Below are 110,065 nucleotides of genomic sequence, written 5' to 3' on the forward strand. Positions count from 1 at the left end.
CGGCGTTGGACAATTCCGCCAACCACGCCGTCAGCGCCTCGTGGGCCGCGCGCGCGCCCTCGGCCCGCTGGCTGGCATGCTCCAGCCCCTGCTTCAATTCCTCCAGCCGGTTCAGCTGCTGCAACCGCAGCGCCGCCGCCGACGGCGCATCCTCGGCCCAGGCGCGAAACCCGTCCCAGCGCCACAGATCGCCCTCGGGAGAGACCAGCCGCTGGCCCGGCTTCAACTGCTCCTGCAGGCGCCCCGCATCCTCGGCATCACACAGCCCGATCTGCGACATGCGCCGCGTCAGCACCTCGGGCACCGACACATGCTGGGTGATCGGCGTGACCCCCTGCGGCAGAGCCTGATCGTGGTCATAGACCGGCAGCACAGCCCAGCCCGACGGTCCATCACCATCGACCTGCGGCGCGCGCAGATCATCGGCCAGCGCTGCCCCCAGCGCCTTTTCAAATCCCTTTTGCACCTGCAACCGGTCCAGGATCTGGCCACCCTCTGCCGTGTCCCGCTCGACCAGCTTGGCCAATGCGCCCACTTCGGCGCGCAGCGCGTTCATCTCGCCCTCGGCTTCTGACCGCTCGCCGCGCGCTTCCGCCTCGCGGTTTTGTACATCGGCGCGGGCGGTCTCGGCGGCGGTCAGCGCGGCGTCGGCGCGCTGCGCCGTTTCCTCGGCCACGCGCGACGCCTGCTCTGCCGCTTCGAAATCCGTGCCCGCCTTGGTCAGCGCAGCTTGCGACGCGACAACCGCATCGCGCGCCTTGGCCGCCTCGGATTCCGAGCGTTCCTGCGTCTTGCGGCTGTCATCAAGCAGCCGTTGCGCCGACCCGTGCCGTGCCGACAGCCGTGCGACATCCTCGGTCTGAACCCCCAGATCCGCCTCGCGCGATTGCAGCACAGATGCAGCCTCGTGCGCGGCATCCACGGCTGCCTCCAGCCGGTCATCGTGCCCTTCGGCCCCCTTGCGCAGCTCGGCCTGTTCCCATTCCAGCCGCTCGATCGTCTCGCCCGCGTCGCGGTTCAACCCGCCCTCGCGGTCGATGTCGCGGGCCAGTTGGTCGATGCGGCTGACCAGCGTTTCAATGGTCCGCTGCGCCTGTGCCTCTTGGTCCGTCAGCGTGTCGCGCTGCACGATCAGCCGTTGAACCAATGCGGCGGCAATCGCCTCTTCCTCGCGCAGCGCGGGCAATCCGTCCTCGGCAGCACTGCGGGCGCGCGTGGCGGCCTGCACACGTCCTTCGGCCTGTGCTGCGGCGGTGACACGGGCGCGCAATGCCTCGTCTGCAGTCGCGCGGGCATCATCGGCTTCGCGCCAGCGGCGGAACAGCAACATGCCCTCGGTCCGGCGCAGTTCCGTGCCGATCTCGCGGTAGCGCGCCGCCTGCCGCGCCTGCCGCGCAAGCTGCGCCAGCTGTGCCGCCAGCTGTTCGACCACGTCGTCCACGCGGGTCAGGTTGGCTTCGGCACCCTTCAGCTTCAGCTCGGCCTCGTGACGTCGCTGGTACAACCCCGAAATCCCCGCAGCCTCTTCCAGAATACGGCGACGGCTTTTTGGTTTGGCGTTGATCAGCTCGGAAATCTGCCCCTGCCGCACCAGCGCCGGCGAATGCGCCCCGGTCGAGGCATCGGCGAACAGCATCTGAACATCGCGCGCCCGCACGTCCTTGCCGCCCGCCTTATAGGCGCTGCCGACGTCGCGGGTGATGCGGCGCACGATGTCGATGTGGTCATGATCGTTGAAGCCCGCGGGCGCCAGCCGGTCCGAATTGTCGATGTGCAGGCTGACCTCGGCAAAGTTGCGCGCAGGCCGCGTCGCCGCCCCGGCAAAGATCACGTCCTCCATCCCGCCGCCGCGCATCGCGGTGGGTCGGTTTTCGCCCATCACCCAGCGCAGCGCTTCCAGCAGGTTCGACTTGCCACAGCCGTTCGGCCCCACGACGCCGGTCAGACCATCAGCGATGATCAGATCGGTGGGGTCCACGAAGCTTTTGAAGCCCGTCAATTTCAGTTTGGAAAAGCGCAAATGCGTGCCTTTGGTCCGATTCCGGTGCACCCAAGGATGAAGGAGCCTGCGTCGGCCTGTCAACGGGAACCGCTAGGGAACGCGGTTTGTCCCGCAGTTATCCACAAGATATTGCGGGCTTGCGGTGTGTAAGGCAACAGCCATACTCGCGCCCAGGCGCAGTTCCGGGCGATTTGGTCACCCTAGATCGGGTCGCAGCGGTATACTCCTTGCGCACCCGGCGCATTGACGGCGCGGCATTCGTAATGCACCCCCGGCGTCATCGTCCGCTTCCACGGGTCGGTGCCGCAGTCCAGCAATCCAGTCGCCAGCGCCTGATCGCCGCGCACCTCCGTCACCCTGCACCCCGACACCTGCTGCATCGCCACGCCTGCCCTGTCCTGAATCGGGCCGAAACCCGGGGCGTATTCTGGGTTTATCCGCAAAGCCTCTGCCAGACGGTCACGAACCCGCACGTCAAAGGTCGACCCCTCGACGGTGACACGCGTGGCGGGCAGTCCGCGAAAATGCGGACCGGGGGTGTTGCAGGCCGCAAGCAGCAATGAGACAACGATGAGGAATAAGGTACGCATTCCGGCAGATTACGTACAACACGGTTAACAAAGTCTGAACGCATCTCGGACCACCCCTTTACGCCCAGGGGTTCGCGGTCATATAATTTGACCAATTTCCCAAGGATGCCCGATGCCCTTTCGCCCTGTCACCCCTGAAAAACTCTCGTCCGCCGTGGTGCGCCAGATCGAAAAGCTGATCCTGCGCGGCATCCTGCGACCCGGCGAGCGTCTGCCATCGGAACGCGAATTGGCCGACCGCATGGGCGTGTCGCGCCCATCCTTGCGCGATGCGATCGGTAGTTTGCAGGAAACCGGGCTGCTCGCCGCCCGCCCCGGCGCTGGGATCTATGTGGCCGACGTTCTGGGGTCGGCGTTTTCGCCTGCCCTCACGCAGCTTTTCGCGCGCCATGACGAGGCCGTCTTCGACTACCTGTCGTTTCGCCGCGACATGGAAGGGCTGGCCGCAGAGCGTGCCGCACGGCTGGCGTCGAACACCGATCTGCAGGTGGTGCAAACCATCTTCGACAAGATGGAAGCGGCCCATCCGGCCCGCAACGCCGATGCGGAAAGCGCGCTGGACGCGCAGTTCCACATGGCCATCGTCGAGGCGTCGCACAACGTCATCATGCTGCATATGATGCGCTCGATGTACGATCTGCTGCGCAATGGCGTGTTTTACAATCGTCAGGTCATGTTCAAGCAACGCACCACCCGCAGCGCCCTGCTGGACCAGCACCGCGCGATCAACGACGCGGTTCAGGCGCGGGACCCCGACGCGGCGCGCCGCGCGGTCGAGACGCATCTCGATTATGTCGAGCGCGCCCTGCGCGACCAGCAAAAGGCCGAGCGCAACGAGGATGTGGCCCGGCAGCGGCTGGATCACGAAACCCACACCTGACGACATCCATGGCTCTGCTCAAAAACGAAAAAACCCGAGGCGCGAACCTCGGGTTTCTGAATTCTGGCAGATCCAGTCAGGATCAGTGCAGTTTTTCACCAGCCTGCGTGATGGCGTCGTCGATCAGCTTGTTGCCTTCGGCGGCGGTCATCTGCTTGGCGATCACGTCGCGCGCGGCTTGCACGGCGATGGTCACCGCACGGTCGCGGACTTCCTTGACGGCGGCAGCTTCTGCCGATGCGATCTGACCCTCGGCGGACGCGATGCGGCGCTCGACGGATTTCTTCAGATCTTCACGGGCTTCTTCGGCTGCGGCCTGCGCTTCTTGCTTGGCCGATGCGACGATGCGGTCGGCCTGGCCCTGGACTTCCTTTTGCTTGCGCTCGTAGCTGGCAAGCAGTGTCTGGGCTTCTTCACGCAGCGCGCGCGCTTCTTCCAGTTCGGATTTGATGCCGGTGGCGCGGCCATCCAACATTTCCACGATCTTTCCGGGCACCTTGAAGTACACCAGAATCCCGAGGAAAACCAAGAACGCCAGCAAGACCACAAAGTCAGTGTTGCGCAGCGAAAAGAACGGGCCGGTTGCCGCGAATGCGGGTGATGCCGACAGGACGAGGGAGAGGGTGAGGGACTGTGCGATCAGTTTTTTCATCGTCTTATCCCTTCATCCGCGCGTTGACCGCAGCCGTGACGGTGCGTGCATCTGCGTTTCCACCCATCGCCGCGACGATTTCCTTGGCGGTGTCCTTGGCGACGTCCTTGACGGCGGCCAGGGCCCCCTCGCGGATTTCGGCAATGGCTTTTTCGCCCTCGGCTGTGCGCACGGCAATCTCGGCGTCGGCTTTTTTCATCGCCGCTTCAAGATCGGCTTTCATGTCGGCCTTGGCGGCGTCGATGATGCGGCCTGCTTCCAGACGGGCATCGACCAGTGCCTGATCATAGGCGGCTTCGGCCTCATGTGCCTTGGCTTTCAGGTCTTCGGCAGCCGCGATGTCATTGGTAATCGTGCCCTGACGTTCGGACAGAATGGCCGAAATCCGGGGCAGCGCGATGCGTGACAGAATAAAGTAGATCACGACCAGGGCAATGAGCAGCCAGAAGATCTGGTTGCCGAACCATGCGTCGCAAAGCTGCGGCATGCCTATGGCACTGCCATATGCATCCGTGCAAAGTCCTGCGGCCTCAAGGTCAATCGGTTCAGTTGCCATCACGGCCTCCTGTCAAACAATCAATCCAATGGGCGGCACGGCTGACCGCGCCGCCCAATGCGTAAGGAATAATCGTCAGAGGCTTAGACGGCGAACATCAGCAGCAGAGCGACGAGGAACGAGAAGATCCCCAGGGCTTCTGCAAACGCGATGCCGATGAACAGCGTGGCGGTTTGACCCGCGGCTGCCGAAGGGTTGCGCAGTGCGCCGGCCAGATAGTTGCCTGCCACGTTGCCCACACCGATGGCTGCGCCACCCATGCCGAACGCTGTCAGACCTGCGCCAATAAACTGGCCCATTTGTGCGAGTTCGCCTTCCATGATTTTCTCCTTACAATGGAATGTCGATTTGATGAGGTAGTCCGGACCTTAGTGCGCAGGGTGCAGGGCATCCTTGAGGTACACGCAGGTCAGAATGGTGAAGACATATGCCTGGATAAAGCACACCAGAACTTCGAGCCCGTAGATCGCGGCGATGGCTGCGACCGAAACCGGTGCCACGGCTGTCACGGCGGCGAAGGCCGCGAACACCTTGATCACGGCGTGGCCCGCCATCATGTTGCCCGCCAGACGAATGGAGTGGCTGACGGGGCGCACGAAGTACGAGATAAGTTCGATCACGGCCAGGATCGGGCGCAGCGCCAGCGGCGCCGACGATACCCAGAACAGGCCCAGAAAGCCGAAACCGTTCAGCACGAAGCCCAGGATCGTGACCGCGAAGAACACGGCGAAACCCAGAACCGCAGTGACAGCGATGTGCGAGGTGGTCGTGAACGCCGTGGGCAGCAGGCCCAGGAAGTTCGCGCTGACGATGAACATGAACAGCGTCATGATATAGGGGAAATACTTCAGCCCCTCCTTGCCGGTGATGTCCTCGACCATCTTGTAGATAAAGCCATAGGACAATTCGGCGACGGACTGGCCGCGCGACGGGATAACAGAGCGGCGCGAGGTGGTCAGCACCATCAGCGCAAAGATCGCCAGAACCGACAGGCCCAGCCACAGCGTCACGTTCGTGGGCGTGTACCAGAACACCGGATCTCCGGCCTGACCGAAGATCGGCTTGACCAGGAACTGATCCATCGGGTGAAAGACCAGACCGCTTTCCGCACCATGTGCGACATCGGCACCGGTTGCGACCACCACTTGTGTTTCGTCTGCCATTCTCAGGGCCCTTCGTCTGTGCCCTTGCGGGCGTCGTCACTGTCGGCCGCTTTGGCCATTCCGTCTTTCTGCATTTCGCGGGCGCTGCGTATCATCACGTTCACGCCGGCCGCGAAGCCGAGAAATATGAACAGGATCATCAGCCAGGGCGATGTGCCCAGAAGACTGTCGAGCCCGTAACCGATCCCGAACCCGATCGCCAGACCGGACACGAGTTCGATTACCATCCGCCAGGCCATCTGGGCCTGAGAGTGGTGGTCGTCGTAGTGGTGGACCTTCGGCTTGTCTTCGCCCTTGAGAGCTTTGATCCGGGCCTCGAGATCGCGCATGCGCTGCTGTTCTTCTGGCCCCGCCACGCGGTGTCCCCCACTTGGAAACTTGACGGGATAGCTACGGCGATGCGGGATGTGAGTCAATGGCGGGGTCATGCTGATAAAAATTTGCTTAACCCACTGATTTTTAATGCGTTATTAAAAGCGCCCTCTGAGGCGGTGCCAGATGGTTTTCGCCTGAACCAGCATTTGCAGCCGGCTCAGCATATTCAACCGTTTGGTTTATCTTCCGCGAACACACCCCGTCGCCAAGGGGCAGCCTGCTCCAGAAGCCAGTCGGAAAAAATGCGCACCGCCTTGCGGCGCGTCCCTCCTTCGGCTTGTTTCAAATAGAACCCGCCGTCGCAAAACCCGATGTCGGACACTCGGTGCAAGCGCCCGGTTGCCACGTCTTGCGCAACCACCTCCGATGACACCAGATAGACGCCCTGCCCCGCCAGGGCAGCTTCGATGGCGAGATGCGCCCGCATCCGCCACGCCGGATCGGTCTGCGGCGAGGGCAGGCCAGCAAGTTCGGCCCAGATCGCCCAGGTGTCCTTGTATCGGTCGCGCAGACGCGGATAACGCAGCAGCTCGGCCGGGTCATCGGGCGCGGCAGCGATCAGCGACGGGGCGGCATAAGGATAGACAGGCGCATCGCTGAGCAGGATGGCGTCCGGGTCCGACCCGGCGACCGCCAGGAAGCGGATCGCGATGTCGGCCTCATAGCGGGCGACGTCGGCAAGGCCTGTCGAAGTCTCCAGCCGGATTTCAATCTCCGGGTGCGCTGTGTGGAACGCATTCAGACGCGGCACCAGCCATTTCGCTGCAAACAGCGGCTCGGCGTTCACGACCAGCGTGCCCGCAGGGCGCGCGGTCAGACGATCGGTGGCGGTGCTGATCGTTTCGAAAAGCCGCAGACACATCCGCAAGGAACGCCGCGCCGTCCGAAGTCAGCGCCACGCCGCGCGGCAGATCGCGGAAGAGTTGCGCACCCAGCCAGTCTTCGAGACCGCGCACATGGCGGCTGATCGACGAATGGCTCACCCGCAACTCGTCTGCGGCACGCGAAAAGCTCTCGTGGCGGCCTGCGGCCTCGAACGCGCGCAGCGCATTAAGTGGGGGAAGAGGGCGTTGCATGGACTATCTGTGCATTTTTCGCACGGGACATGTCAAACTAATCCGGATTGAACACGGGGTGCGCCCGTCGCAAAACTTGTGCAAATCCATTATTCCAAAGGTGTTTCAATGAGGCGCACAGCAGATGCACCCGCATTTCGCGGGCCAAAGACACATGCCCAAAATTCACGTATTCGCTGTGCGTTGGCCTGGTTGCGTCGCATAGTTATGCCGCCAAGGGCCCTGCACGTCCGACAGATCAATGCACATCTGGCCCGCGACATAGGATTGGATGCAGCGACCCATGCGCGTCACACGCATTTCTGGCCATCGCAGGGCCCCGTACATCCGCGCTGGTGACGCTTCTCTTCATCCCCAAGCCCAGCTATGACGAAGCATGACACATGATCTGGATCACGTATTCGCGGCGCTTGCCGACCGCACGCGGCGGGCGATCCTGGCGATGTTGCTGGAAGACGACATGGCGGTCACGGATGTGGCCGAGCCGTTCGAGATGTCTCTGGCGGCGATCAGCAAACACCTTGCGATCCTGACGCGCGCTGGCCTGATTGCGCAGGAAAAGCGTGGCAGGGTCAAGTGGTGCAAGCTGGAGCCCGACGCGATGCGTGCCGCGTCGGTCTGGATGCAGGGGTTCGGTCAATTCGAACCGGTCAATCTTGACGCATTCGAGCGGTTTCTGGCGTCGGAACTGGACAATGATGCCCAGCCCGACACCCAGGAACGCTAGGGGTTTAGACCAGACCTGCCAGTGACAGGATGACCAAGACGACGACGATGACGCCGATGATATAGAATACGTTACGCATGACAGGTCCTTTGTTTATTCAAATTGTGCAATGGTAACGCCGCACTTCGAACAAAGGTTCCGCTCACGGCCTGTCTCAGGCCGCGCCGTCATCCCGCAACAACAGGTAGAGCGCCAGTATCGTCAGCGCGACCCCGATCAGGATCATCCCGCCCGGCGCGCCGTTGCCCAGCATGATCTCCCAGACGATCACCCACGACGGCGTGAGATATGTATAGGCCATGACCTTGGCCGAGGGCAGCCGCAGCGTCGCGAATTGCAGCAGCACGAAGGTCGAGGCACTGGCGAAGATGGCGATGTAGACCAGCGTGATCCAGACAATCGCGGGCAGGTTCAGCCAATCGGTCGCGCGGATATCGGACCAGCCGTAGACGACCAGCAGCAGACAGCCCGCGATCAACGTGCCCAGCGTGAACACCACCGCAGGCTCGCCCCGGTTCAGCTTGCGCACCATCGGCGTATAAAGCGCATGGGACACGCAGCCGACGAAATAGATCGCCTCGCCCCGCCCGATCTCGAACGCGGCCAGTGCCGCCAGATCGGCGCGAAAGATCACCCAGACCGCCCCCGCAGCTCCGATGGCCAGCGCCAGCGCCATGCGCGGCGTCGTGATCTGTCGCAACACCAGCCAGCCGAAACCGGCAGCCAGGATCGGGGTCAGCGTGAACACCGCCGCCGCGCTGACCGCAGGCGCGGTTTTCAGCCCCTCGAACATCAGCACGAAATAGACGCTGAAGAGCGCCCCCAGCACCAGATAGCGCCAGGGCGCCTGCCAGTGCACTGCCCGCGCCTTGCCCGTGGCTGCGACGATCGCCCCGATCACGACCGCCGCCAGCGCGAAACGCGCGGCGTTCAGCGCCGCGGGATCAATGGCATTGGCCGCCTGCGACCCCAGCGAGAACGACCCCGCCACGAGCGCGGAAAAGGTCAGCATCGCCAGATGGCCCTGCACGCCCTCCGGCAGCCTGGACATCATACGTCCCAATCCTTCGCCGCGTCCTTGAGAAAGGTCAGAAACGCCTGAACCTTGGTGGTGCGGTGCAGATCGACATGGGTGACCAGCCACAAAGGCGCTGACCATTCCTCGTCATGCGGAAAGACCTCGATCAGATCGGGGTTGGCCCGCGCCTCCAGCACGGAGGCAAAGCCGATGCCCGCACCGTTCAGGATGGCCTGTTCGATCGCGCGGTCTTCCTCGCTGCGGAAACTGAACACCACGTCGGGCACCTTGTCGCGCAGCCACTTGTTGAACGGCGCACGGCTTTGATCGTTGTTGGTGCCGACGAACCTGTGGCCGCTGCACTCCGCCCAGCTTTCAGGCAGGCCGCGCTCCTCGGCATAGCGCCGCGCGGCAAAGAGGCCCATCCGCTGACGCGCGAGGCTTTGCACCACGTTGTCGGGCTGTGCCGGCGGCGACCCCGCGCGGATCGCCACATGCGCCTCGCCGTATTCCAGACGGAACAGGCGGGTGCCGGTCAGATAGCGGATCACCACATCGGGATTCTCACGCTGGAACTGGGTCAGGATCGGCACCATGCGCGGCACCAGCGAAGTCAGCGAGGTCACCACCAGATCGCCCGACACATCCGTGCCGCGCCCCTTGATCCGGCCGACCAGCTGGCTGAACTGGTCATCGGTCGCCTTGGCCACGCGCAGCAGATCCTCGCCCGCTTCGGTCGCAGTATAGCCGCGCGCGTGACGCTGAAACAGCTTGACGCCCAGCCGTGCTTCCAACGCGTCAACGTGGCGGATCACCGTGGCGTGGTGCACGCCCAGAACGTCCGCCGCACCGCTGACGGTGCCCATGCGCGCGACCTGATAGGCGGTCTTGATTTCGTCCCAATTGTCCATCTGGCGAAGTCCAGTTCTTAAGTGTGCGATTTTCAACAGTTGCTGTGAGTTCTGGCCAATTGCGTGTGTTTTTACAATTCCTATTTTGGGATGCAGAATTACCTCCTCCTGAAAGGACCTGAAAATGGCCAAATCCATTCTGCACATTGATGCCTCCGCCCGCCGCGCCACATCCGTCACCCGCGATCTCAGCCAGGACGTCGTCGCCCGGCTCGATGGCGATGTCGTCACCCGCGATCTGTTCGACGCCCTGCCCCACATCGACGAAAGCTGGATCGGCGCCAACTTCACGCCCGAGGCAGACCGCAACGACGCGCAAAAAGAGCTGCTTGCGCTGTCCGACACGCTGATCGCGGAAGTCAAAGCCGCCGACGTGCTGGTCATCGGCGTACCAGTCTACAACTTCGGCATTCCCACCAACCTCAAGGCATGGGTCGACATGATCTGCCGCGCAGGCATCACGTTCCGCTATACCGAAGCTGGCCCGGAAGGGCTGCTGACAGGCAAACGCGCAATCCTGGTCGCGGCCACCGGCGGCACACCCGTCGGCTCCGAGATTGATTTTGCCACCAACTACATGCGGCACATCCTGGGCTTTATCGGCATCACCGATGTGCAGATCGTCGCCGCCGACCGCCTGTCGGTCGACGCCGAAGGCTCGATTGCCGAAGCCAAGGCGCAGGTTGCCAAACTGGCTGCCTGATCCTTCAGGGTCCGGCGCAAGCCGGGCCAAGGTGCGCTGCGGTGGCCCGAGTGTTGACTCGCGCGCCGCAGCGCCGTAAACGCGCCCCAACACTCCGGGAGCTTTGGCCTTCCGGTCCCTGATCAATCAGGGATCGCCCTCCGTCAGCGCGTTGCGCCCACGGGGGCGCTCTTGGTTTGAACTTGGGAAATCCTTCACCGCTTCCTACATAAGGGGGCAGATCGCAACGGGCACGAAAGGCGCTTGGCATGTTTGAAAATCTATCCGAACGGCTTGGCGGGGTCTTTGACCGGCTGACCAAACAGGGTTCGCTCTCCGACGAGGACGTGAAAACCGCCCTGCGCGAAGTGCGCGTCGCCCTGCTCGAGGCCGACGTCTCGCTGCCCGTGGCGCGCGATTTCGTCAACAAGGTACAGGAAAAGGCCACGGGCCAGGCGGTGACCAAGTCAATCACCCCCGGCCAGCAAGTCGTCAAGATCGTGCACGACGCGCTGATCGACACCCTGACCGGCGAAGGCGAGCCCGGTGCGCTGAAAATCGACAACGCGCCCGCGCCGATCCTGATGGTCGGCTTGCAGGGTGGCGGTAAAACCACCACGACCGCCAAGCTCGCCAAGCGTCTGAAAGACCGCGAGGGCAAGCGGGTGCTGATGGCCTCGCTCGACGTCAACCGCCCCGCGGCGATGGAACAGCTTGCGATCCTGGGCAAGCAGATCGGTGTCGACACCCTGCCCATCGTCAAGGGCGAAGACCCCCTCGCCATCGCCAGACGCGCCAAGACGCAAGCCAGCATGGGCGGCTATGACGTCTACATGCTGGACACGGCGGGGCGTCTGTCGATCGACGAAGAACTGATGCAACAGGTCGAGGCGGTGCGCAACGTCACCAACCCGCGCGAAACGCTGCTGGTCGTCGACGGTCTGACCGGTCAGGACGCCGTGCACACCGCGCAGAACTTTGACGACCGTATCGGGATCACCGGCGTTGTGCTGACCCGGATGGACGGCGACGGACGCGGCGGTGCTGCCCTGTCGATGCGGGCCGTGACCGGCAAGCCGATCAAGTTCGTGGGCCTTGGCGAAAAGATGGACGCGCTCGAGACATTCGAGCCCGAACGCATCGCGGGCCGTATCCTGGGCATGGGCGATATCGTTGCCCTGGTCGAAAAGGCGCAGGAAACCATCGAGGCCGAACAGGCCGAAAAAATGATGAAGCGCATGGCCAAGGGTCAGTTCAACATGAACGACCTGCGCATGCAGCTGGAACAGATGATCAAGATGGGCGGCATGCAGGGCATGATGGGCATGATGCCCGGCATGGGCAAGATGGCCAAACAGGTCGAGGCCTCGGGCTTTGACGACAAGATCCTCAAGCAGCAGATCGCGCTGATCCAGTCGATGACCAAGAAAGAGCGCGCCGCGCCGCAGATCCTGCAGGCCAGCCGCAAGAAGCGCATCGCGCGCGGTGCGGGTCTGGAAGTGTCCGAGCTGAACAAGCTCTTGAAGATGCACCGCCAGATGTCCGACATGATGAAGAAAATGGGCAAGATGGGCAAAGGCGGCATGCTGAAACAGGCCATGAAGGGCATGTTCGGCAAAGGCGGCCCCAGCCCCGAAGACATGGCCGCAGGCATGGACCCCAAGGCACTGGAAGCCGCCGCCAAGCAGATGGGCGGCATGGGCGGCCAGAATCCCTTTGGCGGTGGCGGCATGGGCCTGCCCTCGGGCCTCTCCGGTTTCGGGAAGAAGAAATGACCGACGCAACCCCGCATATCCCCACGCTGACGACCGAACGGCTGATCCTGCGCGCGCCTTCGCCGCGGGACGTGCCTGCCTTTGCCGCGTTCTATGCGTCGGACGCCTCGCGGTTCGTGGGCGGCCCGATGACCGAAGCGGAAACATGGCGCTATCTCTGTCAGGTGCTGGGACACTGGGCCATGCGCGGCTATGGGCGTTGGATCGTGACGACACGCGACGACGACACCGCCATCGGCCTTGTCGGCCTGCACAACCCGCTTGATTGGCCCGAAGCCGAAGTCGGCTGGTACATCTGGTCGGGCAACGGCAAGGGCTACGCCGCAGAAGCAGGCCGCGCCGCACGCGCGCACGCCTATGAAACGCTCGACTGGACCACCGTGGTCAGCATGATCGCGGCCGGGAACGACGCCTCCGTGCGCGTCGCCGCCGCTCTGGGGGCCACGCGGCAGGATGATTATCACCATCCCGTCTATGGCGCGATGGGGGTGTACCGTCACCCCGGACCACAGGAGATCGCCGCATGACCGACACCGTGAAACGCGCCGCCGAGCTGCTGAAAGGCCACCGCGCCAGCATCGACCGGCTGGACGCCATCCTTGTCTATACCTTGGGCGAGCGGTTCAAACACACCCAGGCTGTGGGGAAACTCAAAGCCGAACACGACCTTCCCCCGTCCGATCCTGCACGCGAAGCCGCGCAGATCGCACGTCTTGAAGATTTGGCGAAAGAGGCCGACCTCGACCCCGAATTCGCCAAGAAGTTCCTGAACTTCATCATCGCTGAAGTCATTCAGCACCACAAACAGCACCAGACCTGAAACGGGGTCACACCCCGTCAAAGCCATCAATTAGGAGATACCAACCATGGCCATGAAAATTCGTCTCGCCCGCGGCGGTTCCAAGAAACGCCCCTTCTACCGTATCGTCGCTGCCGACAGCCGCATGCCGCGCGATGGCCGTTTCATCGAGAAACTGGGCACATACAACCCGCTGCTGGCCAAAGACAGCGAAGACCGCGTGAAGATGGACGTCGAGCGCATCCAGCACTGGATCGCACAGGGCGCACAGCCCACCGACCGTGTCGCGCGCATGCTGGAAGCCGCCGGCGTGACACCCAAAACCGAGCGTAACAACCCCAACAAGGGCACACCCGGCAAGAAAGCCCAGGCGCGCGTCGAAGAGAAAGCTGCCAAGAAAGCAGCGATCGAAGAAGCGGCCAACGCACCGAAAGAGGAAGCTGCCGCAGAGGAATAACTCTGGCGACCGCATGTTTCGGGGCCCGTTCCACGCAGGTGGGGCGGGCCTTTTTTGTGTGGCGTCGGACGTGTGCGAATGTCAGTTGCCGGGCAAAACCCACTTTTGTGAGAGATAGCTGACCCAAGGTGCGGCGCTGCGTCCGTTGGGCGGGGGGCCGACCGGCTGCTTTGAGCTCTTACCGTCTGCCACCGCGCGGAATCAAGGCCGCAGGCCGCCGCGCAACGCCGGGCCGTCCGCCGACACGGCGATTTGGTTTCTGTTGCGCGTGACGGATAGCTGGGATGTGCTTGGCTGCCATAAAGTGCCAGTCACAGAGGTCTGATCGCCGCACCACGGCCCGTCGATGCGCGACTTTACGCAAGTCCGGTTTGGATCAGAAATGCATGGCACTGTGCCAGCTTCGCTTGGCACGGATCAACAACACGACTTAGAAAGTCTGTCGCGTGGAGTCGGATACGCACGACGTTCAAGAATGGCTCAATCCTTGCGCGTCTCGTTCTGCGCCTTGATCAGGTTTTCCAGCTCAAGCAGACGGTGCAGCACCTCGTCGCGGTAGGTGTCGGTCTTTTCGTTGGATTCCTCGTTGTGCGCGTCCTGCATCGAATTCACGATCAGACCCACCAGCAGGTTCACCACCGCAAAGGTCGTGACCATGATGAACGGAATGAAGAACGTCCACGCATAGGGGTAAACCTCCATCACCGGGCGCACGATGCCCATCGACCAGCTTTCCAGCGTCATGATCTGGAACAGCGAATAGCCCGACCGCGCCAATGTGCCGAACCAGTCGGGAAAGGCCGCGCCAAAAAGCTTGGTCGCCATCACCGCGCCGATGTAGAAGATCACGCCCATCAGCAAAAACACCGACCCCACACCCGGCAGCGCGTTGACCAGGCCGTCAACCACGCGCCGCAGGGACGGCGCGACCGAAATGACCCTGAGCAGCCGCAGGATCCGCATCGCGCGCAGCACGCTGAGGCCTTGGGTCACCGGCACCAGCGAGACCGCGACGATCACGAAATCGAACATGCTCCAGCCGCTCTTGAAGAACGCCAGACCGCGCCCGAAAATCTTGAGCGCGATTTCGATCACGAAGATCGCAAGGCAGGCGGTATCCAGCGCCACGATCAGCGGCCCCGCCGCAGCCATCGCCTGATCCGAGGTTTCCAGCCCCAGAATGGCAGCGTTGAACAGGATCACCGCCAGAATGAAATTCTGGAACGCCGCGCGCTCGGTGAAGCGGGCGACGCGGGTGCGTATGGACTGTCGGGGAAGGGCATTGGACTGATTCATAGCGGCACATATCGGATGCGGCCCTGAACAGTGCAAGGGGCCTTGCAGAATGATGCCGCAGGAATGACCGGACTGTGCGAAAAGCGGGCAGCCGAGGTTCTCGCCCCGGTCGAATGCGCCTGCTCTGGACAGTCGGTCCGTGCTCGGCGCAATGTGCCGCTTGTTAATAAGTGCTTCGAGGCCATGCCAGAGTGTTCAAACTCTTTCGATTGATTTTCCTGTTGCCGGTCGCTTTCGCCGCCGGTTGGATTTATGAAAGCCAGGCCGCCGCGCAACGCTGTACCGATGCGGGTGGCATCATGCGCGACGGGATTTGCAGAGGTGTAAAGTGAGCAAGGATGAACTGGTTTGCGTGGGCGCCATCAGCGGTGCCTACGGAGTAAAGGGCGAAGTGCGGATCAAATCGTTCTGTGCGGTCCCCGACGACATCGAAACCTACAGCCCGCTGACCGACGAGACCGGCAAACGGTCGTTTTCGCTGGCGATCGTCCATTCGGTCAAGAACGGCTTTGTTGTGCGCATCGCCGAAGTCGGGACCAAGGAAGAGGCCGACGCGCTCAAGGGCGTGACCCTGCACGCGCACCGCGATCAGTTGCCGTCGCTGCCCGATGACGAATATTACCACGCCGATCTGGTCGGCCTGACCGTGGTCGACACCGGCGGCACTGAACTGGGCCATGTGAAGTCGGTGCAGAACCACGGTGCGGCGGACCTGCTTGAGGTGGCCTTGCCCGAAAGCAGCGCCACGGTGCTGCTGCCCTTCACGCTTGATGCCGTGCCGACCGTCGATCTTGCCACGGGGCGTATCGTGGCCGACCCGCCGGAAGGGCTGTGGCCGTGATCACGGAACCGCGAGCGGCTTGGGACGTTTCCATTTCAGAGGGGCGGTTATCGCCCGAATTTGAAAGGGTAAATCATGTTAGAGATTATTCTCATCCTGCTCGTTGTGGCCGCCGTGGCCAGCCTGTTCGGCTTTGGCCGTCTGTCGGGTGCTGCGTTGACTGGGGCCAAGTTTCTGATCTTCGTCGCACTGGTGGTGTTCCTGCTGGTCATTCTGGGCATCATCGCCATCGCCTGACCGACCCCGATGGTAAGACCCTGATCGCGCATGGCGGCTGACAGAAAGCCCGCCATGCGCATTCTCATCCACGCAGGGTTTCACAAGACCGGCACGACGACCATGCAAAAGACGCTGCGGGCGAACCGCAAGGTCCTGCGCCCCTGCCGCATCGTTCTGCGCCCTGATATGGTGGCGCTTTGCGAAGCGGCCCGCGCCTATTCCGTCAGCCGCAGCCAGACCGATCTGGCGTTGATCCAATACGAGGCGGCAAGCCTCGCCGAAAGTTGGGGCACCGAGACCGCCGATGTGGTGCTGAGTTCCGAAGACCTCTCCGGCCACATGCCCGGACGGCGCGGGCTGACGACCTATGACGCCACACCGCGCATCATGCGCGCGCTCACGCAGGCCATTGCCGCCGCCTTGCCCAACGCAGAACAAGTCTTGTATTTCACCACCCGCGCCGCCGATCCGTGGTTGCGCAGTTGCTACGTCCAGCATTTGCGCGCGACGCGGATCACCCTCAGCGCTGCGGAATATGCCGCGCGTATGGCGGCCTCTGCCGATCTGGACGGGATCGTGGCTCAGGTCGCTGCCGCCGTGCCCGGTATTCGCGTGGTCGCGCAACCGCTCGAGGGCTGCACCACGCCGCTCGGGCCGCTTGCCCCGCTGCTGGATGTGCTGGGCATCGCGCCCGAAACGCTCAACTCCCGCCCGCCTGAAAACACGTCGCCACCGCCGGGCTTGACCGACGCGATGCTGGCGCTGAACCGCTCGGACCTGTCGGATGCCGACTGGCGCGTGGCCAGGGACGCTCTGAAGCGCGAGGACTTCTGATGCCCGCCAAGATCGTTCTGCACATCGGCTTTCACAAGACCGGCACATCGACGGTGCAGCAGATGCTGCGCACCAACCGCGCGCTGCTGAAACCGCACCTGGCGATCCGTTTGAAACCGCAGATGACCGACCTGATGCACGCGACGCGCGGCTTTTCCACTTGGCGCGACAAGATCTCGCTGGCGAAGGTGGCGCGCCGGTTCGATCTGCTGTTGCAGGACCTGCCCGGAATGCCGCGCCGCGCGCTGGTGATCTCGGCCGAGGAGCTTTCGGGGCACATGCCGGGACGGGGCGATCTGGCCGATTATTCCGCCGCGCCGGAGTTGGTACATATTTACGTCGAATGTGTACAGAAACACTTTCCCGACTGCGAGGTTGCGGTCTATGCCTCGACCCGCGCGCCGCAGGCCTGGTTGCGCAGCGCCTATTGGGAACATGTGAAATCGTCCTCTATGACCTTGGATTTCACCGACTTCGTCGCGCGCTATGGCCATGCCGCCGATCTGGACGCCGTGCTGGACGAGATTGCCGCCACAGTGCCCTGCCGCGTGTTCCGCGCCCGTCTGGAAGAGGCGCAGAGCCTGCGGCTTGGACCCGCGCAGCCCCTGCTGGAACTGTGCGACGTGCCTGCCGAGACACTGGCGCAGATCATGCCGCATCCGGTGGCGAATGCAGCGCTGGACCCATCCGTGCTTGAGGCGTTACTGGAGGCCAACCGCGCCCACCCAGACCCGGCAGACCGCGCCGCGCGCAAGGCGGCGAAACAGGCCATATTGGCCGCAGCCCAAGGAAAAGACACATGAAATCACATGGCCGCAAGAGCATCCGGGCGACGCTGAAACCCGCGTCGCTGATGGACGAGACGCCCGAGCTTGCAGGCGTCTGGCAGGCGCGGATCGTGACGCTGTTTCCGGACGCATTCCCCGGCGTGCTGGGCGAAAGCCTGACCGGGCGGGCACTGCAGGACGGGCTGTGGCAATTGCACACCCACGACCTGCGCGAACACGGGCTGACCAAACACCGCAACGTCGATGACACGCCCGCAGGCGGCGGCGCGGGCATGGTCCTGCGTGCCGATGTGGTCGGCCCCGCCATCGCCGAGGCGCAAGGTCACGCGCGCGGACGCTGGCCGATCCTCTACATGTCGCCGCGCGGTCGGCGGTTCGATCAGGCGATGGCGCGCGATCTGGCGCGCTGCGACGGCGTGACCATGCTGTGTGGTCGCTTCGAGGGCGTGGACGAACGGGTGCTGGAAGCCTACGACATCACCGAAGTCTCATTGGGCGATTTCGTGATGACGGGGGGCGAGCTGGCAGCGCAAGCGATGATCGACGCCACCGTGCGGCTGTTGCCCGGCGTGCTGGGCAATGCCGAAAGTGCGGTGGATGAAAGCCATTCGGCAGGCCTTTTGGAACATCCGCAATACACCAAGCCCGCGGAGTGGCAGGGGCGTCCGATCCCCGAGGTGCTGATGTCGGGCAACCACGCCAAGATCGCGGAGTGGCGGCGCGAAATGTCCGAAAAGATCACCGCCGAGCGTCGGCCCGATCTGTGGGCGCGTCATGTGGACAAAGAGTGACAAGCGTCATTTCTTGGTCTGCATCCGCTGGATCATCTTCAGAACCATCCGGCGCGGCATCAGCGGAATGACCCAGTTCAGCGCGACCGACAATCCCCTCTCGTTCACGATCACCAGATCGCCGCGCATCATCGCGTCATAGCCGATGCGCGCGACAGTGTCGGGCGTGGCCCCGCCGTTCTTGACCAGAGCGGTGCCGTTCAGGTCGCTGACATCGGCAAATTCGGTTTTCACATAGCCGGGGCACAGGGCCGTGCAGGTCACGCCGCGCGATCTGTTTTCCTGATCTATCGCCTGGCTGAACGACGTCACGAACGCCTTGGTCGCGAAGTAGGTGGCCTGCAATGGGCCGGGCATGAAGGCAGCACTTGAGGCCACGTTCAGGATCTTGCCGCCGCCCGCCGCCACCATGTCGGCCCCGAAACTGTGGGTCAGCGACACCAGCGCCTTGACGTTCAGGTCGATCATCGCGAGGTCCTTTTCCAGCGACCGATCAAGGAACCGGCCCTGCCCGCCAAAGCCCGCGTTGTTGATCAGGATGTCGACCTTCAGCCCCGCTTCGGTGACCTGTTGGTAAAGCGCCTGCGCTCCACCCTCAGCCCCGAGGTCCAGCGCAAAGACATGGGCGGTGATGCCATGTGCGTTGCGCAATTCTGCGGCCAATTCCTCGAGCGTGTCCTCGCGCCGTGCGGTCAGGATCACGTCGCCGCCCTTCGATGCGTGGTAGCGGGCAAATTCCATGCCGATGCCAGAGGATGCGCCGGTGATCAGGGCCATTTGGGGCATGCGTGCTGTCCTTTTGCTGCTTCAACGCAAAGCTAGCCCACATGCCCCTGCTTTCACCCCCTCAGGACAAAAGCCGTTTCAGCGGCGCAATCCGCCGGACCGCCAGGAGGTCCAGCGCCAGAACCGTCAGCAGGGCGATCCCCGCCATCGGAAAGGCCAGCGACACGGCCAGCCCCACCAGCACAGCACCCCGCCAAAGCGGCATCTCGCTCGGCAGTGGCGGGGCGGCCAGACGCAGGCCTGCGCCCCTACGGCGTTTCCACCACATCACCACGCTGGTCAGGCACAGCGCCAGGACGGCGAGGCACACCAGCGTGTTGGCCAGAACGCTCCACAGTCCCAGCGTGCCCATGTGCAGGGCCGTGCCCACCGCCATCGCCTTACCCGCCAGCGCATAGTCGTCAAAGCGGACATCGGCGAGGATGTTGCCGGTGAAGCGGTCGATGTGGGTGGTGCGGTCGGCGGTCGGGCTGATGCTGTCGTTGTTCATCGAATCGCGCGACAGCGTCCAGACGCCTGTGGCACCGCGCGGCAGGTTCATCTGGTAGCGTGCGTCAAAGCCGATCTGGCGGGCCAGTGCGTCGATGCTGTCGATATCCGGCGACCGTGGTGCTGCCGCGGTGCCTGCGGTGCTGCCCGACGCAGGCATCGGGGTCTGTTCCAGCGCCCATGGCACCTCTTTCGGGCCGTGGTTCATGCTGCCGTGCGTCTGGTCGGACAGGGGCACGTTGTCCCACTTTTCGGCTGGAAACTGGCTCCAGGCCTGCACCATCTTTTCGCCCCAGACACCGGACCACGACAGGCCCGAGATCAGAAAGAACACCAGCACCACCGAGATCCACAGACCGATTGCGCCGTGCACTGATTTCCACGCGCCGCGTCCGCCCCTGAACGAGGGCATCAGCGCCCGCCGCCAGCCCGTGCCGCGCGGCCACCACATGTAAAGACCCGTGGCGATCAGGACCATGCCGAGCGAGGCGGCAATCTCGAGCAGCCGGTCGCCGGTGGTGCCCAAAAGCAGTTCCGAATGGATGTTGTCGGCCAGATCGTACCAACCCGACCGGCGCGGCCAGCTTTGCAGCACCTGCGCGGTATATGGATCGACCGCGACCATTGTTGCCACGCCGTCCCGATCCACACGGAACACCGCCGCACGGTCGGCTGCACGCGGGGCCACGTATTGCACCAGCACGCTGTCATGCACGGCGGCAATGGCGGCATCGGCCTGTGCGCTGACGGCCAGGGGCGCATCCTGGGGCACCACGGGGATGCGTTCGCCGTCGCGCCCGCCCAGAAAGGCGATCCACAGCATCGCCATGCCGGTCAGCGCGAGGATTGCGAAAAACGGGATGACATAGAGCCCCGCATAGAAATGCCAGCGCCATGCGGCGCGGTAAAAGGCAGACGTATCGGATGACCGCGCAGGCGCGGCAGTGGGGTCGATGGAGACCATGAGATGTGTCCTCTGACAGGCGTTATTCAGGAAAAAGGTGGAGCGTCAGAGAAGGATCGGCGGCCCGCGTGTCAGGTTCTGGCTGCGTTTGACCTGCCCCGTCACCAGCGCCGCCACTTGCACGGTCGACACATGGGCGCGGATCTGCTGAGCTGCGGGCACCATCAGCGGGGCGTCGAGCACTGCATGCGCAACACCTGCGGACCAGTCACAGGGCGCGTGCTGCGCATCGACCGGATCGCCGTTGGCGTCCAGTGTCACGGTGGTGGTGCCGTGGCCGGTGCACAGCACCAGCGTCATGACCCCCGCCTGCGCTGTCGGCATGGTACCGGGCGTCAGGCAGGAAAAGGCCACGAACAACAGCACATGCGCCGCGCGGATCAGCGCGGTTGCCCTGGCGTGCAGATGTGCGGTAAACGAAGCCATGTGTGCTCTTTAGCAGCGTGGGCGCATCATTCCAGCGCAAAACCCGCCGCGCGTGCCCTTGCACCATGGTCAGCCGCGTCACCTGGCCCCTTGACCGGGCCCGCAAATCCACCCTATACCGCGCAAGTTCGGAATCGGCCCATGCCGCCCGGACCGTTTGGCCTGTGGCATCCCCTTTAGATGCATCCACGCAGGACGGATCGGAAAACAAGGAACGGTGCTTGAACACTCCCTGCGGGCGGCGATTGTCGGACCCGGCGAAGACAGGAAGCTCTGAGGCGCGCAAAACTTCGTGGAGCAACCACGAGCATATAAGGAGAAGATCAGATGGACCTGATCGCACAGATCGAAGCGGAGCAGATTGCTGCGCTGGGGAAGACGATCCCCGATTTCAAGGCGGGTGACACCATCCGCGTCGGTTACAAGGTGACCGAAGGCACACGCACCCGTGTGCAGAACTACGAAGGCGTCTGCATCGCGCGCAACAACGGCAAGGGCATTGCCGGTTCGTTCACCGTGCGCAAGATTTCCTTCGGTGAGGGCGTGGAACGTGTGTTCCCCTTGTTCTCGACAAACATCGAAGACATCACCGTCGTGCGTCGTGGCCGTGTGCGCCGCGCCAAGCTGTATTACCTGCGGGAACGTCGCGGCAAATCCGCCCGTATCGCAGAAGTCACCAACTACAAGCCCAAGTCGGGCGCCAGCGCGTAAGGATCGAGATCATGAAAGCCGATACACACCCCGACTATCACATGATCGACGTCAAGATGACGGACGGCACCGTGGTGAAAATGAAATCGACATGGGGCAAGGAAGGCGACCAGCTGTCGCTGGACATCGACCCCTCCGTGCACCCCGCGTGGACCGGCGGCAACAGCCGTCTGATGGACACCGGCGGCCGCGTGTCGAAGTTCAAGAACAAATACGCCGGCCTGGGCTTCTAAACCCGCCTGCATTCATGACGAAGGGCGTGGCCAGCAATGGCCGCGCCCTTTTTCGTTGTGGTTCGTCAGAGACGCGCCTGTTGACGCGCGATCAAGCCCATCGTTGCCGCGACCAGACGTGAGACAGTCAGACCACCGATGCCGTCAACGTCCACCTCGGGCAGGATTTCAACGAAATCGACGGCGGCAATCGTCCCGCGTTTGGCCGCGCCCTCGATCAGTTCCAGCAGCTGATAGTAGCTTAGACCACCCGGCGCGCGCCCTATGGTATTGGGGGCGATCGACGGGTCCAAAGCGTCAATATCTATGCAAAGAATGACATTCGCGCCTTCGTCGATCTGGTCCAAGGCGGGTTTCAGCCCGTTCCGGTGCACATCCGGTCCGGTAAAGAACTTCACGCCCCATTTCCGCGCATCGTCGAAGTCCGACGAATGTCCTGATCCGATCCCGCGCGCCCCGACTTGGATGATCTGCTCGATGTGATCCATTTCCGATGCGCGCCGCATGGTCGAGGACAGTCCCTGCGTTTCCCCCATGTGACTTTCACGCCAGTCGATATGCGCGTCGATCTGCAATATGGTGTACGTCTTGCCGGTGTCGCCCATAGCGTCCAGCATCGGAATGGGAATTGAATCGTCTCCCCCCACCAGAATGGGAACGACGCCCCGGCTTACTATCGTTGAAATTGCTTGACGAATCGTGGCCCTGTTCGTGGCGAAATCGGTTTCGCTCCATTCAAGATCACCGCAATCCACGGCTCTTTTCGTACCCTCGGGAAAGGTCGGCCCGCCCAGATCAAAGTTGTGCCTCTCGATGTTCGCGGTAAGGGACGCAATGGCTTCGCGCAAAGACGCGGGGCCATTTTGGGCATAGGCACCGACCGACCCATAAGGCGTAGCGCAAGGTGCCCCGATAAAGGCAGAGGATGCGTCGATTGACGCAAGATCCGTACAGGCGTCCAGGCCCAGGAAGGTATCCGACGCGGTGGCGCCAAAGAGTGCAGCCAAATCAGGTTTCTTACCCATGTCAGCGGTCCTTTCATCTAAAGTCATATGCCGGAATTTAGCGCAGTCTGTCGCAAGAAGGGCAAGCCCGTCCCATGACGAACCACGTCAGCCCCGATGCAACGATCATGCAACCATGTCACTTTTCCCACGCTTTGATGCTCTCCCCGCTTTTCACAGGTCGATCCACAACATATAGTGTGCCAAAGAAGGCAAACCGCACAGAAACGGCGGATGCAAGGGGACAGGCATGGCGCATATCATCGTCGTCGGAAATGAAAAGGGCGGCGCGGGGAAATCCACCGTGTCGATGCACGTGGCAACCGCCTTGGCGCGCATGGGTCACAAGGTCAGCGCGCTGGATCTGGATTTGCGGCAACGCACCTTCGGGCGCTACGTCGAAAACCGCGCGGCATTTCTCAAAAGCGCCGAGCTGACCCTGCCCAGCCCCGAGGTGCACGACCTGCCCGAGATTGATCCCGGAACGCTGCAACCGGGCGAGAACATCTATGACCACCGCTTGAGTGCTGCTGTCGCCTCGCTTGAGCCCGACAACGACTTTATCCTGATCGACTGCCCCGGCAGCCACACCCGGCTGAGCCAGGTGGCGCATTCGCTGGCCGATACGCTGATCACCCCGCTGAACGACAGTTTCGTCGATTTCGACCTGCTGGCGCGGATTGACGCATCCGGCGACAAGATCCTCGGGCCATCGGTCTATTCTGAAATGGTCTGGAACGCGCGCCAGTTGCGTGCGCAGGCGGGCTTGCAGCCGATCGACTGGATTGTCGTGCGCAACCGCATGGGTGCGCAGCGGATGGTCAACAAGGAAAAGATGGAACGCGCGGTCAAGATGCTGGCCAAACGCATCGGTTTCCGCATCGCCCCCGGCTTTTCCGAAAGGGTGGTCTTCCGCGAGCTGTTTCCGCGCGGGCTGACCCTGCTCGACCTCAAGGATATCGGCGTCAAGCAGTTGAACATCTCGAACGTGGCCGCGCGGCAGGAACTGCGCGACCTGATCAAGTCTCTGAACCTGCCCGGCGTCACCGTCGACTTTTGATCGACGCGCCGGTGCCCGTTCAGGATACCCGCTGCGCCAGCCGCTTCAACATGCGGCGCAGGGCCGCGACATCCTCGTTGCCCAGCATGTCCGCCAGCGCCGCGTCGTATTCCTGCGCGATCTTTCGCAAATCGCGGTAAGCGGCCTGCCCTTGGGCTGTCAGCTCCAGATGCTCGGTCCGCCGATCCCTGGTATCGCGGTCGCGGGTCAGAAAGCGCCGCTCGGCCAGACGCTGCACCGCGCGGCTGATCTTGGTCTTGTGCAGACCTGACCGGTCGCGGATCTCGGATGCGCTCAGCCGTCCGTACATTCCCAGATGGAACAGGACCCGCCATTCATTGCGCAACATGCCATAGCGGCTTTTGTAGACGCTCTGGAAATCCAGCGACGACGCCTCGGCGGCCTGGTTCAGCAGATAGGGCAGGAACGCCTGCAGATCAAAGATGTCGGTGTCGGCCATTTTCCACCCGCGCCTGTTGTTAGTTACAAATCCAACTATTACACAAGCAACGAATCTGCAAGACTGCCGCATCAGGCACTGCAACGGGAGGCATCGTAATGAACACGCACACCACGCCCGAAACCATGATCCAGGCACAGGGCAATGGCAGCACCACGCCCGGCTACATGCCCGGCTTTGGCAACGACTTCGAGACCGAAGCGCTGCCCGGTGCCCTGCCCCAGGGCATGAACAGCCCGCAAAAGGTGAACTACGGTCTTTACGGCGAACAGCTGAGCGGCACCGCCTTTACTGCGCCCAGCCATCAGAACGAACGCACATGGTGCTACCGCATCCGCCCGTCGGTGAAACATTCCCACCGCTACGAGCGGATCGAGCTGCCCTATTGGAAATCCGCGCCGCATATCCCGCAGGACGTGACCAGCCTGGGCCAATACCGCTGGGACCCGGTGCCGCATTCGGACCAGTCCTATACCTGGCTGACCGGCATGCGCACGATGACCACTGCCGGGGACGTGAACACGCAGGTGGGCATGGCCAGCCACATCTATCTGGTCACCGAAAGCATGGTCGACAGTTACTTTTATTCCGCCGACAGCGAGTTGCTGATCGTCCCGCAAGAGGGCCATCTGCGGTTCTGCACCGAACTGGGCGTGATCGACCTCGCGCCGCAGGAAATCGCCATCATCCCGCGCGGTCTGCTCTACCGTGTCGAAGTGCTGGAAGGCCCCGCGCGCGGCTTCGTGTGCGAGAACTACGGCCAGAAATTCGATCTGCCGGGGCGTGGCCCCATCGGGGCCAACTGCATGGCCAACCGCCGCGACTTCAAGACGCCTGTGGCCGCCTTCGAAGACCGCGATGCGCCCAGCACGGTCACGATCAAGTGGTGCGGCCAGTTCCACGAAACCAGGATCGGGCACAGCCCGCTCGACGTGGTCGCATGGCACGGCAACTACGCGCCGGTGAAATACGACCTCAGCACCTATTGCCCGGTCGGTGCGATCCTGTTCGATCACCCCGATCCGTCGATCTTTACCGTGCTGACCGCCCCCAGCGGCGTCGAAGGCACGGCCAACATCGATTTTGTCCTGTTCCGCGAGCGCTGGATGGTGGCCGAGGATACCTTCCGCCCGCCGTGGTATCACAAGAACATCATGTCCGAGATGATGGGCAACATCTACGGCCAGTATGACGCAAAGCCGCAAGGCTTCGTCCCCGGCGGCATGTCGCTGCACAACATGATGCTGCCGCACGGGCCGGACAAGAACGCCTTCGAGGGCGCGTCGAACGCCGACCTCAAGGCCGAGAAGCTGGACAACACCATGTCCTTCATGTTCGAAACGCGGTTCCCGCAGCACCTGACCGAGTTTGCCGCGAAAGAGGCGCCGTTGCAGGACAACTACATCGACTGCTGGACCGACATCGAAAAGAAGTTCGACGGCACGCCGGGCAAGAAGTGACGCCTAGGCACAGCCGCAACCTGAAATACCCCCAAGGGTGGCTCCGCAAGGGCCGCCCGAACGCCATAGGAAATACCATATGCCCCTGATGAAAAGCTGGATCGCCAGCGCCAACTCCGCCGACACCGATTTTCCCCTGAACAATCTTCCTTACGGCGTGTTTTCGGTCGGTAACGACGATCCGCGCTGCGGCGTGGCGATCGGAGACATGATCCTCGACCTCGCCGCCGCCGAGGATGCGGGACTGGTCACGCTGACCGAATATCCGCTCTTCGATGTGCCGTTCTGGAACGAGGTCATGGAGGAAGGCCCCGCCGTCTGGGCCGCCCTGCGCGACCGGCTGACGCAACTGCTGGCCGAGGGCAGCGCCGAGCAGGCCAAGGTCGAACCGCTGCTGGTGCCGATGCGCGATGTGCAGATGCACCTGCCGATGGTCGTGGCCGAATACACCGATTTCTACGCCGGTCGCCACCACGCGACCAACGTCGGCACCATGTTCCGGGGCGCGGAAAATGCGCTGCCGCCGAACTGGCTGCACATCCCCATCGGCTACAACGGTCGCGCGTCATCGGTCGTGGTGTCGGGCACCGACATCCGCCGCCCCTGGGGTCAGCTCAAGGGTCCGAATGACGACAAGCCCCGCTTTGCCCCCTGCGCACGCTTCGACATCGAACTGGAAATGGGCGCCATCGTCGGCACGCCCTCCGACGGCCCGCTGACCGTGGACGAGGCCGATGCCGCGATCTTCGGCTACGTGCTGCTGAACGACTGGTCGGCGCGCGACATCCAGGCCTGGGAATACCAGCCTCTCGGCCCCTTCCAGGCCAAGGCGACGGCGACCACGATCAGCCCGTGGATCGTCACCAAGGCCGCGCTCGAGCCGTTCCGCACCTCCACGCCCGAACGCGAGGTCGAACTGCTCGACCATCTGAAGGACACAGGTCCGATGCTCTACGACATCAACCTGTCCGTCAGCATCGCACCCGAGGGCAAGGATGCGAGCGTCATCGCGCGCACCAACTACAGCGAGCTTTACTACTCGGCAGCACAGCAACTGGCGCACCACACCACCGCGGGCAGCCCGATGACGCCGGGCGATCTGCTGGGCTCGGGCACCATATCGGGCGCCGAGAAATCCGAACGCGGCAGCCTTCTGGAACTCAGCTGGGGCGGCAAGGAACCGATCACCCTCGACACCGGCGAGACCCGCAGCTTCATCGAGGACGGCGACACGCTGGGCCTGCACGGTCATGCGGCGGGCGACGGCTACCGCATCGGCTTTGGGGACTGCATGGGCACGCTGCTGCCCGCGCTGGACGATCCTTATAAACGCTGACCCCGAACAGGCTGACCGGCTCTTCATCTTGCCGGAAAAACTCCCGCCGGAGGCTCCGGCGCCTACCAAAAAGGACCACACTCATGGCCAAGGCATTCGCGTCCCAAGGGGACATGACAGAAAAGAAAATCTCGTTCACCGAAGTCGGCGAGGGGCTTTATGCCTTCACCGCCGAGGGCGACCCGAACTCGGGCGTGATCATCGGCGACGACAGCGTGATGATCATCGAGGCGCAGGCAACCCCGCGTCTGGCCAACAAGGTCATCGACTGCGTGCGCAGCGTCACCGACAAACCGATCAGCCACGTCGTGCTGACCCACTATCACGCGGTGCGCGTGCTGGGCGCTTCGGCCTTCGACGCCAACCAGATCATCATGTCGGATATGGCGCGCGGCATGGTCGCCGAACGCGGGCAGGAAGATTGGGACAGCGAATTCCAACGCTTCCCCCGCCTGTTCGAAGGCCACGAGAGCATTCCGGGGCTGACCTGGCCCACCACCACGTTCAACGACAAGATGACCGTCTACCTGGGCAACCGCCGCGTCGATCTGATGCACCTGGGCCGTGCGCACACCGCCGGCGACATCGTGGCCCATGTGCCCGACCAGAACGTGATGTTCACCGGCGACATCGTCGAGTACCACTCGGCCTGCTATTGCGGCGACGGGTATTTCGGCGAATGGGGCAACACGCTGGACCGGATCAAGGCTTATGGCGTCGATGCCATCGCACCGGGGCGCGGCGATGCGCTGGTCGGTCAGGAGATGGTGAACGCCGCCATCGAAAACACCCGCGATTTCGTCGACAGCACCTACGCCGCCGCCGCCCGCGTCGCCGCCCGCAATGGCTCGCTAAAGGAGGCATGGGACGCCGTGCGTGAAGCCTGCGACCCGAAGTTTGCCGATTACGCGATCTATGAGCACTGCCTGCCCTTCAACGTCGCCCGTGCCTATGACGAGGCACGCGGCATCTCGCATCCGCGCATCTGGACCGACAAACGCGATGTCGAAATGTGGGAAGACCTGCAATCATGACGACCCTGGGCGCGGTGATCCTGACGGTGCAGGGGGCGGTCTTCGCCCTCTGGGCCTACCTTGCATTCCGCGCCCTGATCCAGGCCCGCAGCATCGCTGTCGCCAACAGCGGGGCAATGTGGCCCGGCCCCTTCGTCGCGCTGGCCGCACTGCGCCAATGGGCGCAAGACCGCCCGCGCGACCGCAATATTCTGCTGCTTGTGACCTTCCTGCTTTTCCTTGCGATCGGGCTGTTTTCCACATTCGCCCCGATCTGATCCGAGAAAGACCCAGCTCATGGCCTATGATTACGCCCCCTTTCCCTACACCGCCCCGCCCGGCCTGACCGCGCCCGAACAGCGCCACCCGGTCGTGATCGTGGGCGCGGGTCCCATCGGGCTCGCGATGGCAATTGATCTGGCGCAGCACGGTGTCGCCTCGGTTGTGCTGGACGACAACAACGTCGTCTCGGTCGGGTCGCGCGCGATCTGCTGGGCCAAACGGACGCTCGAGATTTTCGACCGTCTGGGCGTGGGCACACGGATGCTGGACAAGGGCGTGACGTGGAAGGTGGGTCGTCTGTTTCATGGCGACAAGCCGGTCTACAGCTTCGATCTGCTGCCCGAAGAGGGGCACAAGTATCCCGCCTTCATCAACCTTCAGCAATATTACGTCGAACAATACCTTGTGGAACGCGCGCAGGAATTGCCCGACCTGATCGACCTGCGATTCCTGAACAAGGTGACGGGACACGCAGACAAGGGCGATCATGTGGTGATCGACATCGAAACCCCCGATGGCCCCTATCAGCTCGAGGCGGATTACTACATCGCCGCCGAAGGGGCCGCATCGCCCACGCGCAAGCGGATGGATCTGCCGTTCGAGGGCCAGACCTTCGAAGAGCATTTCCTGATTGTCGACGTGGAGATGGAGAAAAGTCCCTTCGAGACCGACAGCCCCGAGCGCTGGTTCTGGTTCGCGCCGCCCTTTCATCACGGGCAATCGGCGCTGCTGCACAAACAGCCCGACAACATCTACCGGATTGACCTGCAACTGGGACCCGAAACCGACCCCAAGGCCGAGGCGACCGAGGAAAAGGTGATCCCGCGGATCAAGGCCATCGTCGGCGACACGCCATTTCGGCTGGACTGGATGAGCGTCTATAAATTCCGCTGCGCAAAGCTGGAAAACTTCGTGCACAACCACGTGCTGTTTGTCGGTGACAGCGCCCACGTGGTCTCCCCCTTCGGTGCGCGCGGCGGCAACGGCGGCATTCAGGACGTGGACAATCTGGGTTGGAAACTGGCCGCCGTCCTGTCGGGCGACGCGCCTGCCGCTCTGCTGGACAGCTACAACACCGAGCGCACCCACGGGTCGGCCGAGAACATCCTGAACTCGTCGCGCGCCACCAATTTCATGACGCCGAAGTCGCCCATCGAGGCGCTGTTTCGCAACGAGGTTCTGAACCTTGCCGCAACGCACCCGTTTGCGCGCAAGCTGATCAACTCGGGCCGCCTGTCGCAGCCCTGTTCGCTGCAGGGCATGCAATTGCAAAGCGGCAATCACCCGCTGGTCGGCCAATCGCTGATCGACGCGCCCTTGGATGGCGGCTGGCTGGTCGAGCAGGCGCAGGGGGCGTTCACGCTGCTGACCTTCGGCGAGCAGACCGCACCAAAGGTCGACGGCATACGCGCATTGCACGTCGCCACCCCCGGCCCAGACCTGGCCCGCCGCTATGGCAGCGGTTGCTATCTGATCCGCCCCGACGGCCACATTTGCGCCCATTTCGACAGACCGGAGCCGGAGGCCATCGCCGCCGCACTGGCCCGCGCCAAAGGACAGACCCAATGATCCTGGAAGACAACCTTGGCCCCGAGGGCGACAGCATCTACACCGCGCTGATGCAGGCCCACGAGGGTCTGACCGAAGCGCAAAGCCACGCGCTGAACGCGCGTCTCGTGCTGATGCTGATCAACGAGGTCGGCGACGCCGACCGCATCAAGGCCGTTCTGCAAGAGGCGCGCACACCCACACCAGGCGCGTGATCGCACCATAGGTGCTGCCATGACTGCCCCGCAGTCCTGCGGCGGCGCACGAGCACCCTTTTGGCCGTTTTTACCCGCTGCGGTGACGCTCAGCGGCCAAAATCTGTCGGAAAATTGAGCTATTGATAAATCAGCATTCCGGTCAGGCGGGTTGACGTACTGACATTGTTGGTCTGAACTCGATCCAGATCCCGAACGGGGTGACACAAAAATGCAGGCAAACTGCAATGATAAGTGCGCGCGCACTGCGTCGCACGGATAAAGGCCACCTTTGCCACGGCGACAGGTGCCAACAGAGAGGAAGAAGATGACGTTTTTTTCACGCACGGGTAAACCCCTGCCTTCTACGATCACGGACCAGGCTGACAAGATCGGCCCCAACGCCGTGGATCGCCGCGAATTTCTGGCCCTTGCCAGCGCCTTTGGGGCGACGGCTGCAACCGCCTATGGCATGCTGGGCATGGCCGCACCGGCGCAGGCCGCAGGGCACAAGATGGGCGGCGAAGTCCGCTTTCAGATGGAAGTGCGCGCGATGAAAGACCCGCGCACCTTCGACTGGTCGCAGATCGCCAACTTTTCGCGCGGCTGGCTGGAATATCTGGTCACCTATGAAAACGACGGCACCTTCCAGCCGCAGCTGCTGGAAAGCTGGGATGTGAACGACGACGCCACCGAATACACGCTGAACGTCCGCAAGGGCGTGACATGGAACGACGGCACGCCGTTCACCGCCGCGGACGTCGCCCGCAACATCGAAGGCTGGTGCGAAAAGGACGTCGAGGGCAATTCGATGGCGGGGCGTTTCGCCACCATCATCGACGAGGAAACCGGCCGCGCGCTGGAAGGTGCCATCGAGATCGTCGACGATCACACCGTCAGGCTGAACCTGCCTGCCTCGGACATCTCGATCATTCCCGGCATGGCGGATTACCCTGCGGCCATCGTGCCCGCCGGGTTCAACCCCGACACGATGGTCGAAAATCCCGTCGGCACCGGCCCCTATCTGCCCACCGAACTGGAGGTCGGCGTGCGCGCGGTTCTCGAACGCAACACCAACCACACCTGGTGGAACGAGGGCAACGGCGCCTATATCGACAAGCTGACCTATATCGACTACGGCACCGACCCCTCGGCGTGGGTGGCCGCCGCCGAAGCCGAAGAGGTGGACGCGATGTATTCCATCGAAAGCGAATTCATCGACATCATGGCGACGCTGGATGGCTGGGTGCAGAACGAGATCGTGACGGGTGCCACCATCGTGATCCGCCCCAACCAGCTGGCCGAAGTCGATGGCATGAAACCCTATGCCGACAAACGCGTGCGTCAGGCGCTGACGATGGCCGTCGACAACGAAGTGCTGCTTGAGCTGGGCTATGCCGGGCGCGGCATTGCCGCCGAAAACCACCACGTCGGCCCGATGCACCCCGAGTATTTCGAGCTGCCGCCGCGCGTGGTGGACCCCGCCGCCGCCAAGGCGCTGATGGAAGAGGCCGGGATGGCCGATTTCGAGCACGAGTTGATCTCGATCGACGATGCCTGGCGCAAGGACACCACCGATGCGGTCGCGGCCCAGCTGAGGGATGCGGGGATCAAGGTCAAGCGGACGATCCTGCCCGGTGCCACCTTCTGGAATGACTGGACGAAATTCCCGTTCTCGTCGACCAACTGGAACCACCGCCCCCTGGGTGTGCAAATCTGGGCGCTGGCCTACCGGTCGGGCGAGGCGTGGAACGAGTTCGGCTATTCCAACCCCGAGTTCGATGCCAACCTGGTCAAGGCGCTGGCCACCGCCAATCTGGACGCACGCCGCGAATTGATGGAGGTGGGTCAGAAGATGCTTCAGGACGACGGCGTCACCATCCAGCCCTATTGGCGCTCGCTTTACAACTTCACGCGCACGGGACTGGTCGGCGCGGATCACCACATCTCGTTCGAGTACCGTCCTGCCGAGATGGCGTGGACCTGAACTGACTTGTGAACCGATCAAAGGGGGCTGCATTCGCGGCCCCCTTTTTCATGGCGAGGGGGTCAATTAGGTGCGTGCAAGGCCGTTCGGCAAGCCGCAGCGATGGTCACCTGCTCTACGCCCTGACCCAGCAACTGCGCCACTGATGCTGCCTGCGCCGCCTGCATGTGTGCCACAAGCTTCCCATCAGACAGATCGCTGCGGGTGACCTTGGCGAACCAGGCTTCCTCAAGGATCAGATCCTCGATCAGCGGGTCGATCACCGCCCCACCGCCGCCGGGATAGCGGTAGTGCCCCACGCCGCCCTTCTTGCCCATGCGCCCTTCGGCGACCATGCGCGGCAGGATGGGCGAGGCAGCACCGGAGCGCCGTGCCAGAACCACATCCAGTCCCAGCATGTCCATCGCCTCACAAGGGCCCATCGCATAGCCCGCAGCCCTCAGCGCCTCGTCCAGTTCCCAAGGGTTGGTGTGGAACATCAGCAGATGATCCGCCGCCAGCCAGAAGCTGTCTTGCAGGGCGGCAGCGACCCCACCTTCGGTCAATGAGAAATGCTTTCGACAAAGCGGTGCTTGGCGATCACCGTCAGCAGGTCGTTCACCGATGACTGCACGGGGCGGTTCGTGGTATCCACCTGCGCCTGCGCGCGCTGGTATTCGGGCGTGCGGGCGGTCAGCAACGCCTTGAGCTGGTCCATCGCCGCCGGGTTGTCCTTCATCGGGCGCAGATCGCCCTGGGCGCGGACACGGGCCATGTGTTCGGCGGGGCTGGTGCGCACCCAGACGGTGTGGAACCGGTCCAGAAGCGTGCGGTAGGTGTGCTTTTCCGCGACGATACCGCCACCCACGGCCAGGATCAGGCGGCTTTCGCTGTCGATCACGCTGTCCAGCACCTGCTGTTCCAGATCGCGGTAGCCATCCTGCCCGTAAAGCCCGATGACCTCGGCCACGGGCATACCGGCCTGTTCCTCGATCAGCCTGTTCAGTTCGAGAAACCGGATGCCGAGTGCTGCCGCCGCCGCCTTGCCCAGTGTCGATTTGCCGGCGCCGCGCAGGCCCACCAAGCAGATCCGCTGTGCCCGCGCGCCACCGGTGGTGTGCGGCGCCAGCATCGCGCGAACACGGCCCTGCACGTCCGGTCCCGCCGACTGGAACAGATGCGCCACGCGCAGGGTGTCGTCGCTGAGCGGGGCATCGTCCGTCAAAAGCGACGAGACCGACACGCCCAGCGCCTCGGCCACGCGGGCCAGCAGCAGGATCGAGATATTGCCCTGCCCCGATTCCAGTTGTGCCAGATAGCGCGGCGACACGCCCGAGCGGTCCGACAGCGTTCGGCGCGGCAATTTCTGCGCCTTGCGGGCCTCGCGTACACGCGCGGCAAGCCGCTGGATCAGCGGGTTGTCGGTCGGCGTGTTCGATTGGTCAGTCATGATGCATCAGGGACGGATCAGGGGTTCGACGACCGCGCGGATGTCGGGCGGTGCGGGCTGACTTTTGAACACGTCGGCCACGGTAAAGACGCAAGTGAACGTGCCCTCGAAGCACAGCACGTCGTTCTGATGCCCGTCGACGCGGAAGGTGATGGATTTCTCACCCAGCCGCTGCGGCCAGACCGTGCAGATCAGCCGGTGGCGCGGGGTCACGGGGCTGCGAAAATCCATCGCAAGGTTCACGAACGGCGTGCCGACGTTGCGGTCAAGCTCAAGCTGGTACCAGCCATCGCCGTCCAGATGCGCCTCCCACCAGGCGTTGATCGCGTCCAGCGCGAACACGGGCAAGCGCCCCGTATAGGCAATGCGCGCAGGGTCGCAGTCGCCCCATGTCACCCGGATTTCATGAACAAAGGGCGCTGTCTGGTCTGGCACGTCAGTAGGTTTCCACATGATAACGACCCTCTTCGCGCATAACATCGCGCAAGGCGGTCCATTGCTGGCCGATACTTTCGGCAATCGAGGTCAGCGCGCGTTCCACGCCTTCCTCCATGCCCTTCAGCCCACAAATGTAGATATAGGTATTTTCGTCGGCCAGCAAATCGGCAACGGCATCTTCTTCGGCGACCATGCGGTCCTGCACATATTCCTTGTCGCCCATGCGCGAAAACACCAGATGCTGTTTCATCTGCGCCTCTGGCACCTTCTTCAGCGGACCGAAATAGGGCAGCGCATCGGGCGTGCGCGCGCCAAAGAACATGGTCATCTGCGCGGACGCATTGCTGCGTTGCCGTTGCATGGTAAAGGCGCGCATCGGGGCCGATCCGGTGCCGGTGCAGACCATCAGCAGACGCGCCTTGCTGTCATTGGGCATCAGGAACGTCGCCCCGAAGGGACCGGTGACGTTGACCGTATCGCCCTGCGCCAAATCGCACAGATAGTTCGACGCCATGCCCTTGGCCTCACGCTTTACCGTCAACGAAATGTTGTGATAGCCCGCCCGCTCGCCGTCGCGCGGGCTGGAAACGGAATAGAGACGCGGCAGGTGCGCCTTGCCGTCGGCATCGGTGCCGGGTGGGATGATCCCGACAGACTGCCCTTCCAGCACCGGAAACGGCAGCGCGCCGGGGTCAAGGATGATGTGGCGCACGTCGTGATCGGGGTCGTCGGTCAGGCGGTAGTTGCCCTGCACCGTCATCTTGGCCGGTTTGCCTAGATTGTACATATTGATCACAGCCTTGGCCGCACTCACCGGCGCGCGGGCCTTGCCGCCCGCGCCAAGATGCGCCTCGGCCAGAAGGGCCGCGACGGCGTCATCCAGGCTGTCGCCCTCTTCCGACGGGGCGGCTGTCTCGATTTCCTGCTGGTCGGGCAGTTCGTCGAATTCGTATTGCTGTTCCAGCGTATAGGGCGTTTCCACCACCCGCCATTCGTCGATAGACCCCGTAGGGCAGACCGGAATGCAATCCATGCAGAAATTGCACTTGTCGACATCGACCACGACATTGTTGTCGTCATGTTCGATCGCGCCGACAGGGCAGGTCATTTCGCAGGTATAGCAGCGAATACAGATTTCGGGGTCGATCAGGTGCTGTTTCAGCGGTTGGTTCATGGCGTGCGACCGTTCAGGATCATGTCTGGCACCAGCATCGCGTCGATCAGCGCCTGGCACAGCCCCTCGCAGCCCTTGCAGCCGATACAGGGCCCTTGCAATGACGCCAGATCAGCGGCCAGAAGACGTGTTTGCGGCGCGTGGGCCACGGTGCGTTTTGTTTGCATGGGGGCGCCTCCCGAGCGCTTGGGGAAATGTGGGTTCGGGGCAGGTGCGCCCTGCCCCGATTGAGCCCTATCAGGCCATGTGCAGTTTGACGTATTCGAAATCGCCCGGCTTGTTGTCGATACCCACTTTGGGCGCCGCGATCCACGAGGCATATTGGCCGGGCTCAAAGCAGGGCTTCATCAGCGACTGAATATAGTCGCCATCCGCCTTGGTGGGCAGCCATTCGTTCTGCCGTTTGGTCCATTCATCCGACGAGATGATATTGCCATCGGGGTCCACGGCCACGGACGAGAACACGCCGATCTGGCGGTGAAAGCCTTCGTGCGGCAGCTTCAGTTCGAAATTGACGCCCGCCTTGGCGATCTGCTTGTTCCAGCGGCCCACGCCACCGGCGGCATCGCGCACATAGTCATCTCGCAGCCGCATGTTGATAGCGGTCAGGGCGGGTACGTCCTCGGTCACGATCTTGCCGTCCTTGATCGAGGTCACCGCATAGGTGTCGTTCTGAAGCTTGTGATCGTCGTCGATCCGCTGCTCCATGTACCGGCCCTTGATGCCGTAGTTGAACGCGTTGGCGGCGTTGGTCGACACCTCCTGGCCGAACAGGTCCAGCGACAACGTATAGTGCAGGTTCAGCTTTTTCTGGATCGTGGGCAGGTCGATCACGCCCAGATCGCGGATCTTGCCCACGTCATAGGGATCGGTGATGCCATGTTTCGCCATCGCTTCCAGCGTCGCCTGAATGGTGCGGCCCACGCCGGTTTCGCCGACGAACATATGGTGCGCCTCTTCGGTCAGCATGAAGCGGCAGGTGCGCGACAGCGGGTCGAACCCCGATTGCGCCAAGCTCTCCAGCTGCATCTTGCCGTCGCGGTCGGTGAAATAGGTGAACATGAAGAACGACAGCCAATCCGGCGTCTCCTCGTTGAACGCGCCCAGCATCCGCGGCGCTTCGTCCGAACCGGACGAGCGGACCAGCAGGTCGTCGGCCTCTTCCCGGCCATCGCGGCCAAAGTATTTCTGCAGAAGGTAGACCATCGCCCACAGGTGCCGCCCCTCCTCGACGTTCACCTGGAACAGGTTGCGCATGTCGTAAAGCGACGGTGCCGTCAGCCCCAGGAACCGCTGCTGTTCAACCGATCCCGGCTCGGTGTCGCCCTGAATCACGATCAGCCGTTTCAACATGTTGCGGTATTCGCCCGGCACTTCCTGCCATGCGGGTTCGCCGTAGTGTTCGCCCATCGGAATGGTGCGGCCTTCAACCTCGGGGGCCAGCAGCACGCCCCAGCGGTATTCGGGCATCTTCACATAGTCGAACTTGGCCCAGCCCTTGGGGTCCACGCTTACGGCGGTGCGCAGATAGACCATCGATTCCTGAAAGTTCTGCGGGATCAGGTCATTCCACCAGTTGATATAGCCGGGGTGCCATTTTTCCAGCGCTTTCAGCACCTTCTTGTCTTCGCTCAGGCCCACGTTGTTGGGAATCTGGGTGTCGTAGCTTACGTTGATCAGGTCCATCATGTTCGTTCTCCCTGTCGGTGCATATCGGCACCTGCAATGTTCGATGTGGCACGCACACAGGCGCACCATCGGTTAAATTACACGCGTTCCATGTTGTAATCGCCGCGCTTGCCCGTGCCGTAGCGTTGCAGCGCGCCATCTGCGCCAACCGCGTTGGGGCGGTTGAAAATCCAGTTCTGCCATGCGGTCAGACGGCCAAAGATGCGGGTTTCCATTGTCTCGGGACCGGCAAAGCGCAGGTTCGCCTCCATGCCCGTCATCGCGTCGGGCGAGAAACTGGCGCGCTCTTCCATGAAGATGCGGATCTCGTCTTCCCAGTCGATGTCGTCGAGGATCATGGTCACAAGGCCCAGTTCCTCGGCCTCTTCGGCTTCAAGCTGCTCGCCTATCGCGGCCTTCGCCTTGTCCACCGCCTCAGGCTCGCCGAGGAAACGGGTTTGCAGACGGGTCAGGTCGTTCGACATCGGCATCGGGCCAAAGTTCGCACCGGTCAGCGTGATCGTCGCCATGGGGCGGTTGTCGCCGTCAAAGGCGTCTTCCATCATATAGGTGCGGTCCACCGAGAACAGGATTTCGGCAAGGATACCGGTAAAGCACGACCCGTGTTCGACCAGTGCAGCCATGCTGCGCGAGGTCACGTCGATGCGTTTGAGGATACGTTTCCAGTATTTCAGCACCTCGTTGGCCAGCCAATGATCGGCGTTGTCCATCAACAGCGCTTCGTGCGCGGCAAAGCTCTCGGGGTCGCCCTGGGTGCGGAACACCAGCAGGCCTGCGTCCATCTCGTTCAGGCGCAGGTGCAGGATGGCGTCGTCAAGCTGGCGCGCCAGACGCAGCATGTAGGCAGCGTCGCCCTGCGCGGTGAAGGCATCCATATCGGCGGGGGCCGCTTCCTCGGGGCCCTTGATCGTGATCGTCGCACGGCGCGCGCTGCGCTCCAGCGCCACCTCGACCAGTTCATAGGACACGCTGCCATCTTCCGCGATGGTACGGTCGATCGGGTTCAGCGTGATGCCCTGCGTCACGTCCGCCTTGGCCGAGTCGGCGGCAAATTCGCGGGCGCGGGTCTGCACCGTCTCGTCGAATTTCGAGTTGGCGATGACCTCGTCCACCAGCCGCCACTCCTGTGCGCGCTTACCGCGCACGCCTTCCTCGGTCGAGCAGAAGATATCGGCGCGGTCGCGGCGCACCTTGCGTTTGTCTGTCACGCGGGTCAGCCCACCGGTGCCCGGCAGAACCGCCAGCAAGGGCACCTCGGGCAGAGATACCGACGACGTGCTGTCATCGGTCAGCATGATGTGGTTGCACGCCAGCGCCAGCTCATAGCCGCCGCCCGCACATGCGCCTTTGACGGCGGCGATGTATTTCTGGCCGCTGTCGGATTCGGCGGCCTCGAACGTATTGCGCGTCTCGTTTGTGAACTTGCAGAAGTTCACCTTGTGGCTGTGCTGCGCGCCGCCCAGCATCCGGATGTTGGCACCGGCGCAGAACACCTTGTCCTTGGCCGATTGCATTACCACGACCTTGACCTGCGGGTGCTCGAACCGCATCCGCTGTACCACGTCGGCCAGTTCAATATCGACGCCCAGATCGTAGCTGTTCAGCTTCAATTGGTAGCCGTCGAACAGCCCTGCGTCCTCGTCCACATCCATGAACAGGTTGGCGACCGGGCCGTCATATTCGACGCGCCAGTGACGGTATTTGCTGGGGTCGGTGCGGAAGTCGATGATCTTGGTCACGGTATAAGTGTCCTCTTGGCGGGGTGCAGACGGGCTGCACTGGCTTCTTGTGTAGTATAGTTACAAACTCAGGGCTTCACGACCAACAGAAACGCAAGATAGTGCGCCATATTGGCATTATAGTTCGTCATTTGCGGTGCGCCCTGCCTGATCGGCGGTATTTTCGGCCCACTCGCGCAGCTGGGATGGGGTAAGCCCCGGAATCGGACGGCTGGCGCGGCCCGCGACCAGATGATCCTGCACGATCCTGCACAGCCGCAGCGTCGCCTTGGGCCTGCCCATCGCCAGCTTCAGCCGCGCGTTGGCCAGCTGGATCACCGCCTGCACCATGTGCCGCTCGGCGGACGGATCGGGCAGCGCCAGCCAGACGGCTTCCAGCACCTCGTGACATTCCCAGAAGTATCCGGCGTGCAGATAATCCAGCCCCGCGCGCATTGCGGGGCTGTCGAGCGGATCGGCTCCCACGTCTTTCAGCGGATCGAACCAGCCCTCGGGGTGGCGGGCCGTCTGGCCGGGCACATAGACGTGCGTCGGCGCAGGGGTGCCGCCGGGCAGCTCAGGCAATCTCGACCTCGGCTTCCTCCATGCGTTTCAGCCTTGCGCAAAACTCGACGATGCCCGCGACGGTCGCTTCGGTGGCTTCGCGGTGCGGCGCATGGCCGACACCGTCGAGGATCAGGGTTTCCAGAGGCGAATAGATGCGGCTGTCGATCTCGTCGATCTGCGCCATCGTGCCATAGGGGTCGTCCGTGCCCTGCACTGCCAGCACCGGAATGCGCCAGTGGTCGATGGTGTCCGCCACATTCCACGCCGCATAGTCGGGATGCGTCCAGACGTCGTGCCAGCCGTAATAGGCATCGTCAGGGCGCGCATGATATTTCGCCAGTTTCTCTTTCAGATCGCCGGATACATAGGCCGCCTTGGTCGCGGCAATTGCGGCCAGACCACCCGGTTCGGTGAAGAAATGCGGCGCGATCAGAACCAGCCCGCGCACCCGCATGTCGCTGACGCTGCCCGCATAGATCGCGGCAATCGTGGCCCCATCGGAATGGCCCAGCAGCACGCAGTCCTGCACCCCCGCCGCATCCAGCAGCGGACCCAGCACGTCCACGGCCTCGCGGGTCTGGTAATCAAGCGGGCGTGGCAGATCTGCGGCGCCGGACTGACCGTACCCCGCACGCGAATAGGCCAGCACGCCAAAGCCTGTCCGCTTTGCCAGCACCTCGGGCAGATCACGCCAATGCGCCACGCTGCCTAGCCCCTCGTGCAGCATTACGAGCGTGGGTGCGTCCCCCGGAGCCGCGCCGAAACAGGCATACTCCAGCGACGTCCCGTCGATCTCGATAAATCCGTTGGTCCAGTCCATCATGCATCCTCTCGCAATTTAAAGCGCTGGATCTTGCCGGTTGCCGTCTTGGGCAATTCATCGACACAGGCGATCCAGCGCGGATATTTCCATTTGCCGATCTTGGTCTTCACATGCTCTTTCAGCGCCGCCTCGATCCCGTCCGGGGACACGCCCGCGTTCAGCACCACGTAAGCCTTGGGCTTTTCCAGCCCGTCGGCATCGCGCGCGGCGACCACCGCGGCTTCCAGCACGTGCGGATGGCTGATGATGGCGCTTTCGACCTCGAAGGGGCTGACCCAGATGCCCGAGACCTTGAACATGTCGTCGGTGCGCCCACAGTAGACAAACCGCCCGTCGGCGCGGCATTCGTATTTGTCGCCGGTGCGGGTCCAGACGCCTTCGAACGTGTTGCGCGATTTCTCGCGCTGGTTCCAATAGCCGCCTGCCGCGCTGTCGCCCTGCACCAGCAACTCGCCGACCTCGCCCACAGCCACCTCTTCGCCCGCCTCGTTGACCAGTCGCACGGAATAGCCGGGCACCGGGACGCCGGAGGTGCCATAGACCACGTCACCGGGGCGGTTGCTGAGGAAGATATGCAGCATCTCGGTCGATCCGACCCCGTCGAGGATCTCGACGCCGGTGTGCTTTTCCCACCGCGTGCCGATGTCTTCCGGCAGTGCTTCGCCTGCGGAAATGCAGGTGCGCAGGGGGGCCTTGGCGGTGCCGTTTCTGTCCATGAAAGCCACCATCGCGGCATAGAGCGTCGGCACCCCGCAAAACACGGTCGGCTGCTGCGTGTTCAGGATGTCGGTGACCACGTCCGGCGTCGGGCGGCCCGCGAACAGCACAGTGGTGGCACCAACCGCCATCGGAAACGTCATCGCGTTGCCAAGCCCGTAGGCAAAAAAGAACTTGGCCGCCGAATAGACCACATCGTCCTCGCGCATGCCCAAGACCTGCGCGCCATAGGTGTCGGCGGTGGCCTTCAGGCTGGAATGGATGTGGTGCACGCCCTTTGGCTGACCGGTCGAGCCCGAGGAATAGAGCCAGAACGCCACCTCGTCCGGGCAGGCGTCGAACGCGGGGGCCGTTTGCGCAGTGCTGTCGAGAAAGTCGCGATAGGTGATCGTGTCGGCATGGGCCGTGTCACCGATCAGGATGACATGTCTGATATAGGGGTTATCCGCCAGCACCGGGGCGACGGTTTCATAGAGCATCTCGGAGACGAACAGCGTCGTCGCGCGGCTGTCGCGCAGGATCACGTCGTAGACAGAGGTGGCCAGCAACGTGTTCAGCGGGATCGGGATGACCCCGGCCTTGATCGCACCCCAAAAGATCTGCGGAAATTCGATTGTGTCCAGCACCAGAATCGCAACGCGCTGTTCAGGCACAATGCCATGCTGCCCAAGCGCCGCCGCCACGCGCCCCGACGCCTCTGCCAGCGCTCCGTAGGTCAGACTGCGCCCGCTGCCATATTCGCAAAAGGCAGTCTTGTCGCCGCGCCCCTCCCCGACATGACGATCCACAAAATAGCTGGCCGCATTTGCGCTGGCTAAGGTGCCCATTGACGCTCCTCCCAAAGACATCGGTAATGTGCGCTATCGTGCGCCAATTTCCGGATACCGCAACAGGGGCGCCATGTTTGCGCAACTTAGTGCAAGAATAGGGGCCTAGATGGCGATGGTGGCCGGATCGGCATCATCATAAAGCCGATCGACCATCGCCGCGCGCCGGGCCAGCAACTTGGCGAAGTTGATGTTGCCCTTCGCGGTGACCTCGCCCTCGCCCATGTCGGGCGGGTCCGACAGAATCAGCGCGCGGGTGACACGGGTGGCAGAGCCTGTCGCCTGGGCCGCCTTGGCCCGAAGCTGCTCGCGCAGGATGTCCGCCAGCGCCGTGCAGGTGCAGGCCCCTGCCTCGCTCTGCAGCGTCATGCCGACCTTTTCGATCGCGGCGCGATTGGGCAGGATCAGCAGGCCGATCTGGTCGCGCCCCTGCCCCGTCACGATGATATCCGTCACATAGGGCGCCAGCACGCCCAGCATCTCAAGCCGCAGGTTTGCCGCCTGCACCCATGTGCCCGTCATCAGCTTGAAATCTTCGGAAATCCGGCCGTCGAAGCGCAGGCCCAGGTTCGGCACGTCAGGATCGACAAATCGCATCGCGTCCCCGGTGATAAAGAACCCCTCATCGTCAAAGGCTTCGGCGGTCTTGGTCGGATTGTTCAGATAGCTTTGCATGATCGATGGGCCGCTGACCCGCACGTCGCAGCGCATGTCGGCATCCGGCACCAGCTTGACCGTGACACCGGGCAGGGGCACGCCGACGATGCCCGCGCCCTTGGTCGGCACCTGCTGCAACAGCGCGCCGGGTGCGGTTTCCGTCAGCCCCCAGGACGAAGTGATCAGCGGCACGCGCCGCCCGGTCTGCGCCGCCAGATCCTCGAGCCCCTGCCAGGTTTCCTGCGGCAGGGACGCGCCTGCGTAAAAGATCATGTCGAGATCGCGGAAATAGCTTTCGCGCAGGGCGGCATCGCTGCGCAGCGCCGTCAGCAGCTGGGCAAAGCCCACGGGCACGTTGAAACTGACGGTTCCGGACACCAGCGACAGGTTTTCCAGCGTCCGGCCAAACAGCGCAGGCAGCGGTTTGCCGTCGTCGATATAGAGACTGCCGCCGCCCGACAGCACCATGTTGAAATTGTGCGACCCGCCAAAGACGTGGTTCCACGGCAGCCAGTCCACGATCACCGGGGGCCGTTGACGAAGGAACGGAAGGCCCTGGGCCAGTTGCGTCTGGTTGGTGGTCATCATCCGCTGGGTGGTCAGCACGCCCTTGGGGTCCGAGGTGGAGCCCGAGGTGAGCAAGATTTTCGCGATTGTATCGGGCCCGACCTTGGCAAAGGCCGCATCCACACCCGCATCAGAATGTGCCAGCAGATCGGCAAAGGGCGTGGCGCCTGTGTCAGCGGGTCGGGATGCAATCGCAGGACAACCAGCACGCGCCAGACCCGCCGCATAGGTGGCCCCGTCAGCGGCGAACACCCGCGCGGGTTTGATCAGGTTCACCACATAATCCAGCCGCGCCTGCGCCGCCGGGATCAACGTATATTGCTCGGCCACCGGCACCGTCGGCACGCCGACGTAATGCGCGCCCAGGGTCAGCAACGCGTGGTCGATGCCATTGCCCGACAGGATCAGAACGGGCGTGTCCGCGCCCATCCCCTGCCCCAGAAACCACCCCGCAATCGCCCGCGCCTTTTGCCGCGCGCTCGCGTAACTCTCTTGCCGCCAGCCGGTCCCAGAGCGTTCTGCCAGAAACACCGCATCGGGTGTCGCCCGCGCCCAATGGTCCAGCCAGACACCGCTGTTGCGTGCCACCTCGCCCAAGGGAGCGTCAGCACTCAGCAGGATCGACCCGTCGGCACGATCCTCGCGCGTCACGGAATGTGGGGCGAGGATCGGCGTATGGGTCATTTCAGCACCTGTCAGGGGATCAGGAACAGCGTGATCGCCGGGAATGCCACGAGGATCGCGACCCTGACGATATCGCTGCCGACAAAGAACATCACCGCCTTGTAGGTTTCGGTGATCGGTGTGCTGCGGTCCATCGCGTTGATGATGAAGAGGTTCATGCCCACCGGCGGCGTGATCAATCCAACCTCGACCACGATCAGCACCAGGATACCGAACCAGATCGCCACATGCTCGGGCGACATGCCGAAATCCATCGCCGAAATGACGGGGAAGAAGATCGGCACGGTCAGCAGGATCATCGACAGGCTGTCCATCAGGCAGCCGAAAATCAGGTAGAACAGCAGGATGATGATCAGCACGACCCATGGGCTAAGGCCTTGGCCCAGCACGTAATCGGCCATGAATTGCGGCACGCCCGACAGGGCCAGAAAGCCGTTGTAGAAGGCCGCGCCGAGCACGATGAAAAAGATCATCGCTGTGGTCTTGGCCGTCCCGATCAGCGACTCGCGGAAGACGGCCCAATTGAGGTTGCCAGACACCAGTGCCACGAGCCCAGTGCCTGCGGCCCCGACGGCGGAGCCTTCGGTCGGCGTAAACCAGCCCGCATAGATACCGCCCACGACAAGGCCGAATATCAGCAGCACAGGCCATGTCTTGCCCAGCGCCGCCCAGCGTTCCGACATCGGCTGCGGTTCGCGCGTGCCAGCGGAATCGGGGTAAAGACGTACATAAATCGAGATTGTAAGTACATATCCCAACGCCGCGAGGATGCCGGGGATGAAGGCCGCCAGAAACAGCTTGGCGATGTTCTGTTCGGTGATGATCGCGTAGAGCACCAGAATGACCGATGGCGGGATCAGGATGCCAAGCGTGCCGCCTGCGGCCAGCGTGGCGGTGGAAAATCCGCCCGAATAGCCGTAGCGGCGCAGTTCCGGCAGGGCCACGCGGCTCATGGTGGCGGCGGTGGCCAAAGACGACCCGCAGATCGCGCCGAAGCCCGCGCAGGCACCCACGGCAGCCATCGCGACACCGCCGCGACGGTGACCGAGAAAGCTTTCGGCGGCCTTGAACAGTGACGTGGACATGCCCGAGAGCGTGGCGAACTGGCCCATCAGCAGGAACATCGGGATGATGGTCAGCGAATAGCTGGAAAAGGTCGAATAGGTCTCGGACTTCAGCTTGGCCAGCAGCGGCGTGGGGTTGCCGTTCATCGCGAAATACCAGCCGCCAAAACCGCAGAGCAGCATCGCAAGGCCAATGGGCGCGCGCAAAAATATCAGCCCCAGCAGGATCGGGAACGACCAGAATCCAAGCTCAAGCCGACTGAGGTCTGCCAGCGGCAGCAGATCAAGAAACCATTGCATCGTCGGTTATTCCCCCGGCTCGTCGTTTGGCATGATGTCGCGGTCCAGGGCCACTTCGGCAACGCGGGCGCAGGCACAGTAGATCGCCGTAAGCGAGGCGACGGTCGCGGCGGCAAGGCTGGCGGCATAGCTCCACCAGACGGGAAATTGCAGGAACAGCGTGGTTTCGCCGTTGTTCACATAGCGCATCATCCCGTCACCCAGCCGCACCGTCAGGAACACGATGGTGGCTGACAGGACGATTTCCCAGAACGCCCGCAGCGCATGCAACGCACGTGGCGGCAAGGCAGAGGTGAACACATCCACAGTCGCATGGGCCGAATAAAGCTGGCAGACCGGAAAGAACGCAAAGATGGCAAAGGCCACGCCCGCCTCGAGCAATTCGTAAGAGCCGTTGATTTCACCCACGCCCAGATTGATCGCCCAGTTCGACAGGCCACCGAACGAGGTCTGCGCAAACTCGGTGTGAAACAGCTTGTTCAGGGAGCGGCCCAAGATCGACAGGGTCGTCAGCACGATCAGTGCGACCAGAACCAGACCGCCCAGGATGGCGGCAATACGGGCAAGCCAGGTGACCAGGCGTGTCATGGGAACTCCGGTTTTTCGGGATGATTGGAGATAAAAAGGCTGCGGCGCGTGTCTTCACACGCCGCAGCGCACCGGTCAGATCACTCGGTGTATTTTTCGATCAGCATGGTGGCTTCGTCGATCAGCGCCTGACCGTCGATGCCCTTGCTGTCCATGTCGGCCACCCAGCTGTCGTAGACGGGCTGGGCCGCGTCACGCCATGCTTTCGCGTCTTCTTCCGACACGGTCACGATGTTGTTGCCCATGGCCACGGCAGCCTCGCGGGCGGGTGCGTCAGAATCGGCCTGTGTGCCGCCGGCGAACACCGAGAATTCCAGACCGGAGTTGTCGTCGATCACCTTTTTCAGATCATCGGGCAGCGCTTCATAGCGGTCCTTGTTCATCGCCAGAACGAAGGTCAGCACATAAAGCGCCTTGCCTTCAAACTCGGTGTGGTTCTTCACCAGTTCCGGCACTTTCAGCGCGCTGGTGACTTCCCACGGGATGGTGGTGCCGTCGATCACGCCCTTGGACAGGCCCTCGGGCACGGCGGGAACCGGCATGCCGACGGGTGTCGCACCCAGAACCGACAGGTAGTCATTGATCAGACGCGAACCGCCCCGGATTTTCAGACCCTGCATGTCACCGGGAACGTTGATCTCGCGGTTGGCGTGGATCATGCCCGGACCATGTACCCAAGTGCCCAGAATATGTACGTCTTTGAACTCTGTGTCCTTCATGTGCTTTTCATACATTTCCCAATAGGCGCGGCTGGCCGCGCGGGCATTGGTCATCATGAAGGGAAGCTCGAACACTTCGGTCGACGGATAGCGGCCCGGCGTGTAGCCGACCACGGTCCAGACGATATCGGCCACGCCGTCGATGGCCTGGTCGATCAGCTCGGGCGGCGTGCCGCCCAGCTGCATCGACGCATAGCGGTCGATCTTGATGCGGCCATTGCTGTCTTCCTCGACATTGTCGGCCCAGACGTCCAGCACCAGGCGCGGCACGTTGGCCTGCGCGGGCAGGAACTGGTGCAGGCTCAGCGTGACCTCTTGCGCGGACGCAGGTGCGCTCCCCATCCCCAGCGCCAGCGCGGCGGCGCCTGCCAGTGACATGAATGATTTACGTGTGATGTTCATGGTCTTCCTCCCTAAGGATGCGCTCTTGCGGCGCATCGGTCTTGTGTCGTTGCGGCAGATTGGTAGGGCAAGGTCGTTGGCCTGTCACCCAAATTTGTAACCTTTGTGCGCGCCTCTGACCAAGCGCGCATGGGGCAATAGTGCAAGATAGATCAAAACTTGGCTATGGACCGATCGTTTTGCCCGGCAGTTCCTGCGCGTTTCATGATGCAAACCCCGGTTTATAGCGCATTTCGCGCGACAGGCGCGCAGATGTTTGCACGATAATGCCAAACACCGTTGTCCGACGCCGATTTTTTTGTCCAAAAATCCCGTTTCGGGTCGTTTAAAACGCTTGGCTCGCCCCTCCGGCAGCCGCCCCTAGCTTGCCAGAATCGTCAGACTGGTCTGGAACTCGGGCAGGGTCTCTGTGCAAATGGCGCAACTCAATGTCCCGAACAGATTGACACGCATATGCCCCTGACCCTCGCCGATCTGCGCCTCGAGGCGCGCCCGACCGGATTGATCCTGCTGGTCGGCGCGCTCGGCGCGGCCCTTGCCGTCTGGCTTGGCACACCGCTGCCGTTTCTGCTGGGCGCGCTGATCACCGTCGGCGCATGGTCGATCTGGCGCAGCGCAGGGGTGCCCGAAACCGCCCCGCGCCCGGTCCTGCAAGTGCTTCGCAAGGCCAGCGTGTCGCTGATCGGCGTGATGATCGGTGCGACGTTCTCGCCTTCGCTGCTGGAACAGCTGCCGCAACTGTGGCTGTCGGTGCTGGCAGTGGTGCCCTTCGTGCTGATCACACATGGACTGAGCTTTCTGATCTACCGCAGGCTGGCAAAGCTGGACCGCGTGACGGCATTTTTCGCTGCCATGCCCGGCGGTCTGATCGAGGCAGTGACGCTGGGCGAGGCCGCCGGTGCCGATCCGCGCCTGCTTAGCACCCAGCATTTCGCCCGCGTGGTGCTGGTCATCATCGCGGTTCCCACGGTCTATTACCTGATGACCGGCATCGTGGTCGGCAGTGCCGCGGGCCAGTCGTTCGACGCGACGAACGCGGGGCTTCTGGACCTCGCGGAGCTGGCGTTGCTCTGCGTCATCGGGGTATTTATCGGACGCAAGTTTCGCCTGCCCGCTTCCTACATGATCGGTCCCATGCTGCTCAGTGCCATTGCCCACGGCACCGGGTTTCTGGATGTGGCCAGCCCCGTCTGGCTGCTGGCGGGCGCGCAACTGGTGATCGGCGCGGGACTTGGCGTGCTGTTCGCGGGGTCGTCCTTGCGCAGTCTTGCGCGTGCCTTCGGGTTTGGCTGCGTCAGCGTCGCGGTGATGCTGTCGGTGGCGGTGGGTTTTGCCGCACTTCTTGCCCCCTGGTCCAGCTTGCCGCTGATCGCGCTGATCATCAGCCTTGCCCCCGGCGGCGTGACCGAGATGGGTCTGGTGGCGCTGAGCCTGGGGATCAGCCCGGTGGCCGTCACCGTGCACCATCTGTTTCGCATCACGCTGGCGGTCAGCATCGCGGGCTGGGCCCTGCCGCGTTTGCGGGACTGAACGGGCCGCTTGAAAAGATATGTTGGCTGAAGAGTGGTGGCGTGGGGGAGACTTGAACTCCCGCACTCAGACTGCCGCGCAAGCGGCGGGCGTCAGTCGGGCCCGCCGCATTGCGAGCCGTCAAATCCGGGTATCAAGGTTGGAGAATGGTGGCGTGGGGGAGACTTGAACTCCCGCACTCAGATTGCCGCGCAAGCGGCGGGCGTCAGTCGGGCCCGCCGCATTGCGAGCCGTCAAATCCGGATATCAAGGTTGGAGAATGGTGGCGTGGGGGAGACTTGAACTCCCGACCTATCGATTATGAGTCGATCGCTCTAACCAACTGAGCTACCGCGCCATCGGCGTGCGAAGTATGACAGCCACGCGGTCAGGTCAACCCTGAAACGCAGCTTATCCTTCGCGAACCGTATCTATCATCCGCTGCACGTTGTCCGGGTCTGCATCCGGCGTGATTCCGTGGCCCAGATTGAAGATATGCGGCCCGTTCGAGAACGCGTTGACGATCGCGCGCGTCTCGTCCACCAGCGCCTGCCCCCCCGTCACCATGTGATGCGAGGCCAGGTTGCCCTGCACGCAGCCATCGACCTGCACATTGGCCGCCGCCCATTCGGGCGAAACCGAATTGTCCAGCGCCACGCAATCGACGCCGGTCGCCTTGGCGAAGCCTACGTATTTCTCGCCCGCCTCGCGCGGGAAGCCGATGATCGGGATACCGGGATGGCGCGCCTTGAGCGCAGCAGTGATCTGGCGGGCGGGCTCCAGGCTGTAGCGGTCGAAATCCGCACCCTTCAGCGAACCGGCCCAGCTGTCGAAGATCTTGACCACCTCGGCGCCGGCGTCGATCTGTGCCGACAGGTATTCGATGGTTGCCAGCGTAATCCGCTCCAGCAGCGCCTCGAACAGGGCAACATTCTCGGCCTTCAGCGCGTGCGCAGGCCCCTGATCCTTGGTCCCTTGGCCCGCGATCATATAGGTGGCCACGGTCCAGGGCGCACCGGCAAAGCCGATCAGCGTGGTCTCGCGCGGCAGCGCCTCGGTCAGCAGGCGCACAGTCTGGTAGATCGGCGACAGCGTCTCGTGAATGTCCTCGACCGGCCCCAGCTTGTCGAAATCCGCTTGCGTGGTCACGGTGCTCAGACGCGGGCCTTCGCCGGTCACGAACCACAGATCGGCACCAAGCGCCTGCGGCACCAGCAGGATGTCGGCAAACAGGATCGCGGCGTCAAAGCCATAGCGGCGGATGGGCTGCAGCGTGACCTCGCAGGCAAGCTCGGGGTTGTAGCACAGCGACAGGAAATCGCCCGCCTGCGCGCGCGTGGCCTTGTACTCGGGCAGATAGCGCCCCGCCTGGCGCATCATCCAGATCGGCGGCACCGCCTGTGTCTCGCCTGCCAATGCGCGCAAAATCGTCTTGCTCTCGGTCATCCGCTGTCCCCTTGTTGGTGCCTCCGGGGTCTATTGGCGCGGGGCACTTGTCAAGTCGGGCGTGCAATGGCAGGACAACGTGACACATTTTTTCCCCAAGCGAAGGCCCGCGTGACGTGACCCTGCCAAGCCCAGACCGCCCCTTGAAAATCGGCACCCGTGGATCGCCGCTGGCGATGGCGCAGGCCTACGAGACAAGGCAGCGTCTGGCCGCGGCCTTCGATCTGCCGCAAGAGGCGTTCGAGATCGTGGTGATCAAGGTCACCGGCGATCTGATCCAGGACCGCCCGCTGAAAGAGATCGGCGGCAAGGGTCTCTTCACCCGCGAGATCGAACAGGACCTCTCCTCGGCCAAGATCGACATCGCGGTCCACTCGATGAAGGACATGCCGACCGAACAGCCCCCCGGCCTGCTGCTCGACACTTACCTGCCGCGCGAGGATGTGCGCGATGCCTTTGTCTCGCCCACCCACAGCACAATCGCGGACCTGCCGCTGGGGGCCACCGTCGGCACCTCGTCGCTGCGCCGCCGGGCGCAGTTGCTGCACCGCCGCCCCGACCTGAACGTGGTCGAATTTCGCGGCAACGTGCAGACCCGCCTGCGCAAGCTCGACGATGGCGTGGCCGAGGCCACCTTTCTGGCCGCAGCAGGGCTGAACCGCCTGAACATGACGGATGTGCCCGCCGCGCCCATCGACCCCGACGAGATGCTGCCCGCCATCGCCCAGGGTGCCATCGGCATCGAGCGGCGCGCAGACGATGCCGCCACCGCCCGACTGCTGGCCGCGATCCACGACAACCCCACGGGCCAGCGCCTCGCGGCGGAGCGCGCGTTTCTCGCCACCCTCGACGGATCCTGCGAGACACCCATCGCGGGCCTTGCCCTGCTCGACGGCGACACGCTGCATCTGCGCGGCGAAGTGCTGCGCCCCGACGGCTCCGAGGCGATCAAGGGCAGCCGCTCGGGGCCCATCGCCACGGGTGCCGACATGGGCCGCGATCTGGCACAGGAGCTGCTGGTCAAGGCCGGGCCCGACTTCTTCGACTGGCACTGACACCCTTTCATCTTGCCCTGTAAACTCCGGGGGAGGCGCGCCAGCGCCGGGGCAGCGCCCCCTACGAAACGTCACGTCCCACTTGACGCACACGAGCCCAAGACGCCACGATTTCCCCATGACACCCGGCAAAGCCTACCTCAGCAGCGACGAGATTCGCCCCCTTGCCAGACGCTCGGACCTGATGGGCGCCTGGCTTGTGCTGCATTGCTGGGGCGTGATCGCGCTGGCGATCGCCCTCTTCGCGCTCTGGCCCAATCCCGCCACGTTCCTGCTGGCGGTCGTGCTGATCGGCTCGCGTCAACTTGGCCTTGCCATCCTGATGCACGAGGCCGCGCACAGTGCCCTCTTCAAATCGCGCAGGCTGAACGACTGGGTCGGAGAATGGCTCTGCGGCTGGCCGATCATGGCCGACCTGCACGCCTACCGTCACTACCACCTGACGCACCACCGCTTTACCCAGACCGACAAGGACCCCGACCTGGCGCTCAGCCAGAAGTTCCCGACCAGCCACGCGTCGATGCGGCGCAAGTTCCTGCGCGACCTGACGGGGCAGACGGGGGTCAAGCAACTGGCAGGCCAGATCGCCATGTTCATCAAGCTTGCGGGCGATCACGACGCGATCGACGCGGCCAAATCGCAATCGGCGCAGGCGTTCAAGTCGAACACGCTCGGCCGCGCCTTTCCGGTGTTCATCGGCGTGGCACTTGCCATCAGTCTGATCGGCACATGGTGGTGGGGGCTGGCCTTCTGGCTGCTGCCGTATCTGACGTGGTTCCAGTTCGTCCTGCGCGTGCGCAACATCGCGGAACACGGCGCGGTCGAGCAGTCCGACAATCCCTTGCAGAACGTGCGCACAACCCATGCAGGCCCCATCGCCCGCACGTTGGTCGCGCCTTATTACGTCAACTATCACCTGGAACATCACATGGTGATGCACGTTCCCTGCTGGCAATTGCCCAGGATGCACGGGCTGCTGCTGACCAAGGGTCTGGGCGACCGGATGCGCACGGCGCCCAACTACCGCGCGGCGATGATGGAAGCGGGCTGGCGCAGGTCCTAGCGCTCAGACCCACTTGGCCAGAGGCGGCAGGCTCATCAGCACCGCATTGGCGTCGTGGCCGGTTTCCAGCCCGAACTTGGTCCCGCGATCATAAACCAGATTGTATTCGGCATAGAGGCCACGGTGCACCAGCTGTGCGTCCTTGTCCGCCGCGTCCCACGGCATCACGCGCCGCGCCGCAACCAGCGGGACATAGGCCGGCAAAAATGCCCGCCCGATGTCCTGCGTCAGGGCAAAATCGGCCTCCCAGTCGCCGGTCGAATGGTCGTCCATGAAAATACCGCCGACGCCACGCGCCCGTTTGCGGTGCGGGATATAGAAATATTCGTCGGCCCAAGCCTTGAGACGCGGGTACAAGTCAGCTCCGTGCGGGTCCAGGTGGGCTTGTTGGGTGGCGTGGAAATGCGCCGTGTCTTCGGCGTATTCGATGCAAGGATTCAGGTCCGAGCCACCGCCGAACCACGATGCGTGCGGGGTCCAGAACATGCGGGTGTTCATGTGGACCGCAGGCGCATGCGGGTTCTGCATATGTGCCACCAGACTGATGCCCGAGGCCCAGAAACGCGGATCGTCCTTCATGCCGGGAATGCCCTTGCGCGCGGCCATCGCCGCCTGCGCGCGTTCGCCCAGCGTGCCGTAGACGGTCGAAACGTTGACGCCGACCTTTTCGAACACGCGCCCGCCGCGCATCACGCTCATCAATCCGCCGCCCGCGTCCGAGCCGTCGTCCGACGCGCGGCTGGTCTCGGTCACCTCGAACGTGCCGGGCTCTGCATCCGACAGCGGGCCGGTGTCGTGGCTCTGTTCCAGCCCTTCGAAGGCCGCGACGATCTCGTCGCGCAGGCTGCGGAACCAGTCGCTGGCTTGGGTCTTCTCGGCTAGAAAGTCATCTGTCATTGGGTCGCCTCAGTGTGCCGGTGCGCGGACAGGGTCCAGCAGGCTGCGCCCGCCGTCAACCGTGATCGTCTCGCCGGTGATAAAACCGGCCCCTTCCGAAGCCAGGAATTGCACCGCGTCCACCAGTTCGCTGGGGCTGGCGATCCGTTCTAGCGGGGTATGGTTCTCGATGTCTTCGCGCCATTCGCGGTGGTCCATGATCGACGACTTGAGCGAGGCCGACATCACCGAGCCAAAGGCCACGGCGTTCACCCTGATCCGGTTGTGCGCCAGCGCAAGCGCCATCGACCGCGTCATCTGTTCAAGCGCCGCAGAGGCGATGGAATATCCCAGAAGTTCGGGGCGCGTGTGCCGTGCGGCGATGGACGACAGGTTGATGATCGACCCCACCTGCCCCTCTGTCTGCCCTTCGGCCTGCTTGATCATGCGGCGTGCCACCTGTTGCGTCAGGCGCAGCGAGGTCATCAGGTTCTGCTCCAGCAGCGTCTCGACGCTGGTGTCGTCCACGTCCAGCGCGTCGGTCGGCATCACCTGGCGCGAGGCGTTCACCAGAATATCGACATCGTCAAAGGCGTCGATGGTGGCCGAAACCAGGTTGGCGATGGTCAGACGCTGGCGCAGGTCGCCTGCGAAATAGCGGATCTTGCCCTCGTCCGTCTTGTCGCCAAGCTGCTGGATCAGCGCCTTTTCATCCATGTCGGCGCACATCACGTTGGCGCCCTTGTCGGCGAACTGCCGTGCGATGGCCAAGCCGATGCCGTTGGCCGCCCCCGTCACGATCGCCGTCTTGCCCGAAATCGAAAATGACATCGCCTGATCCTTATGTCCTGCGTCTGGGCTTGGTCGCCCGTGTCAGTTTGAACCGTCCGTCGCCGCCCATGTCCTCGACGCGGGCGAATTGCTGGTCCAGTGCCGTCTCGTAGGGCAGATGCCGGTTCGCCACCATCCACAGGCTGCCCTGCGGGGTCAACACCCTTGCCGCTGCCGCCACGAAGGCCTGCCCGAGCGCAGGGTCGGCGTCTCGCGTGGTGTGGAACGGCGGGTTCATCACCACCGTGTCGATGCGCCCTTTGGGAGCCCACCGGGTCGCATCCGCCCAGTGATACTGTGCACGCGGATCGGTCACGTTGCGCTTGGCACATTCCAGCGCGAGATGATGCGCCTCGACCAGATGCACCGCCTCGACGTCGCCGCGGGTCAGGATGTGGGCCGACAGAAACCCCCAACCCGCACCCAGATCGGCGACCTGCTTGCCCAGCTTGTCGGGCAGCGCCGCCGCCAGCATTTCCGACGCGGGGTCGATGCCATCGGCGGAAAACACGCCCGGAGCTGTCCAGAATCCACCGTCGGTCAGGGCTGGGCCTTGTGCCCAGTCTGCAAAAGCGTCGCTTGCCTGCATCCAGAACAGCTTGCCGTGCGCCTTCGATATGGCTTCGGTCACGTCGGCCCGCTTGCGCATCTCCTTGCGCATGCTGTCGATGCCGTCGGTCTTCTGCCCGTCGATCAGCACCTTGCCGTCGGTCACCGCACAGGCGTCGGCGATCAGTGCGTGCGCTTCGGCCTTGGCGCGTGGCACGCAGACCACGGCGGCGTCATATCGCCCTTCGGGAGCGGTGCGGCAGGTCAGGCCCAGAGCCTCGAAATGGTCGTGCACCGGGCGCAGGGGCGAGATGACCTCGCACTGCGGCAGTGCGCTCAGGTCCGCCCCGACGGCGGGCGCAAAGACCACAACGCGCCCCGACGTGTCGAACCCGGCCTCGATTGCCAGCGGTAGACGTGCACCGATCATGGCGCCGACATCTTGAAATATTGCATGAACATATCTCGCTTCCCGGTCGGGGAAGCGGCCCAATGACCCGGCGAACACATCACCGTCAGTCTTCTTTTTCCATGGTGCACTGCAGCGGATGCTGATGCCGCCGGGCAAAATCCATCACCTGCGCCACTTTCGTCTCGGCGATCTCGTGACTGAAGACGCCGACCACGGCCAGCCCCTTCTTGTGAACGGTCAGCATGATCTCGAAGGCCTGCGCGTGGTTCAGACCAAAGAAGCGTTCCAGCACCAGCACGACGAATTCCATCGGCGTGTAATCGTCGTTCAGCAGCATCACCTTGTACAACGGAGGCCGCTTGGTCTTGGGCTTGGTTTCGGTGATGACCGAGCTGTCGCCGTCATCCTCGTTCCTGCCCGCCATCATATGCGTCTCTCGGAGTTTCAAAACCGTCACCTGAATCCGTTGTCTCTCTGTTTGGTCTCTATATAACGTCCAAGCGGCTCATGAAAAGAGGCAGTCCCGGCTATGGCGCAAACCTTGACGACAATTGCCTTCGATGCTGACGATACGCTCTGGCACAACGAGCGTTTCTTCAAGCTGACACAGGAGCGGTTTGCCGAACTGCTGGCCCCGCATATGGACGGCAACGCGCTGATGGCCCGCCTGCTCGAGGCCGAGCGGCGCAATATCGGGCATTACGGTTTCGGGATCAAAGGCTTCGTTCTGTCGATGATCGAAACCGCGCTTGAGGTGACGGACAACAAGGTGCCCGGATCGGTCATCGCCGAGCTGATCGCAGCCGGTCAGGACATGCTGCAACACCCCGTCGATCTGCTGCCCCATGCCGTCGACGCCTTGCGGGCGGCACAGGCGGTCGGTCCCGTCTTGTTGATCACGAAGGGCGATCTGCTGGATCAGGAACGCAAGGTTGCGCAGTCCGGTCTGGGCGAGATGTTTTCCGACGTCCAGATTGTATCGGCCAAGATACAAGCAACCTATACGCGCATATTCGACGCCTATGACGGCGCTGCGCGCGGCATGATGATCGGCAATTCGCTGGCTTCGGACGTGCGCCCCATGCTTGAGGCCGGGGGCTGGGGCGTGCATGTCCCGCACGACCTTTTGTGGGATATGGAACACGCCGACACACCCGACACGCACCCGCGATTCCTTGAGATTGCCGACTTGGGAGAACTGCCCGATCTGCTGTCGAAACACCGCTGAGTCTCGGCTGCCAAATCGGGCAGGCTGCGCCACATTTCCGCCACATTACCGGGTCTGGACACCGTTGACTGAGCAACCCCTAAATGTGGGGGCCACGCATCGGCGGATTTCCTTATTTCCCTTAATCATAAGGGTTTATTCGCAATGCAACCTATGCTAGCCTTTTATTAATAATATCGGCCACCCGGAAAAATCGGGGGTCACGAGGCAGTTAACAAAGGCAGGTTTCCAGTGAAGGTTCGGCGCACCCAGTCGGCCCGTTTCGGGCTATTCGTTTTCATTGCACTGTGGATGCTGGTGGTTTTGCCGCTCAGCGCGATCGCTGCACCCTATGCCGCCTATGTGATCGATTCGCGCACCGGCGAGGTTCTGCATGAACACAACGCCACATCGCGTCTGCATCCCGCATCGCTGACCAAGATGATGACGCTTTATATTGCGTTCGAAGCGGTCTCGAACGGCGAGATCACGATGGATACGCTGGTGACCGTCTCGAAAAAGGCGGCGGCGGAAGAGCCGTCGAAACTGGGGCTGCGCGCGGGCCAGAAAATCAAGCTGCGCTATCTGGTACGCGCCGCCGCAGTCAAGTCCGCGAACGATGCGGCCACGGCCATCGGCGAGGGGATCAGCGGATCGGAGGCCGCGTTTGCACGGCGCATGAACCGCACGGCCAAGGCGCTTGGCATGACCCGCACCACCTTCAAGAACATGCACGGGCTGACCGAAGAAGGGCACCTGAGCACGGCGCAGGACATGACGATCCTGGGTCGGCATCTGCTTTATGATTATCCACAATACTACAACCTCTTCTCGCGCACGTCTGCGGACGCGGGCGGCACGACAGTCTATCACACCAACCGCCGCTTTCTGGCCGCCTACAAGGGCGCGGACGGGATCAAGACGGGCTATACACGCGCCGCCGGGTTCAACCTGACGGCGTCGGCGCAGCGCGGCGACGAGCGTGTCATCGTCACCGTCTTCGGTGGCAAATCGACCGCGTCGCGCAACGCAAAGGTGGCGGAACTGATGGACCTCGGCTTTCGCCGCGCGCCCAGCAACGCACCTGTCCGCAAGCCAGGCGGCCCGGTCTATACCGACGAGCCCGTGCTGATGTCGGACAGCGACGTGCAGGCGGACGGCAGCAAGACCATCCAGGTGGCCGGAAACGGCGTGCGTGCAACCGGCAAGGTGATCCGCGTATCGGGTGCGATCACGCGCAGCCTGCGCCCGACATTGCGCCCCGGCGAAACACCGCAACCGGTTCTTGTCGCCCAGGCGCCGCCGCCCGTGGTTTCGCCCACCGACATTTCCGCAGCCCTGGTCGAGGCGCAGGCGGCAGCATTGGCTGACGCCACGCCTGCCGTTGCAGAGGCCGTCGTGGCCCCCAAATCGACATCGGTGCGCCCCGTGCAGCGGCCCGAGGATGAAACCATCGTGGCCAGCCTTGAAACCGTCGCGGAAGCAGCGCCTGAACCCGTGCCCGAGCCCGAAGTCGTCACCCGGCTGTCCACCTCGGGCGGACGCCACTGGGGCGTGAACGTGGGCCGCTTTCCCAGCCGGTATCACGCGGAAAAGATCCTGCTGAAAACCGCACTTACGGAAATGTCGACACTCGATGGCGCGCTGCGCAAGGTCGTGCGCCGCCCCCAAGGGTTTGACGCGCATTTCGTCGGCATGACCCGCGACACCGCCGATCTGGCCTGTCGGCGGCTGCAGGCGCGCAACATGACCTGCTTTATGGTCGGTCCTGCGTCGTAAACCCCCGCCGCTAGGTCTGAACCTGCCGCGCCAGCCAGCGCACGAAGGTGCGCAGGCCGGGACGCATCACGCCGGGGCGCGTCACCAGATGATAGCCTGCACCTGCTTGCGGCTCTTCGAACAATTGCACCAGACGCCCCTCCCTGATGTCCGCCGCCACAAATTCGCGGACGATCACCGCGATCCCCTGCCCGCTGCGCGCCGCATCCAGCACCAGATTGCCCGGCATCTGCATATGGGCCAGCGCCGCCCCCTGCTCGACGCCCTGTCTGCGCAGCCACGTGGTGCTTTCCGTGGTGCCCAACTCCTCCAGCCAAGGCAGGCAGGCCAGATCGGCAGGCGTGGCCACGGGACGCCCCGCGATCAGCGAGGGCGCGGCGACCACCACGATGGGTGAGTTCAAGAGCATCTGACAGTCATAGCGCGGCCAGGGCCCGACGCCGTAGCGGATGGCCAGATCTATTCCGCCAGGGCTGAGTTCGGCCAGTTGCGGCGTGGGGTCGATCAGCAGCTTGATCCCCGGATTGCCGGCCTGAAACGCAGGCAGGCGCGGCATCAGCCAGGACGCGGCGAAGGTGGGCGTGGTCGACACGTGCACCGCGCGCGCATCGCTGACGCCGGTGATATCCTCGACCGTGCGGGCGATGTTGCCAAACCCTTCGCTGCAGGCCTGCGCCAATACTGCCCCGGCTTCGGTCAGTTCCAGATTGCGCCGCGCCCGGTCCACCAGCGGCACGCCCAGATGATCCTCAAGGCTGCGGATCTGCTGGCTGACCGCCGCGTGGCTGACACCCAGCGTGGTGCCGGCACCCGCCAACGTGCCCCGCTCTGCAAAGGCCGCAAAGGCCCGCAAGGCGGCCAGCGGCGGCATGTGACGCCAATCCATTTGAAACCCCAGCTTACATTTTAAAAATCCAATTAAGTCGCATGGTTTCCGCGTCAGGCGCATAAAGCAAGGAGGAAAACACGAAAGCGAAAGGACACGCCATGCTGAACATTTATGCCAGAACTTTCAGAACCGCCACGCGGACAGACACCGCGCATGAACACGAAAAGCCGGATGTGCCGCGCAAACGCTGGGTGCCCGAAGGTCACTGGTTCACCCAACCGCTCCGCAAGGGCGAGCCGGACAAGCGGTAGGCCCCGCGCCTCAGTGTGTCGCTTGCAGCAGCGTCTGGGTGTATTCTGTCTGCGGATTGTCGAACATCTCGGCCGCGGTGCCATGTTCGACCACGTGGCCCTGTTTCATCACCATCACCTGATGCGACATCGCGCGCACGACCTTCAGGTCGTGGCTGATGAACAGGTAGGCCAGCCCGTATTTCTTTTGCAGATTGCGTAAAAGCTCGACGATCTGCACCTGCACGGTCATGTCGAGCGCGCTGGTGGGTTCGTCCAGCACGACCAGCTTGGGGCGCAGAACCATAGCGCGGGCAATTGCGATACGCTGGCGCTGGCCGCCGGAAAACTCGTGCGGGTAGCGGTCCATCGTCGCGGGATCGAGGCCGACCTCGACCATGACTTCGCTGACCAGTTCGCGGCGATCACGGTGCGCGTCCACTTTGTGGATCGTCAGCCCCTCGGCGATGATCTGTTCGCAGGTCATCCGCGGGCTGAGTGACCCGAAGGGGTCCTGAAACACGATCTGCATTTCCGACCGCAGGCGGCGCAACTCGCGGGTGGACCATTTGCGCACGTCCTGCCCCATGTAGACGATCCGCCCCTCGGACGAGATCAGCCGCATGACCGCCAGCGCCAGCGTGGTCTTGCCCGAGCCGCTTTCGCCGACAATCCCCATGGTCTCGCCCGCGCGCACCGTAAGGCTGGCGTCATTCACCGCTTTCACGTGGCCGGTGACACGGCGCATCAGGCCGGTCTGGATCGGAAACCAAACCTTCAGGTGTTCGGTTTCGGCCACCACGGGCGCATCTGCGGCGATAGGCTCGGGCGCGCCGGTGGGTTCGGCCCCCAGCAGCATCTTGGTGTATTCGTGCTGCGGATTGGCGAAAATCTCGGACGTCAGCCCGCTTTCGACCACTTCGCCGTGGCGCATCACGAACACCCGGTCGGCGATGCGACGCACGATGCCCAGATCATGGGTGATGAACAGCATCCCCATGTTTTCGGTCTGCTTCAGATCGGCCAGCAGGTCGAGGATCTGCGCCTGGATGGTCACGTCCAGCGCCGTCGTCGGTTCGTCCGCAATCAGCACGTCGGGCTGGTTGGCCAGCGCCATCGCGATCATCACCCGCTGACGTTGCCCGCCCGACAACTGGTGCGGATAGGCGCCCAGACGGCTTTCGGCGTCGCGGATGCCGACCTTGTCCATCAGTTCCAGAATACGCGCGCGCGCCGCCTTGCCCGCAAGGCCTTGGTGCAGCGCCAGGCTTTCGGTCAGCTGCTTTTCGATGGTGTGCAGCGGGTTCAGCGAGGTCATCGGCTCCTGAAAGATGAACGAGATGTCATTGCCGCGCACCTTGCGCAGCAGCGCTTCATCCGCCCCGATCATTTCCTGCCCGTCATAGCGCACCGACCCCGTGACCTCAGCACTGTCACCCAGCAGTGACACCGTCGACAGCGCCGACACCGACTTGCCCGAACCGCTTTCGCCCACCAGCGCCACGGTTTCCCCGCGCGCCACGGTAAACGACACGCCGCGCACCGCGTGCGTCACGGCACCGTCCTGCCGGAACGAGACGTTCAGGTTGTCCACCTTCAGGATCGGGTCGGTCATGAAAACGTCTTTCGCGGGTCAAAGGCGTCGCGGATGCCCTCGAAGATGAAGATCAGCAGCGACAGCATCACGGCAAACACGGTGAAGGCAGTAAATGCCAGCCAGGGCGCTTGCAGGTTCTGTTTGGCCTGCAATGTCAGCTCGCCCAGCGACGGGGCCGAAGAGGGCAGACCGAAGCCGAGGAAATCGAGGATCGCCAGCGTCGAGATCGTGCCGGTGATGATGAACGGCAGCATCGTCAGCGTCGCCACCATCGCGTTTGGCAGCATGTGGCGGAACATGATCGTCATGTTGCCCACGCCCAGTGCGCGCGCCGCACGCACGTATTCCAGGTTGCGCGCGCGCAGGAATTCGGCCCGCACCACACCCACAAGGCCGGTCCAACTGAACAGCACCAGAAGAAACACAAGCAGCCAGAAACTGCGCCCCAATATCGCGAACATGATGATGATGACGTACAGACTGGGCGTCGATGACCAGATTTCGATGATCCGTTGAAAGATCAGATCGGTCCAGCCGCCGAAAAACCCCTGAACCGCGCCCGCGATGATCCCGATGATGCTGGCCGCGCCCGTCACGATCAGCGTGAACAGAACCGACAGGCGAAAGCCGTGGATCACCCGCGCCAGCACGTCGCGCTTGGTGCCGTCGGTGCCCAGCAGGTTCTGGCTGTTGGGCGGCAAGGGTGCAGCGCCCGGACGGTCGACGGCGGTGTTGAACGAATAGGGGATCAGCGGCCAGATCGCCCAGCCGCGCTGGATCTGTTCACCCGCGATTTCACCATCGGCGGCATCCAGGATCAGCGCATCCGGGTCGTCGAAACACGCGTCCATGCCGCCCGTCGCGATCAGGCATTTCACCTCCGGATCGCGGTAGATGGCCTCGGTCTGGAAATCGCCGCCGAATTCGGTTTCGGGGTAAAAGTTCCAGATCGGCGTGTAGAATTCGCCCTGATAGCTCACCAGGATCGGCTTGTCGTAGGCCAGGAACTCGGCAAACAGGCTCAAGCCGAACAGCACCGCGAATATCCACAGCGACCACAAGGCACGGCGGTTTTTCTTGAAGTTGGCCCAGCGTCGTTTGTTCAGAGGTGACATCGCGAATGCACTGCGGCGCGGGGCGGGCGTGACGCCCGGTGTCGGCTCAGGCACGACGGGATCGGTTTCGTGGACCATCAGCCCTCCCTCCGCTCGAAATCAATGCGTGGATCGACCAGCACATACATCAGGTCCGACAGGATGCCGACCACCAGCCCGATCAGGCCGAAGATGAACAGCGTGCCGAACACAATGGGATAGTCGCGCGCGACCGCGGCCTCGAACCCCAGACGGCCCAGACCGTCCAGCGAAAAGATCGTCTCGATGATCAGCGAGCCGCCGAAGAACACGCCGATGAACACCGCCGGAAAGCCCGCGATGACGATCAGCATGGCGTTGCGAAAGACGTGACCATAGAGCACGCGCCGCTCTGACAGACCCTTCGCGCGGGCAGTCATGACATAGTGTTTCTTGATCTCGTCCAGAAAGCTGTTCTTGGTAAGCAGGGTCAGCGTGGCAAAGGCGCCGATGGTGCTGGCCAGTACCGGCAGGGTGATGTGCCAGACGTAATCCTTGACCTTGCCCCAGGCGCTGAGCGTGTCGAAATTGTCCGACGTCAGGCCGCGCAGCGGGAATATCTGCCAATAAGATCCGCCCGCGAACAGCACCAGGAGCAGGATCGCGAACAGAAAGCCGGGGATCGCATAGGCGGCGATGATCGCGCCCGAGGTCCATGTGTCGAACCGCGAGCCGTCCTTGACCGCCTTGCGGATGCCCAAGGGGATCGAGATCAGGTAGGCGATCAGCGTCGACCACAGGCCAAGGGTGATCGACACCGGCAGTTTCTCGATCACCAGATCGACCACGCTGACAGAGCGGAAATAGCTCTCGCCAAAGTCGAAGCGCATGTAATTCCAGACCATGTTCAGAAAGCGTTCCACGGGTGGCTTGTCAAAGCCGAACTCGCGTTCAAGCTCGGCTATGAACTCGGGCGGCAGGCCACGGGCACCGATGTACTTGCTGTCCGACGCGGTGTTCAGCGCGTCCATGCCTCCGGCGTCGTTGTTGCCCCCGGCAAAACCCTGGAACACGTCGCCGCCGCCTTGGGCGCGGGCGATGGCCTGTTCGACCGGGCCACCGGGCACGAATTGCGTCAGAACGAAATTAACCAGCAGAATGCCCAGCAGCGTCGGAAGGACCAACGCCAGCCGTCGTAGAATATAGCCGCCCATATGCGGTTTACCTCAGTGCGCCGGACGCGCGCAGGGCGTCGGCTTTTTCCTGATCGTACCACCAGAAGTCCAGATAACCCAGTTCGAACGGCGGGATGGTTTCGGGATGTTCGTACTGGTCGTAATAGGCGACCCAATGGTTGGGATTGTACCAGACCGGGATCATGAAGAATTCATAGCGCAGGGCGCGGTCCAACGCCATCAGCGCCGCCTCTTCCGCCTCGCGGGTTTCTGCGTTCAACGCCGCATCAATGGCCGCATCGACCAGCGGGCTGGCAAGACCGGCGGGGTTGAACAGTGAAAACGCCGCAGTTTCCGATCCGTATTGCTGCATCAGACCCGTGCCCGCGCCCAGGAACGCGCCGTATTGATCATAGACCAGATCATAGTCACGATCGCGCTCGCGGCTGGTGTATTGCGACGCATCGACCTTTTCCAACGTGATGTCGACGCCCAGTTTGCCGACGTTCGAGACGTAGTTTTCCATGACGCCCGACAATGTGCCGGACGCGGCCGAGTTGAACAGGAAGTTGATGCTCAGCAGCTCTCCTTGGGCGTTGCGGCGCATGCCGTCATCGCCCACGGCCCAGCCCGCATCATCCAGCAGACGCATCGCCTTGCGCAGGTTGCCGCGGTCCAGAAGCCGCTCCGGACTGGAAGTGTGGGGCACAAGTGCGGGTTCCGTCAGCACCTCTTGCGGCACCAGATCGCCGAAGCTCTCCAGCAGGGCCAATTCGTCGCCTTCGGGCACACCCGTCGCCATCAGTTCGGTGTCCTGGGTAAACGAGGCACGCTGGCTGAACAGACCGTATTGCAGGCTTTCGTTGGTCCATTCAAAGTTGAAGGCCAGCGCCAGCGCCTGACGGACCCGGCGGTCCTTCAGCGGCTCGGAGCCGAGGTTGAACACGATACCCGAGGGTGCGGGCGGCGCGCCGTCAATCAGATTCTCGATCTTTATCGCGCCGCTCTCCACCTTGGGAAAGTCGTAACCCGTCGCCCATTTGCGCGAATCCGTTTCGCGGCGAAACGTGTATTCGCCCGCCTTGAATGCCTCGAACGACGCGGTGTCGTCACCGAAATACTCGATGCGGATCTGGTCAAAATTGTTGCGGCCCACGTTGAACGGCAGGTCGGCGCCCCAGTAATCAGGGTTGCGCTTGTAGACGATGCGGCGGTTCACATCGACGCTGTCGATCATGTAGGGGCCGGAACCGGGCGAGACGTCCAGTCGGCTTTCGTCCAGCCCTGCGCCGGTCTTTTCATACCACGCCTTCGACCACGCAGGGACGCCGCCGACCTGGTCGATCAGGCTGCGCCGCGAGATGCCGGGGGTGAAGTAGAACTTGATCGTGTGATCGTCGATGACCTCGACCTTGGGAATGCGCTGGCGCACCGCATCGGCGTAGGATTTCAAACCCTCGTCCAGAAGCAGGTTGTGCGAAAACTCGATGTCATGGGCGGTGACGGGCGTGCCGTCGGAAAACCGCGCCTCGGGGCGCATGTAGAAGATCACCCAGTTCTTTTCGGCGTCATATTCCAGCCGCTCGGCCAGAAGGCCATAGGATTCGCCATAGACATCCGCAGGCACCGCAGCGCCGGTCGGCCCCTCGCCCAGAAGGCTTTCGTACATGATCGTCGACAGCGCCCCGGCACGCCCCTTTCGGGTGTAGGGGTGCATGCTGTCGAAGGTGCCCACCACACCCAGCGAAATCTCACCGCCCTTGGGCGCATCGGGGTTCACGTAGGAGAAATTCTTGTAGTCCTCGGGATAACTTAGATCGCCGTAGAAGGAATATCCGTATGTCTCGATGATCTCTGCACCAGCCGCGCTGTCCGCGTCACTGCCGTGATTTTCGGCCCAGGTTGGCAGGGCCAGTCCCAACGCCAGCAACACGGTAAGCCCTGCCGCCCAAAGACCCCTTTGCGATGTGGCACTGCGGGCCTTGGCGATGGCGCGGGCCTGTGGTCGGCGGTGGTGGCGTGACATCATGATAGCGGTCCTTTTCGATGGGATCGGTTCGGCGACGTGTTGCAAAGCAATATGGCATGCTCACGCTAAATGGCCAGCAGCACCGGATACAAGTTGCGTTTGCGTGAGCGGCGGCAAATTGACCGTACCCTACCCCTGCAGGAGACAAAAAAGGCCGCCTGCATGTGCAAGCGGCCCTTTGGTCAATCAGATACAAGCGGATCAGATCAGTTTGAAACGCTTTGAATATAGGCGATCACGTCGGCGCGGTCCTGCGGCTTGGGCAGACCGGCGAAGCCCATTGTCGTACCCGGCGCATAGCCGCGCGGGTTTTCGATGAAGCCGCTTATCTCTTCGGGGGTCCAGGCACCTTCGAGGTCGTTCAGGGCGGAGGAATAGTTGAACCCCTCCACCGAGGCGATATCGCGGTTTACGGCGCCATCAAGGTGGGGGCCCGTGCCGTTCGACCCGTCAAGCTTGTGGCAGGCCGAGCATTTGCGGAACACACCGGCACCGGATTCGATATCGGCTGAGGCCAGCAGTTCGTCGAAGTTCACTTCCTCGACGGGTTCCGCTTCGGCGGCGCTGTCGGCGACCTCGATCACATAGGCCGCTTCGGCATGGGTTTCCGCATGGTACAGGCCTTCGGCTGCCCACTTGCCCAGCAGGAAAATAAGAAGCGCACCGCACACGGCGCCTGCAACCTTTGTTATCGTCATAGTGTCGAACATTTGTCTCGCATCCACGTCTATGGGTTTGGCGCGGTTTCTACGGCTTCCCCTTGGCTGTGGCAAGGTGTAGTTACCGCGACCAATCGCCCTGCCCCCGCAAAGACCGGGCGGCCCACTGACAAAGGATCTATCATGCCGGACCGCATCGCCTTTCAGGGAGATCTGGGTGCCTACAGCCACGAGGCCTGCCTGAAGGCGCGGCCCGACGCGATCCCGGTGCCCTGCACGACGTTCGAGGACGTGATTGCCGCGGTGAAATCCGGGGCTGCGGACCTGGCCATGCTGCCCGTCGAGAACACGACCTATGGCCGCGTCGCCGACATTCACCGGCTGTTGCCCGAATCCGGGCTGCGCATCGTGGGCGAAGCGTTCGTGCGGGTGCGGATCGCATTGATGGCCAACCCCGGCCAGACGCTGGACGATATCAAACATGTGCGCGCGCATCTGGTGCTGATACCGCAAGCCCGCGCGTTTCTGGACGCGCATGGCATCACCGCCGAAGCTGCCGCCGACAGCGCCGGGGCCGCCGCCGATATCGCAAGCGCCGGTGAGATGGGCGTGGGCGCGCTGGCTTCGACCGTGGCAGCGGACATCCACGGGCTGACGGTTCTGGCCGACGGCATCGAGGATCAGGGCCACAACACCACGCGGTTTCTGCTGATGTCGCCCCAGGCCGATCACAGCCGGCGCGGCGACCGCATGATCACCACATTCGTCTTTGAGGTGCGCAACATTCCCGCAGCGCTCTACAAAGCGATGGGCGGCTTTGCGACCAATGGCGTCAACATGACCAAACTGGAAAGCTACATGGTCGGCGGTGCGTTCACCGCGACGCAGTTCTATGCCGATATCGAAGGGCATCCCGACGATCCAGCCGTGGCGCGCGCGCTTGAGGAACTGGATTATTTCACCAACATGATCGAGGTTCTGGGGGTCTATCCGGCCGCGGACGGGCGCAACTAGGCGCGGGTGCAGGGGCTTGGCCGCAGGCCCCGAATATCCAATTGCATCAAGCGTTTCTGCATCGTAGTGTTTTTTCGATCAGCCGCGCGACCCTGGCCAGCAGATGGTTCTCAGGCGTCCGCCCTGCTGTTACGATATTCATGACCTGAGCCTGCCAAATGCCTGATTCCTTTGAAAAATACAGTCTGACCTGGCATGTGACTCCCGAGGTTCTGGGTGTTCTCAGCATCAACGGCAAGTTCGAAAACACCAACCCGGCCTGGTACAAGGTGCTGGGCTGGCGCGCGGACGAGGTCGAAAGCAAGCATTTCCTGGACCTGTTGCACCCCGATGACGTGGAGCGCACTGCGCAGGCCTTCGAAACGATCCAGACGGGTCGGCCGATCATGGGGTTTGAAAACCGCTATTTGCACCGCGATGGCAGCTTTCGCTGGCTTTCATGGAACTGCGTGCCCGAAGGCGACCGGTTTTTCTGCTCCGCGCGTGACGTGACCGAAGACAAACGCAACAGGGCCAACCTGAAGAACCGCGAGGAAGAGGCCCGCTTTCGCGAACAGTTCATCGCCATTCTGGGCCATGACCTGCGCAATCCGCTGGCTGCGATCAATGCCGCGACCCGCATGCTGCAGCGGCGCGAGGAAGACGCGGACAAACAGCAGCTGATGACCGGCATTCAGGATTCGGTTGCGCGGATGTCGGCGCTGATCAACGACATGATGGACTTTGCCCGCGCGCGGCTGGGCAACGGCATCAACCTTGCCACGTCTTCGGACGTCTCGTTGCAAAAGGTGCTGCGTCACACGCTGGACGAAATCCAGCTGGCGCATCCTGATACCGAGTTCGAAACCCATTTCGATTTCGCCGATCCGGTGGTGGCCGACGCGATGCGGATCGCGCAGCTGGCATCGAACCTGCTGTCGAACGCCGCAACCCACGGCGACAGCAGCGCGCCTGTGCATCTGCATGCGCGCGATGTGGGCAACGATCTGGTGATCACCGTGAAGAACGGCGGCACGCCCATTTCGACGGAACGGCTGGCCGGTATATTCGAGCCGTTTTCCGGCTCGGAGCCCGACTCGGAGCAGCATGGGCTGGGTCTGGGTCTGTATATCGCCAATCAGATCGCACTGGCGCATGGCGGCAGGATGCAGGTGCAATCGGACGAAAACGGGACAGTTTTCACCTTCACGCTGCCGCGCGGGTGATCGAGCCCATAATCAGGCCAGAGTTCAGGCCTGGCGCTTGTACCGGTCTTCCATGCCCTTGGCATAGTCGGCGACACGCAGCTTGAACCGATTGGTCAGTGAGGTCTTTGCCAGTTTCAGCGATTGCACCAGCAGCCGTGCCGACAGGTTCAGCGGCTGGATTTCCAAAGCGATAACAACCCGCGTACGGCTGCGGGAAAGCGCCATCAGTTCCACCTGAAACGTCCCCTCAAGCCCCGGCGAGCGATAGGCTATGACCATCTCGTTGGGCCGCTCGAAGCGGATCATCTCAAGCTTGACGTTGCGCATCTTGCCGCGCATCGAAAATGCCACATCCCAGGTCATTCCGACGCCCGGATTGTCCATCTTGTCGGTGCGCAGCACTTCGGCACCGCGCCGCATGGCCGAGCGTTCGAACCCTTCGAAGTCGCACAGCATGTCGAACACTGCATCAATCGGGGCTTCAATATCCTCGCGGGTGGAAAATTTCATGTGTCGCCCTGATGTCTTTAAAGAATATCGACAGTTTCTTCTTAATCCAGCGTGTCTGCAAGCCAGTTTTCCAGCAAAAACTGTGCAATTGCTCCTTTTCGGGCGGGCAACATGCGGGGATGCTCGCCTGCGAAGGCCTGGACCATTTCCTCGCGCGAGACCCAGATTGCGTCTTCGATCTCGACCGGGTCGATGTTGATTTCCGTGCTAAGCGCGACGCCCCGACAGCCGAACATCAACGAGGCCGGGAACGGCCAGGGCTGGCTGGACAGATAGTCGACCTGCCCGACGTGGATGCCGCTTTCCTCGAACACTTCGCGGCGCACTGCGGCCTCTAGGGTTTCGCCCGGCTCGACAAAGCCTGCCAGCAGGGAATACATCCCGTCGGGCCATCCCGGCGAGCGGCCCATCAGCACCGAATTGCCGTGGGTAATCAGCATGATCACGACCGGATCGGTGCGGGGAAAGTGGCTGGCGTGGCACGCGGGGCAATCGCGTTTCCAGCCGGCATCGGCGATTTCGCTTGCCGCGCCGCATTTGGAGCAGAAGCGGTGGCTTTCGTGCCATCCGATGATCGCCTTGGCGGTGGCCGCCAGTTCCGCGTCACGCGGGCTGAGCCAGGTCATGATCCGGCGCAGTTCGGCAAAGACTTCGAGGTCTTCGAGCGTCGGGTGATGCTGTTCGCTGGGGTCCAAAAATCCGCCCAGCGCGGCCATGTCGGTCTGGTCCGGTTCCCATTTCGACACATCGAAGGCAAAGCGCGGCGCGCCGTCCTCGCGGCCTAGAAAGATTGGCTCTTCCACCGCATCGCGCAGGATCGGGTGGTCCATCGGCAGGCGCATCAGCACCGTGGGCCGGATGCGCACGATCAGCGGCTTGCCCCGCCACAAGACGATTGCGCGCGCATCGGGATGCGTCCGCGCGGCGGCCATCGCCTCGGGGTTGGCCCGTATCTCGCCTGCGCGGTCCAGCGCGGACCCTCCGAAAGTCACCTGCTCTGCGGTCTTCATTTTATCGTCTCCTGCGGTCTGCCCTACCTGTTGCATGAGAGCCATAGGGGTTCAATCCCGCGAAAAACCTCTGGACCCCACGGTGCCACAACCTAAGGTTTCCCAATTGCTTTTATTTTTACTTGAAGACTGTTTTCAATGACATCGCTGACGCTGCCACTTCGTGACACCACGGGCGCACCCTTGATCGTTGCCGATCTGTGTATTCTGGCGACCAGCGATGTTCACATGCACCTGACCGCCCATGATCACACGCTGGATGTGAAGCGGCCCGAAGGCGGGCTTTCACGGGTGGTCACGCTGATCGAACAGGCCCGTGCCGCGCGCCCCGATGCGCTGGTGCTGACGGTCGACAACGGCGATCTGTTGCAGGGTGCTGCGATGGCGGATGTCATGACCACCCCGGCGCATCTGGCGCAGCATCCCGTCGCGGACTGCCTGACCCTCGGGGGCTATGATGCCATTGGCCTGGGCAACCATGACATCGACTATGGCCTGCGTATCACGCAGCGCCTGTTGGGCGGGCTGAACTGTCCGGTGCTCTGCGCAAATCTGGAAACCGAAACGATGCCATGTCTGCGCCCCTATGCGCTGCTGCAGCATGACATTCGCGGGGACGATGGCCAGATGCATCCGATCTGCGTCGGCGTCACTTCGGTCCTGCCCGAGGAAACCCGCATCTGGAATTTCGCACGGATGGCGCAGGCAGACCGCTTTTCCGACCCGGTTGTGCGGCTTGCGGCGCTGATCCCGCAGATGAAGGCCGAAGGGGCCGACCTGATCGTGGTTCTGGCGCACACCGGCATCGCCGAAGACACTGCCACCGACCGGCACGAGAACTTTGCGCTTGCCATCGCGCGGCTGCCCGATGTGACGGCGATTGTCTGCGGGCATACCCATCTGGCGCTGCCGGGGCCGGACCATGATGGTATTGCAGGCGTCGACGCCGGGACCGGGCACCTGCACGGCGTGCCCGCAGTGATGGCCGGTTTCGGCGCACGCGCACTGGGGGTGATCGACCTGCAACTGGTCCGCTCAGACGCGGGCTGGCAGGTGCGCCATGCCCACAGCACGCGACAGAGGGCGGGCGACGATACCGCAGAGCATCCCGCCATCCTGCGCGCGACCCATGCTGCATCCGCGCTGACCGAAGCGCATATGGCCGCTCCCGTCGGCCACGCCGATGAGCATCTGCACAGCTTTTTCGCCCATATCTGCGCTGACGGCGCAACGCATCTGCTGGCGCACAGCATGAAGCGCACCGTCGCGCGCGCCGCGCGGGGCACCGACGTGGCCGCATTGGCGGTTCTTGTGGCCGCCAGCACGACAGCCAGCGGCGGTGCGGGGCGCGCGCAGAATTTCCTGAACGTGCCGCCGGGTGCCGTGTCGCGCAGGCAGGTGTCGATTGCCCTGCCCTACAGCGATACGGTCTGGGCCGCCTGCGCCACGGGGGCCGAGGTTCTGGAATGGCTGGAACGCAGTGCGGTCGCCTTTAACCAGCTTGGCCCCGCACCACCGGACCAGATGGTGATGCGCGCGGACGTGCCGGGATTCCAATTCGACGTGATCTATGGGCTCGAGGTTACTTTCGACCCGACGCAACCGCCGCGCTATGCCCCCACGGGCCGATTGATCGACCCAAGCGCGCATCGGGTCGCAACCGCGCGGTGGCAGGGCGTGCCCCTCGACCCCCGGCAGCGGTTTCTGGTGGTCGCCAACAGCTTTCGTCTGGCAGGGGGCGGCGCGTTTCCCGGCCTTGCGCCCGACAGGATCGCCCTGCGCACCGACACCACGCTGACCTCTGCGGTCATCGACGCGCTTGCCGAAGGAGCGCCGCCGCCGTTGCCGACCGACACCTGGCGTTTCAAGAAAGGCCTGGGCGTCTCCGCAATCGTGCACACGTCGCCGCAGGCGATCCATCACCTGGACCAGATCGCAGCACACGCCCCCCAGCCGCTCGGCACGACCGACGACGGATTTCTGAAACTGCGCATCTCGCTTTAGTCAGATGGTTGCCATGCCCCACGTCCTTCCCTATATGGGGCGTTGAGAGGTTGGCGCGGGCGAGCGCCTCGCCAACCCGGTCAGATCCGGAAGGAAGCAGCCGTAACGAGTCCCGCTTGGGTCGTTGTCCAATCTCTCACCTTGCCTCCCTTGCGCCGCGAGGGGCATGGCCGTTTCAACGCAGCGGCCGCTTGTCAGCCCCCTCTCCTTGCACCACATAAGCGCAATGTCAGACAAAACCGATTTGGCCGAAGAACGTACCGACTGGGCGGAAGACCGCACCAGTCTGGCCAACGAACGCACGTTCGCGGGCTGGATGCGCACCGGGATGGGTGCCATCGCCGTCGCCATCGGGCTCAAGGCGGTCTTCGGCGCATTCGAGCCGAAGTGGGTCGCCCAAGCCGTCGCCACCATATTCATCGCAGGTGCGATCTTCATGTTCTGGTCGGCACAGCGCCAGGCGAAACGCACACACCAGCGTCTGAAACAGCGCGAGGCGTCGATCAAGACACCGCGCTATTTCATGATCGTGGCGCTGATGATGAGCCTGGGCGGGATCGGCACAGGCGTCATCCTGTGGTCATTGTGAGGTTGTGCGGTAGACGCCGCCGCGCCCAGCACATAGGTTTGGCCGGTCACTCGAATCCAGCAAGGTTGCCATGACCGATACAGTCCCCGTTCAATATCAGGTTCTGGCCCGCAAGTACCGGCCCGAGACCTTTGCCGATCTGGTCGGTCAGGACGCGATGGTGCGCACGCTGAAGAACGCATTCGACGCGGACCGCATCGCTCAGGCGTTCATCATGACGGGCATCCGCGGCACCGGCAAAACCACCACGGCGCGGATCATCGCCAAGGGGATGAACTGCATCGGTCTGGACGGCGCGGGCAAACCGACAACCGAGCCCTGCGGCAAGTGCGAGCATTGCGTGGCGATCATGGAAGGCCGCCATGTGGACGTGATGGAGATGGACGCCGCATCGCGCACCGGCGTCGGCGACATCCGCGAGATCATCGATTCGGTCCACTACCGCGCGGCCTCGGCCCGCTACAAGATCTACATCATCGACGAAGTGCACATGCTGTCGACCAGTGCGTTCAACGCGCTGCTGAAAACGCTGGAAGAGCCGCCCGCCCACGTCAAGTTCATCTTTGCCACCACCGAAATCCGCAAGGTGCCGGTGACGGTGCTGTCGCGCTGCCAGCGGTTCGATCTGCGCCGGATCGAGCCCGAGGTGATGATCGCGCTGATGCGCAAGATCGCCAAGGCCGAGACCGCCGAGATTGCCGACGACGCGCTGGCCCTGATCACCCGCGCCGCCGAAGGGTCGGCGCGCGATGCGACATCATTGCTGGATCAGGCCATCAGCCACGGCGCGGGCGAGACCACCGCCGAACAGGTGCGCGCGATGCTGGGGCTGGCCGACCGGGGCCGCGTGCTGGACCTGCTGGACATGATCCTGCGCGGCGATGCGGCGGGCGCGCTGACCGAACTGGGCGCGCAATATGCCGACGGGGCCGACCCGATGGCGGTGCTGCGCGATCTGGCCGAGATCACCCATTGGGTCAGCGTGGTCAAGATCACGCCCGAGGCTTCCGAAGACCCCACGGTCTCTCCCGACGAACGGCAGCGCGGGCAGACGATGGCCGAAAACCTGCCGATGCGGGTGCTGACACGCCTCTGGCAGATGCTGCTCAAGGCGCTGGACGAGGTCGCCGCCGCCCCCAATGCGATGATGGCCGCCGAGATGGCGATCATTCGCCTGACCCATGTGGCCGACCTGCCCACGCCCGAGGAACTGGTGCGCAAGCTCAACAGCGCGCCGCCCCCTGCCCCCAGCGGCACTGGCAGCTCTGTCGGCGGCGGGGCGGCGGGGGCTGCCACGCAAGCCTACGCCCAGAGCGCCCGCCCGGCTGCACCCGGCGGCGGTGGCGGGCCGACGGCGGCCCTGGCAGTCGACGCCGACAGCGCGCTTGCCCGCTTCCCGACTTTCGAACACGTTGTCGAGCTGATCCGCACCAACCGCGACGGCAAGTTGCTGATCGACGTGGAAACCTCGCTGCAACTGGCCGCCTATCAACCCGGACGGATCGAGTTCGTTCCCACGCATGATGCGCCCCGAGATCTGGCACAACGGCTGGGCGCGCGGCTGCAAACCTGGACCGGCAACCGCTGGGCCGTGATCATCGTCAACGATGGCGGCGCCAAGACCATCGCGGACGTCCGCGATGCCGCCGAGCTGGAACAGCGCGCCGAGGCCGAGGCCCACCCGCTGGTGCAGGCCGTACTGGCGCAATTCCCCAAGGCGCGGATCACCCGCATTCGCACGCCCGAAGACATCGCGGCGGAAGCCCAGGGCGAAGCTTTGCCCGAGGTCGAGGATGAATGGGACCCCTTCGAAGAAGACTGACCCCTTGCCCCGGCAGGGGTGCAGCATCACATAACAGATCAAAGACACACCCAAGGAGACACCAATGCTTAAAGGACTGGGCGGGCTGGGCGACATGGCCGGCATGATGAAAAAAGCCAAGGAAATGCAGGACAAGATGGCGCAGATGCAGGACGACCTGCAAAACGTCATGGTCACCGGCGAATCTGGCGCGGGTCTGGTCAAGGCAACCGCGACGGCCAAGGGCGATCTGACCGCGCTGGACATCGACCCCAGCATCTTCAACAGCGACGACAAGGAAGTGGTCGAGGATCTGATCCTTGCCGCAATCAAGGATGCCCAGGCCAAGGCCTCCGAGAAGGCGCAGGAAGAAATGTCCAAGATGACCGAAGGGCTCGGCCTGCCTGCGGGCATGAAGCTGCCGTTCTGACCGGGCTTCATCTTGCCCCTTAAACTCCCCCCGGAGGGCCGTCTTGCCAAGGGTCCTGCGGGGTTGGATTGCGCGACAAGGACCGCTTTGTGAGTTCGACCGACGACATCGACGCCCTGATCGAGATGATGGCGAAACTGCCGGGCCTCGGGCCCCGGTCGGCGCGCCGTGCGGTCCTGCACATGATCCGCAAGCGCGCCCTGCTGCTGACGCCCTTGGCAGACGTGATGCAGACGGTTGCCGCCACAGCGCGCGAATGCCTGAACTGCGGCAACATCGGAACCACGGACGTCTGCGATATCTGCACCTCGAACAAGCGCCAGAACGGCGAGCTGTGCGTGGTCGAGGATGTGGCGGATCTATGGGCGATGGAGCGCTCGGGCATGTTCAAGGGGCGCTACCACGTGCTTGGCGGCACGTTGTCCGCTCTCGACGCCGTCGGCCCCGAAGAGTTGCGCATCCCGCGTCTTATCGACCGGATCGACGCCGAAGACGTGCGCGAAGTGATCCTTGCGCTGAACGCCACGATCGACGGGCAGACCACCGCGCATTACATCGCAGACCAGCTTGAGGGCAGCGTGACGCTGACCACATTGGCACAGGGCGTGCCCATCGGCGGTGAGCTGGATTACCTTGACGACGGTACGATCACCGCAGCCTTTCGCGCCCGCAAACCTGTCTGAGCCTCTTGTAATTCAAGAAAAAAGGTCGCCTGCCCCTCCCAAAGCAGACGACCCTATTCCGCGCGATCGACCGTTCAGAGAACGATCACATCCAGCGGCGGAAATCCGTTGAAACCGATGGTCGCATAGGTGGTGGTGTAAGCACCGCAGTTGCGAATCATCACCTTGTCACCGGCTTTCAGGCTGACAGGCAACATCATCGGACGCTTTTCGTAAAGCACATCCGCGCTGTCGCAGGACGGACCGGCCAGCACGCAGGGACCCATTTCATCGTCGTCACGGCCTGTGGCGAACTGATAGCGGATCGCTTCGTCCATGGTTTCGGCCAGGCCCGAGAACTTGCCGATGTCCAGATAGACCCAGCGGTGCATGTCGTCGTCCGACTTGCGCGAGACCAACAGCACTTCGGCGGCGATGTGACCGGCTTCGGCGACCAGACCACGGCCCGGCTCTGCCATCACGTAGTCGACGGTGCCGAAACGGGTGCGGACTTCCTGCATGACTTCGGCGGCATAGCTGCGCGGCGCGTCGATGGTTTCACCGTAGAATGCGGGGAAACCGCCGCCCAGGTTCAGCACGGTCAGGTCGTGGCCCGCGTCGCGTGCCATCGCCCAGACTTTTGCCATTTCGTCCAGAACCGGGTTCCAGAACGAGGCGCGGCGGGTCTGGCTGCCGACGTGGAACGAAATGCCGACCGGGCGCAGGCCCAGCTCGACCGCCATGTCCATCAGCGGCACGACTTTCGACGCAGCACAGCCGAATTTGCGGCTCAGCGGCCAGTCGGCTTGCGAATGCTCGACGATCACGCGGATGTAGACGCGAGCGCCGGGGGCGTGCTCCGCCAGTTTCAGCAGCTCTTCTTCCGCGTCGGCGGCGAAGAGGTCGATGCCCACGCCATAGGCGAACGCGATGTCCGAGACTTTCTTGATGGTGTTGCCGAAGGAGATATCGCAGGCTTCCGCACCCTGGCTGAGGCAAAGCTCGATTTCCGCACGGCTGGCCGCGTCGAAACGCGATCCGCGCGCCACGAGGGTGCCAATGATTTCGGGTTGCGGGTTCGCCTTCACGGCATAGTGGATGCGGGCACCGCCGAGGCCATCGGCCAGCGCGTCGTACTGTGCGGCCACGCGCATCGGGTCCAGCACCAGCGTGGGACGCTCGAAATCGCGGCTGGCGATATAGGCAGCGGCACGGTCAGGTGAAATAGCATCAGATGCACGGGCAAAGCCGCGGTGTGTAACGTTCATGGCCATCTCCAATGGACAACCGCCCATCAAAGGGCGGGGTTGATAATCAGAGACGTTACCGTCGCTACATAAACGCGGGTCAGTCAGGTGAACTGACCGGCCAGAGGCGCGTGCGTTGGCGTCTGTGAGGGGCCGTTTATACGCATTGCAGATTCGTGCAATACCTAATTTCCCCTGACGGTCATTTTCTGGATCTGGGCGATTTTCTGCGTCACGTCAGCCCCAACAAAAACGGGCGGCAGGATCGCTCCAACCGCCCGAAAATAGCTGTGGTGCAAAAGCTTACGACTGTTCGTCGTCCTCGTCTTCGTCATGGCCTTCGGGCAGGTTGAAGAGGTTGCCCGCGTCCAGGTGATCGCTTTTCTTGCGGTCGTCTTCTTCGTCATTGCTGGAGAGGCTGAACGTTTCGAGACCTTCAATCGCCGTGGGAATTTTGGGCTCCGCGTCCATGCCGAGGCTCTGCTCGGTGCTGACCAGCTTGCGGCGCTCGTCGTCGGTCATGACAGCACCTTCCGCGGCTTTCTTGGCTGCAGCTTTCTGCACGGCGGCGTCCAGTTCGGATTGCTTGGTCAGACCCAGCGCCACCGGATCGACCGGCTGGATGTTGGCGATGTTCCAGTGCGTCCGCTCGCGAATCGCCTGGATGGTCGGCTTGGTGGTGCCCACCAGCTTCGAGATCTGGCTGTCGGCCAGTTCGGGGTGAAACTTGACCAGCCAATAGATCGCGGCGGGGCGGTCCTGGCGTTTGGACAAGGGCGTGTAGCGCGGACCACGGCGTTTCTCTTCGCCCTGAGCGGCGGCGTTGAACTTCAACTTCAGCCTGTGGAGCGAGTTCTTCTCGGCGGTCTCGATTTCGTCCTGCGTCAGCTGGTTGTTTGCGACGGGATCGAAGCCCTTGACGCCTGCAGCCACATCACCGTCGGCGATGCCCTGAACCTCGAGTTCGTGCATTTCAACGAAGTCGGCGATCTGCTTGAAGCTGATCGTCGTATTGTCCACCAGCCAGACGGCTGTCGCCTTGGCCATGATCGGTTTTGCCATTGTCTCGCTCCTTTAAGCATAACTTTCCCGTCGCCTGAAAGAGGCTGTCCTGCGGGGCAGAACGGTTTCCATTGTCGGGGAACTTCGGGCGTATATACTGGTGCAAGGGGCATAAGGAAAGAGGCGAATGCGCGCAGCACTGATCTGGCTGATGATGGCCCTGCCGCTTTGGGCAGAAAGCGACAGGGCAGGTGAATTCGACTACTATGTGATGGCGCTGTCGTGGTCGCCCAACTGGTGCGCGCTGGAGGGTGACGCGCGTGGGTCGCCGCAGTGTGACGCGCGCCATGATCATGGCTGGATATTGCACGGGCTTTGGCCGCAGCATCATCGCGGATATCCGTCCTATTGCCAGACGTCGGAGCGCCCGCCATCGCAAGGCATGACCGCGCAGATGGCTGATATCATGGGCACATCAGGGCTGGCCTGGCATCAGTGGAAGAAACACGGCACCTGCACGGGGCTGAGTGCAGACGCCTACTATGCCCTGTCGCGCGCGGCCTATGCTTCGGTGGTGCGCCCGCCGATCTTTCGCAAGATTACCGCGCAGATGAAGCTGCCCGCCTCGGTCGTGGAAGAGGCATTCTTGCAGGCGAACCCGGAGTTCGAGCGCGATGGCATCACCATCACCTGCAGGTCGGGGCATATACAGGAGGCACGCCTTTGCCTGTCGCGCGCGCTGGAGCCTGTACCCTGCGGGCGGGATGTCGTGCGCGATTGCACGCTGAAAGACGCGATTTTCGATCCGGTGCGCTAGCTGCGGGTTTCGGAAGCCTCCGGCGGGGATATTTAAGGCCAAAAGAAATATGCCCCGCCTGAGGGCCGTCAGAGCGTCAGGATTGTGCTGCCCGTCGTCTTGCGCGCTTCGAGCGCGCGGTGTGCTTCGGCCACGTCCCCAAGGGCAAAGCGCTGGTCGATGCGGATATCCACGTCGCCCGACAGCACCTTGTCGAAGAGGTGCTGCGCCATCTTCTGACAGGTCTCGTGGTCGCCGATGTGGGTGAACAGCGTCGGGCGGGTGATCTTCAGCGATCCCTTGGGGCCAAGAATGCCCAGATTGACGGGCGGCACCGGGCCGGATGCGTTGCCGAAGGATATCATCATGCCCAAGGGCTTGAGGCAATCGAGCGAGCCGTCGAACGTGTCCTTGCCGACGGCATCCATGACTGCATCGACGCCCTTGCCATCCGTCAGTTCGCGCACCTGCGCCACCCAGTCCTGCGTGCGGTAGTTGATGCAATGTGCAGCGCCATGTTCCAGCGCGAGGGCGCATTTCTCGTCCGTGCCGGCGGTGCCGATCAGCTTGATCCCTTCGGAGCGGGCCCATTGACAGGCGATCAGCCCGACGCCACCGGCGGCGGCGTGAAAGAGCACCGTGTCGTTCATCTGCAGCGGCGTGGTGCGGTGCAGGAGATACTGCACCGTCATGCCCTTGAGCATCATCGCGGCACCCTGTTCGAAACTGATGTCGTCCGGCAGCGGGCAGACCTGTGCGGCGGGCATCACCCGTGCTTCGCAATAGGCGCCGGGGGGCTGGGCGGCATAGGCGGCACGGTCGCCGACTTTCAGATGGGTCACGCCCTCGCCGACCGCCTCGATTATACCGGCGGCCTCCATCCCTAGGGCGTGGGGCAGTTTCATCGGGTAGAGCCCGGTGCGCTGGTAGACGTCGATGAAGTTCAGGCCCACGGCCTTGTGCGCGATGCGGATTTCGCCCGGTCCGGGATCGCCCACGGGACGGTCTTCGAGTACGAAGTTCTCCGGCCCTCCGGCCTCCTTGATGAGTGCGGTCAATGCCATGTTGCGGTCTCCTTATGCGCCACCGATTTCCAGAACGATCTTGCCGATATGTGTGCTGCCTTCCATGCGGGCATGGGCATCGCTGGCCTTCTCGAAGGCGAACGTGCTGTCCATCACCGGGGCGATCTTACCTGCCGACAGCAACGGCCAGACCGCTTCGCGCAGGTCCTGGGCGATGCGTGCCTTGGCCAGATCGCTTTGCGGGCGCAAGGTGCTGCCGGTCATCGTCAGGCGGCGGGCCATCAGTTGGACAAAGTTCATCTCGACCTTGGGCCCTTGCAGAAACGCGATCTGCACGAGGCGGCCATCGTCCGCCAGCGCCGAGAAGTTGCGCGGGATGTAATCGCCGCCGACCATGTCGAGGATCAGATCGGCACCGCCGAGGTCCTTCATCACCTCGACAAAATCCTCGGTCTTGTAGTTGATCGCACGTTCCGCGCCCAGATCGACGCAGGCTGCGCATTTCTCGTCCGATCCGGCGGTGACGAAGACCCGCGCACCGAAGTGATTGGCCAGCTGGATCGCCGTCGTGCCGATGCCGCTGGACCCGCCGTGGATCAGGAACCGCTCGCCGCCCTTCAGGCCGCCACGGGTGAAGACGTTGGACCACACGGTAAAGAAGGTTTCGGGCAGGCAGGCGGCCTGTTTCATGTCCATGCCCTCGGGCACCGGCAGGCAGTGCGCCGCAGGCGTCGCCACGTATTCGGCATAGCCGCCGCCGGGCAGAAGGGCGCAGACCTTGTCGCCCACGGACCAGTCGCTGACGCCAGCGCCCACTTGGGTAATTTCGCCCGAGGCTTCGAGGCCGGGCAGGTCGCTGGCGGACTTGGGCGGGTTGTACATGCCCGCGCGCTGCAGCGCATCGGGGCGGTTGACGCCGGCAAAGGCAACCTTGATGACAACCTGACCGTGCCCTGCCTGCGGCATCGGGCGATCGGTGGGCTGCAACACTTCGGGCCCGCCGGGCTTGGTGATTTCGATCGCGCGCATGGTCTGGGTCATAGGGGCCTCTCTGATGTCATTTGCACATGGCTAGCAGGCCGCGGGCGGCGACGGAACCACCGTGACGTTCTGGGCCCGTCCGGCACGCAGCGTCAGTTGCCGGGGCCGCTCCAGCGTCCGGGAAAGCCGGTCCGGTCTGCGGGACGTCGTATCGACTGTATCAGGCGGTTCGGCCCTGCCATCAGCTTGGACAGCACCGGATTGTCGCGCATCTGCGCCTTGGCCTTTTCGATCTGCATCACGTTGTCGATGCGACGGTCGAGGAAGGCCCAGGTCGCCTGGTGGCCCGTGCTGTCGTCGCCCAGCCAATAGAGCACGGTGGACCCGTAGACGCCCGAGAGCGTGGCGCGCTTGGTGTACCAGTTCACATCGTCCGAGGTATCGCCCAGCGCGGTCCAGATCGCATCGGCGGTGCCCCAGATCGCCTTGGCCCCATCTGCGGCATGGATCGGCAGCGCGAAGAGGGTGGTGGCGCGGCGCACCGCTTCCTTGTCCTCGACCGCTTCGAGACGAAAGCGCACGGCGGCGGCGATACGGTCGCGAAACCGCAGCGCGCTGAGGTCCTCGGACTTGAGCCGTTCGATCATCGCCCGGTCACCCCTGGCATGAAAGGCCAGCGCCAGATCGACGGCACCGCGGGGGTAGTGCGCGCGGGCGACCGTCTTGTCCACGCCGCTGTCTGCGACCGCCGCGTCAAAGGCGCGGGCACTCCACCCATCGAAGGGCACGTGCAGGGCAATCGCCTGCAGCAGCCTGTCTTCCACGGTCAATTCTGTCATCTGGGGTCTCCTTCGAGGGTAAGCTTACAGGGACACCGGGCAGCAGGGAACCACTTTCCCTTGCCCGGTGTCGGCCTGGGCGGTGTCATCCGCAGTTGATGAAGACGCGGCCATCGCCCTCGATCGTGCGACCACCAAGTTGGACCGCGCCGCCCGCAGGTGGCATCACGGCCAGCCCGTCGACGCCGCGCCGCTCCAGATCGAGCGCGCGGTAGGGCTGATCAAAGATGAACGCGGGATCGCCACCCAGCTCCACATAGCCGGTCCGGGGGGCACCGTTCAGACCGGTTTCGACCCGCAGGGAGCCTGTTCCGGCTTCGGTGATGTCGAAATCGGGACGGTTGCAATCGCCGCCTTTGACCGTCCAGCCACCGACCAGATAGGCGTGGGTCAGGGATTGATCGTCGTCGCCATTGCGCGGCGCGGTCACCTCGCGGATCTGGTCTACCGTGATGGTGGCGCGGCCTTCCATGCAGTACGATATGTCGGCGCGGTCACCGCGTATCTCGACGTATTCGCCTTTGGCCCCGTCAACGCCGTCGCCGGTCAGCGCGTAGCGCGCGCCTGACGGCGTCACCAGCAGCGGGCATTCGGTCCCGGCGCGCACCCAGCCTTCGGCCTGGAAACCGCTTGCGTCATCGCCCGGCGGCGGTGCGACCTCGCGCAGGTCGTAGACGTCAACGGTGGTCAGGTCAGCGGCGCAATAGGCGGGGGCGCGGACACCCGAGATTTCCACGTATTCGCCAGTGGTGATCGGGGGGTTGTTGCCCGCAAGCGCATAACGGTCGCCATCGGGGGTCACCAGCTCGGGGCATTCCAGACCGGTTTCGACCCGTCCTTCCAGCGTCAGGCGCCGGGGCGTTTCGCGGGTGACGTCGAACGGATCGGATTTATAGGTAACGCCCCGGTCGGTATCCACGACGAAGATAAAGCTCTCGCCCGGATCAGCCGCCTCGGGCAGAGGCACCTCGACGTTCAGGCGGCCCTCGTCGTCCGTCTGCGCCTGTCTCAAGGCGCTCCACTCTGCCGCGCGCGGCCCTGCGCCGATGGTCACGTAATCATTTGGGCGCAGGTTGCGCGCGCTGAGCGTCACGCTGCTGTCTTGCGTGCCTGAACTGGGCGAGATCATCACGCGAGCACTCGGGCGGTCATCAGGAACACCCAGAAGCTGACCGATGTCCAGATCGTCGGGGTCGAACTCGCCGTTCTCGGCGATCAGCTCGAAGACCGAGACGCCCAGGCGACGGGCGATGGTGTTCAGCGTGTCGCCCTGCTGCACCTCATATCGCTGCTGGCCGCTGCCTGCAGGGGTGCGGTCACCGCTGTCGGCGCTGGACACCAGCCGCAGCTCGGTCCCGACGGCGATGTCGCGCGGATTGTTCAACGTGGGGTTCAGGTCCATTATGCGGCTCAGCGACACGCGGCAGGCCTGCGAGATGCTGTAGAGCGTATCGCCACGCTCGATCTCGTAGCTTGCACCGCAGCGCGATTGCGCGCCAGCGCCCTGTGCCGAGAGTGCAAAAAGACCTGCGAGAATGGCGGTCGTGGCGGTGAACTGGTTGCGTCGGAAATACATGGAACCCTCCTCTTTCAATTCGAAGGTGTAACGATGCAACCTGCGGGCCTGTTCCATTGCAGAGGGCTTCGGGAGGGGCCGGACTGGACATGGCACTGCATGTTTGTTACACACGCTGTTCCTGCAAATCCTTGCAACTCAACTTAGAAAGGTGGTGAAAACCACATGCAGGTTAGTGTTCGCGATAATAACGTCGATCAAGCGCTGCGCGCCCTGAAGAAGAAACTTCAGCGCGAGGGGGTGTTTCGTGAAATGAAGCTCAAGCAACAGTTCGAGAAACCCTCCGAGAAAAAAGCACGCGAGAAAGCCGAAGCGATCCGCCGTGCCCGCAAGCTGGCACGCAAGAAAGCTCAACGCGAAGGTATGATGTAAGTCATTCCCGGCGTAAGCTGGTTCAAGTTTCGGACCCCCGCATGGCATAGCCTGCGGGGGTTTGTCGTTTCAGGGGGTCGCGATTCAGCCTCGGGCGGTGGCCAGGATCATGTCGCTGGCCTTTTCCGCCATCATGATCGTCGGCGCGTTGGTGTTGCCGCTGGGGATCGCGGGCATCGCGCTGGCGTCCACCACGCGCAGGCCGCCGACGCCGCGCAGGCGCATCTGAGCGTCCAGCGGGGCATCGTCGCCGCCCATCCGCACGGTGCAGGTGGGGTGAAAGATCGTGGTGCCCACATCGCCCGCCGCCTGTGCCAGTTCGGCATCGGTCTGGGCCTGTGCGCCCGGTTTCATCTCTTCGGGCGCATAGCGTCGCATCGGGTCTTGGGCCATGATCGCGCGCACCTGCCGGATCGCATCGCGGGCCACCTGGCGGTCACCTTCGGTCGACAGGTAGTTGGGCGCGATCACAGGGGCCTGATGCGGATCGGCGGATGCAATCTGTATGGTACCACGGCTTTGCGGGCGCAGATTGCAGACGCTTGCGGTAATCGCCGGGAAATTATGCAACGGCTGCCCGAAAGCCTCGAGCGAGAGCGGCTGCACGTGATATTCAAGGTCCGCCGTCGCCAGATCGGGTCGCGACTTGCTGAAGGCACCGAGCTGGCTGGGGGCCATCGACATCGGGCCGCTGCGGCGCAGGGCGTATTCCATGCCGATCATCGCCTTGCCCCAGAGGCTGCTGGCCATCGTGTTCAGCGTCTTGGCGCGGGTCAGCCGCCAGGCGCAGCGCAGTTGCAGATGGTCCTGCAGGTTGGCCCCGATCTGCGGCGCGTCATGTACGACGTCGATGCCGTGCTCTTGCAGCAGCGCCCCCGGCCCTAGCCCCGACAATTGCAGAATCTGCGGGCTGTTGACCGCACCTGCGCAGAGGATCACCTCGGCACCCGCCCGCGCCTGATGCGTTTCGCCCGCACGGCCGTATTCCACGCCCACCGCGTGCCCCTCTTCGATCAGGATGCGGCGGGTGTGCGCCTGCGTTTCGACCTTCAGCGTCTTGCCCGTGGCGGTGCGCAGGAACGCTTTGGCGGTGTTCATACGCCAGCCGCTCCGCTGGTTGACGCGGAAATAACCCACACCTTCGTTGTCGCCGGTGTTGAAATCGGTGACCTTGGGCAGGCCCCAGGCCGCTGCGGCCTCCATCCAGTCGTCCAGCAGGTCCCAGTGCAGGCGCTGGTTTTCCACCCGCCATTCGCCGCCCGAGCCGTGCATGTCCGAAGGGCCATCAACGTAATCCTCGGACTTGAGGAAGTAAGGCAGCACGTCGTCCCAGCCCCAGCCCGCAAGGCCCATCTGCCGCCAGCCGTCGTAATCCGCCGCCTGACCGCGCAGATACAACATGCCGTTGATCGAAGAACAGCCGCCCAGCACCTTGCCGCGCGGATAGAGCAGCGACCGCCCGTTCAGCCCGTCCACGGGTGCCGTGCGGTACATCCAGTCGGTGCGCGGATTGCCGATGCAATAAAGATAGCCCATCGGGATGTGCACCCAGTGGTAATTGTCCTTGCCGCCCGCTTCAAGGACCAGCACGCGGTGGCCTGCGTCGCTCAGGCGTTTGGCCACGACACAGCCGGCGCTGCCTGCGCCGACGACGATGTAATCCCAGTTGCTCATTTCTCTCCCCAGACCGGCAAGGCCGTCGTCTTGAATACCGTGCGCAAGGCAAAGCTGGACTGCATCTGCGCCACACCGGGCAGACGCGCCAAGTGCTGACGGTGGATGCGGGCGAAGTCCTCGGTGTTTTCGGCCACGACCTTCAGAATGTAATCGGCGGTGCCTGCCATCAGATGGCATTCCAGCACGTCAGGAATGCGGCGCACCGCCTTTTCAAAGGCATCCAGCACCTCGTCGGCCTGCCCTTGCAAGGTGATCTCGACGAAGACCGTGGTCGACACGCCCATCTTGCGCGCATCAAGCAAGGCGACATAATCCTTGATATACCCTTCGGTCTCTAACCGCTGCACCCGGCGGTGGCAGGCAGAGGCGCTGAGGTTCACCTGTTCGGACAGGTCGGCGTTGGACATACGCCCCTTGCGTTGCAGCGCCTCGAGAATACGCCGATCGGTCGCATCCACTGACATTCGCGCATATTCCTTCGAAGAATTCTTCATATGACGCCAGACTATTCGAGGAATGGGGCAAAAGGCGAGGCCCCTTTCGTGGGTTCTTGCGCTGAATTCAGGGTAAAATATGTGCCATACTGCAACACGAAGGAATGGCAGATGAAAATCGGATGTCCAACAGAGATCAAGCCACAGGAATTTCGCGTCGGGATCACCCCCAACGCCGCAAGAGAGGCCGTGACCCACGGGCACAGCGTGCTGATCCAGTCGGGTGCAGGCATCGGCGCAGGCTTTGAGGATGCGGATTACACCGCGGCGGGCGCGCAGATCGCCGGATCGGCCGCAGACGTGTTCGCCGCTGCCGACATGATCGTCAAGGTCAAGGAACCGCAGCCGGGCGAGCGCAAGATGCTGCGCGAGGGTCAGGTGCTGTTCACCTACCTGCACCTGGCACCGGACCCCGAGCAGACGCATGATCTGCTGGCCTCGGGTGCGACCTGCATCGCCTATGAAACCGTGACCGACCGTCAGGGCGGCCTGCCGCTGCTGGCCCCGATGTCCGAGGTCGCCGGACGGCTTGCCCCGCAGGTCGGCAGCTGGACGCTGCAAAAGGCCAACGGCGGGCGCGGTGTGCTGATGGGTGGCGTGCCGGGCGTCAGCCCCGCCCGCGTTGTGGTGATCGGCGGCGGTGTCGTCGGCACCCATGCAGCACGGATCGCGGCAGGCATGGGCGCGGATGTGACTGTGCTGGACCGCTCGCTGCCCCGGATGCGCTATCTGGACGACACCTTTGGCGGTGTGTTCAAGACCAGCTATGCCAGTGCGGGCAACACCATCGAACTGGCGCGGGCCGCCGACATGATTATCGGTGCCGTGCTGGTTCCGGGGGCTGCCGCGCCCAAGCTTATCTCTAAGGCGCAACTGTCCGAGCTGAAACCGGGTGCCGTGCTGGTGGACGTGGCGATTGACCAAGGCGGCTGTTTCGAGACATCGAAGGCCACCACGCACCAGGACCCGATCTATGACGTGGACGGGATCATGCATTACTGCGTGGCCAACATGCCGGGCGCGGTGGCGCGCACATCGACCATCGCACTGGGCAACGCGACAATGCCGTTCATGCTGGCGCTGGCGGACAAGGGTTGGAAAAAGGCCTGTGCCGACGATCCGCACCTGCTGGCGGGATTGAACGTGCACGCGGGCAAGCTGACCTATGCAGCCGTCGGTGAAGCGCTGGGGCTGGATGTGGTCACGCCACGGGATGCGCTGGACCTGTAAGCGTTGCAGGGGGCTCTGCCCCGCGGCGCATGCGCGCCTGCCCCGGAGTTTTTCGGGCAAGATGAAGCGATGAGGCCCGCGCGGGAGGCAATCCGGCGCGGGCCTTCGTGTTTCGTTTATCGCTGTTTGGCCAGCTGATCGCGGATTTCCAGCAGCACGTCGAGTTGCGACGGGCCTGTGTGGACCTCGGGGGCGACGTCGTCGGGTTTGGTTGCCGCTGCCTTGACCCGGTTGACCATCTTGACCAGCATGAAGACCACGAAGGCGATGATCAGGAAATTGACCACGGCCATCAGGAACGAGCCATAGGCAAAGACCGAGGCCCCGGCTTCGCGGGCTGCTTCCAGCGATGCGCCCACAGGCACTTCGCCGGAAAGAACCGCATAGTTGTTGGTGAAATCGACGCCGCCGGTGAACACACCGATGATCGGGTTGATCAGATCGCCCACCATGGAACTGACGATGGCGGTAAACGCGGCACCTACGATGATGCCCACGGCCATGTCCATGACATTGCCCTTGGCGATGAAATCCTTGAATTCGTTCAGCATAACTGGTTCCTCGTAAATGATGGCGCGGTGATTCTTGTGTTGTGCGCCCACCTCCACCCGTTACCACAGCTTTGGTGGCCCGCCAGAGCAAATTGCGAAATTCGCGTGGGCCGGATCAGCCCGGCAGGGTTCCGGTCAGCACGTAGCGCAGGATATCAACGACCTGCTGCGGCTCCTGCGCGACGGCCAGGGCCGCGGCGTCCACTTCTTTCAGCGCGTGGGCGTGATCGGGGCCGTGCAGCACGATCAGCGATTTGCCCAAGGCTGCGGCCTGCCCTGCATCGAAGGCGGCGTTCCACTGCTTATACTGGTCGCCAAAGCGCACCACGACGACGTCGGCATCTGCAATACCCTTGCGGGTGCGGATGGCGTTGATCATGGCGCCCTTGTGGTCGTGCCAGAACTTGTCCGGCTCGGCCCCGAGGATCTCCACGCCGCAATCGTCGCTGGCAGCGTGGTCGGTGACGGGGCCGTCGAAGGACACGTCCAGCCCCTGCGCGCCCGTGATGATCTGGTCGCGCCAGTCGGTGTGGATTTCACCGGACAGATAGACTTTCAACGTCATCGCAATTCTCCTGTTCGGGCCGCGCGGATCACCCGCGCAGCGTGCCGCCTGTGGCTTTGGTCACCTTCTCGACCACCTTGGCGCTGACCGCCTCGATGTCGGCCTCTTTCAGCGTCTTGTCGGTGGGCTGCAGGCGGACCGTGATGGCCAATGATTTCTTGCCCTCGCCCAATGTGCCGCCGATGAATTCGTCAAACACGCGCACGTCTTCGATCAGCGCCTTGTCGGCTCCCTGCGCGGCATTGACCAGCGTCAGCGCCTCGACGTCCGCATCGACGACGAAGGCAAAGTCACGCTCGACCGCCTGCAGGTCGCTGATGGTCAGCGCGCCCTTGCTGGCACCGGTCTTGCGCGGCATCGGGATTTCGTCTGGCCACAGGGTAAAGGCCATCGCGGGCCCCTTGACGTCCATCGCTGCCAGAATGCGTGGATGCACCTCGCCGAAGACGCCCAGCACCTTTTTCGGACCAAGGCAGATTTTGCCGTGGCGACCGGGGTGCCACCAATCGGCGGCGCCGCGCATGATCTGCACCTTGGCGGGTGCCCCCATCGCGGCAAGAACCGCCTCGGCGTCGGCCTTCACGTCGTAGATATCGACGGGGCGCGCGGCCCCATGCACGTCCTTGGGGCCGGTGCGCCCGACCAGCAGGCCGCTGACCAAGGAGTGTTGCTCGCCCGGCTCGCCGCCGTGAAAGGCGGGGCCTACCTCGAAGAACGCCAGATCAGCAAAGCCGCGCGCCTGATTGCGGGCAGCGGCAGCCAGCAGACCGGGCAGCAGCGCGGGTCGCATGTGGCTCATGTCGCTCGATATCGGGTTTTCCAGCCGCGTCAGGTCATCGCCGCCACCGAACAGCGCTGCACTGGCCTGATCAATGAAGCTGTAGGTGACGAGTTCGTTATAGCCCAGGGCCGCCGTCGTCCGGCGCGCGATCTGCTCGCGGCGTTGGCGCGGGGTCATGACGGGGCGCGGCACGCCGGGGGTCAGACGCGGCAGCGGCTTGCCTTGCAGCTTGGTCAGGGACGCCATGCGCGCGACTTCCTCGACCAGATCGGCCTCGCCCTGCACATCGGGGCGCCAGCTGGGCACGTAGGCCATATCGCCGTCCAGCCGGAACCCAAGCGCCGTCAGCGTCTGGCGCTGCTGGCTTTCGGGGATTTCCATGCCGACCAGCGATTGTACCCGCGCCGCATCGAGCTTGTAGGCGCGCGCAGTGTCTGGCACCGCACCGGCATAGACCGGCGCGGAGGCTTCGCCGCCTGCGTGGTCCACGATCATGCGCACCGCGTGTTCCAGCCCCTCGGGTGTGAAGGACGGATCAACGCCCCGCTCGAACCGGTAGCGCGCATCTGAGTTGATCTTGAGCGCGCGGCCCGCATAGGCGATCTGCACCGGGTCCCAATAGGCGCTTTCGACGAAGACATTGACCGTCTCTGCGGTACAGCCCGACGCGGAACCGCCCATGATACCCGCGATGCTTTCGACGCCGTTGTCGTCGGAAATCACCATCTGGCCTGCTTGCAGGGTGTAGTCCTTGTCATCGAGCGCGGTGATCACCTCGCCGCCCGCTGCGCGATGCACACGCAGGTTTCCGGCCACCTTGTCGGCGTCGAAGACGTGCAGGGGGCGGTTCAGATCGTAGGTGAAGAAGTTGGTCACATCGACCAGAAAGCTGATCGGACGCAGGCCAATGGCACGCAGTCGGTCCTGCAGCCACGCCGGGCTGGGGCCGTTCTTCACGCCCTTGATCAGCCGACCGCAGAATAACGGGCAGCCGTCCAGCGTATCCTCGTCGATGGTCACCTTGATGTCGCTTTCGAACGCAGCTTCGACCAGATCGACGGTGCTGGGTTTCAGCGTGCCCAGGCCCCGTGCCGCCAGATCGCGGGCAATGCCGCGCACGCCCAGGGCGTCGGGACGGTTGGGGGTGATGGCGATCTCGATCACCGGATCGACCTTGGCGGGGTCGTTTTGCGCCAGCCAGTCGGTGAAGCTTTGGCCGACCTCGCCCGAAGGCAGTTCGATGATGCCGTCATGCTCTTCCGACAGTTCCATCTCGCGCTCGGAGGCCATCATGCCGTAGCTTTCGATGCCACGGATCTTGCCGACGCCGATTGTGGTGTCGATGCCAGGCACGTAAACGCCCGGCTTGGCCACGACCACGGTGATGCCTTGGCGCGCATTGGGTGCGCCGCAAATGATCTGCTTGAGGCCCTCATCCGTCTGCACCTGACACACTTGCAACCTGTCCGCATCGGGATGCTTTTCCGCGCTTTCGACATAGCCGATGGTAAACGCCGCCAGCGCTGCCCCGCGATCTTCGACGCCTTCAACCTCAAGCCCGAGGTCGGTCAGCGCATATGTGATCTCATCCAGTGTAGCATCAGTTTCCAGATGCGACTTGAGCCAGGACAGCGTGAATTTCATGGTCTTTTTCCCCTGCGGAACATGCCGCCCTGCAATGACAAGAAATGCCGTTAGGTGCAACACCAACGTAAGAGGCAGGGGGCTGCACCGAGCTTGGCTGCGTCAGTCGCGTTCGAACCGCGCGCTCAGATCCTTGGCATCCCCCGCCGCCGCCAGCCGCAGCTCGCGGATCAGACGCAGGGTGGGCTTGCTTGCGAACAGCACCGACCCCGCGATGAACAGCCATGTGCCGGGTGTCTGCCAAGCCTCGGACCGGAACATGACCGAGCCCGCCAGAAACAGCCCCGCTGCTGCAAAGTCGATCAGCGTGTAGACGATCTCGAATGTCGCGAACCGGCGCCGGTCGGCTTCGCTATAGGTGTGCTGGTCGGGTTTGAAGAGCATGGGGCCTCCGCGTGCGTATTATTTTCTTGTCTCCGTGCGCCCTATCGATATGAGCTTCTTCGTTCGAACCGCGCCAGATATCTGATCTGCCTTGATTTTTGCTGCACGCCTGCGGTGCTGATCCGCGGCGAGTAGACCGGGAAGGCAAAGCCAGCCAAACGGCCAAATCGCAAAGCCCCAATTGCCGACAAGAACCGGCAAAAAGGTCAGGATAAAACCGCCAAAACCAAGCCCGCCTTCCCAGCGAAGTGGGTACTTCCGAGTGCGACGCTGCCACCAATGATAATAGTCAGCGCCCCAACCGCTAAGGCAGTACATCCAGTCCATCAGGCGTTTAGCGGCTCAACCCACCATGCAGCGTCGGTACGTCCAGCGACGCAAACCCGTAATGGCGCAGCCAACGCAGATCGCTGTCAAAGAACGCCCGCAAGTCGGGAATGCCGTATTTCAGCATCGCGATCCGGTCGATCCCCATGCCGAAGGCAAAACCCTGCCAGTCGTTTGGATCGATCCCGCCGGCCTGCAGAACCTTGGGATGGACCATGCCGCTGCCCAGCACTTCGAGCCAGTCGTCGCCTTCGCCCACTTTCACGGTGCCGTTTTCCCACGAACACTGGATGTCCACCTCTGCCGAAGGTTCGGTGAAGGGGAAGTGCGACGCGCGGAAGCGGGTCTTGATGGTGTCGACTTCGAAGAAGGCGGCAAAGAATTCTTCCAGCACCCATTTCAGGTTCGCCATCGAGATGTCCTTGTCGATGGCCAGACCTTCGATCTGGTGGAACATCGGGGTGTGGGTCTGGTCGTAATCGGCACGGTAGACGCCGCCGGGGCAGATGATGCGCAAGGGCGCGCCTTCGGCCTCCATCGTGCGGATCTGCACGGGGCTGGTGTGCGTGCGCAGCACGTTGGGCGCACGGTCGTCGCCTTCGGCACGGTGCATGTAGAACGTGTCCATCTCGGCGCGTGCGGGGTGGTGGCCGGGGATGTTCAGGGCGTCGAAGTTGTACCAGTCGGTGTCGATCCGCGGCCCTTCAGCCGAGGCAAAGCCAAGCTCGCCGAAGATTGCGGTGACTTCCTCGGTGACCTGGCTGATCGGGTGGATGGTGCCGACGCGGCGGGTCCGGCCCGGCAGCGAGACGTCCAGCCATTCGGAGCGCAGCCGTTCATCAAGTGCGGCATCGCCCAGTGCGGCCTTCTTGGCGGCCAGCGCGCTGTTGATCTCGTCCTTGAGCGCGTTCAGTGCGGGACCGGCGACTTGGCGTTCCTCGGGCGTCATTTTGCCCAGTTCACGCATCTTCAGCGCGACTTCGCCCTTTTTGCCGACGGCGGTGACGCGGATGTCTTCCAGCGCGGCTTCGTCGGCTGCATTGGCAATCTGGCCAAGGTATTTTTGCTTGAGATCGTCCATCGTCAACCGTCCTGTCATATGTCGCAGACGTGCTACCAGAAACGCGGCTGATTACAAGAGAGGCAAGGCGTGGGGGCCACCTGACCGCCGCCCCCATTAACGCAAAAGGCCCCGCCAAATGGCAGGGCCTTTTCTATCTGTTCAACCGTCAAAGGTTACGCGGGCAGCGCGCCCTTGGCCTGGTCGACGATGGCCGCGAAGGCCGCCGGTTCGTTCACGGCCAGATCGGCCAGAACCTTACGGTCAACTTCGATGCCTGCCAGGTTCAGACCATTGATGAAACGGCTGTACGTCAGCTGATCATCATGGGCGCGAACGCCGGCGTTGATGCGTTGGATCCACAGTGCGCGGAAGTTGCGCTTGCGGTTTTTCCGGTCGCGTGTTGCGTACTGGTTGGCCTTGTCGACCGCCTGCGTTGCAACTTTGAATACTGCCTTGCGACGTCCATAATAGCCCTTTGCGGCTTTGACGATCTTACGGTGACGTGCGTGGGTGACTGTTCCGCCTTTGGTGCGTGACATGTTTCAGGCTCCTTCTTATCGGTCGTAGGGCATATAGCCCTTGATGATCTTGGCGTCGGGCGTCGACAGGACTGTCGTGCCGCGTGCGTTGCGAATGAATTTGTTGGTCCGCTTGATCATGCCGTGCTGTTTGCCAGCCTGGCTACCGATGACTTTGCCTGTGGCACTCACCTTAAAGCGCTTTTTTGCGCTCGACTTGGTCTTCATCTTGGGCATTTCCGTCTCCTTCTTGAGTTCGGTAGACGCGCGACTCGGCATGCCACTGTGGGCCGGACGCGCAGAACGAGAGGTGCATATAGGAGGCATCGCCTTGTGAGGCAAGCGTTAATTCAACCCTGTCCGGGGTCAGCGCCTCAGGGCAGGAACCGCGCGGCGACCACGACGAACGCATGGGGCACATCCGCGATGCTGTAGCCGCCCGGACGGGTCTGGATCGCATAGAGGATCAGTGCGCCCGCAATCAGGATCGTCAGCGCCGATGCGCGCGGGGCGCGGCCATCGGACATTGCCGACAGGATCGAGGGAATGGACAGCAGGGCAAAGACGACCCCGATGACCATTGCCAGATCCGAATCCAGATATTCCGAGAATTTTTCCATCGTGCTCCGATGCTATTCCGGATCGGTACTGAAAATCAAACGTTCATCGCAGGGGGCCACACGCAGAATGTTGGTCGTGCCGGGCACGTTGAACGGCACGCCGGCAGTCACCACGATCTGGTCGTCTTTTTCGGCAAACCCTTCGGACCGTGCCGCCTTGGCCGCGCTGACCACGGCCATCTTGAAGCGGTCCATGGTGCCGGTGATCACGCAGTTGCAGCCCCAACTCAGCGCCAGACGCCGCGCGGTGCCCACCAGCGGGGTCAGCGCGATGATCGGAACGCGGGGCCGTTCGCGGGCGGTCAAAAGGGCGGTCGTGCCGCTTTGGGTAAAGCAGCAGATCGCCTTGATGTCCGTGGTCTCGGCGATCTCGCGGGCCGCGGCGACGATGCCGTCGGCGATGCTGTTGCGCTTGGCGTCGCGGCTGCTTTCGATGATCTGGGTATAGGTGGGGTCAAGCTCGACCTCGGTGGCGACGTTGTCCATCGTGCGCACCGCTTCGACCGGATAGCTGCCTGCGGCGCTTTCCGCGCTTAGCATCACAGCGTCGGCCCCTTCATAGATCGCGGTGGCCACGTCCGACACTTCGGCACGGGTCGGCATCGGGCTTTCGATCATGCTTTCCAGCATCTGCGTGGCGACAATCACGGGCTTCGCGGCACTGCGGCACTTGCGCACCAGACGTTTCTGGATCGGGGGCACGTTCTGCACGGGCAGTTCCACGCCCAGATCGCCGCGGGCGACCATGATGCCATCGCTGGCCGCCAGAATTTCGCTGAACCGTTCCACCGCGCTGGGTTTCTCGATCTTGGACAGGATCGCGGCGCGGCCCTTGGCCAGTGCGCGCGCCTCTTCCACGTCGCCCGCCCGCTGCACGAAGCTGAGCGCCAGCCAGTCGACGCCGAGCTCGCAGACGAACTCCAGATCGGCACGGTCCTTGTCGCTGAGTGCGGCCAGCGGCAGTTCCACGTCCGGCACGTTCACGCCCTTGCGGTTGGAGATCACGCCGCCCGCCATCACGGTGCAATTGGCGAAATCCGCGCCGCAGTCTTCGACCTTCAGCCGGATCTTGCCGTCGTTGACCAGCAGCGACGATCCGGGCTTCAACGCCGCGAAAATCTCGGGGTGGGGCAGGCAGACGCGCGAGGCGTCGCCCTCGGCCTTGTCGAGATCCAGCCGGAACGAGGCGCCCTCTTCCAGCATCTCGCTGTCGCCCGAGAACACGCCGACGCGCAGTTTCGGACCCTGAAGATCGGCGAGAATGCCAATGGTGCTGCCCAGATCTTCCTCGACCTGGCGGATGATCTTGTGCTTGATCGCAATCTCTTCATGACTGCCGTGGCTCATGTTCAGGCGAAAGACATCTGCGCCGGCCTCGTGCAGGGCGCGGATCATGTCATAATTATCAGAGGCAGGTCCAAGCGTGGCGACAATCTTTACGTTCCGATTACGTCTCATTTTAGCGCTAACCTTTTCTCTCAGAGCATCCCTGCAGCAACCGCAGGCCATTTCGGATCGTTATCGCCCAGTTTGCACACAATAACAACTGACCTAGAGTTAGTTACCGAAAATGACGAAGACATGAATGCAAAACCACCTGAAACCAGGCAATCTGCCGGTCCCGCAGGTGCAGTCGCTTGCGCCGCTCCTTGAAGCTGCCCACAAAGACGCCAATCTTTGACGCAACCACCACCCGCACAGGAGAAGACAGCCATGGACGCTCAAACCCAAATCGAACTGGAAGCCGCCGCCTTTCGTCGCCTGCAGCAGCACCTGATGCAGGACCGCACAGATGTGCAGAACATCGACATGATGAACCTGGCAGGCTTTTGCCGCAACTGCCTGTCGCGCTGGTATCAGGAGGCCGCGAACGAGCGTGGGATCGACATGACCAAGGACGAGGGCCGCGAGGCGTTCTACGGAATGACGATGGACGAATGGAAAGCCAACCACCAGACCGACGCGACCAGCAGCCAGCAGGCCGATTTCAAACAGGCCTTTGCAGAAAACGTCACCGATAAGTCATGACGAGAAAACCGTGATGGGCAAATTCTGACACGACGTTCGGCAGCGACGGCTTCGCTTCGGGTCTGGACAATGCCGAGGCGCCGCGACACCCTTCCCGAAACGTCGGGGAGGACACCTAGTGAGCGAAGCAAATCAATACCATGTGGGCGAGCGTGCCGATGCGCAGCCGGACACCACGCAATACACACCCAGCCCGTTCAAGAAGGGCCGCCCGCCCGAGCCGCTGCATTTCGAGGTGAACCTCGTGGCCGAAACCGCCGGTCGCCAGAAAAAGACCGGCACGGTTCAGGTGAACATTCCCGGCTTTTCTCCGCTGCGGCTTTATTGTGACGAACAGACCCCGGTGGGCGACGACACGGCACCGCCGCCGTTGGCCTATTTCTGCGCAGGCATCGGCTTTTGCCTGATGACGCACCTGACCGACATCTACACCGCCCGCAAGATCGAGATCACGTCGCTGCGGCTGGAACAGCGCGTGCGCTTCAAGACCAACCTCAGCACGATGCGCGACATGGGGCACACCACCGAGGGCGAAACCGAGATGGTCGAAACCCACGTGCTGATCGAAAGCCCCGAGCCGCAGGAACGCATTCAGGAGCTGCTGGACGAGGCCGAAGGCGCGTGCATGGCGCATTTTGCCCTGCGCAACCCGATCCCGTGGTCGACCCGTCTGGTGCACAACGGCGTCGAGACCATCAACCGGGAGGGCTGAGCCATGATCTTCTACGACTGCTCCACCGCACCCAGCCCGCGCCGTGCACGGATGTTTCTGGCCGAAAAGGGGCTGACGCCCGAAACGCACGACATCTCTATCGCCAAGGGCGAACAGTTGGGTGCGGAGTTCCTCAAGGTGAACCCGCGCGCCACGGTGCCGGTGCTGATCACCGATGCGGGCACCACGCTGACCGAGAACCTCGCCATCGCGATGTATCTAGAGGACACACACCCCGAGCCGCCGCTGATCGGGACCACGCCCGACGCACGCGCCCAGATCCTGCAGTGGAACGCGATCTGCGAAAGCCAAGGCGCCGCAGCCGTCGCTGACGTCTTGCGCAACACCAATCCGCACATGAAAGACCGCGCCATTCCGGGGCCTGCAAACTTCGAGCAGATCGCGCAACTGGCCGAGCGTGGACGCGTGCGCGTCGGTCTGTTCAAGGAGATGCTGGAACAGCGCCTTGGCGAAAGCGCTTATCTCGCCGGTGACGCCTTCACCTTCGCCGACATCTCGGCCTTCGTATTCATCGACTTTGCCCGCGTGATCAAGATGGGCGTCACCGACGAGACACCGAACATGCTGCGCTGGTACGAGGCGATCAAGGCGCGGCCCAGCGCACAGGCCTGACGCCACCGCCCTGCAAGGCCGGTCTTCAACTTCCCGCCGTTCCCGGTTAGACAGCGCACACCCCTTCTGACCGAAAGCAGCGTGACGTGGATTGGACCAGCCTTGCCCGTGAATTTATCACGCTCTTCGTGGTCATCGACCCGGTCGGCACCATTCCGGTGTTTCTCTATGCCGCGGCCCGTGCGCCGCAGCACCTGCACCGCCGGATCGCCCTGCGCGCGACGCTGATCGCGGGGCTTGTCCTGCTGGCGTTCCTGGCAGGCGGGCAATTCCTGCTTGAGGGTCTGGGCCTGCGCTTCGGTTCTTTCCAGATCGCGGGCGGGATCGTGCTGTTTCTCTTTGCGCTGTCGATGATCTTCGGCGATTCCAAATCCGACAGCGAAATATCCGCCGCCGGGCGCGACCCGATGGCGGGAGCTGTATTTCCGCTGGCGATGCCGTCGATCGCGTCACCCGGTGCGATGCTGGCCATCGTGGTTCTGACCGACAACGACAGCCAGACCCTGACCGAACAGGCCATCACGGCGGGAATTCTGGTGCTGGTTCTGACGATAACACTGGCGCTGTTGCTGGCTGCGACGGTCATTCACAGACTGATCGGCAACACCGGTGCCAGCGTGATCAGCCGGGTCATGGGCATCATTCTGGCCACCATTGCGGTCGACGCGATCATGGGCGGCTTCGATGCGCTGGGTGTGCTCAGCCTTGAGCCGCCCGTCACGATCCCCGAAACGCTGGAATAACCGGGCGGCACACGCGGGGCCGCCCGGACAGTTTCAGATCGCGACCTTGCGGCTTTCTTCCAGATAGATCTCGCGCAGGCGCGGGGCCACGGGCCCCGGCGTGCCGCTTCCGATCTGCGCCCCGTCGATCTCGACCACCGGCATCACGAAGGTGCTGGCCGAGGTGATGAACGCCTCGTCGGCATCCTGCGCCTCCTCGATGGTAAAATTGCGCTCTTCCACGGTCATCTGCGCCTCTTCAGCGAACCGCAGCACGGCGGCGCGGGTGATCCCGTGCAGGATGTCGTTGGTCTTGGGGCGGGTGATGATCTTGCCGTCTTTGACGATATAGGCGTTGTTGCTGGTGCCTTCGGTCACGAAACCGTCCTGCACCATCCACGCATCATCGGCACCGGCGGCCTTGGCCATCATCTTGCCCATCGACGGATAGAGCAGTTGCACCGTCTTGATGTCGCGGCGGCCCCAGCGGATATCTTCGATGCTGATGACCTTGATGCCTTTCAGCGCCACCGGATTGGCGGCGAGGCCCGGCTTGTCTTGGGTAAACAGCACCACGGTGCAGGGCACGGTTTCCGGGTCGGGAAAGGCAAAGTCGCGGTCGGCAGGCGCGCCCCGCGTGATCTGCAGATAGATCATTCCCTCGTCGATCCCATTCAGGCGCACCAACTCGCGGTGCACCTCAAGCAGATCGTCCTTGCTGATCGGGTTCTTCATGTCCAGTTCGTCCAACGACCGCTGCAACCGCACGGCATGGCCGTCAAAATCGATCAGCTTGCCGTCAAGCACGCTGGTCACTTCATAAACACCGTCGGCCATCAGAAAGCCGCGATCAAAGATCGACACTTTCGCTTCGGTCTCGGGCAGGTAGTCGCCGTTCACGTAAACAGTCCGCATGTGCATCATCCCCAAAGGTTCGCACTGGGGGGATGCACCCCAGCGGCGTCAAAAATCAAAGGCTCGTCGCGGTCTTCCGCCAACAGAAGCGGCCCGTCAAGGTCCACGACCTCGGCCCCCTGTGCGACCAGCGTCGCAGGGGCCATAGCCAGCGACGACCCGACCATGCAGCCGACCATCACGCGGTAGCCTTGCGCCAGTGCCGCGTCACGCAGCGCCAGCGCCTCGGTCAGCCCGCCGGTCTTGTCCAGCTTGATGTTCACCACGTCGTACTTGCCCTTCAGATGCGGCAGCGATGCACGGTCATGGCAGCTTTCATCCGCGCAGACAGGGACGGGCCGGTCCATGCCGATCAGGGCATCGTCGTCGCCTGCGGGCAGCGGCTGTTCGACCAGCTGCACACCCAGGCGCACCAGATGCGGCGCCAGATCGGCATAGACCTCCGCCGACCAGCCCTCGTTGGCGTCCACGATGATCCGCGCATCGGGCGCCCCTGCCCGCACCGCCTCAAGCCGCGGCATGTCGTCGGGCGTCCCCAGCTTGATCTTCAGCAGCGGGCGAAAGGCGTTCTTGGCAGCCTGCGCCTGCATCGCCTCGGGGCTGTCCAGCGACAGGGTATAGGCGGTGATTTCCGGCCCCGGCTTTGCCAGCCCGGCCAGTTCCCAAACCCGCTTGCCCGCGCGCTTGGCTTCCAGATCCCACAGCGCGCAATCGACAGCGTTGCGCGCAGCACCCGCAGGCAGCAGATCGTAAAGCGCCATCCGCGAAAGTTCCGCAGGCAACCCTTCGATCTCGGCCGCTACACTGTCCAGCGTTTCGTCGTAGCGGGCATAGGGCACACATTCGCCCACACCCGTCACGCCGCCATCATTGATCCGCACGGTCAGCACCTGCGCCTCGGTCCGCGACCCCCGCGCGATGGTAAAGACCTGTGCCAGCTTGAACACGTCCCGCGTCACTTCGATGCGCATACACTTCCCTTCATCTTGCCCGAAAAACTCCCGCCGGAGGCTCCTGCCCCCAGCAGCAGGCACACCTTACAAGGCTGCCAGAGCATCTGCCAACCGCTCTGCCCCATGGCGAAACGGATCGACTGCTGGCATGCCGTATTCGGCCTCAAGCTCGGCCAGATAGGCGCGCGCCTCGGCGTCGGGCATGTGTTGCGTGTTCACCGAAATGCCCACGACCTTGCAGGTTGCATTCGCCACCTTGGCCATCGCCAGCGCCAGCTCGCTGACTTGACCGATGCTGGGCGGGGTATAGCTGGGCAGTCCGCGCATATGCTTACGGGTCGGCTCGTGGCACACAATCAGCGCATCAGGCTGGCCGCCGTGGATCAGCGCCAGCGTCACACCGGAATAGCTGACGTGGAACAGGCTGCCCTGCCCTTCGATCACGTCCCAATGGTCCGCGTCGTTGTCCGGCGACAGGTATTCGATCGATCCCGCCATGAAGTCGGCCACGACCGCGTCCAGCGGCACGCCTTCGCCGGTGATCAGGATGCCGGTCTGGCCGGTGGCACGGAACGTGCTTTTCATGCCCTTGGCGCGCATTGCCTCGTCCAGCGCCAGTGCTGTGTACATCTTGCCGACCGAGCAGTCGGTGCCCACGGCCAGCACCCGCTTGCCGGTGCGCTTTTCACCGTTGGCGATGGGATACTCGACCGAAGCGACCCGCACATCGTGCATTTCGCGGCCGTATTTTTCGGCAGCGGCAACCAGTTCGGGCTCGTCTTCCAGCAGGTTGTGCAGGCCGCTGGCCAGATCGTAGCCTGCTTCGAGCGCCGCCAGCAGCACCTCTTTCCATGCCTTCGAGATGATACCGCCGCGATTCGCCACGCCGATCACCAGCGTCTTGGCACCGGCTTCCAGACCTTCCTCCAGCGTCATGTCGCCCAGCTTCAGGTCAGCGCCGCAGCCCTCCATCCGATATTGACCAACCGCATTGTCGGGGCGCCAGTCCTTGATGCCTTGCGCCACTTTCGCGGCCAACTGGTCGGGTGCATCGCCCAGGAAGAGCAGGTAAGGTGTCTTGATCATTGTGGCAGTCCTTTTGATCGTGAATAGGGCGGGCCTCTGCCCGCTTTGCCCTGATACTGAGCAACTTCTGGCACAACATGGTACGAAACTCGGCGCGTGTCAGGTCGATTCAACGAATTTCTTCGAAGAACGGTGCGTATTTTAGAAGATATGCCCAAAGTGCCGCCACCCCGCACGACCCGCGATTGCTGCACCTGCAAAATCAACCTTGCGAAAGCCCGCGTAATTTAATACCCGCTAGATCAATGACGACGCAATAAAATTACCTTGAAAGGTCCGCACATGAGCTTCCGCCTTCAGCCCACGCCCCCAGCCCGCCCGAACCGCTGCCAGCTGTTTGGCCCCGGATCGAACACCAAGCTCTTCGCCAAGATGGCCGCCTCCGAAGCCGACGTGATCAACATGGATCTCGAGGACAGCGTCGCACCGTCGGACAAGGACACCGCGCGCGCCAACATCATCCAGGCAATCTCTGAGCATGATTGGGGCACCAAGACGCTGTCGGTGCGGATCAACGGGCTCGACACACCCTATTGGTACCGCGACGTGGTCGATCTGCTGGAACAGTCGGGCGAGCGTCTGGACCAGATCATGATCCCGAAAGTGGGCTGTGCCGCCGATATCTATGCGGTCGATGCGCTGGTCACCGCGATCGAGACCGCCAAGGGGCGCACCAAGAAGATCAACTTCGAGGTCATCATCGAATCTGCCGCCGGTATCGCCCACGTCGAGGAAATCGCCGCATCTTCGCCTCGTCTGGTCGCGATGAGCCTGGGTGCCGCCGACTTTGCCGCGTCGATGGGCATGCAGACCACCGGCATCGGCGGCACTCAGGAAAACTATTACATGCTGCGCGACGGGGCCAAGCACTGGTCCGATCCCTGGCACTGGGCGCAGGCTGCCATCGTCGCCGCCTGCCGCACCCACGGCGTGCTGCCGGTCGACGGACCCTTTGGCGATTTCTCCGACGACGAGGGTTTTCGCGCTCAGGCGCTGCGGTCGGCGACGCTGGGCATGGTCGGCAAATGGGCGATCCACCCCAAGCAGATCGCGCTGGCAAACGAGGTCTTCACCCCCTCTGACGAAGCCGTCGCCGAAGCCCGCGAGATTCTGGCCGCAATGGAACAGGCCAAGGCCAATGGCGAAGGTGCGACCGTCTACAAGGGACGCCTGGTCGACATCGCGTCGATCAAGCAGGCCGAGGTCGTGGTCAAGCAATACGAGATGATCACCGGCTGACACGGATCTGCCGGGCGCTTCGGCGCCCCGCATGCTGTCAGGCGCGTTCGTCCTTGGGCGATCCCATCACCACATAGGACGTGATTGCGTTCACCTGCGGCAGCGCCCCCAGCATGTCGGTATGAAACGCCTTGTAACTGTGCAGGTCGGCGCATTCGACGCGCAGCAGATATTCGATGGTGCCGGTGGTGTTGTGGCATTCGCGCACTTCGGGCGCGCGCGAAATTGCCCGCTCGAACGCCTCTTGCGAGGCCTTGGTGTGATCGCGCAGGCCGACACCGACATAGGCCACAAACCCCGACCCCAACGCCGCGCGGTCCAGCACCGCGCGGTAGCCCTTGATCAGCCCCGAACGCTCCATGTCCTGCACCCGGCGCAAGCACGCCGAGGGCGACAGGCCGACGCGTTCGGCCAGTTCCAGATTGCTGATACGGCCCTCGCTGGACAGCTCTTGCAATATCCGCTCATTAATCCGGTCAATCTTCGCCATAAATTGCAATATTCCCTCTGCACCACCCCATTTTGCAATTTAAAACCGCGATTTCAACGTCATTCATTGCGCATGACCCTTGATATTCTCCTCGCCCTCGCGGCTTTCGCCCTTGTCAGCTCCATCACGCCGGGGCCGAACAACCTGATGCTGATGGCATCGGGTGCAAATTTTGGCTTTCGGCGCACGGTGCCGCATATGCTGGGGGTGGGATTGGGGTTCGTCTTCATGATCCTGGTGGTGGGTGCGGGGCTTGCGCAGGTGTTCGACGCCTACCCGCTTAGCTACACGGTGCTCAAGATCGTCTCGATCCTTTACCTTACCTATCTTGCCTGGAAGATCGCCAATGCCGCCCCGATCCGGCGCGGCGAGGCTTCGGGGACCCCGATGACGTTCCTGCAGGCGGCGGCATTCCAGTGGGTCAACCCGAAGGCCTGGGCAATGGCGCTGACTGCCATCTCTGCCTACACGCCCGACACCACATTGACTGCGATTGCTCTGGTCGCGGTGATCTTCGGGGCGATCAACATTCCCTCGGTCAGCCTGTGGACCGTGATGGGGCAGCAGATGGCGCGGGTGCTGACCAATCCGGCGCGCCTGACCGCGTTCAACTGGACGATGGCCGCGCTTTTGATCGCATCGCTTTACCCGGTGCTGTTCCCCTGAGATTGCATTCGCCGCCCCGTCCAGCCATATATCGGTCAAAGCCGAAGCGGAGCGAGCAGATGACCCAATACATGGATTTCGAAAAGCCACTGGCCGAGATCGAAGGCAAAGCCGAAGAACTGCGTGCGATGGCCCGCAACAGCCCCGAGACCGACACCAGCGCCGAGGCCGCGACCCTGGATGCCAAGGGCAAGGCGATGATGCAGGATCTCTACAGCTCGCTGACGCCCTGGCGCAAATGTCTGGTGGCACGCCACCCCGAGCGTCCGCATTGCATTGATTATATCAAGCGGCTGTTCACCGATTACACGCCGCTGGCGGGCGACCGGAACTTTGCCGACGATCACGCGGTGATGGGCGGTCTTGCGCGGTTCAACGACGCGCCGGTGATGGTGATCGGTCATGAGAAGGGCAACGACACCAAATCCCGGATCGAGCGGAATTTCGGCATGGCCCGGCCCGAAGGGTATCGCAAAGCCATTCGCCTGATGGATCTCGCCGGCCGCTTCGGCCTGCCGGTGATCACGCTGGTGGACACCCCCGGCGCCTATCCCGGCAAGGGCGCGGAAGAGCGCGGCCAGTCCGAGGCGATCGCCCGCGCCACCGAGAAATCGCTGCAGATCGGCACGCCTGTCGTGTCCGTGGTGATCGGCGAGGGCGGATCGGGCGGGGCCGTGGCCTTTGCCACTGCCAACCGCGTCGCGATGCTGGAACATTCGGTTTATTCGGTGATCAGTCCCGAAGGCTGCGCGTCGATCCTGTGGAAAGACGCCGAGAAAATGCGCGAGGCCGCCGAGGCGCTGCGCCTGACCGCACAGGATCTCAAGCAGTTGGGCGTGATCGACCGGATCATCTCGGAACCCATGGGCGGCGCGCACCGTCATCCGCAGGACACCATCGATTCCGTGGGACGGACCATTTCCGAGATGTTGAAGGACCTCAAGGGAATGGACGCCAAGGCGCTGATCCAGGATCGCCGTCGCAAGTTTCTGGATCTGGGCAAGAAGGGTCTGGCGGCCTGATCTAGCGCGCCAGCATCCGCAGGCCTTGGGTGACATCGGTGCGCACCGCCAGCCGCAGGCCCGGCTCGTCGCCTGCCCGCAAGGCGGCAATGATCAGCTTGTGATAATGCGGCGGCTCGGTCCGCCGCAACCGCCCATAGAGCGCGCGCATCGTCGGCCCCATCTGCAACCAGACGGTTTCCGCCATCGCCAGCATCGCGGGTGCCTGCGCACGCAGATACAGTGTGCGGTGAAATTCCAGATTGGTGCGGATGTATCCGACCGCATCGCGGTGGGCCACGGCCTCTGACACAGCCCCGTTGATGGTCTGCAACCGCTCGATCAGCGCCATATGCGCGCGCGGCAGCGCACGGCTGGCCAGTTCCACCTCGATCAACGCGCGCAGGGCGGCCAGCTCTTCGATCCGCTCGGCCGACAGTTCCGGCGTGCCCATACGACCCGACGACGACATGGTCAGCGCCCCTTCGGCGACCAGACGGCGCACCGCTTCGCGCACCGGGGTCATGCTGACCTCGTATTCCTTGGCGACGCCGCGCAGGGTCAGCGCCTGTCCGGGGGGAATGTCGCCATGCATGATCCGGCTGCGCAACTGGCGATAGACGCGGTCATGGGCGGCTGCGGTGACTTCGGTGGCACGTGCTGGTGTGGTCATGGGGTCATGTGATCACAAACAAGGCTTGGGTCAATCGCCAAAGCGAAAGCGGTGATACTCCGACCCGTGCTGACGCAACCAGGCCCGTGCGTCGCCATAGGACCCGTAAATGCGCGTCACCGCATCCCAGAACGCCTGCGAGTGGTTCATCTGTTCCAGATGCGCGACCTCGTGTGCGGCGACATAGTCCAGCACCGCCTGCGGCATCAGCACCAAACGCCAGGAATACATCAGTGTGCCGCGCGACGAACATGACCCCCAGCGCGACCGCGTGTCGCGGATGCTGATCCGCTGATAGGGTCGGCCCAGCCGTGCGGCATAAAGATCAGAGGCCGCAGCCAGCCGCGTCCGCGCCAGCGCCTTCAGATGCGCCTGCAACCGCGCGCCCGCCTGCTCCGGCGCACCGGGCACTGCAATCTCTCCGTCGGACACAACCACGCGCCGCCCCGCGCCCTGCACGATCAGACGCGGCTGACCGTCCAGCGGCACCTGCGCCCCATGGATCACATCGACATTCCCAAGACGGGCCTGCAAGTGACCGCGAATCCAGTCCTCCTTGGCACGGGCGAAGGCCATCGCTTCGCGTTCGGCCACGCCTTTCGGCAGGGTCAGGGTCACGCGACCGTCCAGCGAAGACACCCGCAGGGAAATGCGCCGTGCCCGCGCCGACCGGCGCAAAACCACTTCGACCGGCGGACCTTCTTGCAACAGGTGCATTGCCATCCTATCTGCTCCTTTACCCACTTATCACGAAGGCTTTGACTCCGGGCACACCATATGGCACTTGCCCTGAATCGCCTAGATGCAACCGAGATTTCAAAGGGGACACCATGCCCAACGAAGAATGGGGTACGAAACGCCTTTGCCCGACCACCGGCAAACGGTTTTACGACCTGAACAAGAACCCGATCGTCAGCCCCTACACGGGTGAAGTGGTCGAGCTGGACGCCAGCAAATCCCGCATGATCGCCGCCGACGCGGAAGACGCGGTCACAGCCAAGGCGAAAGCTACGGACAGTGACGATGATGACGTGGTTCTGGACGATGATGACAGCGATGTCGATGTCGATCTGGACGATGACATCCTAGAAGACGACGACGATGACGACACGGTTCCGCTGGACGAAATCGCCGATGTCGCTTCGGATGACGACGACACATGATGCTTTCGGCAGGCGTGATCTTTTCGCTTGATCCCGCCTGCCAAACCGCCTAATCAGCGGCGCACGGACCCGGAAGGGTCACCAAGGATGGGGCATTAGCTCAGCTGGGAGAGCGCCTGCATGGCATGCAGGAGGTCAGCGGTTCGATCCCGCTATGCTCCACCATCCCTCCCCGTTTTCGGGTTTCCAAACACACTCCCAGCATTTCCGATGACGTCGGCACTCAGTGCGGCCCGTCATCCCTTGCCCTTCCACGGAACCAGCACACGCTCGGCCCAGCGCATCAGCATGTCGATGCCGAAGCCGATGATGCCGATCAGGATGATCCCCATCAGCACGATATCGGTGTCCTGAAACTTGGACGCCGCCACGATCATCTTGCCCACGCCCTTTTCCGCCGCCACCAGTTCGGCGGCCACGACCGTGCCCCAGCAGACGCCCATCGCCACCCGTGCGGCGGTGAAAATCTCGGGTAGGGAGTTGGGTATGATCACATGCCGCAGGATCTGCCATTTGCTCGCCCCCAGCGAATAGGCCGCGTGCACCTTGGTGATCTTGACGCCCGAGACACCGGAGCGCGCGCCGATGGCCATGATCCAGAGGGCCGCCAGAAACAGCAGGATGATCTTGCCCTGCTCTCCGATCCCCGCCCAGATGATCACCAGCGGGATAAGGGCCAGCGGCGGCACCGGGCGCATGAATTCCACAATGGGATCGAACCAGCCGCGAAACCAGTTCGACAGGCCCATGGCATAGCCCAGCGGAATGCCGACCAGCGCGCCCAGCGCAAAGCCCACGATCACGCGAAATAGCGAATAGCTCAGATGTTCGGCCAGCGTGACGTTCTGATAGCCATCGGCACTGACCGACACCAGCCGCCGCCAGACGCTGTCGGGGGCGGGCAGCCAGATGTTTTCCATCTGCCAACCCTGCCCCGGCTCAAAGTTCAGCGTGCCCTTGTCGGTCAGCGCCACGCGCCCAAAGCCCACGTCGACATCGGTATCGGCATCAATTGCACGGCCATCCACCGCGACGATTTTTACACCGTCATCGCGGGTCACGTCGTCGTTTGCATCCCAGCTGATCAGCTTGGAGCGATACGCCTGTACCACCACAGAATCGTTGCGGATCGGGCCAGTGCCTTCGTCAAACTCGGGCGGCACGGGTGCCACGCCCTGCGGATGCACCGAAACGTAGACCGTCGCATCGGCCTGTGCGCCGTTTGGGCCCTCGATGGTGTAGGTAAACGCGTCTTCGCCCACGAACGGACCGGGCGCATGCAAGGGGCCGGGCAACCAGTTCGATCCGGTGAATGCGCCCCAGATGACGAATATCAGCACGATCGAGATGACCGATGCGGCCTTGTCCGAGATGACCGCGCTTTCGTCGCCAAAGGTCACGGTTTTCAGAGAGGTATAATCGCGCACGCGCCCCATCTGGGCGCGCAAAAAGGTCCAGATGAACATCGACAGCAGGATCAGCGCCACATACCCAAGGATGAAGGGCAATGCGCCGAGAATGGACAGGAACAGCTGCGCCAGCTCGCCGCTCAGGTCTTGTACGATCTGGCCCATGCTATGCGGTCTCCTCGCTGCGGCCCATGATCTCTTCTTCCATGTTCCAGATCATGTTCAGGATTTCCTCGCGGGTGGCATTGTAATCGGGATGCTTCTTGACCTCGCGCAGGTCGGCGTTCACGCCCAGATCGGCAAAGGGCAGGCGGTATTCCTTGTGGATGCGACCCGGACGCGGGGCCATCACCACCAGACGTTCGCCCAGCAACAGCGCCTCCTCGACCGAGTGGGTGATCAGGATGATGGTCTTGCCGGTTTCTTTCCACAGCTTCAGCACCAGGCTCTGCATCTTTTCGCGGGTCAGCGCATCCAGCGCGCCCAGAGGTTCGTCCATCAGGATCACGTCCGGGTCATTGGCCAGACAGCGCGCCAGCGCCACGCGCTGCTGCATGCCGCCCGACAGTTCGTAGACCATCTTATCCTTGAAATCCTGCAAGCCCACCACGTTCAGCAGGTGATCGACCGTCTTGCGGCTTTCGGCCTTGGGCGTGCCCTTCATGTCCGGGCCAAAGCTGACGTTGTCCCGCACGCTCATCCATTCGAACAGCGCGCCTTGCTGGAACACCATGCCGCGCTGCGCATCGGGGCCGTGCACGGTCTTGCCGTTCAGCCGCACTTCGCCTTCGGTCTGCGCCAGAAACCCCGCCACGATGTTCAAAAGCGTGGTCTTGCCGCAGCCCGATGGCCCCAGCACGCTGAGCAGTTCGCCCTGTTTCAGATCCAGACTGACATCCTGCAGCGCCTGCACCGCGCCGCCGTTCGGCAAGTCAAAGCGCATCGACAGCTTGTCGATCACAAGTCCCGTCATGGTTGTCCCCTTGTTGGAATTTTCCGGCCCGTTCAGGCCGCGCGGGCAGGTTTGCCATGCCTCCAAACATCATGGCCCCGCGCGTTTGTTGAACGCACAGGGCCGGTTTGCATCACATGCCGCTTGCGGCTTTCAGCGGGCCGGTGTTCACGGTGCCCGCATAGCTGTCCAGCGCCGACGGGATCGAACCCGCATCCACGAAGACACCCGCGACGCCCTGCATGAAGTTCTGCGCACGGCCATCCAGCCATTTATCGCTAAGCTGATCCTCGACGGTGGGGAACTTGAAGGTCGAGAGGGTCGACATCGTGTCTTCCTCGCTCATGCCCGCGTCCTTGGCGATCACCGGCAGCATCGTGGCGTGGTTCGCCTCGTCCGCCCACATGGCGTTGGCTTCGGCGGTGACGGCCAGGAACTTGGCGACCATATCGCCGTTTTCCGCGACGTAGGTCGCGGGTGCGGTCGTAGCGTCAAAGACCAGAATGCCCAACTCTTCCTTCTCGTCGCCGGTCAGCAGGACGTTGCCGTGCTCTTTCATGCGGCGCAGCGCACCGCCCCAGCCGCAAGCCATGTCCAGCGAGCCTTGGGCCAAGGCTGCGGCCCCTTCGGCGGGGGCCATGTCGACAATTTCCATCGTTGAGATATCAACGCCAAAGTGGTTCATCTGGCTGAGAAACCCGTAATGCGCGGCGGTGCCCAACGGCACAGCGACCTTCTTGCCCGCAAGCTCGCCCGTGCTGTCCTTGTCGATCTCCAGCCCCGAGGCGACGACGCAGTTGTCATTGTCCGAATAGGACACCGCCACATCGACGATCTGCAGATCCTGCCCCGCCGAGGTTGCCACGACGAAGGGCGGCACGCCCTGGCTGACCGATAGCTGCACATCGCCCGAGGCCATCGCGGCGCTCATCGCAGTGCCGGTGTCGAAGCTGACCCAGTTGATCTTGGTGCCCATCGCCTCGTCGTACATGCCGGTTTCCTTGGCATATTGGAACGGCATCGGCCATTCGAGGAAATAGGCGACGGTAATCTCGCCATGGCCTGCGGCGGTGGCGGCCTGGGCACCGGCCAGCAGGGCAATGGCTGCGGTGGCGCTCATGAATTTAGATTTGAAAGTCATTTTGGTCTCCCGTTGTGCACCGTTTCGCACGATGCTTGGCGTTATGTCGGCGGTCAGGCCGCCGCTTGGTCCGACTGTTGCATCAAGCATCCATCCGGCGCTGCCCAATCCGACTGCAGAATTCTACGCCGATCAATGTTTTTTCCGGCGCGTGAAACCTGTGGCACGCTGATTGAAGTGCCGATTTCAACTTCCCGAATTCTGCGGAAACCCCTGAAAACAGGCTGTTCCTGTTGCCAAGGCCAAACGAGGTGGTGACGCATCGGATCAAACTGGATTCATCTATCCTCCAACACTGGCCCTACTGCGCTATCATTTTCTGCTGTTTTCTTGGTCAGTAACGGGTGCAGTGTGTTCTGAATTCACCCCACCCCTCCTCATGCAGTTGGAAAGGCCTGACAATGGACGGAACCTTTAGCGAAAACGACCTCAGCCGCGTTGTCGAAGCCGACCGCAAGAACGTCTGGCACCACTTGATCCAGCACCAGCCCTTCGAGAGCGCGATCGACCCGCGCATCATCGTCGAGGGCAAGGGGATGAAAGTCTGGGACCAGAAGGGCAAGGAACACCTTGATGCCGTCTCGGGCGGGGTCTGGACCGTCAACGTAGGCTACGGGCGCGAAAGCATCGCGGATGCGGTGCGCGACCAGTTGGTGAAGCTGAACTATTTCGCAGGCTCCGCCGGGTCGATCCCCGGCGCGCTTTTTGCCGAAAAGCTGCTGGACAAGATGCCCGGCCTTGACCGGATGTACTATTGCAACTCGGGCTCCGAGGCGAACGAGAAGGCGTTCAAGATGGTCCGCCAGATCGCCCACAAGAAATACGGCGGCAAGAAGCACAAGATCCTGTACCGCGACCGCGACTATCACGGCACCACCATCGCCTGTCTGTCGGCGGGCGGTCAGGACGAGCGCAACGCGCAATACGGCCCCTTTGCCCCCGGCTTTGTGCGCGTACCGCACTGCCTGGAATACCGTGCCTTTGAACAGGAGGGCGCGCCGCAGGAGAACTACGGCGTCTGGGCGGCCGACCAGATCGAAAAGGTCATCCTGGCCGAGGGTCCCGACACCGTGGGTGCGCTGTGCCTGGAACCCGTGACCGCGGGTGGCGGCGTCATCACGCCCCCCGACGGCTATTGGGACCGCGTGCAGGAAATCTGCAAAAAGTACGACATCCTGCTACACATCGACGAGGTCGTCTGCGGCGTGGGCCGGACCGGCACATGGTTCGGCTATCAGCAGTATGGCGTCCAGCCTGACATGGTGACGATGGCCAAGGGCGTCGCCTCGGGCTATGCCGCGATCGCCTGCCTTGTGACCACCGAGGCTGTTTTCGATATGTTCAAGGACGACCCGTCGGACAAGATGAACTATTTCCGCGACATCTCGACCTTTGGCGGCTGCACGGCTGGCCCCGCCGCTGCCATCGAGAACATGCGTATCATCGAGGATGAGAACCTGCTGGAGAACACCACGCAGATGGGTGCCTATATGCTCGACCAGCTGCACGGACTGGCCGACAAGCACAGCATCATCGGCGATGTGCGCGGCAAGGGTCTGTTTCTTGGTGCGGAGTTGGTCAGCGACCGCGACAGCCGCACGCCCGCGGACGAGGCCAAGGTGCAGGCGGTGGTCGGCAACTGCATGGCGCAGGGCGTCATCATCGGGGCCACCAACCGTTCGCTGCCCGGCAAGAACAACAGCCTGTGCTTCTCGCCTGCTCTGATCGCGACCAAAGACGACATCGACCACATCATCGGCGCAGTCGACAAGGCGCTGGGCGACGTCTTCGGCTAAGCCCGGACACGCAAGATGAACCAAGGGGGCGGAGGCGATCTCCGCCCTTTTGCGTTTGGAGGGCCAGCAAGCTCGGCGCTTCTTCGCTTGTAAGGACCATGCCCAAGCTTGACCCGTCAGCGCGTTCCGTTACCTCTAGAGTGTCTTGCCCGAACAGGACCGGTGAAACCTTGTTCACAACAGGCTGGTTTTTCACCGCAGTTGAAAAAAGGTGGGAACCAATCATCGACCCACCGCGTTCGAACACAGAAGCCAATAAGGGAAGACAGTTATGAAAAAGTTTCTTATCGCCATTCCGCTCGTCGCATCGCTCGCGGCTTGTGAGACCACCACATCGAACACCACAGCCGCCGGTGCACTCACCGGTGCCGCAATCGGTGCTTCTGTTTCCGGTGGTGACGATAAAGTCAAAGGCGCGCTGATCGGCGCAGCTGTTGGCGGTGCCGCCGGCAACTACATC

General features: G+C 63.1%; 118 protein-coding genes, 2 tRNA genes, 1 other RNA gene and 1 pseudogene (2 of these 122 running past the window's edge). 50 read left to right on the forward strand and 72 right to left on the reverse strand.

Annotated features, from left to right (window positions below; all coding sequences use genetic code 11):
* Positions 1 to 2,020, reverse strand: the 5' portion of a protein-coding gene (smc, locus tag NTA49_RS00320; protein ID WP_261368049.1) for a chromosome segregation protein SMC. The gene continues 1,436 nt to the left of window position 1, outside the view; only the first 2,020 of its 3,456 coding nucleotides appear in the window; its start codon is at positions 2,018 to 2,020; the stop codon falls past the left edge of the window.
* A 182-nt stretch (positions 2,021 to 2,202) separates the two neighbouring features.
* Positions 2,203 to 2,592 carry a hypothetical protein gene (locus NTA49_RS00325; protein WP_258292657.1) on the reverse strand — a complete coding sequence of 130 codons (390 nt, stop codon included), beginning with the start codon at positions 2,590 to 2,592 and terminating at the stop codon, positions 2,203 to 2,205.
* A gap of 112 nt (positions 2,593 to 2,704) precedes the next feature.
* Between NTA49_RS00325 and NTA49_RS00330 the strand changes: the two genes are divergently transcribed.
* Positions 2,705 to 3,472 (forward strand): FadR/GntR family transcriptional regulator, encoded by a 768-nt coding sequence (locus tag NTA49_RS00330; protein WP_258292658.1) that lies wholly within the window; start codon positions 2,705 to 2,707, stop codon positions 3,470 to 3,472.
* Positions 3,473 to 3,554: 82 nt separating this feature from the next.
* Here NTA49_RS00330 and NTA49_RS00335 read toward each other — a convergent pair whose 3' ends face one another.
* The 7 genes and pseudogenes from NTA49_RS00335 to NTA49_RS17290 all read right to left on the reverse strand — a co-directional run.
* Entirely contained in the window at positions 3,555 to 4,124 is a 570-nt protein-coding gene (locus NTA49_RS00335; protein ID WP_258292659.1) for a F0F1 ATP synthase subunit B, read from the reverse strand.
* 4 nt (positions 4,125 to 4,128) lie between these two features.
* Positions 4,129 to 4,680 carry a F0F1 ATP synthase subunit B' gene (locus tag NTA49_RS00340; protein ID WP_258292660.1) on the reverse strand — a complete coding sequence of 184 codons (552 nt, stop codon included), beginning with the start codon at positions 4,678 to 4,680 and terminating at the stop codon, positions 4,129 to 4,131.
* 83 nt (positions 4,681 to 4,763) lie between these two features.
* Positions 4,764 to 5,000 (reverse strand): F0F1 ATP synthase subunit C, encoded by a 237-nt coding sequence (locus NTA49_RS00345; RefSeq protein ID WP_005849971.1) that lies wholly within the window; start codon positions 4,998 to 5,000, stop codon positions 4,764 to 4,766.
* A 48-nt stretch (positions 5,001 to 5,048) separates the two neighbouring features.
* Positions 5,049 to 5,843 carry a F0F1 ATP synthase subunit A gene (locus tag NTA49_RS00350; RefSeq protein ID WP_258292661.1) on the reverse strand — a complete coding sequence of 265 codons (795 nt, stop codon included), beginning with the start codon at positions 5,841 to 5,843 and terminating at the stop codon, positions 5,049 to 5,051.
* Positions 5,844 to 5,845: 2 nt separating this feature from the next.
* Complete coding sequence (locus NTA49_RS00355; protein WP_258292662.1) at positions 5,846 to 6,172, reverse strand: AtpZ/AtpI family protein; 327 nt, start codon at positions 6,170 to 6,172, stop codon at positions 5,846 to 5,848.
* Positions 6,173 to 6,384: 212 nt separating this feature from the next.
* The gene (locus NTA49_RS00360) at positions 6,385 to 7,080 is read right to left on the reverse strand and encodes a LysR substrate-binding domain-containing protein (protein ID WP_258292663.1); all 696 of its coding nucleotides are present in this window, start codon (positions 7,078 to 7,080) and stop codon (positions 6,385 to 6,387) included.
* 28 nt (positions 7,081 to 7,108) lie between these two features.
* A pseudogene (locus NTA49_RS17290) lies at positions 7,109 to 7,294 on the reverse strand (LysR family transcriptional regulator); the annotation flags it as partial.
* 376 nt (positions 7,295 to 7,670) lie between these two features.
* Here NTA49_RS17290 and NTA49_RS00370 point away from each other — a divergent pair.
* The gene (locus tag NTA49_RS00370) at positions 7,671 to 8,021 is read left to right on the forward strand and encodes an ArsR/SmtB family transcription factor (protein WP_258292664.1); all 351 of its coding nucleotides are present in this window, start codon (positions 7,671 to 7,673) and stop codon (positions 8,019 to 8,021) included.
* Between the two features lie 154 nt (positions 8,022 to 8,175).
* On the opposite strand, the gene NTA49_RS00375 is transcribed toward NTA49_RS00370, so the two are convergent.
* Both NTA49_RS00375 and NTA49_RS00380 read right to left on the reverse strand, forming a co-directional pair.
* Positions 8,176 to 9,072, reverse strand: a complete 897-nt coding sequence (locus NTA49_RS00375) for a DMT family transporter (protein WP_261368075.1) — start codon at positions 9,070 to 9,072, stop codon at positions 8,176 to 8,178.
* Positions 9,072 to 9,950: a LysR family transcriptional regulator gene (locus NTA49_RS00380; protein ID WP_258292666.1), complete on the reverse strand. Its 879-nt coding sequence runs from the start codon at positions 9,948 to 9,950 to the stop codon at positions 9,072 to 9,074. The genes NTA49_RS00375 and NTA49_RS00380 overlap by 1 nt, the downstream gene beginning before the upstream one ends.
* Before the next feature lie 124 nt (positions 9,951 to 10,074).
* Here NTA49_RS00380 and NTA49_RS00385 point away from each other — a divergent pair, with 124 nt between their 5' ends.
* From NTA49_RS00385 to rpsP, 5 genes are all read left to right on the forward strand, one after another.
* Positions 10,075 to 10,653 (forward strand): FMN-dependent NADH-azoreductase, encoded by a 579-nt coding sequence (locus NTA49_RS00385; protein WP_258292667.1) that lies wholly within the window; start codon positions 10,075 to 10,077, stop codon positions 10,651 to 10,653.
* 248 nt (positions 10,654 to 10,901) lie between these two features.
* Entirely contained in the window at positions 10,902 to 12,407 is a 1,506-nt protein-coding gene (gene ffh / locus NTA49_RS00390) for a signal recognition particle protein (RefSeq protein ID WP_258292668.1), read from the forward strand.
* Positions 12,404 to 12,934 carry a GNAT family N-acetyltransferase gene (locus NTA49_RS00395; protein ID WP_258292669.1) on the forward strand — a complete coding sequence of 177 codons (531 nt, stop codon included), beginning with the start codon at positions 12,404 to 12,406 and terminating at the stop codon, positions 12,932 to 12,934. Before ffh ends, NTA49_RS00395 begins: the two co-directional genes overlap by 4 nt.
* Entirely contained in the window at positions 12,931 to 13,227 is a 297-nt protein-coding gene (locus NTA49_RS00400) for a chorismate mutase (RefSeq protein WP_258292670.1), read from the forward strand. The genes NTA49_RS00395 and NTA49_RS00400 overlap by 4 nt, the downstream gene beginning before the upstream one ends.
* A gap of 46 nt (positions 13,228 to 13,273) precedes the next feature.
* Entirely contained in the window at positions 13,274 to 13,663 is a 390-nt protein-coding gene (gene rpsP / locus NTA49_RS17140) for a 30S ribosomal protein S16 (RefSeq protein WP_261368050.1), read from the forward strand.
* A gap of 480 nt (positions 13,664 to 14,143) precedes the next feature.
* Here rpsP and NTA49_RS00410 read toward each other — a convergent pair whose 3' ends face one another.
* Positions 14,144 to 14,959: an ion transporter gene (locus NTA49_RS00410; protein ID WP_258292671.1), complete on the reverse strand. Its 816-nt coding sequence runs from the start codon at positions 14,957 to 14,959 to the stop codon at positions 14,144 to 14,146.
* 328 nt (positions 14,960 to 15,287) lie between these two features.
* Here NTA49_RS00410 and rimM point away from each other — a divergent pair, with 328 nt between their 5' ends.
* From rimM to trmD, 5 genes are all read left to right on the forward strand, one after another.
* Positions 15,288 to 15,800 (forward strand): ribosome maturation factor RimM, encoded by a 513-nt coding sequence (rimM, locus tag NTA49_RS00415; protein WP_258292672.1) that lies wholly within the window; start codon positions 15,288 to 15,290, stop codon positions 15,798 to 15,800.
* A 75-nt stretch (positions 15,801 to 15,875) separates the two neighbouring features.
* On the forward strand, positions 15,876 to 16,037 hold the full coding sequence (locus NTA49_RS00420) for a DUF1328 family protein (protein ID WP_258292673.1): 162 nt from the start codon (positions 15,876 to 15,878) through the stop codon (positions 16,035 to 16,037).
* 54 nt (positions 16,038 to 16,091) lie between these two features.
* A complete protein-coding gene (locus NTA49_RS00425) occupies positions 16,092 to 16,853 on the forward strand; it encodes a hypothetical protein (protein WP_258292674.1) in 762 nt (253 codons plus the stop codon).
* Positions 16,853 to 17,656, forward strand: a complete 804-nt coding sequence (locus tag NTA49_RS00430; RefSeq protein WP_258292675.1) for a hypothetical protein — start codon at positions 16,853 to 16,855, stop codon at positions 17,654 to 17,656. Before NTA49_RS00425 ends, NTA49_RS00430 begins: the two co-directional genes overlap by 1 nt.
* A complete protein-coding gene (trmD, locus tag NTA49_RS00435; RefSeq protein WP_258292676.1) occupies positions 17,653 to 18,432 on the forward strand; it encodes a tRNA (guanosine(37)-N1)-methyltransferase TrmD in 780 nt (259 codons plus the stop codon). Before NTA49_RS00430 ends, trmD begins: the two co-directional genes overlap by 4 nt.
* A gap of 6 nt (positions 18,433 to 18,438) precedes the next feature.
* On the opposite strand, the gene NTA49_RS00440 is transcribed toward trmD, so the two are convergent.
* From NTA49_RS00440 to NTA49_RS00450, 3 genes are all read right to left on the reverse strand, one after another.
* Positions 18,439 to 19,218, reverse strand: a complete 780-nt coding sequence (locus NTA49_RS00440) for an SDR family NAD(P)-dependent oxidoreductase (protein WP_258292677.1) — start codon at positions 19,216 to 19,218, stop codon at positions 18,439 to 18,441.
* Between the two features lie 61 nt (positions 19,219 to 19,279).
* Positions 19,280 to 20,671, reverse strand: coding sequence for a PepSY-associated TM helix domain-containing protein (locus tag NTA49_RS00445; RefSeq protein ID WP_258292678.1), 1,392 nt, complete (start codon positions 20,669 to 20,671; stop codon positions 19,280 to 19,282).
* A 45-nt stretch (positions 20,672 to 20,716) separates the two neighbouring features.
* Positions 20,717 to 21,097 (reverse strand): hypothetical protein, encoded by a 381-nt coding sequence (locus NTA49_RS00450; protein WP_258292679.1) that lies wholly within the window; start codon positions 21,095 to 21,097, stop codon positions 20,717 to 20,719.
* Between the two features lie 327 nt (positions 21,098 to 21,424).
* Here NTA49_RS00450 and rplS point away from each other — a divergent pair, with 327 nt between their 5' ends.
* Entirely contained in the window at positions 21,425 to 21,808 is a 384-nt protein-coding gene (rplS, locus tag NTA49_RS00455) for a 50S ribosomal protein L19 (protein ID WP_258292680.1), read from the forward strand.
* A gap of 11 nt (positions 21,809 to 21,819) precedes the next feature.
* Positions 21,820 to 22,041, forward strand: a complete 222-nt coding sequence (rpmE, locus tag NTA49_RS00460) for a 50S ribosomal protein L31 (protein ID WP_089421294.1) — start codon at positions 21,820 to 21,822, stop codon at positions 22,039 to 22,041.
* Between the two features lie 65 nt (positions 22,042 to 22,106).
* On the opposite strand, the gene NTA49_RS00465 is transcribed toward rpmE, so the two are convergent.
* Positions 22,107 to 23,066, reverse strand: a complete 960-nt coding sequence (locus NTA49_RS00465; protein ID WP_258292681.1) for an arginase family protein — start codon at positions 23,064 to 23,066, stop codon at positions 22,107 to 22,109.
* A gap of 229 nt (positions 23,067 to 23,295) precedes the next feature.
* On the opposite strand from NTA49_RS00465, the gene NTA49_RS00470 reads away from it, so the two are divergent.
* Positions 23,296 to 24,105 carry a division plane positioning ATPase MipZ gene (locus tag NTA49_RS00470; RefSeq protein WP_258292682.1) on the forward strand — a complete coding sequence of 270 codons (810 nt, stop codon included), beginning with the start codon at positions 23,296 to 23,298 and terminating at the stop codon, positions 24,103 to 24,105.
* Between the two features lie 19 nt (positions 24,106 to 24,124).
* On the opposite strand, the gene NTA49_RS00475 is transcribed toward NTA49_RS00470, so the two are convergent.
* Entirely contained in the window at positions 24,125 to 24,565 is a 441-nt protein-coding gene (locus tag NTA49_RS00475; protein ID WP_258292683.1) for a MarR family winged helix-turn-helix transcriptional regulator, read from the reverse strand.
* A 98-nt stretch (positions 24,566 to 24,663) separates the two neighbouring features.
* On the opposite strand from NTA49_RS00475, the gene hmgA reads away from it, so the two are divergent.
* The 7 genes from hmgA to NTA49_RS00510 all read left to right on the forward strand — a co-directional run bounded on the left by hmgA (position 24,664) and on the right by NTA49_RS00510 (position 32,385).
* Complete coding sequence (gene hmgA, locus NTA49_RS00480; protein WP_258292684.1) at positions 24,664 to 26,025, forward strand: homogentisate 1,2-dioxygenase; 1,362 nt, start codon at positions 24,664 to 24,666, stop codon at positions 26,023 to 26,025.
* A gap of 79 nt (positions 26,026 to 26,104) precedes the next feature.
* Positions 26,105 to 27,361: a fumarylacetoacetase gene (fahA, locus tag NTA49_RS00485; RefSeq protein ID WP_258292685.1), complete on the forward strand. Its 1,257-nt coding sequence runs from the start codon at positions 26,105 to 26,107 to the stop codon at positions 27,359 to 27,361.
* A gap of 83 nt (positions 27,362 to 27,444) precedes the next feature.
* Complete coding sequence (locus tag NTA49_RS00490; protein ID WP_258292686.1) at positions 27,445 to 28,395, forward strand: MBL fold metallo-hydrolase; 951 nt, start codon at positions 27,445 to 27,447, stop codon at positions 28,393 to 28,395.
* Positions 28,392 to 28,652: a hypothetical protein gene (locus NTA49_RS00495; RefSeq protein ID WP_258292687.1), complete on the forward strand. Its 261-nt coding sequence runs from the start codon at positions 28,392 to 28,394 to the stop codon at positions 28,650 to 28,652. The genes NTA49_RS00490 and NTA49_RS00495 overlap by 4 nt, the downstream gene beginning before the upstream one ends.
* A 19-nt stretch (positions 28,653 to 28,671) precedes the next feature.
* Positions 28,672 to 30,225 (forward strand): FAD-dependent oxidoreductase, encoded by a 1,554-nt coding sequence (locus tag NTA49_RS00500; protein ID WP_258292688.1) that lies wholly within the window; start codon positions 28,672 to 28,674, stop codon positions 30,223 to 30,225.
* Complete coding sequence (locus tag NTA49_RS00505) at positions 30,222 to 30,419, forward strand: DUF2783 domain-containing protein (protein ID WP_258292689.1); 198 nt, start codon at positions 30,222 to 30,224, stop codon at positions 30,417 to 30,419. The genes NTA49_RS00500 and NTA49_RS00505 overlap by 4 nt, the downstream gene beginning before the upstream one ends.
* A gap of 307 nt (positions 30,420 to 30,726) precedes the next feature.
* Positions 30,727 to 32,385: an ABC transporter substrate-binding protein gene (locus NTA49_RS00510; RefSeq protein WP_258292690.1), complete on the forward strand. Its 1,659-nt coding sequence runs from the start codon at positions 30,727 to 30,729 to the stop codon at positions 32,383 to 32,385.
* Between the two features lie 62 nt (positions 32,386 to 32,447).
* On the opposite strand, the gene NTA49_RS00515 is transcribed toward NTA49_RS00510, so the two are convergent.
* The 14 genes from NTA49_RS00515 to NTA49_RS00580 form a co-directional block, all read right to left on the reverse strand.
* Positions 32,448 to 32,930 carry a 3-hydroxyacyl-CoA dehydrogenase family protein gene (locus NTA49_RS00515; RefSeq protein WP_258292691.1) on the reverse strand — a complete coding sequence of 161 codons (483 nt, stop codon included), beginning with the start codon at positions 32,928 to 32,930 and terminating at the stop codon, positions 32,448 to 32,450.
* Complete coding sequence (locus tag NTA49_RS00520; protein WP_258292692.1) at positions 32,927 to 33,814, reverse strand: helix-turn-helix transcriptional regulator; 888 nt, start codon at positions 33,812 to 33,814, stop codon at positions 32,927 to 32,929. The genes NTA49_RS00515 and NTA49_RS00520 overlap by 4 nt, the downstream gene beginning before the upstream one ends.
* A gap of 6 nt (positions 33,815 to 33,820) precedes the next feature.
* A complete protein-coding gene (locus tag NTA49_RS00525) occupies positions 33,821 to 34,267 on the reverse strand; it encodes an acyl-CoA thioesterase (protein ID WP_258292693.1) in 447 nt (148 codons plus the stop codon).
* The gene (boxA, locus tag NTA49_RS00530) at positions 34,251 to 35,426 is read right to left on the reverse strand and encodes a benzoyl-CoA 2,3-epoxidase subunit BoxA (protein WP_258292694.1); all 1,176 of its coding nucleotides are present in this window, start codon (positions 35,424 to 35,426) and stop codon (positions 34,251 to 34,253) included. The genes NTA49_RS00525 and boxA overlap by 17 nt, the downstream gene beginning before the upstream one ends.
* Complete coding sequence (locus tag NTA49_RS00535; RefSeq protein ID WP_258292695.1) at positions 35,423 to 35,593, reverse strand: hypothetical protein; 171 nt, start codon at positions 35,591 to 35,593, stop codon at positions 35,423 to 35,425. The genes boxA and NTA49_RS00535 overlap by 4 nt, the downstream gene beginning before the upstream one ends.
* A gap of 70 nt (positions 35,594 to 35,663) precedes the next feature.
* Positions 35,664 to 37,115, reverse strand: a complete 1,452-nt coding sequence (gene boxB, locus NTA49_RS00540; RefSeq protein WP_258292696.1) for a benzoyl-CoA 2,3-epoxidase subunit BoxB — start codon at positions 37,113 to 37,115, stop codon at positions 35,664 to 35,666.
* A 77-nt stretch (positions 37,116 to 37,192) separates the two neighbouring features.
* Positions 37,193 to 38,854: a 2,3-epoxybenzoyl-CoA dihydrolase gene (boxC, locus tag NTA49_RS00545; RefSeq protein WP_258292697.1), complete on the reverse strand. Its 1,662-nt coding sequence runs from the start codon at positions 38,852 to 38,854 to the stop codon at positions 37,193 to 37,195.
* A 117-nt stretch (positions 38,855 to 38,971) separates the two neighbouring features.
* Positions 38,972 to 39,418: a DUF309 domain-containing protein gene (locus NTA49_RS00550; protein WP_258292698.1), complete on the reverse strand. Its 447-nt coding sequence runs from the start codon at positions 39,416 to 39,418 to the stop codon at positions 38,972 to 38,974.
* A complete protein-coding gene (locus NTA49_RS00555) occupies positions 39,411 to 40,220 on the reverse strand; it encodes an alpha/beta fold hydrolase (protein ID WP_258292699.1) in 810 nt (269 codons plus the stop codon). Before NTA49_RS00555 ends, NTA49_RS00550 begins: the two co-directional genes overlap by 8 nt.
* Positions 40,220 to 41,767: a benzoate-CoA ligase family protein gene (locus NTA49_RS00560; protein ID WP_258292700.1), complete on the reverse strand. Its 1,548-nt coding sequence runs from the start codon at positions 41,765 to 41,767 to the stop codon at positions 40,220 to 40,222. The genes NTA49_RS00555 and NTA49_RS00560 overlap by 1 nt, the downstream gene beginning before the upstream one ends.
* Before the next feature lie 105 nt (positions 41,768 to 41,872).
* Positions 41,873 to 43,675, reverse strand: coding sequence for a feruloyl-CoA synthase (locus NTA49_RS00565; RefSeq protein ID WP_258292701.1), 1,803 nt, complete (start codon positions 43,673 to 43,675; stop codon positions 41,873 to 41,875).
* 11 nt (positions 43,676 to 43,686) lie between these two features.
* Positions 43,687 to 45,039 carry a TRAP transporter large permease gene (locus NTA49_RS00570; RefSeq protein ID WP_258292702.1) on the reverse strand — a complete coding sequence of 451 codons (1,353 nt, stop codon included), beginning with the start codon at positions 45,037 to 45,039 and terminating at the stop codon, positions 43,687 to 43,689.
* Between the two features lie 6 nt (positions 45,040 to 45,045).
* Positions 45,046 to 45,627 (reverse strand): TRAP transporter small permease, encoded by a 582-nt coding sequence (locus tag NTA49_RS00575; protein ID WP_258292703.1) that lies wholly within the window; start codon positions 45,625 to 45,627, stop codon positions 45,046 to 45,048.
* 80 nt (positions 45,628 to 45,707) lie between these two features.
* Positions 45,708 to 46,724, reverse strand: coding sequence for a TRAP transporter substrate-binding protein (locus tag NTA49_RS00580; protein WP_261368078.1), 1,017 nt, complete (start codon positions 46,722 to 46,724; stop codon positions 45,708 to 45,710).
* 477 nt (positions 46,725 to 47,201) lie between these two features.
* Here NTA49_RS00580 and NTA49_RS00585 point away from each other — a divergent pair, with 477 nt between their 5' ends.
* On the forward strand, positions 47,202 to 48,278 hold the full coding sequence (locus NTA49_RS00585) for an AbrB family transcriptional regulator (protein WP_258292705.1): 1,077 nt from the start codon (positions 47,202 to 47,204) through the stop codon (positions 48,276 to 48,278).
* A 260-nt stretch (positions 48,279 to 48,538) separates the two neighbouring features.
* Here NTA49_RS00585 and NTA49_RS00590 read toward each other — a convergent pair.
* A tRNA-Met gene (locus NTA49_RS00590) sits at positions 48,539 to 48,615 on the reverse strand.
* A gap of 53 nt (positions 48,616 to 48,668) precedes the next feature.
* Entirely contained in the window at positions 48,669 to 49,703 is a 1,035-nt protein-coding gene (hemE, locus tag NTA49_RS00595) for a uroporphyrinogen decarboxylase (protein WP_258292706.1), read from the reverse strand.
* Positions 49,704 to 49,819: 116 nt separating this feature from the next.
* Between hemE and hemC the strand changes: the two genes are divergently transcribed.
* A complete protein-coding gene (hemC, locus tag NTA49_RS00600) occupies positions 49,820 to 50,758 on the forward strand; it encodes a hydroxymethylbilane synthase (protein WP_258292707.1) in 939 nt (312 codons plus the stop codon).
* Between the two features lie 118 nt (positions 50,759 to 50,876).
* Positions 50,877 to 51,821 (forward strand): fatty acid desaturase family protein, encoded by a 945-nt coding sequence (locus tag NTA49_RS00605; protein ID WP_258292708.1) that lies wholly within the window; start codon positions 50,877 to 50,879, stop codon positions 51,819 to 51,821.
* Positions 51,822 to 51,824: 3 nt separating this feature from the next.
* On the opposite strand, the gene hemF is transcribed toward NTA49_RS00605, so the two are convergent.
* The 4 genes from hemF to clpS all read right to left on the reverse strand — a co-directional run bounded on the left by hemF (position 51,825) and on the right by clpS (position 54,916).
* Positions 51,825 to 52,718, reverse strand: coding sequence for an oxygen-dependent coproporphyrinogen oxidase (hemF, locus tag NTA49_RS00610; RefSeq protein WP_258292709.1), 894 nt, complete (start codon positions 52,716 to 52,718; stop codon positions 51,825 to 51,827).
* Between the two features lie 9 nt (positions 52,719 to 52,727).
* Positions 52,728 to 53,528, reverse strand: a complete 801-nt coding sequence (locus NTA49_RS00615) for an SDR family NAD(P)-dependent oxidoreductase (RefSeq protein ID WP_258292710.1) — start codon at positions 53,526 to 53,528, stop codon at positions 52,728 to 52,730.
* Positions 53,529 to 53,538: 10 nt separating this feature from the next.
* The gene (locus tag NTA49_RS00620; RefSeq protein WP_258292711.1) at positions 53,539 to 54,507 is read right to left on the reverse strand and encodes a class I SAM-dependent methyltransferase; all 969 of its coding nucleotides are present in this window, start codon (positions 54,505 to 54,507) and stop codon (positions 53,539 to 53,541) included.
* Positions 54,508 to 54,592: 85 nt separating this feature from the next.
* Positions 54,593 to 54,916 (reverse strand): ATP-dependent Clp protease adapter ClpS, encoded by a 324-nt coding sequence (gene clpS, locus NTA49_RS00625; protein ID WP_258292712.1) that lies wholly within the window; start codon positions 54,914 to 54,916, stop codon positions 54,593 to 54,595.
* A gap of 102 nt (positions 54,917 to 55,018) precedes the next feature.
* Between clpS and NTA49_RS00630 the strand changes: the two genes are divergently transcribed.
* Together NTA49_RS00630 and NTA49_RS00635 are read left to right on the forward strand one after the other, a co-directional pair.
* The gene (locus NTA49_RS00630) at positions 55,019 to 55,717 is read left to right on the forward strand and encodes an HAD family hydrolase (protein ID WP_258292713.1); all 699 of its coding nucleotides are present in this window, start codon (positions 55,019 to 55,021) and stop codon (positions 55,715 to 55,717) included.
* A gap of 231 nt (positions 55,718 to 55,948) precedes the next feature.
* Positions 55,949 to 57,475 carry a D-alanyl-D-alanine carboxypeptidase family protein gene (locus NTA49_RS00635; RefSeq protein WP_258292714.1) on the forward strand — a complete coding sequence of 509 codons (1,527 nt, stop codon included), beginning with the start codon at positions 55,949 to 55,951 and terminating at the stop codon, positions 57,473 to 57,475.
* 10 nt (positions 57,476 to 57,485) lie between these two features.
* Here NTA49_RS00635 and NTA49_RS00640 read toward each other — a convergent pair whose 3' ends face one another.
* On the reverse strand, positions 57,486 to 58,361 hold the full coding sequence (locus tag NTA49_RS00640) for a LysR family transcriptional regulator (protein ID WP_258292715.1): 876 nt from the start codon (positions 58,359 to 58,361) through the stop codon (positions 57,486 to 57,488).
* A gap of 101 nt (positions 58,362 to 58,462) precedes the next feature.
* Between NTA49_RS00640 and NTA49_RS00645 the strand changes: the two genes are divergently transcribed.
* A complete protein-coding gene (locus NTA49_RS00645) occupies positions 58,463 to 58,615 on the forward strand; it encodes a hypothetical protein (protein WP_258292716.1) in 153 nt (50 codons plus the stop codon).
* A gap of 10 nt (positions 58,616 to 58,625) precedes the next feature.
* Here NTA49_RS00645 and NTA49_RS00650 read toward each other — a convergent pair whose 3' ends face one another.
* From NTA49_RS00650 to NTA49_RS00670, 5 genes are all read right to left on the reverse strand, one after another.
* Positions 58,626 to 60,209, reverse strand: a complete 1,584-nt coding sequence (locus NTA49_RS00650; protein ID WP_258292717.1) for an ABC transporter ATP-binding protein — start codon at positions 60,207 to 60,209, stop codon at positions 58,626 to 58,628.
* The gene (locus NTA49_RS00655) at positions 60,206 to 61,306 is read right to left on the reverse strand and encodes an ABC transporter permease (protein WP_258293185.1); all 1,101 of its coding nucleotides are present in this window, start codon (positions 61,304 to 61,306) and stop codon (positions 60,206 to 60,208) included. The genes NTA49_RS00650 and NTA49_RS00655 overlap by 4 nt, the downstream gene beginning before the upstream one ends.
* A gap of 77 nt (positions 61,307 to 61,383) precedes the next feature.
* Positions 61,384 to 62,478, reverse strand: coding sequence for a microcin C ABC transporter permease YejB (locus NTA49_RS00660; protein ID WP_258292718.1), 1,095 nt, complete (start codon positions 62,476 to 62,478; stop codon positions 61,384 to 61,386).
* Positions 62,479 to 62,485: 7 nt separating this feature from the next.
* Complete coding sequence (locus NTA49_RS00665) at positions 62,486 to 64,465, reverse strand: extracellular solute-binding protein (protein WP_261368081.1); 1,980 nt, start codon at positions 64,463 to 64,465, stop codon at positions 62,486 to 62,488.
* Between the two features lie 209 nt (positions 64,466 to 64,674).
* Complete coding sequence (locus NTA49_RS00670) at positions 64,675 to 65,178, reverse strand: c-type cytochrome (RefSeq protein ID WP_261368051.1); 504 nt, start codon at positions 65,176 to 65,178, stop codon at positions 64,675 to 64,677.
* Between the two features lie 132 nt (positions 65,179 to 65,310).
* Here NTA49_RS00670 and NTA49_RS00675 point away from each other — a divergent pair, with 132 nt between their 5' ends.
* The gene (locus tag NTA49_RS00675) at positions 65,311 to 66,141 is read left to right on the forward strand and encodes a prephenate dehydratase (RefSeq protein ID WP_258292721.1); all 831 of its coding nucleotides are present in this window, start codon (positions 65,311 to 65,313) and stop codon (positions 66,139 to 66,141) included.
* A gap of 158 nt (positions 66,142 to 66,299) precedes the next feature.
* Positions 66,300 to 67,346 (forward strand): PAS domain-containing sensor histidine kinase, encoded by a 1,047-nt coding sequence (locus NTA49_RS00680; protein WP_258292722.1) that lies wholly within the window; start codon positions 66,300 to 66,302, stop codon positions 67,344 to 67,346.
* Between the two features lie 24 nt (positions 67,347 to 67,370).
* Here NTA49_RS00680 and NTA49_RS00685 read toward each other — a convergent pair whose 3' ends face one another.
* Together NTA49_RS00685 and nudC are read right to left on the reverse strand one after the other, a co-directional pair.
* Entirely contained in the window at positions 67,371 to 67,838 is a 468-nt protein-coding gene (locus NTA49_RS00685) for an SRPBCC family protein (RefSeq protein ID WP_258292723.1), read from the reverse strand.
* Positions 67,839 to 67,879: 41 nt separating this feature from the next.
* Positions 67,880 to 68,848 carry an NAD(+) diphosphatase gene (nudC, locus tag NTA49_RS00690; protein ID WP_258292724.1) on the reverse strand — a complete coding sequence of 323 codons (969 nt, stop codon included), beginning with the start codon at positions 68,846 to 68,848 and terminating at the stop codon, positions 67,880 to 67,882.
* Positions 68,849 to 68,986: 138 nt separating this feature from the next.
* Here nudC and NTA49_RS00695 point away from each other — a divergent pair, with 138 nt between their 5' ends.
* From NTA49_RS00695 to recR, 6 genes are all read left to right on the forward strand, one after another.
* Complete coding sequence (locus NTA49_RS00695; protein WP_258292725.1) at positions 68,987 to 70,852, forward strand: 5'-nucleotidase C-terminal domain-containing protein; 1,866 nt, start codon at positions 68,987 to 68,989, stop codon at positions 70,850 to 70,852.
* A gap of 43 nt (positions 70,853 to 70,895) precedes the next feature.
* An RNA gene (ffs, locus tag NTA49_RS00700) (signal recognition particle sRNA small type) lies at positions 70,896 to 70,994 on the forward strand.
* 84 nt (positions 70,995 to 71,078) lie between these two features.
* Entirely contained in the window at positions 71,079 to 71,441 is a 363-nt protein-coding gene (locus tag NTA49_RS00705; protein WP_258292726.1) for a YidH family protein, read from the forward strand.
* Between the two features lie 70 nt (positions 71,442 to 71,511).
* Complete coding sequence (locus NTA49_RS00710; RefSeq protein WP_258292727.1) at positions 71,512 to 73,263, forward strand: DNA polymerase III subunit gamma/tau; 1,752 nt, start codon at positions 71,512 to 71,514, stop codon at positions 73,261 to 73,263.
* Positions 73,264 to 73,327: 64 nt separating this feature from the next.
* A complete protein-coding gene (locus NTA49_RS00715; RefSeq protein WP_258292728.1) occupies positions 73,328 to 73,672 on the forward strand; it encodes a YbaB/EbfC family nucleoid-associated protein in 345 nt (114 codons plus the stop codon).
* An 89-nt stretch (positions 73,673 to 73,761) separates the two neighbouring features.
* Positions 73,762 to 74,355, forward strand: a complete 594-nt coding sequence (gene recR, locus NTA49_RS00720) for a recombination mediator RecR (protein WP_258292729.1) — start codon at positions 73,762 to 73,764, stop codon at positions 74,353 to 74,355.
* A gap of 74 nt (positions 74,356 to 74,429) precedes the next feature.
* Here the strand turns inward: recR and NTA49_RS00725 are convergent, their stop codons facing one another.
* Both NTA49_RS00725 and NTA49_RS00730 read right to left on the reverse strand, forming a co-directional pair.
* Positions 74,430 to 75,608 carry a type III PLP-dependent enzyme gene (locus tag NTA49_RS00725; RefSeq protein ID WP_261368053.1) on the reverse strand — a complete coding sequence of 393 codons (1,179 nt, stop codon included), beginning with the start codon at positions 75,606 to 75,608 and terminating at the stop codon, positions 74,430 to 74,432.
* A 276-nt stretch (positions 75,609 to 75,884) separates the two neighbouring features.
* A complete protein-coding gene (locus NTA49_RS00730) occupies positions 75,885 to 76,643 on the reverse strand; it encodes a DUF1013 domain-containing protein (RefSeq protein WP_258292731.1) in 759 nt (252 codons plus the stop codon).
* 127 nt (positions 76,644 to 76,770) lie between these two features.
* Between NTA49_RS00730 and NTA49_RS00735 the strand changes: the two genes are divergently transcribed.
* Complete coding sequence (locus NTA49_RS00735) at positions 76,771 to 77,400, forward strand: ribonuclease T2 (protein ID WP_258292732.1); 630 nt, start codon at positions 76,771 to 76,773, stop codon at positions 77,398 to 77,400.
* 68 nt (positions 77,401 to 77,468) lie between these two features.
* Here NTA49_RS00735 and NTA49_RS00740 read toward each other — a convergent pair whose 3' ends face one another.
* The 4 genes from NTA49_RS00740 to NTA49_RS00755 all read right to left on the reverse strand — a co-directional run bounded on the left by NTA49_RS00740 (position 77,469) and on the right by NTA49_RS00755 (position 81,800).
* The gene (locus NTA49_RS00740) at positions 77,469 to 78,443 is read right to left on the reverse strand and encodes a quinone oxidoreductase family protein (RefSeq protein WP_258292733.1); all 975 of its coding nucleotides are present in this window, start codon (positions 78,441 to 78,443) and stop codon (positions 77,469 to 77,471) included.
* A 12-nt stretch (positions 78,444 to 78,455) separates the two neighbouring features.
* A complete protein-coding gene (locus NTA49_RS00745) occupies positions 78,456 to 79,445 on the reverse strand; it encodes an NAD(P)H-quinone oxidoreductase (protein WP_258292734.1) in 990 nt (329 codons plus the stop codon).
* A gap of 92 nt (positions 79,446 to 79,537) precedes the next feature.
* Complete coding sequence (locus tag NTA49_RS00750; RefSeq protein ID WP_258292735.1) at positions 79,538 to 80,224, reverse strand: COQ9 family protein; 687 nt, start codon at positions 80,222 to 80,224, stop codon at positions 79,538 to 79,540.
* 85 nt (positions 80,225 to 80,309) lie between these two features.
* Positions 80,310 to 81,800, reverse strand: a complete 1,491-nt coding sequence (locus NTA49_RS00755) for a LysM peptidoglycan-binding domain-containing protein (RefSeq protein ID WP_258292736.1) — start codon at positions 81,798 to 81,800, stop codon at positions 80,310 to 80,312.
* Between the two features lie 165 nt (positions 81,801 to 81,965).
* On the opposite strand from NTA49_RS00755, the gene rpsU reads away from it, so the two are divergent.
* The gene (gene rpsU, locus NTA49_RS00760; RefSeq protein ID WP_258292737.1) at positions 81,966 to 82,172 is read left to right on the forward strand and encodes a 30S ribosomal protein S21; all 207 of its coding nucleotides are present in this window, start codon (positions 81,966 to 81,968) and stop codon (positions 82,170 to 82,172) included.
* An 84-nt stretch (positions 82,173 to 82,256) separates the two neighbouring features.
* Here rpsU and NTA49_RS00765 read toward each other — a convergent pair whose 3' ends face one another.
* Positions 82,257 to 83,846: a GMC family oxidoreductase gene (locus tag NTA49_RS00765; RefSeq protein WP_258292738.1), complete on the reverse strand. Its 1,590-nt coding sequence runs from the start codon at positions 83,844 to 83,846 to the stop codon at positions 82,257 to 82,259.
* Positions 83,843 to 84,313 carry an Lrp/AsnC family transcriptional regulator gene (locus NTA49_RS00770; RefSeq protein ID WP_261368082.1) on the reverse strand — a complete coding sequence of 157 codons (471 nt, stop codon included), beginning with the start codon at positions 84,311 to 84,313 and terminating at the stop codon, positions 83,843 to 83,845. Before NTA49_RS00770 ends, NTA49_RS00765 begins: the two co-directional genes overlap by 4 nt.
* A gap of 141 nt (positions 84,314 to 84,454) precedes the next feature.
* Here NTA49_RS00770 and ald point away from each other — a divergent pair, with 141 nt between their 5' ends.
* On the forward strand, positions 84,455 to 85,573 hold the full coding sequence (gene ald / locus NTA49_RS00775; RefSeq protein ID WP_258292740.1) for an alanine dehydrogenase: 1,119 nt from the start codon (positions 84,455 to 84,457) through the stop codon (positions 85,571 to 85,573).
* A 116-nt stretch (positions 85,574 to 85,689) separates the two neighbouring features.
* Here the strand turns inward: ald and mscL are convergent, their stop codons facing one another.
* The 10 genes from mscL to pyk form a co-directional block, all read right to left on the reverse strand.
* Entirely contained in the window at positions 85,690 to 86,124 is a 435-nt protein-coding gene (gene mscL, locus NTA49_RS00780; RefSeq protein ID WP_258292741.1) for a large conductance mechanosensitive channel protein MscL, read from the reverse strand.
* Positions 86,125 to 86,239: 115 nt separating this feature from the next.
* Entirely contained in the window at positions 86,240 to 86,689 is a 450-nt protein-coding gene (locus tag NTA49_RS00785) for a YtoQ family protein (RefSeq protein WP_258292742.1), read from the reverse strand.
* A 28-nt stretch (positions 86,690 to 86,717) separates the two neighbouring features.
* Complete coding sequence (gene pheT, locus NTA49_RS00790; protein WP_258292743.1) at positions 86,718 to 89,114, reverse strand: phenylalanine--tRNA ligase subunit beta; 2,397 nt, start codon at positions 89,112 to 89,114, stop codon at positions 86,718 to 86,720.
* 102 nt (positions 89,115 to 89,216) lie between these two features.
* On the reverse strand, positions 89,217 to 89,498 hold the full coding sequence (locus NTA49_RS00795; protein ID WP_258292744.1) for a YrhK family protein: 282 nt from the start codon (positions 89,496 to 89,498) through the stop codon (positions 89,217 to 89,219).
* 18 nt (positions 89,499 to 89,516) lie between these two features.
* Positions 89,517 to 89,825 carry a hypothetical protein gene (locus tag NTA49_RS00800; protein ID WP_258292745.1) on the reverse strand — a complete coding sequence of 103 codons (309 nt, stop codon included), beginning with the start codon at positions 89,823 to 89,825 and terminating at the stop codon, positions 89,517 to 89,519.
* A 7-nt stretch (positions 89,826 to 89,832) separates the two neighbouring features.
* Positions 89,833 to 90,906 carry a phenylalanine--tRNA ligase subunit alpha gene (gene pheS / locus NTA49_RS00805; protein ID WP_261368083.1) on the reverse strand — a complete coding sequence of 358 codons (1,074 nt, stop codon included), beginning with the start codon at positions 90,904 to 90,906 and terminating at the stop codon, positions 89,833 to 89,835.
* Positions 90,907 to 91,061: 155 nt separating this feature from the next.
* Complete coding sequence (gene rplT, locus NTA49_RS00810; RefSeq protein WP_258292746.1) at positions 91,062 to 91,427, reverse strand: 50S ribosomal protein L20; 366 nt, start codon at positions 91,425 to 91,427, stop codon at positions 91,062 to 91,064.
* Between the two features lie 15 nt (positions 91,428 to 91,442).
* Positions 91,443 to 91,643, reverse strand: a complete 201-nt coding sequence (rpmI, locus tag NTA49_RS00815) for a 50S ribosomal protein L35 (RefSeq protein WP_258292747.1) — start codon at positions 91,641 to 91,643, stop codon at positions 91,443 to 91,445.
* Positions 91,644 to 91,780: 137 nt separating this feature from the next.
* Positions 91,781 to 92,026 (reverse strand): hypothetical protein, encoded by a 246-nt coding sequence (locus NTA49_RS00820; protein ID WP_258292748.1) that lies wholly within the window; start codon positions 92,024 to 92,026, stop codon positions 91,781 to 91,783.
* A 12-nt stretch (positions 92,027 to 92,038) separates the two neighbouring features.
* On the reverse strand, positions 92,039 to 93,484 hold the full coding sequence (gene pyk / locus NTA49_RS00825) for a pyruvate kinase (RefSeq protein ID WP_258292749.1): 1,446 nt from the start codon (positions 93,482 to 93,484) through the stop codon (positions 92,039 to 92,041).
* Positions 93,485 to 93,739: 255 nt separating this feature from the next.
* Here pyk and NTA49_RS00830 point away from each other — a divergent pair, with 255 nt between their 5' ends.
* From NTA49_RS00830 to NTA49_RS00845, 4 genes are all read left to right on the forward strand, one after another.
* Positions 93,740 to 94,054, forward strand: coding sequence for a DUF1244 domain-containing protein (locus tag NTA49_RS00830; RefSeq protein WP_258292750.1), 315 nt, complete (start codon positions 93,740 to 93,742; stop codon positions 94,052 to 94,054).
* Between the two features lie 118 nt (positions 94,055 to 94,172).
* Complete coding sequence (locus NTA49_RS00835; protein ID WP_258292751.1) at positions 94,173 to 94,766, forward strand: OsmC-related (seleno)protein; 594 nt, start codon at positions 94,173 to 94,175, stop codon at positions 94,764 to 94,766.
* Between the two features lie 3 nt (positions 94,767 to 94,769).
* On the forward strand, positions 94,770 to 95,399 hold the full coding sequence (locus NTA49_RS00840; RefSeq protein WP_258292752.1) for a glutathione S-transferase family protein: 630 nt from the start codon (positions 94,770 to 94,772) through the stop codon (positions 95,397 to 95,399).
* Positions 95,400 to 95,485: 86 nt separating this feature from the next.
* On the forward strand, positions 95,486 to 96,142 hold the full coding sequence (locus NTA49_RS00845; protein ID WP_258292753.1) for a MarC family protein: 657 nt from the start codon (positions 95,486 to 95,488) through the stop codon (positions 96,140 to 96,142).
* Between the two features lie 33 nt (positions 96,143 to 96,175).
* On the opposite strand, the gene NTA49_RS00850 is transcribed toward NTA49_RS00845, so the two are convergent.
* The 3 genes from NTA49_RS00850 to dgcN all read right to left on the reverse strand — a co-directional run bounded on the left by NTA49_RS00850 (position 96,176) and on the right by dgcN (position 99,075).
* Complete coding sequence (locus tag NTA49_RS00850; protein ID WP_258292754.1) at positions 96,176 to 97,036, reverse strand: D-amino-acid transaminase; 861 nt, start codon at positions 97,034 to 97,036, stop codon at positions 96,176 to 96,178.
* Positions 97,037 to 97,041: 5 nt separating this feature from the next.
* Positions 97,042 to 98,007, reverse strand: a complete 966-nt coding sequence (gene dgcA / locus NTA49_RS00855; RefSeq protein WP_258292755.1) for an N-acetyl-D-Glu racemase DgcA — start codon at positions 98,005 to 98,007, stop codon at positions 97,042 to 97,044.
* Between the two features lie 66 nt (positions 98,008 to 98,073).
* Complete coding sequence (gene dgcN, locus NTA49_RS00860) at positions 98,074 to 99,075, reverse strand: N-acetyltransferase DgcN (protein ID WP_258292756.1); 1,002 nt, start codon at positions 99,073 to 99,075, stop codon at positions 98,074 to 98,076.
* 282 nt (positions 99,076 to 99,357) lie between these two features.
* On the opposite strand from dgcN, the gene NTA49_RS00865 reads away from it, so the two are divergent.
* Positions 99,358 to 100,314, forward strand: coding sequence for an L-malyl-CoA/beta-methylmalyl-CoA lyase (locus NTA49_RS00865; RefSeq protein ID WP_258292757.1), 957 nt, complete (start codon positions 99,358 to 99,360; stop codon positions 100,312 to 100,314).
* A 37-nt stretch (positions 100,315 to 100,351) separates the two neighbouring features.
* Here the strand turns inward: NTA49_RS00865 and NTA49_RS00870 are convergent, their stop codons facing one another.
* Complete coding sequence (locus NTA49_RS00870; RefSeq protein WP_261368054.1) at positions 100,352 to 100,804, reverse strand: Lrp/AsnC family transcriptional regulator; 453 nt, start codon at positions 100,802 to 100,804, stop codon at positions 100,352 to 100,354.
* Between the two features lie 72 nt (positions 100,805 to 100,876).
* Between NTA49_RS00870 and NTA49_RS00875 the strand changes: the two genes are divergently transcribed.
* Positions 100,877 to 101,470: a LysE family translocator gene (locus NTA49_RS00875; RefSeq protein ID WP_258292758.1), complete on the forward strand. Its 594-nt coding sequence runs from the start codon at positions 100,877 to 100,879 to the stop codon at positions 101,468 to 101,470.
* 59 nt (positions 101,471 to 101,529) lie between these two features.
* A complete protein-coding gene (locus NTA49_RS00880) occupies positions 101,530 to 102,492 on the forward strand; it encodes an acetyl-CoA carboxylase carboxyltransferase subunit alpha (protein WP_258292759.1) in 963 nt (320 codons plus the stop codon).
* Between the two features lies 1 nt (position 102,493).
* Here the strand turns inward: NTA49_RS00880 and NTA49_RS00885 are convergent, their stop codons facing one another.
* Both NTA49_RS00885 and NTA49_RS00890 read right to left on the reverse strand, forming a co-directional pair.
* Positions 102,494 to 103,144: a GntR family transcriptional regulator gene (locus NTA49_RS00885; RefSeq protein WP_258292760.1), complete on the reverse strand. Its 651-nt coding sequence runs from the start codon at positions 103,142 to 103,144 to the stop codon at positions 102,494 to 102,496.
* A gap of 30 nt (positions 103,145 to 103,174) precedes the next feature.
* Positions 103,175 to 103,867 carry a M48 family metallopeptidase gene (locus tag NTA49_RS00890; protein WP_258292761.1) on the reverse strand — a complete coding sequence of 231 codons (693 nt, stop codon included), beginning with the start codon at positions 103,865 to 103,867 and terminating at the stop codon, positions 103,175 to 103,177.
* A gap of 107 nt (positions 103,868 to 103,974) precedes the next feature.
* Between NTA49_RS00890 and NTA49_RS00895 the strand changes: the two genes are divergently transcribed.
* The gene (locus NTA49_RS00895) at positions 103,975 to 104,307 is read left to right on the forward strand and encodes a TIGR02300 family protein (protein ID WP_258292762.1); all 333 of its coding nucleotides are present in this window, start codon (positions 103,975 to 103,977) and stop codon (positions 104,305 to 104,307) included.
* A gap of 89 nt (positions 104,308 to 104,396) precedes the next feature.
* Positions 104,397 to 104,472, forward strand: a tRNA-Ala gene (locus NTA49_RS00900).
* 71 nt (positions 104,473 to 104,543) lie between these two features.
* On the opposite strand, the gene NTA49_RS00905 is transcribed toward NTA49_RS00900, so the two are convergent.
* The 3 genes from NTA49_RS00905 to NTA49_RS00915 all read right to left on the reverse strand — a co-directional run bounded on the left by NTA49_RS00905 (position 104,544) and on the right by NTA49_RS00915 (position 107,809).
* The gene (locus NTA49_RS00905) at positions 104,544 to 105,773 is read right to left on the reverse strand and encodes an ABC transporter permease subunit (protein WP_261368085.1); all 1,230 of its coding nucleotides are present in this window, start codon (positions 105,771 to 105,773) and stop codon (positions 104,544 to 104,546) included.
* A gap of 109 nt (positions 105,774 to 105,882) precedes the next feature.
* Positions 105,883 to 106,689 carry an ABC transporter ATP-binding protein gene (locus NTA49_RS00910; RefSeq protein WP_258292764.1) on the reverse strand — a complete coding sequence of 269 codons (807 nt, stop codon included), beginning with the start codon at positions 106,687 to 106,689 and terminating at the stop codon, positions 105,883 to 105,885.
* A gap of 112 nt (positions 106,690 to 106,801) precedes the next feature.
* Positions 106,802 to 107,809: a taurine ABC transporter substrate-binding protein gene (locus tag NTA49_RS00915; RefSeq protein WP_258292765.1), complete on the reverse strand. Its 1,008-nt coding sequence runs from the start codon at positions 107,807 to 107,809 to the stop codon at positions 106,802 to 106,804.
* A 401-nt stretch (positions 107,810 to 108,210) separates the two neighbouring features.
* Here NTA49_RS00915 and NTA49_RS00920 point away from each other — a divergent pair, with 401 nt between their 5' ends.
* Positions 108,211 to 109,605 carry an aminotransferase family protein gene (locus tag NTA49_RS00920; RefSeq protein WP_284700558.1) on the forward strand — a complete coding sequence of 465 codons (1,395 nt, stop codon included), beginning with the start codon at positions 108,211 to 108,213 and terminating at the stop codon, positions 109,603 to 109,605.
* 271 nt (positions 109,606 to 109,876) lie between these two features.
* Positions 109,877 to 110,065, forward strand: the 5' portion of a protein-coding gene (locus NTA49_RS00925; RefSeq protein WP_258292766.1) for a glycine zipper 2TM domain-containing protein. It continues 72 nt past the right edge of the window; only the first 189 of its 261 coding nucleotides appear in the window; its start codon is at positions 109,877 to 109,879; the stop codon falls past the right edge of the window.

Origin of the sequence: Pseudosulfitobacter koreensis, assembly GCF_024733015.1 — a bacterium.
GTDB classification, from domain to species: domain Bacteria; phylum Pseudomonadota; class Alphaproteobacteria; order Rhodobacterales; family Rhodobacteraceae; genus Pseudosulfitobacter; species Pseudosulfitobacter koreensis.

Bases quoted from the DNA above. Each gene is read 5' to 3' on its own strand.
- rpsP (WP_261368050.1), top strand. From the start codon at position 13,274: ATGGCCATGAAAATTCGTCTCGCCCGCGGCGGTTCCAAGAAACGCCCC.
- NTA49_RS00850 (WP_258292754.1), bottom strand. From the start codon at position 97,036: ATGCGGACTGTTTACGTGAACGGCGACTACCTGCCCGAGACCGAAGCG.
- NTA49_RS00445 (WP_258292678.1), bottom strand. From the start codon at position 20,671: ATGGTCTCCATCGACCCCACTGCCGCGCCTGCGCGGTCATCCGATACG.
- NTA49_RS00885 (WP_258292760.1), bottom strand. From the start codon at position 103,144: ATGACCACACCAGCACGTGCCACCGAAGTCACCGCAGCCGCCCATGAC.
- dgcA (WP_258292755.1), bottom strand. From the start codon at position 98,007: ATGCGCATCGAAGTGACGCGGGACGTGTTCAAGCTGGCACAGGTCTTT.
- NTA49_RS00755 (WP_258292736.1), bottom strand. From the start codon at position 81,800: ATGTATTTCCGACGCAACCAGTTCACCGCCACGACCGCCATTCTCGCA.
- NTA49_RS00730 (WP_258292731.1), bottom strand. From the start codon at position 76,643: ATGGCAAAACCGATCATGGCCAAGGCGACAGCCGTCTGGCTGGTGGAC.
- NTA49_RS00865 (WP_258292757.1), top strand. From the start codon at position 99,358: ATGAGCTTCCGCCTTCAGCCCACGCCCCCAGCCCGCCCGAACCGCTGC.
- pheS (WP_261368083.1), bottom strand. From the start codon at position 90,906: ATGGACGATCTCAAGCAAAAATACCTTGGCCAGATTGCCAATGCAGCC.
- NTA49_RS00675 (WP_258292721.1), top strand. From the start codon at position 65,311: ATGCCGGACCGCATCGCCTTTCAGGGAGATCTGGGTGCCTACAGCCAC.
- NTA49_RS00510 (WP_258292690.1), top strand. From the start codon at position 30,727: ATGACGTTTTTTTCACGCACGGGTAAACCCCTGCCTTCTACGATCACG.
- rpsU (WP_258292737.1), top strand. From the start codon at position 81,966: ATGCAGGTTAGTGTTCGCGATAATAACGTCGATCAAGCGCTGCGCGCC.
- boxA (WP_258292694.1), bottom strand. From the start codon at position 35,426: ATGAACCAACCGCTGAAACAGCACCTGATCGACCCCGAAATCTGTATT.
- NTA49_RS00385 (WP_258292667.1), top strand. From the start codon at position 10,075: ATGGCCAAATCCATTCTGCACATTGATGCCTCCGCCCGCCGCGCCACA.
- NTA49_RS00795 (WP_258292744.1), bottom strand. From the start codon at position 89,498: ATGCTCTTCAAACCCGACCAGCACACCTATAGCGAAGCCGACCGGCGC.
- NTA49_RS00560 (WP_258292700.1), bottom strand. From the start codon at position 41,767: ATGGGCACCTTAGCCAGCGCAAATGCGGCCAGCTATTTTGTGGATCGT.
- NTA49_RS00820 (WP_258292748.1), bottom strand. From the start codon at position 92,026: ATGGAAAAATTCTCGGAATATCTGGATTCGGATCTGGCAATGGTCATC.
- NTA49_RS00475 (WP_258292683.1), bottom strand. From the start codon at position 24,565: ATGGCCGACACCGACATCTTTGATCTGCAGGCGTTCCTGCCCTATCTG.
- NTA49_RS00425 (WP_258292674.1), top strand. From the start codon at position 16,092: ATGCGCATTCTCATCCACGCAGGGTTTCACAAGACCGGCACGACGACC.
- NTA49_RS00670 (WP_261368051.1), bottom strand. From the start codon at position 65,178: ATGTTCGACACTATGACGATAACAAAGGTTGCAGGCGCCGTGTGCGGT.
- NTA49_RS00440 (WP_258292677.1), bottom strand. From the start codon at position 19,218: ATGCCCCAAATGGCCCTGATCACCGGCGCATCCTCTGGCATCGGCATG.
- NTA49_RS00410 (WP_258292671.1), bottom strand. From the start codon at position 14,959: ATGAATCAGTCCAATGCCCTTCCCCGACAGTCCATACGCACCCGCGTC.
- NTA49_RS00695 (WP_258292725.1), top strand. From the start codon at position 68,987: ATGACATCGCTGACGCTGCCACTTCGTGACACCACGGGCGCACCCTTG.
- NTA49_RS00465 (WP_258292681.1), bottom strand. From the start codon at position 23,066: ATGGGTAAGAAACCTGATTTGGCTGCACTCTTTGGCGCCACCGCGTCG.
- NTA49_RS00740 (WP_258292733.1), bottom strand. From the start codon at position 78,443: ATGGCATTGACCGCACTCATCAAGGAGGCCGGAGGGCCGGAGAACTTC.
- NTA49_RS00920 (WP_284700558.1), top strand. From the start codon at position 108,211: ATGGACGGAACCTTTAGCGAAAACGACCTCAGCCGCGTTGTCGAAGCC.
- NTA49_RS00680 (WP_258292722.1), top strand. From the start codon at position 66,300: ATGCCTGATTCCTTTGAAAAATACAGTCTGACCTGGCATGTGACTCCC.
- NTA49_RS00330 (WP_258292658.1), top strand. From the start codon at position 2,705: ATGCCCTTTCGCCCTGTCACCCCTGAAAAACTCTCGTCCGCCGTGGTG.
- NTA49_RS00340 (WP_258292660.1), bottom strand. From the start codon at position 4,680: ATGGCAACTGAACCGATTGACCTTGAGGCCGCAGGACTTTGCACGGAT.
- rplT (WP_258292746.1), bottom strand. From the start codon at position 91,427: ATGTCACGCACCAAAGGCGGAACAGTCACCCACGCACGTCACCGTAAG.
- NTA49_RS00450 (WP_258292679.1), bottom strand. From the start codon at position 21,097: ATGGCTTCGTTTACCGCACATCTGCACGCCAGGGCAACCGCGCTGATC.
- NTA49_RS00380 (WP_258292666.1), bottom strand. From the start codon at position 9,950: ATGGACAATTGGGACGAAATCAAGACCGCCTATCAGGTCGCGCGCATG.
- NTA49_RS00710 (WP_258292727.1), top strand. From the start codon at position 71,512: ATGACCGATACAGTCCCCGTTCAATATCAGGTTCTGGCCCGCAAGTAC.
- clpS (WP_258292712.1), bottom strand. From the start codon at position 54,916: ATGATGGCGGGCAGGAACGAGGATGACGGCGACAGCTCGGTCATCACC.
- NTA49_RS00890 (WP_258292761.1), bottom strand. From the start codon at position 103,867: ATGGCAATGCACCTGTTGCAAGAAGGTCCGCCGGTCGAAGTGGTTTTG.
- NTA49_RS00650 (WP_258292717.1), bottom strand. From the start codon at position 60,209: ATGACCGACCCGATCCTGAAGGTGGACAACCTGAACGTCTCGTTCCGG.
- ald (WP_258292740.1), top strand. From the start codon at position 84,455: ATGAAAATCGGATGTCCAACAGAGATCAAGCCACAGGAATTTCGCGTC.
- NTA49_RS00770 (WP_261368082.1), bottom strand. From the start codon at position 84,313: ATGTCAGTGGATGCGACCGATCGGCGTATTCTCGAGGCGCTGCAACGC.
- NTA49_RS00470 (WP_258292682.1), top strand. From the start codon at position 23,296: ATGGCGCATATCATCGTCGTCGGAAATGAAAAGGGCGGCGCGGGGAAA.
- NTA49_RS00715 (WP_258292728.1), top strand. From the start codon at position 73,328: ATGCTTAAAGGACTGGGCGGGCTGGGCGACATGGCCGGCATGATGAAA.
- NTA49_RS00350 (WP_258292661.1), bottom strand. From the start codon at position 5,843: ATGGCAGACGAAACACAAGTGGTGGTCGCAACCGGTGCCGATGTCGCA.
- hemE (WP_258292706.1), bottom strand. From the start codon at position 49,703: ATGACCGAGAGCAAGACGATTTTGCGCGCATTGGCAGGCGAGACACAG.
- NTA49_RS00605 (WP_258292708.1), top strand. From the start codon at position 50,877: ATGACACCCGGCAAAGCCTACCTCAGCAGCGACGAGATTCGCCCCCTT.
- NTA49_RS00535 (WP_258292695.1), bottom strand. From the start codon at position 35,593: ATGCAAACAAAACGCACCGTGGCCCACGCGCCGCAAACACGTCTTCTG.
- NTA49_RS00705 (WP_258292726.1), top strand. From the start codon at position 71,079: ATGTCAGACAAAACCGATTTGGCCGAAGAACGTACCGACTGGGCGGAA.
- NTA49_RS00325 (WP_258292657.1), bottom strand. From the start codon at position 2,592: ATGCGTACCTTATTCCTCATCGTTGTCTCATTGCTGCTTGCGGCCTGC.
- NTA49_RS00615 (WP_258292710.1), bottom strand. From the start codon at position 53,528: ATGTCATTTTCGATTTCGGGCAAGACGGCGATCGTGACGGGGGCGGCC.
- NTA49_RS00830 (WP_258292750.1), top strand. From the start codon at position 93,740: ATGGACGCTCAAACCCAAATCGAACTGGAAGCCGCCGCCTTTCGTCGC.
- hemF (WP_258292709.1), bottom strand. From the start codon at position 52,718: ATGACAGATGACTTTCTAGCCGAGAAGACCCAAGCCAGCGACTGGTTC.
- NTA49_RS00495 (WP_258292687.1), top strand. From the start codon at position 28,392: ATGACGACCCTGGGCGCGGTGATCCTGACGGTGCAGGGGGCGGTCTTC.
- NTA49_RS00905 (WP_261368085.1), bottom strand. From the start codon at position 105,773: ATGTTCATCTGGACCTTTTTGCGCGCCCAGATGGGGCGCGTGCGCGAT.
- NTA49_RS00880 (WP_258292759.1), top strand. From the start codon at position 101,530: ATGACCCAATACATGGATTTCGAAAAGCCACTGGCCGAGATCGAAGGC.
- rpmI (WP_258292747.1), bottom strand. From the start codon at position 91,643: ATGCCCAAGATGAAGACCAAGTCGAGCGCAAAAAAGCGCTTTAAGGTG.
- NTA49_RS00570 (WP_258292702.1), bottom strand. From the start codon at position 45,039: ATGCAATGGTTTCTTGATCTGCTGCCGCTGGCAGACCTCAGTCGGCTT.
- NTA49_RS00725 (WP_261368053.1), bottom strand. From the start codon at position 75,608: ATGGCCATGAACGTTACACACCGCGGCTTTGCCCGTGCATCTGATGCT.
- NTA49_RS00585 (WP_258292705.1), top strand. From the start codon at position 47,202: ATGCCCCTGACCCTCGCCGATCTGCGCCTCGAGGCGCGCCCGACCGGA.
- NTA49_RS00895 (WP_258292762.1), top strand. From the start codon at position 103,975: ATGCCCAACGAAGAATGGGGTACGAAACGCCTTTGCCCGACCACCGGC.
- NTA49_RS00400 (WP_258292670.1), top strand. From the start codon at position 12,931: ATGACCGACACCGTGAAACGCGCCGCCGAGCTGCTGAAAGGCCACCGC.
- NTA49_RS00575 (WP_258292703.1), bottom strand. From the start codon at position 45,627: ATGACACGCCTGGTCACCTGGCTTGCCCGTATTGCCGCCATCCTGGGC.
- NTA49_RS00370 (WP_258292664.1), top strand. From the start codon at position 7,671: ATGACACATGATCTGGATCACGTATTCGCGGCGCTTGCCGACCGCACG.
- NTA49_RS00645 (WP_258292716.1), top strand. From the start codon at position 58,463: ATGCTGAACATTTATGCCAGAACTTTCAGAACCGCCACGCGGACAGAC.
- NTA49_RS00660 (WP_258292718.1), bottom strand. From the start codon at position 62,478: ATGGGCGGCTATATTCTACGACGGCTGGCGTTGGTCCTTCCGACGCTG.
- ffh (WP_258292668.1), top strand. From the start codon at position 10,902: ATGTTTGAAAATCTATCCGAACGGCTTGGCGGGGTCTTTGACCGGCTG.
- NTA49_RS00335 (WP_258292659.1), bottom strand. From the start codon at position 4,124: ATGAAAAAACTGATCGCACAGTCCCTCACCCTCTCCCTCGTCCTGTCG.
- NTA49_RS00355 (WP_258292662.1), bottom strand. From the start codon at position 6,172: ATGCGCGATCTCGAGGCCCGGATCAAAGCTCTCAAGGGCGAAGACAAG.
- NTA49_RS00580 (WP_261368078.1), bottom strand. From the start codon at position 46,724: ATGTCACTGGCAGGCGCCGCCGCGCTGGCGCTGGGGATGGGGAGCGCA.
- NTA49_RS00685 (WP_258292723.1), bottom strand. From the start codon at position 67,838: ATGAAATTTTCCACCCGCGAGGATATTGAAGCCCCGATTGATGCAGTG.
- fahA (WP_258292685.1), top strand. From the start codon at position 26,105: ATGCCCCTGATGAAAAGCTGGATCGCCAGCGCCAACTCCGCCGACACC.
- boxB (WP_258292696.1), bottom strand. From the start codon at position 37,115: ATGATGGACCTGATCAACGTAAGCTACGACACCCAGATTCCCAACAAC.
- pyk (WP_258292749.1), bottom strand. From the start codon at position 93,484: ATGAGACGTAATCGGAACGTAAAGATTGTCGCCACGCTTGGACCTGCC.
- dgcN (WP_258292756.1), bottom strand. From the start codon at position 99,075: ATGATCAAGACACCTTACCTGCTCTTCCTGGGCGATGCACCCGACCAG.
- NTA49_RS00630 (WP_258292713.1), top strand. From the start codon at position 55,019: ATGGCGCAAACCTTGACGACAATTGCCTTCGATGCTGACGATACGCTC.
- mscL (WP_258292741.1), bottom strand. From the start codon at position 86,124: ATGCTGAACGAATTCAAGGATTTCATCGCCAAGGGCAATGTCATGGAC.
- NTA49_RS00555 (WP_258292699.1), bottom strand. From the start codon at position 40,220: ATGGACTGGACCAACGGATTTATCGAGATCGACGGGACGTCGCTGGAG.
- NTA49_RS00565 (WP_258292701.1), bottom strand. From the start codon at position 43,675: ATGACCCATACGCCGATCCTCGCCCCACATTCCGTGACGCGCGAGGAT.
- NTA49_RS00420 (WP_258292673.1), top strand. From the start codon at position 15,876: ATGTTAGAGATTATTCTCATCCTGCTCGTTGTGGCCGCCGTGGCCAGC.
- NTA49_RS00620 (WP_258292711.1), bottom strand. From the start codon at position 54,507: ATGATCGGTGCACGTCTACCGCTGGCAATCGAGGCCGGGTTCGACACG.
- rplS (WP_258292680.1), top strand. From the start codon at position 21,425: ATGGACCTGATCGCACAGATCGAAGCGGAGCAGATTGCTGCGCTGGGG.
- NTA49_RS00735 (WP_258292732.1), top strand. From the start codon at position 76,771: ATGCGCGCAGCACTGATCTGGCTGATGATGGCCCTGCCGCTTTGGGCA.
- NTA49_RS00430 (WP_258292675.1), top strand. From the start codon at position 16,853: ATGCCCGCCAAGATCGTTCTGCACATCGGCTTTCACAAGACCGGCACA.
- trmD (WP_258292676.1), top strand. From the start codon at position 17,653: ATGAAATCACATGGCCGCAAGAGCATCCGGGCGACGCTGAAACCCGCG.
- NTA49_RS00870 (WP_261368054.1), bottom strand. From the start codon at position 100,804: ATGGCGAAGATTGACCGGATTAATGAGCGGATATTGCAAGAGCTGTCC.
- NTA49_RS00525 (WP_258292693.1), bottom strand. From the start codon at position 34,267: ATGTGGAAACCTACTGACGTGCCAGACCAGACAGCGCCCTTTGTTCAT.
- rpmE (WP_089421294.1), top strand. From the start codon at position 21,820: ATGAAAGCCGATACACACCCCGACTATCACATGATCGACGTCAAGATG.
- NTA49_RS00360 (WP_258292663.1), bottom strand. From the start codon at position 7,080: ATGTGTCTGCGGCTTTTCGAAACGATCAGCACCGCCACCGATCGTCTG.
- pheT (WP_258292743.1), bottom strand. From the start codon at position 89,114: ATGAAATTCACGCTGTCCTGGCTCAAGTCGCATCTGGAAACTGATGCT.
- NTA49_RS00665 (WP_261368081.1), bottom strand. From the start codon at position 64,465: ATGTCACGCCACCACCGCCGACCACAGGCCCGCGCCATCGCCAAGGCC.
- NTA49_RS00785 (WP_258292742.1), bottom strand. From the start codon at position 86,689: ATGACGTTGAAAGTCTATCTGTCCGGTGAAATCCACACCGACTGGCGC.
- NTA49_RS00910 (WP_258292764.1), bottom strand. From the start codon at position 106,689: ATGACGGGACTTGTGATCGACAAGCTGTCGATGCGCTTTGACTTGCCG.
- NTA49_RS00505 (WP_258292689.1), top strand. From the start codon at position 30,222: ATGATCCTGGAAGACAACCTTGGCCCCGAGGGCGACAGCATCTACACC.
- NTA49_RS00745 (WP_258292734.1), bottom strand. From the start codon at position 79,445: ATGACCCAGACCATGCGCGCGATCGAAATCACCAAGCCCGGCGGGCCC.
- NTA49_RS00765 (WP_258292738.1), bottom strand. From the start codon at position 83,846: ATGAGCAACTGGGATTACATCGTCGTCGGCGCAGGCAGCGCCGGCTGT.
- NTA49_RS00520 (WP_258292692.1), bottom strand. From the start codon at position 33,814: ATGACTGACCAATCGAACACGCCGACCGACAACCCGCTGATCCAGCGG.
- NTA49_RS00345 (WP_005849971.1), bottom strand. From the start codon at position 5,000: ATGGAAGGCGAACTCGCACAAATGGGCCAGTTTATTGGCGCAGGTCTG.
- hmgA (WP_258292684.1), top strand. From the start codon at position 24,664: ATGAACACGCACACCACGCCCGAAACCATGATCCAGGCACAGGGCAAT.
- nudC (WP_258292724.1), bottom strand. From the start codon at position 68,848: ATGAAGACCGCAGAGCAGGTGACTTTCGGAGGGTCCGCGCTGGACCGC.
- NTA49_RS00640 (WP_258292715.1), bottom strand. From the start codon at position 58,361: ATGGATTGGCGTCACATGCCGCCGCTGGCCGCCTTGCGGGCCTTTGCG.
- NTA49_RS00490 (WP_258292686.1), top strand. From the start codon at position 27,445: ATGGCCAAGGCATTCGCGTCCCAAGGGGACATGACAGAAAAGAAAATC.
- NTA49_RS00375 (WP_261368075.1), bottom strand. From the start codon at position 9,072: ATGTCCAGGCTGCCGGAGGGCGTGCAGGGCCATCTGGCGATGCTGACC.
- NTA49_RS00840 (WP_258292752.1), top strand. From the start codon at position 94,770: ATGATCTTCTACGACTGCTCCACCGCACCCAGCCCGCGCCGTGCACGG.
- NTA49_RS00750 (WP_258292735.1), bottom strand. From the start codon at position 80,224: ATGACAGAATTGACCGTGGAAGACAGGCTGCTGCAGGCGATTGCCCTG.
- NTA49_RS00395 (WP_258292669.1), top strand. From the start codon at position 12,404: ATGACCGACGCAACCCCGCATATCCCCACGCTGACGACCGAACGGCTG.
- NTA49_RS00915 (WP_258292765.1), bottom strand. From the start codon at position 107,809: ATGACTTTCAAATCTAAATTCATGAGCGCCACCGCAGCCATTGCCCTG.
- NTA49_RS00800 (WP_258292745.1), bottom strand. From the start codon at position 89,825: ATGGACTGGATGTACTGCCTTAGCGGTTGGGGCGCTGACTATTATCAT.
- NTA49_RS00500 (WP_258292688.1), top strand. From the start codon at position 28,672: ATGGCCTATGATTACGCCCCCTTTCCCTACACCGCCCCGCCCGGCCTG.
- NTA49_RS00655 (WP_258293185.1), bottom strand. From the start codon at position 61,306: ATGTCACCTCTGAACAAACGACGCTGGGCCAACTTCAAGAAAAACCGC.
- NTA49_RS00875 (WP_258292758.1), top strand. From the start codon at position 100,877: ATGACCCTTGATATTCTCCTCGCCCTCGCGGCTTTCGCCCTTGTCAGC.